Source organism: Stenotrophomonas humi (assembly GCF_001431415.1).
Classification (GTDB): Bacteria; Pseudomonadota; Gammaproteobacteria; order Xanthomonadales; family Xanthomonadaceae; genus Stenotrophomonas; species Stenotrophomonas humi.
In genome coordinates this window covers 1-93,788 of the sequence record NZ_LDJI01000008.1, presented here as the reverse complement: position 1 = coordinate 93,788, position 93,788 = coordinate 1, and the positions used below count along the sequence as shown (strand labels likewise).

Sequence of the window (93,788 nt, the reverse complement as noted above, 5' to 3'; positions counted from 1 at the left end):
CCGCTGCGTTACGCCGACTCGCAGAACGAAGTGCGCCTGCGCATCAAACTGGCCCAGGGCGGTGACGCCAAGACCCTGTCGCAGGGACTGGATGGCGTGGAGATTGCCGAGGTTCGCTGAGTTCGGCGAATCTGGGTGGGGAAAGGCCGGCCCGTGGTTGCGGAGCCGGCCTTTTTGTTTGGTGAGCGGCGAACGGCGCACCTCCCTAACTCTCCGCTTCGCTGTGCGAAAGGGAGGGCGGGGCGGGGGTTTTCAGCTTTCAATCTTTAGCGGTAAGCAAACACCAAACCCACCGCTCACTTCTTCAACCACGCCGGCCCCAGCTTCAACAATTGCGCATGCACCGGGCAACTCTCCTGATGCGCGCCGGGCAGATAGCCCAGGCTCATCAGGAATTCGCCGGTGATCTCGCCGCCGGTGAAGCGGAAGGTCTTCTTGAACAGCTTCACCCACTCCGGCTTGCTCAACGGATGCTGGGCATCCAGCCACGCCACGAAGCTGCCATGCGAATCACGCAACCGTTGGATCACCTGCGCGTTGTGAATGGCGGCCAGTACCTTGAGCCGGTTGCGGATGATGCTCGCGTCGGCCATCAACCGGGCGATGTCGGCTTCGCCATAGGCGGCAACCGCATCCACGTCGAAACCGCTGTAGGCGCTACGAAAGCCTTCGCGCTTGCGCAGGATGGTCTCCCAACTGAGCCCGGCCTGGTTGATCTCCAGCAGCAGGCGTTCGAACAACTCACGTTCATCGCGCTGCGGGAAGCCGTATTCGTTGGCGTGGTAGTCGGCGTGAACCGGGTGGCCGGGAGCGATATCGCAGTAGCTGGGCATCAGGGGCGTTCGGCAGGTGGTCAGGTGGGGATTATCGCCGTCCACGACCCGGCGACGGCTAACCGCTAGAATATGCACATGTCTGCACTGTCACCGCCCCTTGCCAATCACCTGCTGGTCGCCCTGCCGTCGCTGGCCGATTCCCTGTTCGCGCGCAGCGTCGCGCTGATCTGCCAGCACGATGACGACGGCGCCATGGGCGTGGTCGTCAACCAGGCCTCCGATTACACGCTGGGCGATGTGTTCGAGCAGATGGAGATCGACTGCGACAACGCCGACCTGCGTGCGGTACCGGTGCTCAATGGTGGCCCGGTGCATACCGGCCGCGGCTTTGTGATCCATGACGATGCCAGCGCTTGGGATTCCAGTCTGGCGGTGGCCGACGGCCTGTTTCTGACCACCTCACGCGACATTCTCGAAGCCATGGCCCGTGGCCAAGGCCCGCGCAACGCCCTGGTGACGCTCGGCTGCGCGGGCTGGGGCGCGGGGCAGCTGGAGCAGGAACTGGGCGAGGACAGCTGGTTGACCGTCCCGGCCGATGCCGCGCTGCTGTTCGCCACGCCGCTGGATGAACGCTGGCAGCTGGCCGCCGCGCGCATCGGCGTGGATCTGTTCCGCCTGGCCGGATACAGCGGTCATGCCTGAACAAGCCCCACTTTCCACTGACAGCACGGTGCTCGGCTTCGACGTCGGCTCGCGCCGCATCGGCGTGGCCATCGGCAGTTCCTTTGGCGTAGGCGCCCGCGCCCTTGCCGTCATCGAAGTACACGCCAACGGGCCGGACTGGACCACGCTGGACCGCCTGCAGAAGGAGTGGCGGCCGCAGGGCATGATCGTCGGCGATCCGCTCACCCTGGAAGGTGACGACCAGCCCAACCGCAAGCGCGCGCATGCCTTCGCCCGGCAGCTGCAGCAGCGCTACAACGTGCCGGTGCTGCTGGTCGATGAGCGCTCCAGCTCGGTGGAAGCCGCGCGCCGGTTTGCCGTTGAGCGTGCCGAAGGCCGCAAGCGCCGTCGTGATGCCGCCAACCTCGACGCCGTGGCCGCTGCCGTCATCATCGAGCGCTGGTTGTCCGCGCCGCATGACGCCACCCCTATTTCCTGACTCACGAAGACCCCGCCATGACTGCTTCGCAACTCGATGACCAAGGACGCCTGCGCCACCTGCTGACCCTGGAAGGGTTGCCCCGTGAAACGCTGCTGCAGCTGCTCGACCGCGCTGGTCAGATCCGCGACGCTGCCGTCGGGCGCATCAACAACAAGCGCACCGTGCTGGCGGGGGCGGCGGTATGCACGCTGTTCTTCGAGCCGTCCACCCGCACCCGCAGTTCGTTCCAGCTGGCAGCGCAGCGCCTGGGCGCGGACGTGCTGAATTTTGATGCCTCCACCTCCTCCGCCCGCAAGGGCGAGACGGCCTGCGATACGTTGCGCAATCTCGAAGCAATGGGTGTGCGCGGTTTCGTGGTGCGTCATCCCGACGACGGTGCGGTGGCCGCGCTGGCCGCTGCCGCCGGTGAAGGCACTGCATTGATCAATGCCGGTGACGGCCGCAGCGCGCACCCGACCCAGGGCCTGCTCGACATGCTGACCCTGCGCCAGGCCAAGGGCAGCGATTTTTCCAAGCTGAAGGTGGTGATCGTCGGCGACGTGAAGCATTCGCGTGTCGCCCGCACCGACCTGTACGCCATGCGCACGCTGGGCGTGGGTGAGATCCGCATCTGTGGCCCGCAGTCGCTGCTGCCGGATGACGACATCATCGACGGTTGCGTGGTCGGCGAGGATTTCGACGCCATGCTCGAAGGCGTCGATGCGTTGATGATGCTGCGGCTGCAGCGCGAGCGCATGGAAGAAGGGCTGGTGCCATCACTGGAGCAGTACCACACGCAGTACGGCCTCACCAGCGAACGCCTCAAGCGCGCCGGCAAGGATGCGGCGGTGCTGCATCCGGGCCCGATCAACCGCGGCGTGGAAGTCACCGACGAGGTGGCCGATGGCGCGCAGTCGTGGGTGCTGCGCCAGGTCGCCAACGGTGTGGCGGTGCGCATGGCCGTGCTGGAAACCCTGCTGGGCTGATAGCCGCGAAGCAGGTCTGCGTCACGCCGCCTGTGTAACCCGGGTAAGCACAGCGCACCCGCGAAACCCTGGAAATAGCAGGATGGGAGGAAATCCCGACAGCGCAGAAATTGCTGATCGGTGACGCTGGAACTCCGTCCCGGTCTACTGGCGTTGCGCTGTACTCAACCGCGCGGCGCCATCGCCAGGATTGCCAGCTGCTGTTGGGCTTCTTCATTGCCGGCGTCGGCCGCCGCCTTCACCTGGTCCAGGGTCGGGTGCTGCACCACCAGCAACGGGAATTCGCATTGCGGGCAGCTGTACTCGGTCTGCTCGTCATGCAGTTCCATCTCCATCTGCCGTGAGTCGCCCTTCCATTCGCAGGCGGGGCAGGGATGGAGGGTTTCGCGCCAACCGGCTTGGTAGTAGTCGTGGACGGTGATGGTCATGGCTGGTGGCACATAGAGCGGGGTAGCGGAGTGTATACGCCACCAAGGCACCTGGCCGTACGGTTTCAGCCTTCGCGACCATCCTGACGCGGCAGCAGGTAGATGCGGCCGATCCGCGCCACCCACGGCGAGAACGCCATCAACCATGCGATGGCGCTCAATGCCTGCCACGCCCCCGCATCCGGCACGATCTCGGCCATCACCCGCATCACCGCCACCCCCTGGATGGCAATGAACGCAAACCAGGCAACGGCGGGCATCTGCAACGGCCGGCCGGAATGGCCCTGGGTCACGCGGGTGACCATGGCCACCAGCAGGCTGCCGAACAGGCCGATGAACAACGCATGCGCGGGGCCACGGCCGAGGATCATCCGATCGCCCAGCAGCTCGACCAGACTCTGTGTCACATACAAGGCCAAACTTATCGGCAGCCAGGTCAGGCCGATGAACAACACCCGCAGCAGGCCTGGCATCGCACCGCGAGGCCACCAGCGCCAAAGCGCGACGCAACCGAGCAGCAACAGCGGCAGATCGGCCAGCCACAGCCACGCCGTTCGCTGGTTCAGTTCCAGCAGCAGATGCAGGGCGACGAACGCCCAGAACGCGGCCAACCACCACAATGGCCGCCACGGCGTGTAGTTCGCCACGGCATTGCCGGCAAAGAACGGAAACATGCGGTGCGCCACGGTGACGTAGATCGGCAGCAACAGGCCGAACCCACCCAGCTTGATACCCAGCAATGCCCAGCCCGGGCCGGCGCCGGCAACAAAGGCGATGAAGGCGCAAAGACCGATATAGCCCACCAGCAGTGCGGCCATGCAGGAGCGCGCATGCCAGGTGCGGCCGCGTTCGGCCAGCAGCAGGCGCAACAACCGCCACAGGCCGATGCTCCAGCCGAGCAGCGACAAGGCCATGCCGACCGGGACGCCCCATGGCAGGCCGGCAACACCGAGCAGCAACATCAGTTGTCCGCCGATCAAGCCGATGCCGACGGGCAGATACTGCCGGCGAGGAAGCTCGGGCAATCCCATCCAGCGCGGAAACACGGTCAGCAGAAAGCCGAAGATGAAACTCGGCAGCACCAGATACTGCATGACGAAAGCGTGCAGCCAGCCGGCGTAGATCAGGGTGGCCGGCATCGTCAGCAGCCCCCAGCGCGCACTCAGCAGCCATAGTGCCCACCAAGCCATCGCCAGCAACAGATTGCTGGCACCAATGAAGAACATCAGCCGGTGCGGTGCGCGGGCAAGGTTGCCCAGTGCGGGACCGGGGCGGGCAGCGGGTGATTGCATGGCGTGATGGTGCACGCATGGCGTGCAGGGCGTCTTGACATCAATCAGCTCCGCAGCCTCGACAGACGCTGATTCCCGCCGCATCCGTCAGCAAAACGCCTATTCAGTCAGCCCGGGTGAATCGTGCTCAGTGCAGCAGCACCAGCGTGGCCAGACCCAGGAAGGTGAAAAAGCCCATCGAGTCGGTCACGGCGGTCAGGAAGATGCCGCTGGCCAGTGCCGGGTCGAAACCGAGCCGTTTGAGCGTCAATGGCACCAGCACGCCGGCAGCAGCAGCCAGCAACAGGTTCATGGTCAACGCGCAGGCGATCACCAGGGACAACGCAGGGGTCTTGAACCACATCAGCACGATCAGGCCGAGTACCGTACCCAGCACCAGACCGTTGAGCAGGGCGACGCGCAGTTCCTTCCACAGCAGGGTGCGGGCGTTGGACGCACCCACCTGGCCCAGCGCAAGACCACGCACCATCAGTGCCAGTACCTGGGTGCCGGCGTTGCCGCCCAGGCCGGCGACGATGGGCATCAGCACCGCCAAGGCCACCAGCTTGTCGATGGTCGCCTCGAAGTGGCCAACCACACTGGAGGCCAGGAACGCCGTGCCGAGATTGACCGACAGCCACATCAGGCGGCGGCGCATCGCGCGCCACACCGGGCTGAACAGATCTTCGTCCTCATCCAGACCGGCGGCGCCCAGCGCCTGGTGCTCGGCCTGGCCGCGGATGATGTCGACCACGTCATCGATGGTGATGCGGCCGATCAGGATGTTGTTGTCATCCACCACCGGCGCCGACACCCAGTCATGGTCGGAGAACTGGCGTGCGACCTCGTCGGCGCTCTCGCCCACATCAATGGCTGGCTGTTCGTCGTCGATCAGACGATTGATCGGCGTGGTGTCTTCGTGGGTGACCAGTGAGGCCAGCGACAAACGGCCCAGGTACTGATGGCGACGACTGACCACGAACAGATGATCGGTATGGTCGGGCAGCTCACCGCGCAGGCGCAGGTAGCGCAGCACCACATCGACGTTGACGTCGGCGCGCACGGTGACCACATCCGGGTTCATCAGGCGGCCGGCGGTGTCCTCCGGGTACGACAACACCTGCTCAAGTCGTTCGCGGTTCTCGCGGTCCATCGACTTGAGCACTTCGTCGATGACGGTGTCGGGCAGGTCTTCGACCAGGTCGGCCAGGTCATCGATGTCCAGGTCTTCGACCGCGGCGATGATTTCGTCCGGGTCCATGTCCGCCAGCAGGCTTTCGCGCACGTCGTCGCCGACATGCACCAGCACTTCGCCGTCGTCCTCGGCATCCACCAGCCCCCACACCACTTCGCGCTTGCCGGGTGGCAGCGATTCGAGCAGGTTGCCGATTTCCGCCGGCGAGAGCGTATTGACCAGGCGGCGGACCGGGCCAAGCCGGCCACTGTCGAGCGCGTCGGAAAGCAGACGCAGCTGTCGTGCCGTCTTGTCGTGGCGTACCGCTTCGGCCATGCACAGCTCCCGGGAGTCAAAAGGCCGCTATCCGGGACAAGGATGCAGCATCGGCGGTGTTCAGCCCGTCATTATCACGTGCAATACGTGGGGTTGCACTGGCTTTGCGATGAAAAACTCAGTCGCGTGCGGTGCCGGCGATCCAGCGTTCGATGCCGCGACGGTCACGTGCGGCCAGCAGTTGTGGTGCCTGTGCACGCAAGGCAGCCAGGTCCACCTCGCGGATGGCGCGGCGAACTTCCAGCAACGTTGCCGGATGCAGGCTGAACTCGGTCAGGCCCAGTGCCAGCAACAGCGGGGTCATGCTGGAATCACCGGCGATCTCGCCACACACCGCCACCGGCGTCGCATGGCGCTGCGCGGTGTCCATCACCTGCCACAGCAACCGCAGGACCGCCGGGTGCAGCGGCGAGTACAACTCGGCCACGGCATCGTTGTTGCGATCGGCGGCGAGCAGGTACTGCACCAGATCGTTGGTGCCGATGGAAAGGAAGTCGACCTGGTCGATGAAGCATTCCAGCGCGATGGCTGCGGCCGGGACTTCGATCATCGCGCCGATCGGGATGTTCTCGGCCACTTCATGGCCATCGTTGCGCAGGATCGCGGCCAGCCGCGACAGGCGCCGCCTGACCGTGAGGATCTCCTCGCGCATGCTCACCATCGGGATCAGGATGCGTACCGGCCCGTAGCCGGATGCGCGCAGGATGGCCCGCAGCTGCGTATCGGAAACCTTGGGGTGGGCCAGCGACAGGCGCACGCCACGCAGGCCCAGCGCCGGGTTTTCCTCGCTGCCGACCACCAGCCCGGTACGGTCCGCCTTGTCCGCGCCCAGATCCAGCGTGCGGATGGTGACCGGCAGACCGCTCATGCCCAGCACGGTGTCACGGTACACGCGGAACTGTTCTTCTTCGTCCGGCAGGCGATTGCCCTGCAGGAACAGGAATTCGGTGCGGTACAGGCCCAGTCCGCGTGCGCCCAGCGCATGCGCCTGGGCCACGTCTTCCTGCGATTCGGCGTTGGCCAGCAGGGTGATTTCCGCGCCATCCAGGGTGCGCGTGGGTTTGCCGCGAAGCCGCCCGAGCTGGCGTTGTTCGCGTGCCAGCTCACGCTGCCGCGCGCGGTACTGGCGAAGGTCGGCAGGCGCAGGATCGACGACGATCTCGCCGCTGCTGCCGTCCAGGATCAATACGTCGCCATCGCTGACCTTGTTGAGAATCGCGCTGGCACCCACCACCAGCGGCATGTGCAGGCTGCGGGCGAGGATGGCGCTGTGCGACAACACGCTGCCGGCACTGCTGATGATGCCGACCACCCCCTGCGATTGCAGCTGGGCCAGCTCGGAAGGTGCGACGTTCTCACAGACCAGGATTTCCCCGGCCATGCCTTTGGCGCTTGCCGGGCGTTTGTGCAGGAATGATTGGATGCGGCCGATGACGTGGTCCAGGTCATCCAGGCGGCTCTTCAGATAGGCATCTTCCATGCCCTCGAATACCTGGGCCAGTCGATCACGCTGTATGCGCAGCGCATAACCGGCGCTGTAACGCTTGCTGCGGACCAGTTCGTCCAGTGCGGTGAGCAGCTCCGGGTCGTCCAGCAGCATCGCGTGCAGATCAAGGAATTCACCTACTTCGGCGGGCAATGCGCCTTGCAGACGGGTGCGCAGCTCACGCATTTCCGCGCGTGCTGCATCGGTGGCACGGTGCAGGCGTTGCAGCTCCTGTTCAACCGCGGCAGCGGCAATGCGCTTTTCACCGGTGTCCTGTACGTGGGGCCGGCGCACCCGGGCACGGCCCAGCGCGGACCCACGTGACGCCGCCAGTCCCTGCAACCGGGTCACGGTTGCGGACGCCTGACAGCGATTCCACGTGAGTGCGCGCCGCGCGCCATCAGCTGTCCTCGTCGAAACGGCGTTCGAAAAGGTCGGTGACGGCTTCCAGTGCAGCGGCCTCGTCCTCGCCGTCCACACGGACGGTGACCGGCGTACCTTGCGCAGCCGCCAGCAGCATCACACCCATGATGCTCTTGGCATTGACCTCGCGGCCCTTGGCCACCAGCGTGGCATTGGCGCGGAAGCCAGACAGCACCTGCACCAGCTTTGCAGTGGCGCGGGCATGCAGGCCCAGGCGGTTGGAAACGGTAAGTTCTCGTTCAAGCATCGTCGATGATGACTCCATTGCGTGCGCCCGCCGCCGCGGTGGCGGGCAGTTGGTCCAATCCCTGTTCCGGATAATTCATTACCCGCAGCAACATCGGCAGACTCAGCCCCGACACGCGTCTGGCCGGTGTCCCCAGTCTTGCCAATTGGTTGGCAAGGTTGCTCGGGCTGGCGCCGTACAGATCGGTCAGGACCAGGACGCCGTCGTCTCCCTCGACCCGTCGCATGGCCGCCGATGCTTCGGGCAGCAATGCATCGAAATCAGCGTCGAACGGTACCTCGAAGGCCTCGGCCTTGAGGGGCAGCTGGCGCAGGAGTGTGGTCGCCACTTCCAGCAGGGAAGTGCCGACGCCGGGATGGGTCACAAGAAGAATGCCGCAGGTCATGCTTGAACGTTAACAGGTCAGGCAGAGTCCGCGATAGCGCCGAAATCATGTCTTCTGTGTGCCATCAGGGCACCCCTTGAATTTCGGGACGAATCTTGTTCCCGGCGCGGCCTATTCCTGCTCGCGATGGAAGGTGGCCACGTCCTGCCAGCCTTTTTCACGCGCATGGCGGGCGAGGCGTTCGGCCAGATACACCGAGCGGTGTTTGCCGCCGGTGCAGCCAAAAGCCACGGTCACATAACTGCGGGTCTCGCTGCCCAGTTTGGGCAGCCAGGTATCGAGCAGATCCTGCAGTTGGGAGACATAACGCACCACGTCCGCTTGGGCGTCCAGGTATTCGCGCACTTCGCGATCGCGGCCGGTCAGCGAGCGCAGCTCCGGGTCCCAATGGGGGTTGGGCAGCACCCGTGCGTCGAACACGAAATCCGCTTCGGCCGGCACGCCGCGCTTGTAGGCGAACGATTCAAACAGCAACGACAGGTTGCTTTCCTGGCTTAGCGCGAACTCGGTGATGACCCGCCGCCGCAGCTGGTGAACGTTGAGCTTGGTGGTATCGATGATGGCATTGGCTTCACGGCGCAGCGGCGCGGTGAGTTCGCGCTCCCGTGCGATGGCTTCCGGCAGCGACAGGCCCAGGTGGCTCAGCGGGTGTCGGCGGCGGGTGTCGGCGTAACGGGCGAGCAGGGTGTCGTCATCAGCTTCAAAGAACAGCAAGCGCGCATCGATGCTGTGGTCCAGCGCGGTTTTGCGCCAGCGTGCCAGTTGGCTGAGGTCGCTGCGGCCACGCACGTCAATGCCTACCGCCAGGCGTTTCGGGCTGTTTTCCGTGGGTCCGCCGAGTACATCGCGCACGAACTCCGGCAGCAGGTTCACCGGGATGTTGTCCGAGCAGTAGTAGTCCAGGTCCTCGAAGGTTTTCAACGCGACCGATTTGCCCGAGCCGGACAGTCCGCTGACGATGACCAGCAACGGCGACTGTGGCGTGTTCATGGAGTGCGCTGCTCCAGCAGGTTGCTGTGACGGGCGATGAACATCGCCGCCGGATCAATGCCTTTGGTGCGCAGGATATGCAGGCGCGTGGCCGCTTCGGTCAGCACCGCCAGATTGCGGCCGGGCATCACCGGCAGGGTGATCAGCGGCACGTCCAGGTCCAGCACGTGCCGCTTGCCGGAATCGCCGGTGAGGCGCTCGTAGCCATAGGAACTGGGCTCGGTCATCGGCTTGGTCAGGTGGACGATGAGGCGAAGGTACTTGTTCTTCTTTACAGCTGTGTCACCAAACATCTGGCGCACGTTGAGCACGCCCAGTCCGCGCACTTCCAGCAGGTCCTGCAACAGTTCCGGACAGGTGCCATCGAGCACGTCGGGGGCGATCTGGGTGAACTCCGGGGCATCGTCGGCGACCAGCCGGTGCCCGCGGGAGAGCAGCTCCAGCGCCAGTTCGCTCTTGCCTGAGCCGGCCTCGCCGGTGACCAGCACGCCGATGGAGTAGATCTCCATGAATACGCCGTGCAGGGTGACCCGCGGAGCCAGCGTGCGGGCCAGGTGATAGCTGAGGTGGTTGAGCAGCTCGTGGCCGCGCCTGGGCGAAATCCACAGCGGTGTCTGTGATTCGTCAGCGGCCGCGCGCAGGTCTTCCGGGCAGCCGTGGCTTTTGGTGATGACCAGGGCCAGCGGGCGTGCCTGGATGATGCGCTCGATGACTTCCCAGCGCTGGCGTGAATCCAGTGAATCCAGCCAGGTCAGTTCCTCGGTACCGAGGATCTGCACCTTGTTGGGGTAGATGGTGTTCAGGTAGCCAGCCAGTGAAGGGCGGCGGGAGACGGTGTTGCCGGCCTCCAGTTCGCGCTGCGCGCCCTGGCGCCCGGCAACCCAGCGCAGTTCCAGTTTCTCGCGCTGCTGGTCGAACAGTTCCTGTGCCGTGATGCTGGTATTCATCCGCGGGATGCCTGCTGCGGGTCATTGATGATGTGCTGGAGCGCCTGTGCATCGGGCGCGTCACGCAGTGCCTGGCGGATGCCGGCATTGGAAAACAGCTCCGCCAGTTCCGACAGCAGCATCAGGTGTTGATGGGTGTAGTGCTCGGGTACCGCCATGGCGAAGACCAGGTCGACCGGTTCGTCGCCGCCGAAATCCACCGGCGTGCGCAGCTTCAGCAGCGCACCGCGCGGCTGTTGCAGGGTTGGCGAGCGGCCATGCGGGATGGCAATGCCATGGCCGATGGCGGTGCTGCCCACGCGCTCACGTTCGCGCAGGCTGAGGAACAAGCTGTCAGCCCCCGCTTCACGACAGGCGAGCAGCCGCGAAGCGGCGAGCAGGGTGGTGTCACGGTCGGCGGCCGCAAGTACCTGGGTACTCACGGCCGCCATAAGGTCGGTCAACGGCATGGTTGCTGCAGGTAATGGCGTCTAGGCGTCATTGTCGCGCAGAGCATGCGATGCGTGGGGAAGATGCTTTTCCTTGTGCTTGATGACCAGCCGGTCCAGCTTGTCGGCCAGGATGTCGATGGCCGCATACATGGTGGACGCTGCGGCGTCGGCATGGAGGGTACGCCCGGGTAGATTCACCGTGGCAACAACGAGGAAGTCAGGCTTGCGAGTGGACAGCTGCACTCGGATTTCGCAGTGCTGGTCGACATGTCGTCCTACCCGCTCCAGCTTTGTTTCCACGTACTCCTTCAGGGCAGGCGTGACTTCGATCTGCTGGCCATACGTCTCGATACGCATCGGATTCCTCCTGTGGTTCGGGGTTGCCTAATGAACCCTGTGCCAAGCCAACGAATGCTTCAGATGATGCGGACGCGTTCGTGGGAGGCGCAGATGTTCATGGCCTCACGATACTTCGCCACGGTGCGTCGCGCCACCGGTATTCCATTGGTTTTGAGCAGCTCAGCCAGCTTGGCGTCAGAAAGCGGTTTCCGCGGATTTTCCGCGTCGATCAGGTTGCGGATCATCGACTGGATGGCGGTGCTGGAAGCTTCGCCGCCGCCTTCGGTATCGATTCCCGAAGCAAAGAAGGCACGCAATGGCAAAGTACCGCGCGGGGTGCGCACGTACTTGCGGCCGATGGCACGCGAGATGGTGGATTCGTGAAGCTCGAGTTCACCTGCGATTTCACGCAGCGTCAACGGACGCAGCGCCTGTTCGCCGAATTCGAGGAAGCCGGCCTGGTGCTTGAGCAGGCTGTTGACCACGCGCAACAGTGTCTCGCCGCGTGCTTCCAGACTCTTGAGCAGCCAGCGTGCTTCCTGCAGGTGGCCGCGCAGGTAGCTGGCATCGGCGCTGCCGCAGTTGCGGATCAACTGCTCGTAGCCGCGATGGATGACCACCTTGGGCCCGGCGTGGCCGGCCAGTGCACAGCGCCAGACGCCGCGTTGACGCCAGATCACGCAGTCGGGAACGACGTAGGTATCGGTGGCCATTTCGCCGAGCTGTTTGCCCGGCCGTGGGTCAAGAGTGCGCAGCAGCTGCACGGCCTCTTCGACGGCGGCCACAGGCTGCTTGAGCTCCTGGGCGATACCAGGGATGCCGGCACGCGGCAGGCGTTCCAATGGCCCTTGGGCAATGTCGCGGGCCAGGCTGAGGCCGGGCGTGCAGGCGGGCAGGGTGTCCAGCTGCAGGGACAGGCATTCACCCAGCGAGCGTGCGCCGATACCCGCCGGGTCGAAGCGCTGGATCTGGCGCAGTACGGCGAGGATTTCATCGTCTTCGGCGATGACTTCCGGGAGCAGGGTTTCGGCGATGCTCGAAAACGGCTCGCGGAGATAGCCGTCCTCGTCCAGTGCATCGATCAGCGCCACGCCGATGGCCCGGTCGCGCTTGCTCAGGTGGGAAAGGTGCAGTTGCCAGAGCAGGTGGTCAGCCAGTGTTTCCGGGTCGGCCGCCTGCTCGCGTTCGCCGTCCTCGCCGTCGTCGTCGAACGAACCGCTGCGCCCGCTGCTCCAGTCCGCGTCATCGGGCTCCCAGTCGGCGCCTTCACTGTTGATATCGCCCTGGGCCGGATCGACCGGGCTATCGTCGCTGCTGCTGGTGGCAGCGGGAGGGCCTTCGTCATCGCCGCCGCCATCGGTGTCGTCGGCCCAGTCCAGCAGTGGATTGGTTTCCACCGCTTCGACCAGCTCAAGTTCCAGCTCGGTGCTGGACATCTGCAACAGCCGGATGGCCTGACGCAACTGCGGCGTCATGACCAGGCTCTGTCCCATCGATGTCTGCAGCCGAGCTTTCATGCCTGTTTCCGTGCTTGGAAGGGCCTGACGCTGTGCCGCGACTTCAGAGGGTGAAGGCGTCTCCGAGGTAGACGCGGCGAACGTCGGTGTTGGCCAGCAGCTCTTCCGGTGCCCCCTGCGCCAGAACACTGCCTTCGGCGAGGATATACGCCCGGTCGCAGATTCCCAAGGTCTCGCGGACGTTGTGATCGGTGATCAGCACACCAATGCCGCGTTGCTTGAGGTGGGTGACGATGCGCTGGATCTCGCCGACGGAAATCGGGTCGACGCCGGCGAACGGTTCGTCCAGCAGGATCAGGCGCGGCCTGGCCGCCAGTGCACGGGCGATTTCGCAGCGGCGGCGCTCACCGCCGGAGAGGCTGGCACCGAGCTGTTCGGCGACGTGGCTGATCTGCAGTTCGTCCAGCAACGAGGACAACTCGCGCTCGCGGCCGGCCGCATCCAGGTCGTCGCGCAGTTCCAGCACCAGGCGGATGTTGTCGGACACGCTGAGCTTGCGGAACACCGATGGTTCCTGCGGCAGGTAGCCGACGCCGAGCTTGGCGCGCGAATACATCGGGTCGGCGGTGATGTCCTGGCCGTCGAGCACGATGCTGCCGGCATCGGCGGCAACCAGGCCGACGATCATGTAGAAGCAGGTGGTCTTGCCGGCGCCGTTGGGCCCGAGCAGGCCGACCACTTCACCGGCATCGAGAGTGAGCCCGAAATCCTTGACGACTTCGCGGTTCTTGTAGCGCTTGCGCAGGCCTTGGGCGACGAGCATTACTTCTTGTCTCCTGCTGCGGCCGGTGCCTTGGCCTTGGGCTGGATGACGGTGCGTACGCGGGTGCCGTCGCCACCGCTCTGCATGTTGCCGGTACGAGTGTTGTAGACCATGCGCTGGCCGGCATTGGTGCCGCGCTCGGATTCAACGTTGTAATTTCCGGTCAGGATGATCACTTCGCTGCTGATGTTGTAGTCCATGTTGTCGGCACGGGCGTTCATCCAGGTGTTGTCATCCATCTGCTGCTTCAGGCGGGCCTGCTTGCCGGTGAGGACCACGCGCTCGGTTTCACCATTCTTGCGGATCACATCGGCGGTATCGGCATGGATTTCCATCGTGCCCTGGGTGATGACCACGTTGCCGCTGAACTGGCATTTTCCGTCATCACTGAAGTTGCAGTCGTTGTTGTTGGAATCAATGGTCATCGGCTGGTTGCGGTCCGATGCCTTGGACCACGCAAGACCGGGTGCGAGCAGGGCGGCGAGCAGCGTGATCGACGCGAGCTTAGCGGGCAGCATTGGGTTCATAGCGGGTCTTGACCTGGGAATGGAGTGAATACTGTTTGGTTTTCAGATTGGTCTGGAAGCCGACACCGCTCTGGCTGAGCCCCGGGCGGGTCACCGTGACGCGACCATCGGTACGCGCGATGCTCTGCTCGGTCAACACGTCCAGCGCATCGGTGCGAAAGGTGGTGAGCGGGGTCTTGCCGTCCTTGGGGCTGTCGCCGGCGACATTGCCGCGCAGGCGCAGCTCTTCGCCCTTGGCGCTGATCCAGCCGCTGTCGGCGCGCAGCTCCCAATGCTGGCCGGCAGCGTCGGGCAGCAGGAACAGCGGGGTGACGATGGTGGAGGTCTGGTCGGCCCGGTTGCGCTCCATCAACGGCGCACGCAGCGTCACCGACTCCTTGCCGTCCTTGTCCAGGGTGGTGATCTCGAAGTCCTTCAGTACGAAATCGGTACTGCCTTCTTCCACCACCTGCGGGATGTTGCTGGCGCGATGACGCCAGGCCGACCAGCCGCTGGCCAGCGCTGCGAGCAGCAGTCCCAGGCCGAGTACCGTGCGCCAACTCATCGCGAATACCTCGCCAGTACCGCGTCCAGCTTGCCCTGTGCGGCCAGCAGTACGTCACACAGCTCGCGGCCTGCGCCGCGGCCCCCTTCAGCGCGGGTCTGCCAGTGCACGCGTTCGGCGATCCACGGGTGGGCATTGGCCGGCGCTACCGCCAGGCCGACCGCGCACAGTGGTGCCAGATCCGGCAGGTCGTCACCCATGAAGGCGACCTGGTCCAAGCCAATGCCGTGCTGGTCGCACAGCGCGCGCACGCTGGCCAGTTTGTCGCCGACCGCGATCTGGGTGTCGATGCCCAGGTCGGCACCGCGTTTCTGCGCCGACAGGCTGTTGCGGGCGGTGATCAATACCGGGTGGATGCCATGCTGCTGCAGCAACTTCAGGCCCAGCCCGTCCTGCACGAAGTACGCCTTGCTCTCGTTGCCGGCATGGTCGTAGAACAAACGCCCGTCGGTCAGCGTGCCGTCCACGTCGAAGCAGGCCAGCCGGATGTTGGCGGCAACGGCATGCAGCGGGGCGGGGAAGTGGTCGAGCGGTGAATAGGGCATCTGCGGGCAGTATCCGTTGCGGGCCGGGTGGGAGTCGGGACAGTGATTGTGCGGGCTTTAGACCACTTTTGCCCGCAACAGGTCATGAATGTTCAGGGCACCGACCGGGCGGTTGTCGGCATCGACCACGATCAGGCCGTTGATATGGTGTTTCTCCAGCAACCGTGCCGCTTCCACCGCCAACTGGTCGGCGCCGATGGTGCGCGGGTTGCGGGTCATCACTTCGGCGATGCCCGCGGTGCGCACGTCCAGGTCGGTATCCAGCGCGCGGCGCAGGTCACCATCGGTGAACAGCCCGACCAGGCGGCCGTCGACATCCACCACCGAGGTCATGCCCAGCCGCTTGCGGCTCATTTCCATCAGCGCCTGGCTGAGGCTGGCGTCTTCACGCACGGTGGGCAGGTCATCACCGCCGTGCATCACGTCGGTGATGTGCAGCAGCAGGCGCCGGCCGAGGCTGCCTGCCGGGTGCGAGCGGGCGAAGTCGTCGGCGGTGAAGCCGCGTGCGTCGAGCAGGGCCACCGCCAGTGCGTCGCCCATCGCCAGCGAGGCGGTGGTGCTGGAGGTCGGCGCCAGCGCCAGCGGGCAGGCTTCGTGGTCCACGTTCACATCCAGGTGCACGTCGGCGGCCTTGGCCAGGCTGGATTCCGGCTTGCCGGTCATCGAGATCAACAGGTTGCCCTGGCGCTTGAACACCGGCAGCAGCATCAGCACCTCGTCCGACTCGCCGGAATAGGACAGCGCCAGCACCACGTCGTCTTCGGTGATCATGCCCAGGTCACCATGGCCGGCTTCACCGGGGTGCACATAGAACGACGGGGTGCCGGTGGAGGCCAGGGTGGCGGCGATCTTGCGCGCGACATGGCCGGATTTGCCCATGCCGGTGGTCACCACGCGGCCACGTGAGGCCAGTACCAGGCGGCAGGCGGCGGCGAACTCGGCGCCGATGCGGTTGCCCACCCGGTCCAGCTCGGTGGATTCGATCTGGAACACGCGGCGGCCACTGGATACCAGCTCGGCATCACGCAGCGTATCCAGGGAAAGCGAAGAAGCAGCCATGCGGGCGCCACTCGGAATAGTAGAATGGGTGTTCATTTTATTAGGAAAGCGCTTTGGACGCCGAGACCATCCGAAATCTGATCGAAACCGGCCTGCCCGGTGCCCGCGCCGACGTGCAGGGTGACGACGGTGTGCATTTCGAGGCGACGGTCGTTTGCGAGGCGTTTGCCGGCAAGATGCCGCTGGCCCGCCACCGCATGGTCTATGCGACGCTGGGCGACCTGATGGGCGGCGCGATCCACGCGCTGGCGCTGAAAACCGTTACTCCGGGTGAAGCTGGCTGAGCCGGCACACCTCAATCCCTCTTATATCCGGCCTTCATCCATGGCAAAAATCGTAGTCACCGGCGGCAAAACGCTGAACGGTGAGGTGTATATCTCCGGCGCCAAGAACGCCGTCCTGCCGATCCTGTGCGCCACCTTGCTGGCCGACGCGCCGGTGGAAATCACCAACGTGCCGCACCTGCACGACGTGATCACCACCGTGAAGCTGCTCGGTGAGCTGGGCGCCAAGGTCACCATCGACCAGGGCACCCTGTCCCGTGGCAGCGCCATCGTGGTCGACCCGCGCAGCGTCAACCAGCATGTCGCGCCGTACGAACTGGTCCGGACCATGCGTGCCTCGATCCTGGTGCTGGGGCCGCTGCTGGCCAAGTTCGGCCAGGCCGAAGTGTCGTTGCCGGGCGGTTGCGCGATCGGCTCGCGCCCGGTGGACCAGCACATCAAGGGTCTGCAGGCACTGGGTGCGCACATCAACGTCGAGAACGGCTTCATCAAGGCACATGTCGATGGCCGTCTGAAGGGCGGTCATTTCACCTTTGACATGGTCAGCGTGACCGGCACCGAGAACGTGCTGATGGCGGCGGTGCTGGCTGAAGGCACCACCATCCTCGACAACGCGGCGATGGAGCCGGAAGTCTCGGACCTGGCGCATTGCCTGATCGCACTTGGTGCGAAGATCGAAGGCATCGGTACGGCACGTCTGGTGATCGAAGGCGTCGAGCGCCTGAATGGTGGCCGCCACGCGGTGCTGGCTGACCGCATCGAAACCGGCACCTTCCTGGTGGCGGCAGCGATGACCGGCGGTCGCGTCGTGGCGCGCAACGCGCGTCCGGACACGATGGACGCGGTGCTGGCCAAGCTGGTCGAAGCTGGCGCGGTGGTGGAAACCACCGAAGACACCATCACCGTGGACATGCAGGGCAAGCGCCCCAAGGCGGTCAATCTGACCACCGCCCCGTACCCGGCGTTCCCCACCGACATGCAGGCACAGTTCATGGCGTTGAACTGCGTGGCCGATGGCGTGGGCGTGATCAACGAGACCATCTTCGAGAACCGCTTCATGCATGTGCAGGAGCTGCAGCGCCTGGGCGCTGACGTGCAGATCGAAGGTCGCACGGCGATCTGCCGTGGCAATGATCGCCTGACCGGTGCGCCGGTGATGGCCACGGACCTGCGCGCCTCGGCGTCGCTGATCCTGGCCGGGCTGGTGGCCGAAGGTGACACCACCATCGACCGCATCTACCACCTTGACCGCGGCTACGAGAACATTGAAGAGAAGCTCAGTGCGCTCGGTGCCAGCATCCGGCGCGAAGCATGATCCTCAAGGGCCGTTTCACTCCGCGGCGTAAAGCGCTGCTGGTACTGGTGCTGCTGGCCTTGGCCTGGCTGGGCTGGGGCTGGTACAGCGGCGTAGCGATCACCCATGGCGTGGAAAAGGAACAGATGGACTGGGATGGCGATGGCCAGGTCAGTCGCGAGGAACTGTTCCAGGCGTTCTATGCCGTGAAGGTGAAGGACATCGAAGAAGGCAACCGCCAGTGCCGCAGTTTCGTCTGGCGCAGCAGCGGTGAAGAGTTCCGCCGCGACTGCAAGACCGTGTTCAAGAAAGAGCCCGAGGCGAAGTAACCCTTCGCGTCGAGCCCAACGAAAAGCCCGGCAATCGCCGGGCTTTTCGTTGCTGCAAAGGCGCTGTCAACGGCGCTTTCAGTTGAGCGACTTCAGGGTCAGATCCAGTGCGTCCTGGCCATTTTCGCGCTGCAACAGGCGGGCAGGAACCGGCATGCCGGGTACGATCCAGGCGATCTGTTCCTTGTTGCCGTCCACCCGCGAAACCTTGGTGGCCTCTTCGGTCTTGCCGGCAACAGTGACGTTTTCCTTGCCGATCACGCGGTAGGTCATCGGCTTGATGCGGCCGTCGTCGACCATGCGATAGGTCAGCGGCCTGCCGGCGGTCACGTCGCGGGCGATGGCCAGGTTGAGCAGCAGGGCATCCAGGTCGCCGCTGCGCAGGCGGATCGGGCCGCTGCGGTCGGCCTTCACATCGCCGGTCCAGGTGGCCTGGTTGCTGGCCCAGTCGTAACGCGCGTCCACCTGCTTGCGCTTGATCAGCAGCACCGAACGGTCGTGGCTGCTGAGCGGGCGCAGCTTGCCTTCATGCTCGTCGAACACCGTGCTCTGGCTCAGGTCGGCCATCGGGTTCTTGATCTGCATGCTGTAGCGCCAACGATCACTGCCTTCGTTGGCCAATGTCATCACGCCATTGGCCTGCATGCCCATGTAGCTGGCCTGGTAGTTGGCGGTGAATGGCTGCAGCGCCAGTGCCGGCAGGCTGGCCAGGGCCAGTGCGGCGGCGGTGAAAAGACGAAGGGGGGACAGGAAATGCTTCATGCTCAGGCTCCTTGGTATTCCATCAGGCGCAGGTCGATCTCGTCCTCGCCATCTTTGCGTTGCAGGATGCGCACCGGGGTGGGTACACCGTTGGCGATCCACAGGATCATCTCGTCATTGCCGGCATTGACCCGGTGCACGCGCAGGGCGTTGTAGCTGAGCTCGCCGACCTGCACGTTTTCGGTGGTGTCGGCGGCGCGGTATTCGTACTGACGCACGCGGCCCACATCCACATAGCGGTAGGTCATGGTCTGGCCGGGACGGGCGTCGCGCATCAGCGACAGATTGAGCAGCAGCGCGCTCTGGTCGCCACGCTGAAGGGCGATGGGCTGCCGCCGTTCTTTCTTCAGGTCGCCCTGCCATTGCGCGGTGCCGGCCTGCCAGTTGTAGGTGCCGGTGACCTTCTTGCCCATGAACAGGGCTTTCTTGACCGTGCTCTGGCTCAGTGGCGTGTAGACGCTGCCTTCGTTGTTGAACACCGTGCTCTGCTCGATGTTCAGTCCCAGCACGCTGGCGAAGCCATGCTTGCCGCGCACCGCCATATCCACCCGCCACTGCATGCCTTCGTTGTGGACGACGCGCATGGTGGCGTCGCCGGCCAGCTTGCCTTTGTAGGAGGCCTCATAGGTGGCGACGAACGGTTCCAGCGCCGGTGGCGTCCATTCCATCGCTGGCAGGGCTACGGGCGCGGGTGCCGGCGCGGCGGCTTCCTGCGCATGGGAACCTGCTGTTGTCAGCAGGGTTGTCAGCACCAGCAATTTGAAAGGCGCGTAAGTCATGCGTGGAAGGTGACGGAAGGGAAGGGGGATCATGCCAGCACGCAGGTTAGCGGCGGATGTGGATCAGCCGGACAGCGTTCCGGCGGAATCTAGGCGCAGCGGGCTGAGCAGGGACTGACCATCCAGGCGGATCATGCCCTCCTGTTCAGCTACGCGCCCGGAAACCAGCAACTGCACGCTTGCCAGCAGCAGCGGGTGTTCGATGCCGAGTACGCGCTCGGCCAGCGTTTCGGGCGTATCGCCGGGCAGTACCGGTACACGTGCCTGGGCGATGACCGCGCCGGCATCCAGCTCGGGCACCACGAAGTGCACGCTGGCGCCGTGCTCGGCATGGCCGGCTTCAATGGCGCGTGCATGTGTGTGCAGGCCCTTGTGCAGCGGCAGCAGCGAAGGATGGATGTTGATCAGGCGGCCGCTGAAGCGCTGGACGAAATCGGCGCCGAGGATGCGCATGTAGCCGGCGCAGATGATCCAGTCCGGCTTGCAGGCCGCCACTGCATCGCCCAGGGCCGCGTCAAAGGCGTCGCGGCTGTCGAAGTCCTTCGGCGAACGTGCCCAGCACAGCGCTGCCGGTACCTTGTCCAGTGCCGCGGCCGCAGGTTTGTCCGAGAAAACACCGACAATGTCGGCGTCGAGCTGGCCGCCGGCGATGCCATCGAGCAGGCATTGCAGGTTGCTGCCGCGCCCGGAGGCCAGCACCGCGATGCGGGCCGGGCGCTTCATCGGGTGGCGATCCTGCGCGCCAGCGGCCAAACCAACAGGCTGCCCAGCGTGGCCAACAACATGTCCGCATGCGCGTCCCACATATCACCCTGCTGCCCGTTGTAGGCCTCGGCCGCATCCGGGGAGAGCAGCAGCGCGATGCCCCACTCGAACCATTCATAGGCCAGGCTGGAGCACATGATCAGCATCACCGCCAGGGTGAAGGCCTGACCGATGCGCAGTGCCGGCCAGGCGTGCCGCGTCAGCTGGGTGAGCGCCGGGGTGAAGCACACGCCATACAGGAAGTGGATCAACCGGTCGAAGTGGTTGCGCTCCCAGCCGAAGGCCGCATCCGGCGACCAGCCGAGCGTGGCCTGCAGCCAGGCGTCATAGGGAACATTGGAGTACAGCCAGCGTGCGGCGATGCAGTGGATGGCGATGAAGCCGCAGATGGCGGCAAAGGCGCCATTGCCCAGCCGCCAGCGGCGGTCCACCCACCACAGTGCGGCCAGGCCGACCACGGTCAACGAACTGTGCAGCGTCTGTTCAAGCGGCCACAGGGGTTTGATCCATGTGGCCAGGAACACGGCAAGCACGCCGATGAAGGCGGCCTTCTTTATGATCGACATGGGGCTGGAGGTGCTCAGCCGATGTGGACGCGTTCGTCACCTGCAGCCGGCACCACTTCGCCGATCTGCCAATGCGCCAGCTGCAGGTCATCCAGCGCGGTGTTGATGGTGGCGACCTGGTCGGCCGGTACCAGCAGCACGAAGCCGATGCCGCAGTTGAAGGTGCGCCACATTTCGCTGTCGGCCACGTTGCCTTCGCGCTGCAGCCACTGGAACACCAGCGGCAGCGTCCAGCTGCTGGCATCGATGTTCAGGCCCAGGCCTTCCGGCACCACGCGGATGATGTTCTCGGTCAGGCCGCCGCCGGTGATGTGGGCCATGCCGTGCACGGCGGCACCGTGCGACTTGAGCAGCGCCAGGATCGGCTTGACGTACAGGCGGGTCGGCGCCATCAGCGCGTCGACCAGCTTCACGCCATCTTCCAGGACCAGATCGGTCGGGCTGCCGGCGCGCTCATAGATGCGGCGCACCAGCGAATAGCCGTTGGAATGCGGACCGGAGGAGGCGATGCCGATCAGCACGTCGCCCTGTTGCACGGCGGAGCCGTCCTTCAGCTCGCTCTTTTCCACGCCGGCGACGGTGAAACCGGCCAGGTCGTACTCGCCCGGGGCATACATGTCGGGCATTTCGGCGGTTTCACCGCCGATCAGCGCGCAACCGGCCTCGGTGCAGCCGTTGGCAATGCCGCCGACCACCGCCGCAGCGGTGTCGATGTCGAGCTTGCCGGTGGCGAAGTAGTCCAGGAAGAACAGCGGCTCGGCGCCCTGGACCAGGACGTCGTTGACGCACATGGCGACCAGATCGATGCCGATGGTGTCGTGGCGGCCCAGCTGTTGTGCAAGCTTCAGCTTGGTGCCGACGCCGTCGGTACCGGACACCAGAACCGGCTCGCGGTACTTGTTGGAGAGGTCGAACAAGGCGCCGAAGCCACCCAGCCCGCCCATGACTTCAGGGCGGAAGCTGCGCTTTACCAGCGGCTTGATACGCTCGACCAGTTCGTTGCCCGCGTCGATGTCGACACCGGCGTCACGATAGGTAAGGGGAGAGTTCGCAGAGGTCGGGGAGCTGGTCACGGGCGGCTGCACTGGCGGGGTGAACGCGGCATTTTAACAGGCCACGTTGGCGCCAAGGCCCCATTCGGGCAACAATTCCCTCTGGAACCACCGAGCAATGGAATTTTCAATGCGTCGCAGCCTGGCCACACTCCTGTTTTTGGCGCTCTGCATGCCTGCTTTTCTGGCACAGGCGCAGTCCGGCGTACGCACCGAAGGCGATGTCGCCAGCGCCAGTGGTACCTATGAGGCCGAAGTGCCGGTCAACAGCCAGAGCGATGCCGATCGCCCGGGTGCCTTGGCGCGCGCGCTGGGCATGGTGCTGGGCAAGCTGTCCGGTGACCGCAGCGCGGTGGGCCGTCCCGGCGTGGCGCAGGCATTGCGCGGGGCCAAGGACATGGTCGCCGGCTATGACTACCGCCAGGACCAGAGCGTGGCCGCCAGTGGCGCGCCGAGCTACCGGACCGTGCTGGTCGCGCGCTTCCGCCAGGACGATGTGGATGGCCTGGCTGCCGCGCTGGGCCTGCCGGTCTGGCCGCAGCCGCGGCCCAAGCCGGTGGTATGGCTGGCCATCGACGATGGCAGCGGCCCGCGACTGGTCAGCGTGCAGCAGTCCAATGCCGCGCGGCCCTTGCTGGACCGGGCGATCGAGCGCGGCTTCCGCCTCGGCTTGCCTTCCGGGGGCGCTGCGGAGCAGGCGATGGCTGGCGCGATCTGGCGTCAGGACACCGCCGCCGTGGCCCGCGCCTCGGCCCGCTATTCGCCGCCGATGCAGCTGATCGGCAAGCTCTACCGTGGCAAGGCCGGCGGCTGGCAGGCCGATTGGGTGTTTGTCGACAACGGTCGCGAGCTGTCCAAATGGACAACCCAGGATGGTGACGCACGCCGTGCGATGGCCGCCGGTGCCGATGGTGCCGCCGATGCGCTGGTGCGTCGCTACGCCAAAGTCCCGGTCAGCGGCGCCGCGGGTACGTACCGCATCGTGGTGAGCGGCATCAACAGTGCCGACGATTACCTGCGCCTGGCTTCGACCCTGCAGAACAACCCGGTGGTGAAGTCGATGGTGCCGGTACAGGCCACGGCGGATCGTCTGGAGCTGGATGTGGAACTGATGAGCGGCCTGCCGGGCCTGAACCGCATGCTCGGCCAGAACAGTGCGCTGCAGCCGGTCGGGGCGGTCGAGGATGACGCCACCACCGAAGTCGTGGAAAGCAAGCGCGCCGAGTACCGTATCCGATGAGTGGCGTGGCAGCGGAGACGGAAATCGCCCTGTTCCTGCGTCGCCTGAAATGGGTGGTGCTGGCGGCATTCGGCATGTGGGTGACATGGCTGCTGGCGCCGATCCTGACGCCGTTTGTGGTCGCGCTGATGCTGGCGTGGCTGGGCGACCCGGTGGTGGACTGGCTGGAAGCACGCGGCCGTTCGCGCAATACCGCCGTGGTGCTGGTGTTCGTGCTGATGTCGCTGCTGCTGACGCTGGCATTGTTGATCCTGGTGCCGATGATCGAGCGCCAGATCACCACGCTGGTGGCCGCACTGCCGCAGGCGCAGCAGTGGTTGCTGGGCACGGCGATTCCGTGGATCGAGCAGAAAAGTGGTTTTGAACTGATGAGCTGGCTGGAGCCGGAGCGCTTGATCGAGTGGGTCCGCAGCCATTGGCAGCAGGCTGGCGGCGTGGCCACCACGTTCTTCGGTTACGTGTCGCGCTCGGGCTTTGCGATGGTGGGCTGGGTGGTCAACCTGGCGTTGCTGCCGATCCTTGCTTACTACTTCCTGCGTGATTGGGACAAGCTGGTCGAACGTGTGGCGGCGATGATCCCGCGCAACCACATCGGTACCGTGACGCGGCTGGCACGTGAATCCAACGATGTACTCGGTGCCTTCATCCGCGGCCAGATCGTGGTGATGATCGCGCTGGGCGTGGTCTACGCGGCAGGCCTGACGATGGTGGGCCTCAACCTGGGCTTGTTGATCGGCCTGGTTGCCGGCCTGATCAGCTTCATCCCGTACCTGGGGGCGACGACCGGCGTGGTGCTGGCGGTGTTGGCGGCGCTGGTGCAGTCACAGGGTTTCGATTTGAAGTTGCTGGTGCTGGTCGGCGTGGTGTTCACCGTGGGACAGTTGCTGGAGAGCTACGTGCTTACCCCGCGCATCGTCGGTGACAAGATTGGCCTGCATCCGGTGGCGGTGATCTTTGCGGTGATGGCAGGCGGCCAGTTGTTTGGTTTTCTGGGGATGCTGCTGGCCTTGCCGGCGGCAGCGGTGATCAACGTGCTGCTGCGTTATGCGCACGAGCGTTACCGCCAGAGTGAGTTGTATGCGGGCCATGGGCCGACGATCGTGCTGGATGCGCGAAGCGAGCCCCCCGCAGACATGGCGATTGTATTGAAGGACGTTGAACCGAAGTGAGTGTGCCGCAGTTGCCCTTGGCCTTGCGTTATCCGCCAGACCAACGATTTGAAACCTTTATCGGTGCGCCGGACGGCGCGCTGGCCCAGTTGCGCGCGCTCGCAGTCGGCAGTAGTCATGATTGGATCTTCCTTGCTGGCGCTGGTGGCACCGGCAAGACGCATTTGTCGCTGGCGACCTGCGCGGCGGCATTGCAGGCTGGTCGCAGGCCGGCGTATCTGCCGCTGCAGGCGGCCGGTGCGAGGCTGAGCGAAGCGCTCGAAGCGCTGGAAGGCCATGACATGGTCGCGCTGGACGGGCTGGAATACGTTGCCGGACGCCGCGAGCAGGAAGTCACCCTGTTTGAATTCCACAACCGCGCACGCGCGGCCGACGTGACCTTGCTCTATACCGCGCGGTGCACGCCTGACGCGCTCGGCCTGGTGCTGCCGGACCTGCGCTCGCGGCTGTCGCAATGTGGCCGGATCATGCTGGATCCGCTCGACGACGAAGGCCGCGGCGCGGTATTGCGCGAACGCGCGGTGCGCCGTGGGCTGGTGATGGACGAGGTGACGCTGGACTGGCTGTTGACCCGTACCGGGCGCGACCTGAGTGGATTGGTGGCCTTGCTGGAGCGGCTGGACCGCGAATCGCTGGCGGCCAAGCGCCGCATCACCGTGCCGTTCCTCAAGCGCGTGCTGGAAAGCGGCGAGCTCGGCAACTGAGTTCGCCAGTGGGCTTGGAACCTCGGCTACGGATTCAATCAGCCGCCAGCTTCACGCAACTGTGCATCCAGCTGCTGCAACCGTAGTGGCGTGCCTACATCGGTCCAGCATCCGGCGTGGTGCTGACCGCTGACCGCATTACGCGTCATCGCTGCACGCAGCAGCGGTGCCAGTTTGAAACGCGGTGGCGTCCGCGCGCTGCCGTCGGCCTCGCCAATTACTGCTTGCCAACCCTGCAGCAAGGCAGGGTGATAGACGCCGATGCCGGAGAACGTGAGGCGTGGTGCATCGCCGTCGTCGTGCAGCTGGCCATCACGGCCAAGGGTGAAGTCGCCGCGTGGGTGATGTTCGGGGTTGTTCACCATCACCAGGTGCGCCTGGCCATCGGTCAGGATGGGGAGGCGGGCGAAATCGAAATCGCTCCAGATGTCGCCGTTGACCGCGATGAACGGGGCATCGCCCAGCAGCGACAGCGCATTGAACATGCCGCCACCGGTCTCCAGCGGCACCGCGCCTTCGTGGATGAAATGCAGGCGCACGCCCCAACGGCTGCCATCACCCAGCTGCTGCGGAAACTGCTCCGCCAGCCAGCTGGTGTTGATCACCACATCGCGGACACCAAGCGCCGCCAGGCGCTGCAGGTGCCATTCGATCAACGGCTTGCCCGCCACCTGCAGCAGCGGCTTTGGCGTGTGGTCGGTGAGCGGTCGCATGCGCTCGCCCAGTCCTGCGGCGAAGATCAGCGCCTTCATGCCGCGGCCTTTGCCGCCATCGCCGGCTTGATGCGCTGCTCAAGCAGATCAAGCAACGGCGCCAGTTCCGGATAACGCGGCAACACTTCGTCCAGATAGCGGATGAAGCGCGGCGCATCCTCGAAGTAATGGCCCTTGCCGTCGCGATCACGCAGGCGCACGAACAGGCCGAGGATCTTGAGATGACGCTGCACGCCCATCCAGTCGGCATCGCGCAGGAACTGCGGCCACGGTCGCACCGGCAGCCCGGCTTCCAGCGCACGCGCGTGGTAACGCGCCAGCCAGCCATCGACACGCTGCAACGGCCAGCTCAGGAACGCATCCTTGAACAGGCTGACCGGGTCGTAAGCAATCGGGCCACGCACCAGGTCCTGGAAATCCAGTACCGCCGGGCCACCGTGTTCGATCGGCATCAGGTTGCGCGGCATGAAGTCGCGGTGGGTCAGCACCTGCGGCTGGTTCAGTGCGTTGTCCATCAGGCGTCGATGCACCAGTTGCAGGCCTTCGACTTCACCGCAGTCCAGCGACAGGCCCAGGTGGCGTTGCAGGAACCATTCATCGAACAAGCCGGCATCACGTTGCAGCAGCGCTTCGCCAAACGCTCCCATCCCCTCGGGCACCGGAATCGACTGCAGCTGGATCAGTTGCGCGAACGCCGCATCGAACCAGATGTCGGCATTGTCGTCGTTGATGTGGCGGGCCAGGGTCGGGCCGCCCAGGTCTTCCAGCAGCAGGAAGCCATTGTCGAGATCACGCGCCAGTACCTGCGGCACACGCACGCCATTGGGTTCGAGCAGGTCGTGCATGCGCAGCCATGGCCTGACATCCTCAAGCCCGGGCGGGGAATCCATCACGATGTGGCTTCCGCGCGTGCTGGTGGTACGCCAGTAGCTGCGGAAGCCGGCATCGACGGATGCACGGTCCAGTTGGGCGGCGGTATCGCCGAGCGCGTTGCAGGCCCATTGGCGACGCTGTTCGGCGCGCAGCGGATCGGAAGCGGGATCATTCATGGACGGGCACATCAACACCGCGCCGCAGGGCGCACAGGAAAGAAGAAAGAAAGCTTCAGCGCTTGCCGCCGCTGACCAGTCGCAGCAGGCCGAGGATGACGATCGCGCCGATGATGGAACCGATGAAACCGGCCGGTTCGCCTGCCGAATACCAGCCCATTTCGCGCCCGAACCAACCCGCGAACACGGCACCGGCAACACCCAGTACGATGGTCAACAGGCAGCCCATGCGGTTGTTGCCAGGCATGAAAAACCGGCCCAGCAGGCCGACGAAGAAACCGATCAGGATGATGTACAGCCAGCTGTCGCTGCCAAACAGTCCGCTCATGTGTCTGTCCGCCAAATGGAAAGACGCAGCCTAGCAAGGCCAGGCTGCGTCCGTCATCAAACCCTCATCCGCTCGCCGCGACCGGCTGCGCAGGCAGCACGATCGCGGGCCGGCCCCGGATCAGCAGCAGCCGTGGCCGCCGTGGCGGGTGCCGCTGTCGGCAGCCACCGGCGAACCGCTGGTCTCGCCGCGCAGGCTGGCAGCGTGGTGGTCGAACAGCACCTTGGACACGCAGGAGGTGACGCGCTTGCCCATCGGGATGTGCAGGAACTCGTTCGGGCCGTGGGCGTTGGAGTGCGGGCCCAGCACGCCGGTGATCATGAACTGCGCGCCCGGGAACTTCTCGCCCAGCATGCCCATGAACGGGATCGAGCCGCCTTCGCCCATGTACATGGCCGGCTTGCCGAAGAAGGCCTGGCTGGCGTCGTCGATGGACTTCTCCAGCCACGGTGCCATGGCCGGTGCATTCCAGCCGGTGGAGGCCTTTTCCAGATCCAGGCTGACGTGGGCGCCGTTCGGCGGATCACGCAGCAGGGCTTCCTTCAGCAGTTCACCGCAGGCCTTGCCATTGGCGGTCGGCGGCAGGCGCAGCGACAGCTTCACCGAGGTTTCCGGGCGCAGCACGTTGCCGGCCGATTCCAGCGCCGGCATGCCGCCGATGCCGGTCACCGACAGCGCAGGGCGCCAGGTGCGGTTGAGCACCAGCTCGGTCAGGTCCTCGTTCATCGGCTTGAGGCCATCGACCAGCGGGAACTTGTCGAAGATGGCGGTATCGACCACGTCGGCGGCACGCTTGGCCTGGTCCAGGCGCTCGGCCGGGATCTCCACGTTCATGCCATCGATCAGGATGCGGCCGGTGTCCTGGTCCTCGATGCGCGAGAGCAGCTGGCGCAGCAGGCGGAAGCTGGACGGCACCACGCCGGAGGCATCGCCGGAGTGCACGCCTTCGTTGAGCACCTTGACGGTGAAGTTGCCGCCGGTCAGGCCGCGCAGCGAGGTGGTGCACCACAGCTGGTCATAGTTGGCGCAGCCCGAATCCAGGCACACCACCAACGACGGCTTGCCGATGCGGTCTGCCAGGTGGTCAACGTAGGCAGGCAGGTCGTAGGAGCCGGATTCTTCGCAGGCTTCGATCAGGATCACGCAACGGGCGTGCGGCAGACCTTGTTCCTGCAGCGCCAGCACCGCGGCCAGCGAGCCGAAGATCGCGTAGCCGTCATCGGCGCCACCGCGGCCATACAGCTTCTCGCCGCGAAGCACCGGCTTCCACGGGCCGAGGTCGTCGTCCCAGCCGGTCATTTCCGGCTGCTTGTCCAGGTGGCCGTAGAGCAACACGGTGTCGGTGCCGGTTTCCGGGCCGGTGGCCGGGATTTCCAGGAAAATCAGCGGCGTGCGGCCTTCCAAGCGCACCACGTCCACCAGCAGACCAGGAATCTTCTGCGCCTTGGCCCAGTTTTCCATCAGGCTGACGGCCTGATCCATATAGCCGTTTGCGACCCAGTTGGCGTCGAACATCGGCGATTTGTTGGGGATACGGATGTAATCGACCAGTTGCGGGACGATGTCCTTGTCCCACTTGTCGCTGAGAAATTGGCCGATCTTGGCGCTGTCCATCTGGATCTCCGGTAGCAATGTCAGGTGCAACCATTCTACGCCGCTCCCCCCGGAAACGATCCTTGTAGGAATTTCCCTACAAAGGGTAGGGGTGTTTGCTGGCTGTGTGAGCGATGTGTGACGGATAGTCTGGCTGCATGTGGCGCGGAACACTGGTTTGACCGGCGAGGAAGCTGGCTAACCACAGTCCAAGTCACAAGGAGCGCAGATGAAATTTTTCACCGTGACGCTGAAGTCATTGGTTCTGGGGTTGGTGTTGACCGTTTCGGCGTATGCCACGGACAAGGTCGATATCAACACCGCCTCTGCGGCGGATCTGGATCGGGTGATGGTGAATGTCGGGCCATCGAAGGCGGAGGCAATCATCGCTCACCGACAGGCAAACGGGCCATTCAAGAGTGTCGAGGAACTGGCACTGGTGAAAGGAATCGGATTGAGTACGGTCGAACGGAATCGTGACCAGATCGAAGTGAGGGCAGGATCAGCCCCCGCCAAGAGCACCACCGGGACGGTGGCGCCCAAGCCGATCGAAAGGCGTTAAGCGGAAGGAATCGAGATTTGTGCAGCGCCAGGATGGTGAAGCACACAAGGAACCCAAATAGAGCAGGATGCTGGGGACAGGCAGGATGCCAACAAGGAGGTACGGTCACCCGCTCGCACATTGATGTGCTGGCGGGTGATTTTTTGTTTCCCGCTTGAGGGGACAAAAAAGGCCCGGGGAAACCCGGGCCTTTGCGTGCCTGGAGTCGTCACGGCGGTGGGATGAACCCTTCGTGGGTGGTCCCATGCAAGACCAGAACCGCCCAGCTCAGGGTGGATCGGATCAAGGCAGGCCAGGGGCAATGCAGGTGCCGCGGCATCCCGCTCCTGCCTGGATCAGTACAAAGCAGCCCGGATCAGACCAGGCCAGTCGCGTAGTACACGCCGATGATCGCGAACACCGCCAGGGTCTTGATGAGGGTGATGGCGAAGATGTCCTTGTAGGACTGGCGATGGGTCAGGCCGGTGACGGCCAGCACGGTGATCACTGCGCCGTTGTGCGGCAGCGTGTCCATGCCGCCGGAAGCCATCGCCGCTACACGGTGCAGCACTTCCATCGGAATGCCGGCCGCCTGTGCGTTGGCGATGAAACTGTCGGCCATCGCCGCCAGTGCGATGCTCATGCCGCCGGAAGCGGAGCCGGTGATGCCCGCCATCGCGGTGACCGACACCGCTTCGTTGACCAGCGGATTGGGGATCGAGCCCAGTGCATTGGCCACCACCAGGAAGCCAGGCAGGGCAGCGATGACCGCGCCGAAGCCGTACTCCGAAGCGGTGTTCATCGAGGCCAGCATCGCGCCGCCGATGGCGGACTTGGTGCCTTCAGCGAAGGCGCTGACCACCGGCTTCCAGGCGAACGCGATGACGCTGAGGATGCCCAGCAGCAGTGCGCCCTGCACGGCCCAGATCGCGGCCATCTTGGATACCTCCTGCACCACCGGCGCGGGGTTGCCGATGACTGCCGGCACGAAGGACTGGGTCTCGCCGTAGAAACCGGGAATCCAGCGGGTCAGCAGGAAGTTGGCGACCCCCACCAGCAGCAGAGGCAGGATCGCCACCAGCGGATGCGCCAATGTGTCGCCGTGGAAAACTTCCGGTTCGTTGCGCAGCTCCTCGCCGGTTCCGGCGTAGCCCTCCCCGTTGGCGGCGGCCGCGCGACGGCGCCATTCCAGGTAGCTCATGCCCAGTACCAGGATCACCACCGTGCCGATCACGCCCAGCCACGGGGCGGCCCAGCCGGTGGTGCCGAAGAACGAGGACGGGATGATGTTCTGGATCTGCGGCGTGCCGGGCAGCGCGTCCATGGTGAAGGTGAAGGCGCCCAGCGCGATGGTGCCGGGAATCAGTCGCTTGGGAATGTTGCTCTGGCGGAACAGTTCGGCGGCGAAGGGGTAGACGGCAAACACCACCACGAACAGGGATACGCCGCCGTAGGTGAGCAGCGCGCAGACCAGCACGATCGACAGCATCGCGCGCTTGGCGCCAACCAGTTTGATGGTGGCGCTGACGATGGATTTGGAAAAGCCCGAGATCTCGATCAGCTTCCCGAACACCGCGCCGAGCACGAATACCGGGAAATACAGCTTCAGGAAACCGACCATCTTGTCCATGAACAAGCCGGTGAACATCGGCTGCACCAGGGTCGGGTCGGTCAGCAGCACCGCGCCCAGCGCCGCCACTGGCGCGAACAGGATCACGCTGTAGCCGCGATAGGCGACGAACATCAGGAAGCACAGGGCCGCCAGTACGATCAGAAACGACATCCACGACTCCCGGCCAATACGATGCGGCGAGTATCGGGATGTCGGTGCGGGTGGCCCACTGTACGAAGGGACGATACGCAGCCGACTAACGCCTCGTTAACTTGCGCAGCATGGGCGGCATCCTTTTGCCGTCGCGTCATACCCGGGAGGAGGGAGACCAATGAAGCGCAAGTATCTGAGCATGGCCATCGGTGGCATTCTGCTGGCACCGGCTGCATTCGTGCAGGCACAGGAGCAGCAGACGGTGCCGGCTGGCACCCAGGCCACGCAGCTGGACGAAGTAACCGTGACCGCCCGCCGCCGTACGGAATCCATCATGGATGTGCCGGTGGCGGTGAGTGCCTTCGGCGAGGAGCAGATCAAGGATCTGCAGGCCTCTACCGTGGAAGGCCTGCAGGGCGCGGTGCCGAACATGAACATCGCGCAGGGCCGTGGCTCGGCCAACAGCGTCAACGTGTTCATCCGTGGCATCGGCCAGCCAGACGCACTGCAGACCTTCGACCCGGGCGTGGGCATGTACGTCGACGACGTGTATTACTCGCGCATCAATGGCGCGCTGTTCTCGCTGTTCGACATCCAGCAGCTGGAAGTGCTGCGTGGCCCGCAGGGTACGCTGTATGGCAAGAACTCCACCGGCGGTGCGATCAAGTTGACCACCAAGAATCCGTTCGACAACGACGGCGGCGCGGTGGAAGTCACGGCGGGCGATTACGGCCGTCTGGAAGGCCGCTTCTACGTGTCGGGCCAGTTGAGTGACACCGTGGCGGCGAGCATCGCCGGCGCCAAGATCACCAACGACGGCTACGTGAAGGATGCCGCCACCGGCAAGCGCTACAACGACGACGACACCGAAGCGCTGCGTCTGAAGCTGGCGTTCAAGCCGACCGACAATTTCAGCGCGGTGCTGTCGCTGGATACGACCAAGCAGGATGCTGCGCTGACGCTGGGTCGGCCGATGGCGGATCTGCGCCAGACCAGCCTGGCGCCGGCAGGCGTCGTCGTGCTGCAGCCGGGTGAAACCGGTGAGTGGAACCGTCGTGCACGCACTTCGTTCGATGATGGCCAGGGGCAGTACCTCAAGCACTCCGGTGCGTCGCTGGCGATGGACTGGGAGATCAACGAGCAGTTCACGCTGAAGAGCATCAGCTCCTACCGCAAGCTCAAGACCAAGTCGTACATCGACATTGATGCGTCCGAGTATGAACTGGGTGACGTGCTGGTCGCGCTGAACCAGGATCAGAGGAGCCAGGAATTCCAGCTGCATTACGACAATGGCTCCAATGTGCATGCCACCTTCGGTGCGTACTACATGAAGGAGAACGTGCCGTCGTACCAGGAGGCCTATGCCGATGACCTGTTCTCGATGCTGGGCAACGGCATTCCGTTCCTGCGCACCATCGAAGATGACCTGACCACCACCAGCACCGCCGCGTTCGCCCACGTCAACTGGGAGTTCGTGCCGACCTGGACCGTGGCCGCCGGTGTGCGCTGGACCAAGGACAAGAAGGATTACGACCGGTCCACCAGTACGTTCTGGGGGGCGCCGTTCACCGGTTTGAACGAGACGGTGGCGTTTGACGCCAAGGCCTCGTGGACTGCGGTGACACCGTCGATCAGCCTGCAGAAGACTTTCAGCGACAACCTGATGGCGTACGTGTCGGCCAACCGTGGTTTCAAGTCGGGTGGTTTCAATGGCCGTGCCAATACCAAGTACGACACCCAGCACGCCAAGTTCGATCCGGAATACGTGTGGACCTACGAGCTGGGCCTGAAGGGCAGTTCGTCCGATCACCGCTTCCGCGGCAGCGCGGCGGCGTTCTACAGCAACTACAGCGATTTCCAGGCCCGAGTGTCGCAGGACGTGGGCACCTTCCCGGTGTTGAACGCAGCCAAGCTCAATATCAAGGGCATTGAACTGGAAGGCAGTGCGATGCTGGGCGAGGCCACCACGCTGAGCGCTCAGCTGGGCTGGATGGACGCCAAGTACGACAAGTTCGAGGACTTCCGTCTCGATCCGTCCTACCCGGGTTTCGATCCCAACGTGAATCACAATCACGTGCCGTTCTCGCCGGATTGGACCGCACGCGTCGCCCTGCAGCATGTGTTCTCGCTGGGCGACAACGGCAGCCTGACCCTGGGCGGTGATGTGTCCTATCGCGGTGATACTTGGTTGTCGGTCGACAACCGTGACGTGCTGAGCCAGGACGCTTACACGCTGCTGGGTGCCTATGGCGTGTGGGATTCGCCGCAGATGGTCTGGCAGGCACGCGCGGGTGTGCGCAACCTGACCGACAAGCAGTACAAGACCGAAGGCCAGGAGTTCGCCAGCGTGGGCAACATCCAGACCGCCTACTACGGCCTGCCGCGCAACTGGTACGTGTCGCTGCGTTACAACTTCTGATGTGTGGATTGGGCGCTGGCAACGGCGCCTGATCCTGGGAAGTTGATGAAAGCCCTTCCCGCTTGATGCGGGGAGGGCTTTGTATGTTTTCGAGTTGCCCTCATCCGAGCCCTTTGCGTAAAGAAACAGCCCTTCATCACGCTGCACTTACTCCGTATCCTGCGGGACAGTCTCTGGGGAACGTAACTGCATGTTGAGTCTGGTGACCGTGGCGCTGGCCGGCCTGGCCTGGCTTGCCCTGATGTTCGGCGCGGCGTTGTACGGTGAGCGTCGGCCAGCGGCGTTCGCGCGGCATTGGCGACATGTGTATGCGCTGTCATTGGCGGTGCATTGCACGTCCTGGACGTTCTACGGAACGGTCACCCAGGCGGCGCGCTACGGTTGGCCGCTGCCACCGACCTTTGTCGGTGCGATCCTGTTCTACGCGCTGGCCATGGGAATGATGGTGCGGCTGGTGCGTCTGGCGCGTGAAACAAACGCGACATCGCTGGCCGATCTGATCGCAGCTCGCCTGGGGCGCGATGCGTGGCTGGCGGCGACGGTCACGCTGGTTGCGGCGTTGGGCTTGATTCCATACATCGCGCTGCAGCTCAAGGCGGTGGCGATGAGTTTCAGCATGATCACCTCACGCGCCGTGGATGCCGGCCAGGGGGGATCGCTGTGGCATGACAGCGCGTTGTATGTGGCGCTGGCGATGGCATTGTTTGCAATGCTGTTTGGTGCGCGTCGCGCGGATGTGTCCGAACACAACCGTGGGCTGGTGCTGGCGATGGCGGTGGAGTCGGTGTTCAAGCTGTGCGCGATGCTGGTGCTGGGCCTGTTCGTCTGGTTTGGACTGGATGGACTGCCTGCAGTACCTCCCGCACCGCTGACCGACGCGCCGGCCGGGGGCTTCGTGCCGCTGGTGCTGCTGGGCGGGCTGGCGATGTTCCTGCTGCCGCATCAGTTTCACGTCGGCGTGGTCGAGTGTCGTGATCCGGCCGACGTGCGTACCGCGCGCTGGTTGTTCCCGCTGTACCTGGTGTTGATCGCGCTGCCGATCCTGCCGCTGGCCCGGGCGGGAACGGCGTTGCTCGGCAACACCGTTCCCTCGGACATGTACACGCTGGCGTTGCCGTTCTCCGCGGGCCATGAGGGCATCGCGCTGTTCGCGTTTCTCGGTGGGCTCAGCGCCGCCACCGGCATGGTGGTGGTCAGCACGCTGACCTTGAGTCTGATGATCGGCAACCATTGGTTCGCACCGGGCCTGCTGCGTGGCGCTTGGGCGCGCGCGGGAGGTGGTGACCATCGGCGCGAGTTGGTCTGGCTGCGTCGCGGCGGTATCTGCGTGATCATGCTGTTGGCGTGGGGCTACAGCCGGTTGATCGGCGGTGGCAACGTGTTGGCTGATATCGGTGGCGTTTCATTCTCGGCGCTGGCGACATTGGTGCCGGTGCTGGCGTTCGCGATATGGCGGCCGCAGACACCGCCACGTGCGGCCATTGCCGGCGTGTTGGCCGGCTTCCTCACCTGGGCGTGGGTGCTGTTGTTGCCATCACTGCTTGAGGGCGACGGCAGCAGCGCCACATGGTTGGTGGAAGGGCCGTTCGGTTGGCAGTGGCTTGCGCCGCAGGGGCTGTTCGGATTGACCGGATGGACGCCCTTGGGGCGTGCGGTGGGCGCCAGTCTGTTCGTGGGCACGGCAGTGACGCTGCTGGCGATGGCGTGGCGTCGCGACACGCCGGACCGCACCAGCCGCAATCTGGACGCGGATACGCTGCGCGATGCCGGGCGTCGTTTTCTGCCGTCCGAGAAAGTGCAACGGCTGCTGGCCGATGCGCCGCGCCATGGCCCGGTGCCCGCGGTGATCGAGGCACAGTTGGAGCGTGAGCTTTCCGCCGTGCTTGGTGCAGCATCGGCGCGATTGCTGTTGGATGCGGCGCGGCGCGAGGGCAGTGAACTGGCGACCGTGGCAGCCATCGTCAGCGAAGCATCGCAGGACCTGCGCTTCAGTCAGCAGGTCCTGCAGGCCGCGTTGCAGAACATGAGCCAGGGCATCAGCGTGATCGACCGCGATCAGCGTCTGGTGGCATGGAATCGTCCGTATGCACGCATGTTCGGTTTCCCGGATGAACTGCTGCAGGTCGGCCGGCCGATCATGGACCTGACCCGCTGGGCGTTGCAGGCGATGCCGCAGCGCGGCGGTGGTGAGCGCGCGGTGGATCGGCGTCTGGCGTTCATGCGCGCGGGTACGCCACATCTCACCGAGCGTGTGTTCCCGAACGGCAGCATCGTCGAGATCCGCGGCAACCCGATGCCGGGGGGCGGCTTCGTGGCGACCTTCACCGATGTCACCGCGTTCCGTCGCAGCGAGCGCGAGCTCAAGCGCAGCAATGAGACGCTGGAGCAGCGTGTGGGTGAACGTACCGCGCTGCTGGAGTCGGCCAAGCGTGAGGCCGAGCGTGCCAACGACGCCAAAAGCCGGTTCCTGGCCGCGGTGGGTCACGACCTGCTGCAACCCCTGCACGCCGCGCACCTGTTCACCGACACGCTGGCCCAACAGGTGGAATCCAGCCAGCAGCAACAGGCCATCGTGCAGATACGCGGTGCGCTGGATTCGACGACCGACCTGCTGACCGGCTTGTTCGACATGTCACGGCTGGAAGCGGGCGGTCTGGTGCCGCAACCGCGCGATCTGCCCTTGGCGGAAGTGCTGGATCCGCTGGCGTCGGAATTCCGTGCATTGGCAACGGCGCGTGGGCTGGACTTTCACTATGTGCCCACGCGCATCTGGGTGAACAGCGATCCACAGTTGTTGCGGCGCGTGCTGCAGAATTTCCTTGCCAACGCGGTGCGCTACACAACGCGTGGTGGTGTGTTGTTCGGTGTCCGGCGTGCGGGCAGTGGGGTGCGCATCGAGGTGCATGACACCGGCCCCGGTATCGCCAAGAGCGAGCAGCGCAGGATCTTCGAGGAGTTCCGGCGCGGCGAGGACACCAGCGGGCAGGGGTTGGGTCTGGGGCTGGCCATTGCCGACCGCATCGCCGGTTTGCTGCACGCGCCCCTGGGGCTGCGCAGCGACAAGGGCAGGGGTACGGTGTTTTCGGTGACAGTGGCATCAGCGGTGTCGATGCCGCCGGCGACCACGGCGATCAACACCCCTGTCGGCGCGTCCGGCAATGCGGTGCCGGTGCTGGTGGTGGACAACGATCCGGCGGCGTTGGCCGCATTGGCTGGCTTGCTGCGAGGTTGGGGTTATGCGGTGGCCGAGGCATCGGGCGACGCGGAAGCATTCGCGGCGATGGAGCGGCAACCGGCGATGTTGTGGTTGTTCGACTACAACCTTGACGACGGCGATACCGGTACCGCGTTGCAGCTGCGGTTGGGCGAGGTTTTCGGTGCGCGACCGACCCTGATTCTGAGCGCTGACGACAGTCTTGCCACACGCCGAGAAGTGCTGGAGCAGGGTTTGACACTGCTGCAGAAGCCGGTGCGGCCACTGGCCCTGAAATCCATCCTGGATCGTTTGCTGGCGGCACGTACGGTGGCGCAGAAAACGCAATCGTAAGCGCGTGGAGTTTGCAGGAGCGGCGTCCGCGAAGTCGCGATGTGGGGAGTGTGGCCGGGCCTATCGCTTGGTTTTGCCGCGCTTGGGCTTCCTGTTGCCGCAATACGCCGCATGCAGCGCCTGCATCACACCCAGTGCAGGGCTGTCGGCCAGTGCATAGAAAATGGTCTGGCCCTCGCGGCGGGTACTGACCAGGGCCGCCTCACGCATCAGCGCAAGGTGCTGTGACAGCGCCGACATCGACAATCCGGCCTGGGCCTGCAATTCAGTTACCGAAGCTTCGCCTTCCACCAGCTGGCACAACACGCGCAGACGTGCGGGGTGGGCAAGGGATTTGAGCAGCTGCGCGGCCTGTTCGGCATGGGCCTGCATCCGCGCAATATCGAGATCAGTCGCATTCATGTACGGGCGTTGGCCGAGGGCTTGTGATTTGCTGGCGGCCAATATAATTTAGAAAAATCTAAATTACAAAGACGGGCGTTTGCATGAGCCAGACTTCGATCCCCGCACCGCGGGTTGAGGCGTTCTTCGACAAGGACACCGGCACCTTCACCTACGTGGTTTACGACCAGGTGGATGGCTCGGCGGCAATCATCGACCCGGTACTGGACTACGAAGCGGCCGGTGCACGCATCAGCACTACCTCGGCCGATGCGGTGCTGACATTCGTACGCGAGCGGCGGCTGAAAGTGGAGTGGATACTGGAAACCCATGCGCATGCCGACCACCTCAGTGCGGCCGGCTATCTGGCCGACACCTTGCACGCGCCGGTGGCCATCGGCCGCGGCATCATCCAGGTGCAGCAGCGTTTCAAGACGCTGTTTGGTCTGGGCGATGAATTCACCGCCGACGGTAGCCAGTTCGATCGCCTGTTCGTTGACGGTGACCGCTTCAGCATCGGTCCATTGCAGGCGCGGGTGTTCGCCACCCCGGGGCACACCGATGACAGCCTGACCTATGTGATCGGCGATGCGGCTTTCATCGGTGACACGATGTTTGCCGTCGATACCGGCACGGCGCGTACCGACTTCCCTGGAGGTGATGCGCATTGCCTGTATGCGTCGATCCAGAAGATTCTGGCGCTGCCGGAATCCACGCGCATCTTCCTGTGCCATGACTATCCCGGCGGCAAACGTGACGCGCAGCCGCAGACCAGCATTGGTGAGCAGAAGCTGGACAACGTGCATCTGAAGGGCGGCACCGACGAGGCTGCCTTCGTGCAGATGCGTCTGCAGCGTGATGCGACGTTGCCGGTGCCGCGGCTGATCCTGCCTGCGTTGCAGGTCAACATCCGCGGTGGCCGTCTGCCGGAAGCCGATGGCAATGGCGTCCGTTATTTCCGTTTGCCGCTGGATCAGATGGGGCAGGGGCGGTGAATGCCTGGATGAGCGCGCTGGCAGGTGGCGTGTTGATCGGTGTGGCTGCGACGCTGCTGTTGTGGCTGACCGGTCGCATCGCCGGCATCAGCGGCATTCTTGGCGGTGTGGTGATGCCGCGCCGTGGTGAAGTGGCATGGCGGGTGGCTTTTCTGCTTGGCCTGGTCGGTGCTGGCGCAGCGTGGTTGTGGTGGGTGCCGGGCGCCTATGCGCCGCGACAGGGGTTTCCACCGGTGCTGCTGGTGATTGCAGGCCTGTTGGTCGGTTTTGGCACGCGCATGGGCAATGGCTGCACCAGTGGTCATGGCGTCTGCGGCCTGGGCCGGTTGTCGCCGCGTTCCCTGATCGCGGTGTTGACCTTCATGTTGACGGCGATCGCTACGACCTATGTCGTGAGGCACCTGGCATGAGCGGCACACGCATCACATTGGCCGCGTTGTTGTCCGGCGCATTGTTCGGGCTTGGCCTTGCGGTGTCGGGAATGACCGATCCACTGCGCATCCTCGGTTTCCTCGATGTTTCTGGTGATTTCGACCCGGCATTGTTGTTCGTGCTGGGCGGTGCGGTGCTGACCACGATGGTGTTGTTCCGCCTTGTACTGCGGCGGCCCACGCCCGTGTTTGCAGCACGCTTTCAGATTTCAGATCTGCGCGCCATCGACCGGCCATTGCTGCTGGGCGCGGCACTGTTTGGAATTGGCTGGGGGCTGGCGGGGTATTGCCCCGGCCCGGCGTTGGTCGGGTTGGGCGTGTTGTCACCCGAAGCGCTGTGGTTCGTACCGGCGATGATCGGCGGCATGCTGCTGCACCGGGTGCTGCGCGGGCGCTGAACAATACAGCGCAGCGATGCTGCGCTGGGGGGGTGCCGGTGGGCATTGCCGAGCATGGCTCGGCACTACCGTCGATATTGCCCGGGCATCAAGGGATGGCCGGGCATGTTCTTACTTGGCGTTGAACTTGACGATGGTGCTGATCGCCGTTTCGTTGGGGATGGTCTTGGTGTCGGCCCAGTCGCCGCCGCCCACGCCGAAATCCAGGCGCTTCACGGTGGCCTTGCCGGTCAGCACCGGTTGCGCCCCCGGTGCCCAGGTGAAGGTGAAGCTGACCGGCTTGCTGACGCCATGCAGTTCCAGCGTGCCATCGGCAGCGAACTGGTTGTTGCCCAGCGCACGGAAGCCGTTGGCGGTGTAGCGCGCCTGCGCGAAGGAGGCAACGTTGAAGAAGTCCGGGCCCTGCAGGGTGGAGTCGCGGTCGCTGTTGCCGCTCTTGGCGCCGGCCAGCGGGATGGTGACGTCGAGCTTGGCCGTGGCGGGGTCTGCGGGGTCGAAGCTCAGCTGGGTCTGGAAGCCCGGGAAGGTGCCGGTGAACACTTCACCGTCGTACTTGGTGGCGAACACCAGAATCGAACCGGTGCCCGGCGCCTGCACATAGTCGGCGGCGAACACCGGCGCGGCGGCCAGCATGCCGGCGAGGGCGGCGGCCACGGCGGCCGGGGAAGTGAGCTTGATGTTCATGCGGATTCCTTCTGGGGGATGTTGAGCCAGCCTTGCGGCAGCATGCGGACAAGAGTGGCATCACGTTGTTGAATGTGGTGGAAGAGCGCCGCGCCGGCATGTGCCAGCACCATCAGGATCAGTGCCCAGAAACCCCACTCATGGATGGCGTGGGAAACCTGACTGATCTGGTCACTCGGGGCGACCAGCTTGGGCATGTCGAACAGGCCGAACAGCTTGAACGGGCGCAGGCCGCTGGCCGAGTCGTACAGCCAGCCGGACAGCGGGATGGCGAACATCATCACGTACAGCAGCCAATGCGTGGCCGAGGCGATGCGCTGCTGCCAGCTGGGCGTGCCCGGTATGGCCTGCGGTGCACCGGCATATACGCGCCATAGCAGGCGCGTGACTACCAGCACCAGCACGGTGATGCCGATGGATTTGTGCATCGTGTAGATCCAGAAATACTTGGGTGTCTTGGGGAATTCGCCCATGGTCAAGCCGACGATGCCCAGGGCCAGGATCAGCACTGCGATCAGCCAATGCAGGGATTTGCTGACGCTGCCCCAGCGATCGTGGGTGTTCTTCAGGGTCATGGGTGGTTTCCTTGTTCAAGTTTCAGGGCGGCGTCGGCCGCATCCTGGAGTGTGTCGTCAGGTGGTGTGGAAGGAATGTCGGAAGGAGCGGTCGGGGCTTCGGCATTGCCATCGCGGACGGCTTCGACCTCGATGCGCAGCTCGACGCGGTCACCGATGACCGATTTCCACGCGTCGATACCGAACTCGGCGCGGCTCAAGGTGGTGGTGGCAGAAAATCCGGCGGTTCGCCGGAACGGCGGCAGCGGATGGCGTTTGAGCGCGTTGAGAGTGACGTCCAGTACTACCTCGCGGGTCACACCGCGCAGGCTCAGTTGACCAAAGACGCGGGCATGTCGGGCATCGATGGGCTCGACCCGGTCGGAGACGAAACGTGCCTGCGGAAAGCGTTCGCCATCGAGCAGGTTGCGCGCCAACGTGGCCTGGTTCCATTTGTCGTCGCCCAGATCCAGCCGGTGGATGGGAACGCTCACATCCAGTTGTGCGCTGGTCCAATCGTCCGGGTCGAACTGGAGCACGCCTTCGCTACCCGATACCGTGCCCAGTGCCTGCGAGAAGCCGGCATGTTCAATGGCGAACAGCACCCGCGTATGCACCGGGTCCAACCGGTAACGGTCGGGCGCGGCACCGGCCGCCAAGGGCAGCAGGCTCAAGGTCAACAGCAGGAGGAGTCGCAGCAAGGTCCGGCTCCGGGTTGGAATGAAGGGGATTCTAGGCGGATGCAGCCATGGGTTTGTGGCCATATTGCGCAACGGTTTGTTACGGGGCCGCCTGCGATCGTCGGGAACTTCTTTGCCGCGCCTGGCTGTGGACGCTAAAGTCGGCCCCTTGCGAGGGGGTTGTAGCGTTTGCCGTGAGGGCTCCTGGAGACCAGGATGGCAGCGCAAGGAGTGCCGGACGCTGATGAAATGGATGCTGGACTGTAGCCGTTTGGGTGTTGTGTTGCTGCTGGCCCTGTGGCCCTGCTGGAGCATGGCCTCCGACCTGGCCGAGACGCCCCGGTTGCGTCGCCTGGGGGTGGCCGAAGGCTTGCCGTCGCGGATGGTGCTGGCGCTGGCGCAGGATCGCCAGGGCTATGTCTGGGCAGCCACCGACGATGGCCTGGCCCGCTATGACGGCAAAGAGCTGCAGGTATGGCGGCACGATCCGCAGCGCCCGGGATCGCTGCCGGGCAATGCGCTGGAAGTCATGGCCATTGATGCCCGGGATCGGATCTGGGTAGGCGGCAATGGCGCTGGCCTGGCCATGCTGGATGCCGACCGGCAGCAGTTCCAACGTTTCCCCCTCCTGGAGGAAACCTGTCCGCAGCAGGTCTGGGCGTTGGCAAGCAGCGGTGCGGATCTGTTGGTCGGTACCAGCGGCACCGGCATCTGCCGCCTGCATGCCGATGGCCGCGTCAGCCATTACCAGCATCAGGCCGATGATCCGCGCAGCCTGCCGGACGACACCATCTACTCACTGCTTGCCGGCAATGGCGGCAAGGTGGTGTGGGTGGGGACGGCGTCCGGGCTGGCGCGCTGGGACGCGGCCGATGACCGTTTCACCCGGATTGTCTCGCCGTTGCTGCAGGACAAGGACGTCATTCGCCTCAGTGGCGATCGCAATGGCGGCATCTGGGCGGGCACGGACGAGGGTTTGTACCGGGTAATGGACGATGGTTCGGTGCTGCCTGCGCCCTGGCCGGAAGCCGCGCAGACACGCGCGGCAGTGGTGCTGCATGACCGCGATGGTGGTTACTGGATGGGTACCGCCAATGGCATGTATCGCGGCGATGCCAAAACGCTGCGGTTGCTGGACGGTGACCTGGGCAGCAGCTTCCTCACCGCGCGCAGCGGCGTGCTGGACCTGCTGCAGGATCACGAGGGCGGCGTGTGGATGGCGATGCTGACCCAGGGGATGGCTTACCTGCGGCCGGACTGGACGCGCTTCTCCACCCACTACCAGCTCGACGGGCAGTCGCTGGAAAGCCTGTACCTGCTCAACGCTGCCGTTGACGGTGATGGCTTCCTGATTGCCGGGGCGCATGGCGTGCACCGGCTCGACCACGATGGCCGGTTGTCGTTGCTGGCCGGCGAGGCGCAGCTGGGCAAAGGCAGCAACTGGTCGGTATTGCGTGGCCAGGACGGCCGGGTCTGGACCGGGCGTGCCGGCAGTGTCGCACTGTACCGGCCGGCTGACGGGCACTTCACGCGGGTGGACCTGGGCGTAGGCGATGACCCGCAACGCCGGGCCGACCTGATGCGGCTGGCGCCCGATGGCAGCGTGTGGCTGTCGATCATCAACCACGGCCTGCAGCACCGTGCGGCGGACGGCCGCCTGCTGGCTGACTACCCGGCTGGGGTTGCCCCGGGCCTGCCGGAAAAGCTGGTCGAGCAGTTGCGCGTGGATGCATCCGGCCGCGTGTGGGTTGCGGGTGGTGGCGGCGTGCTGCGGTTCGAGAACGGTCGTTTCGTGCCGGTGCCGGGGATCGCCGCGGGGATGGTGTATGACGTTGCCTTTGCCGCCGACGGCAGCCTGTGGGCGGGCCGCGAAGGGGTGCTGGAGTTCTATCGGCCACAGGGCAGCGGCTTCGTCCTGCAGCGCAGTCTGGGTGCGGCCGAGGGCGTGCCGGCGGTATCGATGGGCGGCCTGGTGCTGGGTTGCTCGGGCCAGTTGTGGGCGACCACCCCGCGTGGCTTGGTGTGGTGGCAGCCGCAGGGTGAGCGCTTGCAGGTACTCGACGAGGGCGACGGACTGCCGGACGTGGAGTTCACCAGCCGTCCACCGGCCCATGCCGGTTGTGGCGATGCCCTGGCCGTGTCGGCCACCGGCTTGGTGGAGTTCAATCCGGATGCGGTGGCGGCGGCCAGCGCGATGTCGCAACTGGTGATCGATGCGGTGCATGTACGCCGCAATGATGCCGCACAGGAGCAGCGTCTTGTCGGTGATGCGATCCAGCTGGGGCCGGATGATCGCGACCTGCGCGTCACCGCGCGGCTGCTGTCCTATGCCGAACCCAAGCGTCACCGCTTCCGCTTCCGCATCGACGGCTACGACCAGAACTGGGTTGAGCTGGGCAGCGAAGGCGAGCGCATCCTCTCGCGCCTGCCATCGGGCAGCCATCTTCTGGAAATACAGGGCGCCGTGGCCGACGGCGCCTGGACACCGTCACAGACGTTGACCATCGACGTGGCGCCACCCTGGTGGCGCAGCGCCTGGGCCATCGCCGCGTATGTGCTGTTGGCGCTGTTGCTGACGACCGCAGCCGTGCTCGCCTATCGCCGCCGCGTGCAGCGCCGCAGTGAATGGCAGCTGGCCATCCATAAACACGAACTTGCCGAACAGGCATCGCTGGCCAAGACCCGCTTCCTGGCCACGTTGGGGCATGAAGTACGCACACCGATGACCGGTGTGCTGGGCATGAGCGAGCTGCTGCTGGATACCGAACTGGACGCACGCCAGCAGCGCTATGCCGGCGCCATTCAACAGGCGGGTACGCACCTGCTGCGGCTGGTCAACGACGCGCTGGACCTGGCGCGCATCGAATCGGGGAAGCTCGAGCTGGAGAACCAGCCGTTCGATCTGGGCCGTGTACTGGAAGATGTGATCTCGCTGATGGCGCCCATGGCCGAGCGCAGGGGCCTGGTGTTCGAGCGCGGCGAGCCGTTCGCAACGCCGGTGCGCGTACGCGGTGACGCGATGCGGTTGCGACAGATCCTGATGAACCTGCTGGGCAATGCCATCAAGTTCACCGAACAGGGCAAGGTGGGTTTGTCGGTGACATTGCGTCCCGACCACGCCGGCATCGAGCTGGTGGTAAGTGATACCGGGCCGGGCATCAACGAAGAGCAGCAGGCGCGCCTGTTCCATCGTTTTGAACAGGCCGAAGGGCCGCGTACCGCATCGCGCTATGGCGGCAGCGGTCTGGGCCTGGCGATCTGCCAGGAGCTGGCGATTGCGATGGGCGGTGGCATCACCCTGGAAAGCCGACTGGGCAGCGGTGCCCGGTTTCTGGTGGCGCTGCCGTTGCCCTGGGAAACGATTGCCGAGCAGGACGCATCGGTTGAAGGTGTCGAGCCGGCGATAGGCCATGCATTGAACGTATTGCTGGTCGAGGACGATGCCACCGTGGCGCAGGTCATCAGCGGGCTGCTCAACGTGCGTGGCCACAATGTGGTGCATGCACCGCACGGGCTGGCGGCACTGACCGAAGTGGCGGTGCGTGCATTCGATGTCGGTCTGCTCGATCTGGACCTGCCCGCGCTCGATGGTCTGGCCCTGGCCCGGCAGCTGCGCAGCCAGGGCCATGAGTTTCCGCTGATTGCGGTGACGGCGCGTTCGGATGCCGAAGCCGAGCGGCTGGCGCTGGAGGCGGGCATGGATGGCTTCCTGCGCAAGCCGCTGACCGGGCAGCTGCTGATCAGCGCCATTGCCCACATACTGACGCGCAGCCGCAATGCCCAGGCCCGGGCGGCTGCGTCCGATGCCGGCGTGCAAGGGAGTGAGGTTTGATCAAGGAGATCGTTGGCAGCGCATTGGCCTGCCTGCTGTTGCTCGCGCAGGGTGCCAGGGCCGAAGTGCCGGCGACGCCACAGCCGCGCCAGCTCACCGTGGCCGACGGCCTGCCGTCGAGCAACATCAATGCCTTTGCCGAAGACCACACCGGCTATCTGTGGCTGGGCAGCCGTGATGGACTGGCCCGCTACGACGGCCGCAATTACCGCATCTGGCGCGCCGAAGACGGGCTGCGTGACAACCAGGTCTGGAGCCTGCATGTGGATGCGTCCAACCGCCTGTGGGTCGGTACCCAGAGTGCCGGGTTGGTGATGCTGAGCGCAGACCGCCGCAGTTTCCGCTTCTACGACAAGCAGCATTTCCCGCAGATCAACAGCAACACGGTCTGGGCGATCACGTCCACGCCTGATGGCAGCGTGTGGTTTGGCACCTCTACCGCCGGCCTGTATCGGCTGGATGCGGATGGGGTCATCGATCGCTTCATGCCGGTGCAGGGTGACGCCGGCAGCCTGCCTGCGGCGGCCGTGACCTATCTGGTGACGATGGCCGATGGCAGCTTGTGGGTCGGCACCAAGGGTGGGTTGGCGCGCTGGACCGGCACCGGCTTCGAGCGTATCGGTGCGGACGTGCTGCCTTCGGATCGCATCAACGGGCTCAAGGTGGATCGCCAGGGACGGCTATGGGTAGCCACCAACGCCGGGCTGGTGGTGCGCCAGCCCGATGGGCGTTTCGAGCGAGCGTCCTGGCTGGGTGCCGGTGCGCAGGACGTGTTCAACATGCTGGAATTCTCGGCCGACGGCAGTTACTGGCTGGATACGGTGGACGGGTTGGGCCGCATCCGCAGCGGTGCGGTGCGCAACGTGCCGCTGTACAGCATGCAGGAACGTGGGCTGGTCAAGCCGAACTGGACCAGTGCCTACGAAGATCGCGAAGGCGGGCTGTGGTTTGCCAGCACCAATGCCGGACTGTGGCATCTGTCGCCCAGTTGGCGCCAGTTCTCGGTGTTGTCCCGACATCAGGACGACCCTGCCTCGTTGCGTAATCCCTATCCCATGGCGCTGGCCGCTTCGAGCTCCGGCGGCATCTGGGTGGTGGGTACGCGCGGTGCGTTGGATTGGTTTGACCCGGCAAGCGGCGAAGTACGGCATCACCTGGAGCGGGTGAACGGCAACAACTGGCCGCAATCGTTGGCCGAAGATCCGCTGGGGCAGGTGTGGGTCGGCAGTCTGGACGAGCTGGTGCGTTACGACCCTCGCGACCGGAGCGTGCGCCGTTGGCGCCGTGATGACTCCCGCGACGCGGCGATGCTGGGGGATGCCGACATCATCCGCAGTTGCGACGGTGGTCGCATCTGGGTGTACTCGGAAGATGGCGGCATGCAGCAGCGTGATGCCGAAGGGCGGGTGCTGCTGCATGTGCTGCAGGGCCAGGCGGGCCTGCCGACCGCGCCGGTCGAGGAAATGCAGTGTGGCCCGCACGACAACCTGTGGCTGGCCACCGGCTCCGGGCTGTTGGCGTGGCAGCCGCAGCAGGCGCGCTTCATGCAGGTGCCGGGCGCACCAACGGGGCGCGTGTCCACCTTCAATGTCACCGACAGTGGCGTGGCCTGGATCGGCACGCTGGGGCGGATGGAAAGCTATCTGTGGGATGGGCAGCGCATGGCGTTGCTGGACAGCGTGGGTGCCAACCGTGGCTTCCCGATGCTGGCACCCAGCGGCCTGGTGGTGGATGCACAGGGGGTGGCATGGGCGATCAGTCCCCGTGGCCTGATCCGCATCGATCCGGCCAGCCGTTCGGTACGCCTGTACGGCGTGCATGACGGTCTGCCCGGGCAGGAGTTCCGGCGCCGCACACTGGTGCAGGCGCGTAGCGGCCAGTTGGCCGGCGGCACGCCCGATGGCGTGGTGTTGTTCGACCCGGCCCTGGTCAGGCCGTCCACGCGACAGCCGCCGCTGGTGATCGAGCGGGTGAGCGTGCGCCGTGGCGACGGTGAGCAGGACCTCACGCATGAACCGGTGCTGCTGATCCACGAAGGGGATCGTGACCTGCGTATCGTGGCGCGGCTGCTGTCCTTTGCCGACTCGGCGACCAATACCTACCGCTTCCGGTTGGCCGGCTATGACTCCGACTGGGTGGAGGTGGGGGCGGCCGGCGAGCGCGTGTTCTCGCGGCTGGCGCCGGGGACGTATCAGCTGGAAGTCCAGGCGGCGACATCGGACAACGTCTGGTCGCGTGCCAGGATCCTGAGCTTCCGCGTGCAGCCGCCGTGGTGGCGCAGTGCCGGTGGCCTGATGGTGTTCATCGTGTTGGGCGTGGCCTTGTTGCTGTGGGGCGCCTGGCTGTACCGGCGCCGCCTGCGTCGCCGCAATGAGTGGCAGTTGGCGCGGCACAAGCAGGAGCTTGCCGAACAGGCATCGCTGGCCAAGACCCGTTTCCTGGCCACCCTGGGCCATGAAGTGCGTACGCCGATGACCGGCGTGCTGGGCATGAGCGAACTGCTGCTGGCATCGGACCTGGACGCGCGTCAGCGCAGTTACACGCAGGCAATCCGCCGTGCGGGTGAACATCTGCTGCGGCTGGTGAACGACGCGCTGGACCTGGCGCGCATCGAGGCCGGCCGGCTGGAACTGCAGGTCCAGCCATTCGACCTGCAGCAACTGCTCGACGATGTGCGCGGCTTGATGGAGCCGTTGGCGCAACGTCGCGGCCTGCAGTTCAATCTGGAAAACACCGCGCCGCCGCGCACGCGCGTCAACGGCGACGTGATGCGGCTGCGGCAGATCCTGCTCAATCTGGTGGGCAACGCCATCAAATTCACCGGCGAAGGGGCGGTGGGCCTGCGTGTGTTTGCCGATGAAGACGGCGGCCGGATCGGCTTCGATGTCTGCGATACAGGGCCGGGCATCAGCCTGGAGCAGCGCAAGCGTCTGTTCCGCCGGTTTGAACAGGCCGATGGTGCACGTACCGCCGCGCGTTACGGCGGTAGCGGATTGGGCTTGGCCATCTGCCATGAACTGGCGGTGGCGATGGGCGGTGTCATCGACCTGGACAGCACGCCGGGAAAAGGCAGCTGCTTCAACGTCAAGCTGCCGCTGACCTGGGAACTGGCATCGGAGGCCAGCATCCATGGCGGCGGCGCCAGTGCATGGAGCGCGCTGCCACCACAGCAGGTATTGCTGGTGGAAGACGATGCCACCATCGCTGCGGTGATCTGTGGGTTGCTCGAGGTGCATGGTCACTCGGTGATACATGCCGCGCATGGTCTGGCGGCACTGGCCGAAGTGTCGAACACGCATTTCGACGTGGCACTGCTGGACCTGGACCTGCCGGGCATCGATGGCTTCGGCCTGGCCCTGCAACTGCGCACGATGGGCTACGAGATGCCGCTGATCGCGGTGACGGCGCGCTCGGACAGCGAGGCCGAACCGCAGGCACGCAGGGCCGGCTTCGACGATTTCCTGCGCAAGCCGGTTACCGCGCAGATGCTGCTGGAAGCCATCGCCGGCGTGCTTGATGCGCAGCGCCGACGCGAACAAGGTCTGCCGCCGCGCAGCTGATGCACCCGGGATTCACCGCGCTTTCCCGGGCTGTCGCGTTGTAAAGGCTGCCTACTCGGCCACTTCTTCCACCGCGCGTGGATGCGGGCGGCTCTCCGGCAGCTGCCAGAACACCAGCGTCGAGCTCAGGGTGATCGCACCCACGCACACGAAGGTGGCATGCAATGCCGCGGTCGCGCCGTGGCCCACGATATGGGTGCCGAACGTTGCCAGCAGGCTGCCCGCAGTGGCCGCGCCAAAGCCGGTGGCCAGCATCATCACCATCGACAGCAAGCTGTTGCCGCTGCTGGCCTGTTCCATGTCCAGGTCACGCAGGGTCACGGTATTCATCACGGTGAACTGCATCGAGTTCACCGCGCCGAAGATGGCCAGCTGCACCAGCTGCAACCACAACGGTTGATGCGCGTTGATCAGCGCGAAACTGGCCATCGCCAGGCCAACGCAGACCGTGTTGATCATCAGGATGCGGCGGTAGCCAAAGCGCATCACCAGCGACACCGCCGCACGTTTTGCCACCATGCCGGCCAGCGCCACGGGAATCATCATCATGCCGGCAGTCATCGGGCTCATGCCCATGCCCACCTGCAGCAACAGTGGAATCAACAACGGCATCGCGCCGCTGCCGATACGTGAGAACAGATTGCCAAGGATGCCGATGCGGAAGCTGGCAATGTGGAACAGCGACAGCGAGAACAACGGCTCGCGGCTGTTGGCCGCATGCAGCCAATAGCCGACCAGCGCGGCGATGCCGATGACCGCGAGCAGGATCACCAATGCCTGCGCCGAACCGATCGCCGACACGCCATCCAACGCCAGTGACAGCGCCACCATGCCGAAGGCCAGCATCAGGTAGCCGGCCAGGTCGAAGCGGTGTTTCCGTTGGGCGTAGTGGTCGGGCATGATCCGCACCGCTGCGATCAGGCCGATCACGCCAATGGGCAGGTTGATCAGGAAGATCCAGTGCCATGACGCCACTTCCACCAGCCAGCCGCCGAGCGTTGGCCCCAGCAGGGGGCCGATCAACGCCGGGATGGCGATGAAACTCATCGCCGCCAGGAACTGATCGCGCGGCACCGTGCGCATCACCGCCAGGCGACCGACCGGCAGCAGCATCGCGCCGCCGATGCCTTGCAGCACGCGCGAAGCCACCAGCCATTGCAGCGTTGGCGACAGGGCGCAGGCCAGCGACCCCAGGGTGAACAGAATGATGGCCGCGAAGAAGGTGCGGCGCGTGCCGAAACGGTCGGCGATCCAGCCCGAAGCCGGAATGAAGCTGGCCACCGCCAATGCGTAGCTGAACACTACCGACTGCATCTGCAGCGGGCTTTCGCCGAGGCTGCGCGCCATTGCCGGCAGGGCGGTGTTGACGATGGTCGAATCCAGCATCTGCATGAAGATGGCCAGCGACACCAGCCATAGCAGCGGCTTGTGGGTATTACTGGCTGGCAAGGGGCTGGAAACGGGAGCGGGCATCAGGACGGTTCACAGAATTGCAGGTCGCCATTGTCCGCTCTGCGGTGTGCAGATGCTGCGTAGATCAGTCGCCGCCACTGACCTCGTACAACGAGCGCGCGGGGTTGTCGGGGTTCGCGCGCAACCAGACGGTATGGTTGAGTTCGCCGACGATCACCGACCAGGCTTCGCCGTCGTAGCTCATGGCGCAGGTCGGCACGGCCATCGGATTGAGCTGCAGCATCGGTAGGCAATCGTGTTCGATCAGCGGCCGCATGGCCTTGAGCAGTTGTGCGATGGGCGCATCCACGTCGTAGCTCTGGCGGATGTGCATTGCACCCATGGCTTCTTCATAGCCGATCACGGGCAGGCCCTGCAGCGTGGCCGCAGCGGGCTTGAACGTGGCGTGGGCGTCGTAGGTCAGGTAGGTTTCGCCGTCGTCGAAGGCGGTGACCTCGCAGGACGTCAGCGTGAGCCGGTCGATCACCGGCTGCCAGCGTGGCGAAAGCTCAGCCCGCCTGGCGATGCGCAACTGCTCGCAGCGCACGGGGAAATCCTCAACATCGGGGTCGAAGATCACCAGACGCTGGATCTGATCGTTTGCCGCGAGTGTAGGGAAGTCGTTGCGCTGCAGTGGCAACGGCTTGTCTGCGGCGCCTTCGGCATGCGCCTGCGCGGTGCAGGTGATCAATGCCAGCAGCGATGACAGCAGCAACGTAGTGATGGTTGGCATGGCCTTCCTTCCTGGAACCGCCAATGCCGGGCGAGGGCAAAACCCTCTCCCGGCAGATGGGGGGTCAGCGTCGGCTGAGGCGATGCACGGCATCCACCAGCACTGCGACATGATCCGGGTTCATGTCCGGCGACATGCCGTGGCCCAGGTTGAACACGTGGCCTTCAAGCGAACCGTTGTTGCCGGCGGCATAGCTTTCCAGCACCTTGCCGACTTCGCGGGTGATCGCGTCGGGCGAGCCGTACAGCGTGGTCGGGTCCAGGTTGCCCTGCAGCGCGGCCTTGCCTGCGGCAGCGCGGGCAGCGTCTTCCAGGCTGATGGTCCAGTCCACGCCAATGCCTTCAGCGCCACTGGCGGCCAGCTCGGACACGTACTGGCCGGTACCCTTGCCGAACAGGATAAGCGGGGTACGGTCAGCGCCTTCGCCGCGCTTCAACTCCGCGGCGATGCGGTTGAGATAACGCAGCGAGAATTCGCGGTACATCGCCGGGCCGAGCACGCCGCCCCAGGTATCGAACACCTGCAGCGCCTGTGCGCCGGCCGCGCGCTGCGCCGACAGATAGGCGATGACCGCATCGGTCACCACGTTCAGCAGCTTGTGCAGGGCCTGGGGCTCGTTCAGCGCCATGGCCTTGATACGCGCGAAATCCTTGCTGCCGCCGCCTTCGATCATGTAACAGGCCAGCGTCCACGGGCTGCCGGAAAAACCGATCAGCGGCACCTTGCCGTCCAGCTCGCGGCGGATCAGGCGTACCGCGTCCATCACGTAGCCCAGCTCGGATTCCATGTCGGGCACGGCCAGCTTGTCGACAGCGGCAACGTCACGGATCGGGTGCTTGAACTTGGGGCCTTCGCCATCGACGAAGTACAGGCCCAGGCCCATCGCGTCCGGCACGGTGAGGATGTCCGAGAACAGGATCGCCGCATCCAGATCGAAGCGCTCCAGCGGCTGCAGGGTCACTTCACAGGCGACTTCCGGGTTCTTGGCCATGCCCAGGAAGCTGCCGGCGCGGGCGCGGGTGGCGCGGTACTCCGGCAGATAACGGCCGGCCTGACGCATCAGCCAGACGGGGGTGCAGTCCACGGGCTCGCGGCGCAGGGCGCGCAGGAAGCGGTCGTTGCGAAGTGGGCTGGTCACGAAGAACTCCTGGATAGGGAACGGCGCCGGCCGCGTCGTGCGGCCAGGGGAGGAGCCGATCAGGGTTGTTGCAGGCCGCTGGTGAACATCACCTGGAAGCCGCGCTTGATCTGTGCGTCACGGCCTTTCTCGAAGGCCTGCTGGGCTTCCTGCTGCTGCAGGAACAGTTCCCGGCGCAGTTGCACACGGCCGCCGATCTGCCCGCTCTCACGCTGCAGCTCCCAGCCGCCGAGCAGATCCGGCACCAGGGTGAGCTGTACATAGCGGGGGGCTTCGTTGCCGCTGGGCGGCTGTTGCAGTAGGACGCGCATGGTGGCGATTGTAGCCGTTGCGGGCAATTTGGGCCGCTTTTGGCAGAAGCACCAAGCGCTTCCCCTCCCCGGTCCTCCCCTGTGGCGACGACGAAAGGGGGAGGAGCTGCGGTCGCTTGGCTTCTACCTGGCCCGCTCCCCTACATCGCAGGTCCGGGGGAGGGGAGCTACACGCTTCACCCCAAACGCAGCACGTCCAGCACTGCGGCTTCGTCCACATCCGGCACCACCTCGGCCTTGCCGATGCCGCGCCACAGGACCAGTCGCAGGCGCCCGGCGATGTTCTTCTTGTCCAGGCGCATGTGTGCGAGCAGGGCCTCGGGCGCCAGTCCGGCCGGGATGGCCACCGGCAGGCCGTAGGCCAACAGCAGGTCGCGCAGGGTCTCGGTATCGGCCGCGGGCGCCATGCCAAGCGCCGCCGACAAGCGTGCGGCCAGCACCATGCCCACCGCCACGGCTTCGCCATGGTTGAGGTTGTCGTTGCCGGGCGCGCCGTAGCCCTGCGCGGTTTCGATGGCGTGGCCAAAGGTATGGCCCAGGTTGAGCAGGGCGCGTTCGCCCTTTTCCAGCGGGTCGCGTTCGACGATCTCGGCCTTGTGCTCACAGCTGCGCGCGATGGCCTGGGCCAGGGCGACATCGTCACCGGCCAGCAATGCTGCGCGCTCGGCCTGCAGCCACTGGAAGAACAGCGGGTCACGGATGGCGCCGTACTTGATCACCTCGGCCAGACCGGCGCGCAGTTCGCGCACCGGCAAGGTGCGCAGCGCGCTGGTATCGGCGATCACCGCACGCGGTGGGTGGAAGGCACCGACCAGATTTTTGCCCTGCGCGATGTCGACCGCGGTCTTGCCGCCGACCGAGGAATCGACCATCGCCAGTAGCGTGGTGGGCAGCTGCACGCAGTCCACGCCGCGCATCCAGCAGGCCGCGGCAAAGCCGGCCAGGTCGCCGACCACGCCACCGCCCAGCGCCAGCACGCAGGCATCGCGGGTGGCGCCCAGTGCAGCGAGCGCGTTGATCGCGCCGCCGAAGTTGTCCAGCGTCTTGGAGGCTTCACCGGCCGGGATGATGTATTGGCCGATCTTCAGCTCCGGGCGCGCGGCCTGCAGCGCCTCCTGCACGCGCGCCAGATACAGCGGCGCGACGGTGTCATCGCTGGCCAGCAATACATGGCGGCCACGGATGGCGCGGGTCAGCAGGTCGGCTTCGGCCAGCAGGCCCGGCCCGATATGAATCTGGTAAGGGAGTTCGCCACCAACGGCGACGGTGCGGGGGGAAGCGGTCATGCGAGGGGATTCCGAAATCTGCCATTGGGCGGCAAGCCGTACCACCAGCTGGGCGGTGGCGTCGGCGGGGGAGTAAAGGTCGGTGTCGATGGTCAGGTCGGCCACTTCGCGGTACAGCGGGTCGCGTAGCTCGGCCATGGCGTGCAGTACCTGCTCGCGGTCTTCGCGCAGCAGCAGCGGACGGGTCTTGTCGCGATGCAGTCGCTGCAGCTGCGACTGCACGCTGACCCGCAGATAGACCACGAAACCCCGTTCGCCCAGACGCTGGCGGTTGTCGGCATCCAGCACCGAGCCGCCCCCGGTGGAGATCAACTGGCCCCGTTTCGCCAGCAGTTCGGCCAGCACCCGTTTTTCATGGGCACGGAAACCGGGTTCGCCGACGTTCTCGAAAATGGTGGGAATGCTTGAACCGACGTCATCGACGATGGCCTGGTCGGCATCGACGAACGCCAGCCCGAAGCGCTCGGCCAGGCGGCGGCCGATGCAGGTTTTACCGGCCCCCATGGGGCCTACCAGGATGAGATTGGGGGCAGGATTCATCGTTGGGTGATGCTAGCACCTCGTGTCAGTGCCTTAACACGGTAGCAGCCAAGCTCGGGTGCTCCACGAATGGTTCGTGGTGCAACCAAGGAGTCGGACATGTCAGTGGCGAAAATCATTGAAGTCAGCGCGTCGTCCAAGACCAGCATCGAAGACGCGGTGCGTTCCGGGCTGAAAAAGGTGGCCGAGACCGTCAAGGGCATCCAGGGCGCGTGGGTCAATGAAACCAAGGCGGTTACCGACGGCGACGGCAACATCGTCGAGTGGCGGGTCAACCTGCGGATAACGTTCCTGGTGCAGTAACCGGTACCGCCGCGCTGTAGGAACGGCATAAGCCGCGACGTTGACGCGGCCCTGAGGCCGGAAGCAATCCTGTGTTTCGCAGGCAAGTGCGTTGTATCGCAGGCCCAAGCCTGCGGTGTGACGGCATTGTTCCGGGCTTCGGATGCGTGGCTGGCCTCGTGGCTCAAGCCGCTCCTATGGCAGCGGCTTCATGTTTCTTCCAGTGGCCGCCGTTGTGCATCCAGGGCGATGGTGCGGTCGGCGATGTCCGGCAGTGTGCGCAGCGCCTGCCGGCTGATGCGTTCATAAAACTGCACGAAGCGCTCCACCTGCGGCCGGCTCATGCTGGTGCGCGCCGGCGAGGCCTGCTGCAGCGCTTGTTCCTGCTGCCAGCGCCACTGCGGTACCACCGCAAAGCTGGGCGGTTGCAGGAACCACAGCCGGTCAAAGCGCTGCCACAGCGCCGGGTAGTCATCGGCCAGCGCCTGGTTGCACCAGCGTCGCCAGGTGCCTTCGGCATCGGCTTCGCGTTCCAGTGCATTCAATGGCACCTGCAATGCAGCGTCGGATTCGGCCGGCGTGCCCAGGAACCAGCCTTCAAATACCAGCAGGTCCAGCGGCCGCTCGATCTGGCTCCACTGCAGCTCCGGGACACGTTCGTCGGCGAGTTTGTCGAAACGGGGAAGCGCGAAGGATTGCCCGGCCTTGGCGGCGTCCAGCGTGGACAGCGCCAACGGCATGTCGTGCGTGCCCGGCGGGCCGCGCGTGGCCAGCAGCGGATGGATTCGGTCAGCCAGGCGCTGGCGCTGTGCGCGGGTGAGGTAGGTGTCGTCGATGGACAGCGCGGCGGCACACAGGCCGCGCGAACGTGCCAGCTCGACCACCTGCGCGGCCAGGGTGGACTTGCCGCTGCCCTGCACGCCACTGATCGCCAGCACCGGTGTGGACGCGCTGCTTGCCAGCGCATCGTCCAACGCCTGGGCGACCAGCGTCTGCGAAAAACGGCGGGGGGAAAAACTGTGCGGAACGGGGGACATGGCGCCACAATAGCCCAATCCCATGCAGTCCGAACTGGAACCATGACCGATCTTTACGCAGAAGCGCTTTCGACTTTCGCCTCATTGTTTGAAGAGGCAAAGGCCGGTAGCGAAATCGACGCCACGGCAATGACCGTGGCTACCGTTGACCTCGATGGCCGGCCTTCAGCACGCACCGTGCTGCTCAAGGCATTCGATGAGCGCGGCTTCGTGTTCTATACGCACCTGGACAGCCGCAAAGGCCGTGAGCTGCATGCGAACCGTCAGGTCGCGCTGCTGTTCCTGTGGCGCAGCCTGCGCGAAGCCGGCATCCAGGTGCGGGTGGAAGGTGAAGCGCAACTGGTATCGGCGGCAGAAGCCGATGCGTATTTCGCCTCGCGGCCGCGAATGAGCCAGGTGGGTGCATGGGCATCGGAACAATCGCAGCCGTTGGCCTCGCGTGAAGAATTCGAGCAGCGTCTGGCCAGTTTTGAAGCACGCTTTGAAGGTCGCGATATACCGCGCCCGGAAGGCTGGAGTGGCGTGCGTGTGGTGCCGCGACGCATCGAGTTCTGGTACGGCGCCAATTTCCGCCTGCACGAGCGTTGGTGCTACGAAGCCGATGCAGCAGGCAGCTGGAGCAAGCAGCTGTTGTATCCATGAGTGAGGGCCGCTTCCAGGTGCGGCGCGCACAGGTCGACGACTGGTCGGATTGGGCCACGCTGCGCCTGGAACTATGGCCCGACAGTGAAACCGACATGGTCGATCTGCTGGAACTGATCGAAGGCGAAGGCAACACCTGCCTGCTGGCATTTGATGCCGCGGGGCAGGCCGTGGGATTGGCCGAAGCCAGCCTGCGGCACGACTACGTCAATGGCACATCCACCTCGCCGGTAGGTTTTCTTGAAGGCTGGTATGTGCGTGATGTGGCACGCAACCAGGGCATCGGGCGAGGCTTGATCGAAGCGGTAGCGCGCTGGGCGAAGGCCTGCGGTTGTACCGAACTGGCTTCCGATACCGCACAGGACAACCGTGCCGCGCAGGATGCGCATCGCGCCTGCGGTTTTACCGAAACCGAGCGGGTGGTGTACTACTGCATGCCATTGCCGACGGAGCCTGCGTGAAGCTGTTTCCCGTCTACCGCATCGTGGTGTTTGTACCGCCGGCGCATCTGGATGTGCTCAAGCAGGGGATACTGGCGGTGGATGATCTGGCTGCCGGTGGCTATGCACAGGGCATGTGGGAGTCCGCGCCGGGGTACGAACAGTTCCGTGTGCAGGCGGGTACACATGGCGCCCTGGGTGATGCGGGGGAATTGGTGCGGGAAGCCAGCGTGCGGCTGGAATTCTGCATCCCGCGTGATCCCGAACGCCTGCAGCGGCTGCTGACGCAGGGCATCGCCGCCCACCATCCCTGGAACACGCCGGCGGTATTCGTCGATACAACGGAGTTTGCCGCACCATGATTGGCCCGCGTCGTATTGTCTGCCTGACCGAAGAGCCCACCGAAACCCTGTACGCACTGGGCGAGCAGGATCGCATCGTCGGTATCAGTGGTTTCACCGTGCGGCCGCCGCAGGCGCGACGGGACAAGCCGAAGGTCAGTGCGTTCACCAGTGCCAAGGTGGGCGAGATACTCAAGCTCAAGCCTGACCTGGCCATTGGCTTTTCGGATATCCAGGCCGATATCGCCGCCGAATTGATACGCCACGGTGTGGAAGTGTGGATCGCCAACCATCGCAGCGTGGCCGGCATTCTGGATTACATCCGTCGCCTGGGTGGGTTGGTAGGTGTGGCCGAGCGCGCCAGTGCCTATGCCGATGAACTGCAGCGGGGTCTGGACGCCATCGCAGCGCAGGCGGCGTTGTTGCCACAACGGCCGCGCGTATACGTGGAAGAGTGGGATGAGCCGATCATCACCGGCATCCAATGGGGCGCCGAGCTGGTGGAGATCGCCGGCGGCATTGATGTGTTTCCCGAGTTGTCATGCGAACCGCTGGCCAAGGCACGGATTCTCGCCAATGGCGGCCCGGTGATCGCACGCAATCCGGACATCATCATCGGTTCGTGGTGCGGCAAGAAGTTCCGCCCGGAGCGGGTGGCGGTACGTCCCGGTTGGGAGGCGATCAATGCGGTGCGCGATGGCGAACTGCACGAGATCAAGTCGCCGCTGATCCTGCAGCCCGGCCCGGCGGCACTGACCGATGGCGTGCAGGCGATTGCCGCGATCATCCAGGCCTGGAGCCGGAAGCAGCGCTCCTACGCGGACTTGCCGGGCACCACACCGGTGTAACGGGCGCGGGGTCGGATCAGGGTGCCCAGTGCCTGCTGTTCCAGTGCGTGTGCCAGCCAGCCGGCCAGGCGCGCGGTGGCGAACATCACCAGCGCATGCGCCGCCGGCAGGTCGTACACATAGCAGATCGCGGCAAGCAGGCCATCGATGTTCGGATGCTGCCCGCTGTTCTCAGCGGTGGCTGCAATCACGGTTTCGACATGCCGCATCCGTTCGCTGTCGCCGCACCGTTCGCGCAGCAGGCGCAACACTTCGGCGCCGCGTGGATCGCCTTCGGAGTAGAGCAGGTGATTGAAGCCCGGCAGTTCGTCGCCGCGTCGCCAGCGTTCGGTGATGAAGGCCGCCGGCGCACCGCTGGCCTGGGCATCGAGCAGCAGCGCATGCGCACGTGCGGTCGCGCCGCCGTGGCGGGGCCCCGACAATGCGGCCAGGCCGGCACTTACCGTGGCATGCAGGTGCGCACCGGTGGAGGCGACCACGCGCGCTGCAAAGGCTGAAACATTCAATTCATGATCGGCACACAGCACCAGCGCCGAACGCACCACATCCGAGAAGCCCACATCGCCAGGGAGCCAGGCATCGGCGAGCAGGCGATGCACCGGACGCGCGTCGGGCTGGGTGCCGACCAGCAGGGCAGCGTTCTGCCGCAGCAAGGTGGCAGCCACTTCGCGGCGTACCGGTGCGGCGGCATTGAGTGACTGCCGTTGCCCCAGTGCCAACAGCGGAATGCAGGCCATGGTGCGTTCCAGCGGCGGCAACGACATATCCAGCGCCAGTGTCTCGATGCGTTGCGGCCAGCGCGGTGGTGCTGCTGCCGCGAACGGATTCTGCTCCTCGCATTCCCACAGCAGGCGCGCGATGTCCTCCAGCGTGGCGCCCGACTGCGCTGCCGCAACCGCTGAACGGCCACGGTAATACGGCGCGTCGGGGCGGATCAGCGAGATGCGCGTTTCCAGGACCGGCAGGCCACGGTCCAGGCTTTGCGCCGCGCCGCGAGCGGCGCCGCGGCCGGCCTGCTTGCGTTGCGCCAGCCGCTCGACCTCGGCCCGCAGGTACACACGGCTGCGTGAATCCGCGCCGGGCCGCGAGCTCAGCTGCCCGCGGCTGACGTAGGCATACAGCGTGGCGGTACTGATGCCGAGCAGGGCACAGGCTTGGCTGGCGGGGATCAGCTCTGGATCGGGGTGATCGGGGTGATCGGACATGGGGCTCAATAGGTTGATTTATTGAATCAAGATTGATCAATGCTTCCGATGGTGCCAGATTGCTCGCCATAGCGGAATGGCATTGTCGCCACCGCCAAGACAGGAGCCACCCATGAGTGTTTCTTCCGCAGGCGCCGCGTTCCGCGCCGCACTGGCTGCCGAATCGCCGCTGCAGGTGATCGGTGCGATCAATGCCAACCATGCCCTGCTGGCCAAGCGCGCCGGCTATCGCGCCATCTATCTGTCCGGTGGCGGTGTCGCGGCCGGCTCGCTGGGCCTGCCGGATCTGGGCATCAACACGATGGAAGACGTGCTCATCGACGTGCGCCGCATCACCGATGTCTGCGATCTGCCGTTGATGGTGGATATCGATACCGGTTTCGGGCCGAGCGCGTTCAACATCGCACGTACCGTGAAATCGCTGATCAAGGCCGGTGCCGGTGCCTGCCATATTGAAGACCAGGTCGGTGCCAAGCGCTGCGGTCATCGCCCGGGCAAGGAGATCGTGTCGCAGGGTGAAATGGTGGATCGCGTGAAGGCGGCGGCCGATGCCAAGACCGATCCGGATTTCTTCCTGATCGCGCGTACCGATGCCATCCAGATGGAAGGCGTGGATGCGGCCATCGAGCGCGCGCTGGCCTGCGTCGAAGCTGGTGCCGACGGTATCTTTGCCGAGGCCGCCTACGACCTGGAAACCTACAAGCGTTTCGCCGACGCGGTGAAAGTGCCGCTGCTGGCCAACATAACTGAATTCGGCGCCACGCCGCTGTTCAGCCGTGATGAACTGGCCGCCTCGGGCGTTGCGATCCAGCTGTTCCCGTTGTCGGCGTTCCGCGCTGCCAACAAGGCCGCCGAGAACGTCTACGAAGCCATCCGCCGTGATGGCCACCAGCGTAATGTGGTGGATACGATGCAGACCCGCGAGGAGCTGTACGACCGGATCGGTTACCACGAGTTCGAGCGCAGCCTGGACAGGACGTTTGCTGCGAAGAAGTAATTGGGCTGCAACATCCGGCCCTCACCCCCAGCCCCTCTCCCGCAGGCGGGAGAGGGGAGCTAAATCCCGCATCTGATCGAGGTTCACACCATGTCTGAATCCACCGCCGCACCGGCGTTCAAGCCGAAGAAGTCCGTCGCCCTGTCCGGCACCGCCGCAGGCAACACCGCGCTGTGTACCGTCGGCCGTAGCGGCAACGACCTGCACTATCGCGGCTACGACATCCTGGATCTGGCCAACACCAGCGAGTTCGAGGAAATCGCTCACCTGCTGGTGCATGGCAAGCTGCCGAACAAGGCCGAACTGCGCGCCTACAAGGCCAAGCTGAAGGCGCTGCGCGGTATTCCTGCGGCAGTGAAGGCTGCGCTGGAAGAACTGCCGCCGTCGGCGCACCCGATGGACGTGATGCGCACCGGCGTGTCGGTGATGGGTTGCGTGTCGCCGGAGAAGGACGACCACAACCATCCGGGCGCGCGCGACATCGCCGACAAGCTGATGGCTTGTCTCGGTTCGATGCTGCTGTACTGGTACCACTGGAGCCACAACGGCAAGGTCATCGACGTGGAAACCGACGACGACTCCATCGGTGGCCACTTCCTGCACCTGCTGCACGGCGAGCAGCCGCGCGAGTCGTGGGTCAAGGCGATGCACACCAGCCTGATCCTGTACGCAGAGCATGAATTCAACGCGTCGACCTTTGCCTGCCGCGTCATTGCCGGCACCGGCAGCGACATGTACAGCGCCATCACCGGCGGCATCGGCGCACTGCGCGGCCCGAAGCACGGTGGTGCCAACGAAGTCGCGTTCGAAGTGCAGAAGCGTTACGAGACGCCGGATGAAGCCGAGGCCGACATCAAAGCGCGCGTGGAGCGCAAGGAAGTGGTCATCGGCTTCGGTCACCCGGTCTACACCGTGTCCGATCCGCGCAACAAGGTGATCAAGGACGTCTCGCGCGAGCTGTCGGCCGAGCAGGAAAACATGAAGATGTACGACATCGCCGAGCGTCTGGAGACGGTGATGTGGGACATCAAGAAGATGTTCCCTAACCTGGATTGGTTCAGTGCCGTCAGCTACCACATGATGGGCGTGCCGACCGCGATGTTCACCCCGCTGTTCGTGATTGCACGTACTGCTGGTTGGAGCGCGCACATCATCGAGCAACGCATCGACGGCAAGATCATCCGCCCGAGCGCGAACTACACCGGCCCGGAAGACCAGACCTTCGTGCCGTTGGACAAGCGCGCGTAAGGCGCGAGTGCAAGATCGATCCTGAGCCCCTCTCCCGCCTGCGGGAGAGGGGTTGGGGTGAGGGGAAGCTTCTGACAGGCGATGCCCGCTGCCAGACGCTTCCCCCATCTGCCCTTCGGGCACCTTCCCCCGCAGGCGGGAGAAGGGAGCCTCCAGATTCCAAGTGTTGCTGTGGGATTGCTGAGATCGCGTGCATCTGCGAGCAATCCACTGCAAACACCAGCAAGCCCAGACCCTCACAGGCCAGCCATGAACACCGATTACCGCAAGCATCTTCCCGGCAGCAAGCTGGACTACTTCGACGCGCAGGCCGCCGTCGAGGCGATCGCGCCCGGCGCCTACGCCACGCTGCCGTACACCTCGCGCGTGCTGGCCGAAAACCTGGTGCGCCGCTGCAACCCGGCCACGCTGACCGATTCGCTCAAGCAGCTGATCGAACGCAGGCGCGACCTCGATTTCCCGTGGTTCCCGGCCCGCGTGGTGTGCCACGACATCCTCGGCCAGACCGCGCTGGTCGATCTGGCCGGTCTGCGTGATGCCATCGCCGACAAGGGCGGTGATCCGGCCAAGGTCAATCCTGTGGTGCCGGTGCAGTTGATCGTCGACCACTCGCTGGCGGTGGAATGTGGTGGCTACGATCCGGATGCGTTCGCCAAGAACCGCGCCATCGAAGACCGTCGCAACGAAGACCGTTTCCACTTCATCGACTGGACCAAGCTGGCCTTCGAGAACGTGGACGTGATCCCACCGGGCAACGGCATCATGCACCAGATCAATCTGGAGAAAATGTCGCCGGTGATCTACCAGCAGGGCGGCGTGGCGTTCCCGGATACCTGCGTGGGCACCGACAGCCATACCCCGCATGTGGATGCGCTGGGCGTGATCGCCATCGGCGTGGGGGGGCTGGAAGCAGAGAACGTGATGCTCGGTCGTGCGTCGTGGATGCGTCTGCCCGACATCATCGGCGTCAAGCTGATCGGCAAGCCGCAGCCCAACATCACCGCCACCGACGTGGTGCTGGCGCTCACCGAATTCCTGCGCAAGGAACGCGTGGTGGGTGCGTGGCTGGAGTTCTTCGGTGAAGGTGCGGCGGCGTTGACCATCGGCGACCGCGCGACCATTTCCAACATGTGCCCGGAGTACGGCGCGACGGCGGCGATGTTCTACATCGACCAGCAGACCATCGACTACCTGCGCCTGACCGGCCGCGAGGAAGCACAGCTGGAGCTGGTCGAGAACTACGCAAAGACCACCGGCCTGTGGGCCGATGCGTTGGTCACCGCACAGTACGAGCGGGTGCTGGAGTTCGATCTGTCCAGCGTCGTGCGCAACATGGCCGGCCCCAGCAATCCGCACAAGCGCCTGCCGGTGTCGGACCTGGCGGAACGGGGCATCGCTGACGAAGCCAAGCTCGAATCGGGCAAGGCCGAGGAAGCGCAGGGGCTGATGCCTGATGGCGCGGTGATCATCGCGGCCATCACCAGCTGCACCAACACGTCCAATCCGCGCAACGTGATTGCCGCTGCATTGCTGGCGCGCAATGCCAATGCGCGCGGACTGATCCGCAAGCCATGGGTGAAGTCGTCGCTGGCGCCGGGCTCCAAGGCGGTGCAGCTGTACCTGGAAGAATCCGGCCTGCTGCCGGATCTGGAAAAGCTGGGCTTCGGCATCGTCGCCTTCGCCTGCACCACGTGCAATGGCATGAGCGGTGCGCTGGACCCGAAGATCCAGCAGGAAATCATTGATCGCGATCTGTACTCGACCGCGGTGCTGTCGGGCAACCGCAACTTCGATGGCCGCATCCATCCGTATGCCAAGCAGGCATTCCTGGCGTCGCCGCCATTGGTGATCGCCTACGCCATCGCCGGCACCGTGCGTTTCGACATCGAGAAGGACGTGCTGGGCATCGATGCCGAGGGCAACCAAGTACGCCTGAAGGACATCTGGCCGAGCGATGCGGAAATCGATGCAGTGGTGAAGGCCTCGGTCAAGCCGGAGCAGTTCCGCAGCGTCTACAACCCGATGTTCAACGTGCGCGTCGAGCACGGCGAGAAGGTCAGCCCGCTGTACGACTGGCGCCCGCAGAGCACCTATATCCGCCGTCCGCCGTATTGGGAGGGTGCATTGGCCGGTGAGCGTACGTTGCGGGGCATGCGCCCGCTGGCGGTGCTGCCGGACAACATCACCACCGACCACCTGTCGCCGTCGAACGCGATCCTGCTGTCCAGTGCGGCCGGTGAGTACCTGGCCAAGATGGGCCTGCCGGAAGAGGACTTCAATTCCTACGCCACCCATCGCGGCGATCACCTCACCGCGCAGCGCGCCACGTTTGCCAACCCGAAGCTGTTCAACGAAATGGTGCGCAACGACGACGGCAGCGTGAAGCAGGGCTCGCTGGCGCGCGTGGAGCCGGAAGGCAAGGTCATGCGCATGTGGGAAGCCATTGAAACCTACATGGAGCGCAAGCAACCGCTGATCATCATCGCCGGTGCCGACTACGGACAGGGCAGCTCGCGTGACTGGGCCGCCAAGGGCGTGCGTCTGGCCGGCGTAGAGGCGATCGCGGCCGAAGGCTTCGAGCGTATCCACCGCACCAACCTGATCGGCATGGGCGTGCTGCCGCTGGAGTTCAAGCCGGGCACCGACCGCAACACGCTGGGCATCGATGGCACCGAAACCTACGACGTGCAGGGCCTGCGTACGCCGCGCGCCGAGTTGTCGCTGCTGATCAACCGCCGTGACGGCACGGTGCTGAAAGTGCCGGTGACCTGCCGCCTGGATTCGGACGAAGAAGTTGCGATCTACGAAGCCGGTGGCGTGTTGCAGCGGTTTGCGCAGGACTTCCTGGAAGGTGCGCAGGTGGCCTGAGCGGCCGGCAATAAGTGCATGGCGTCCTGCCGGCTTGGTCGCGTCGGCGCGGAATGCGAGCAGCGTCTGCTGCGGCCGGTATCACCGGCTGCGGCAGGATGGGATGGAAACGGGTACGCGCCCCGGGAGGGCTGCAGTGGGCTTCTACACGGTCGCAGGTGGCATCAATACCGGTTTCATCCTGCTCAGCTTGGTCGGTGTGGCCGCGCAGTGGCGGCTGCTGCAGGCGCGGCGCCGGCGGGTGGGGGCGGACGACGCGGCCACGGCGGTGGTGTCGCTCAACCAGTTCACGGTCAGCTTCTTGGCCTATCTTTCGTTCTTCGTGTACGGCTACAGCATCACGCCGTTCAATCACTTCATCGTCTGGCCGCGGTTGCTGGCCTCGGCGCTGGTGCTGCTGATCCTGGTCGAGATCTGGCGCGACCGGCGCAACTCCGCGTCGCTGACCAGCCTGGTGGCGGCGTGCCTGCTGCTGCTCGCCGCCCTGGCGGGGCTGTTTTGGGGGGAGCGTCATGCCGATCAGGGCCGGGTGTTGGCCACCGCCATGATCGTGGTGATCACCGCGCTGCTGGCACAGGGCTATGCGCACCAGATCCTGCTGATCTGGCGCAGCGGGCATACCGGTGGCGTGTCTCTGCGGATGAGCCAGCTGATCCTGCTTATGGATCTTTCCACGATTGCCTTCGCCCTTGCGATGGGCCTGCGCTTGGGCTGGCCGTTGCTGCTGCTGGCCGTGGTCAGTGCATGCACCAAGCTGGCCGTCCTATGGCTGTTCCGCTGGCAGCACGGGCCACAGGCGCGCGCACGCCGGCAGTACCAGGCCTCCCTGGCCTGATTTCCTTTCCTTCCTCTTCCACGAGTGTTCCGTCATGAGCGTCCTTCCGCAGATTCGCATCCCCGCCACCTACATGCGCGGCGGTACTTCCAAAGGCGTGTTCTTCCGCCTGGAAGACCTGCCGGCCGGCGCACAGGTGCCGGGCGCGGCGCGTGACCATCTGCTGCAGCGGGTGATCGGGTCGCCCGATCCGTATGCCAAGCAAACCGATGGCATGGGCGGTGCGACGTCCAGCACCAGCAAGTGCGTGATCGTCTCGCCCAGCAGCAAGCCCGATCACGACATCGACTATCTGTACGGACAGGTCTCCATCGATACCGATTTCGTCGACTGGTCCGGCAACTGCGGCAACCTGTCCACCGGTGCGGGTGCATTCGCACTGCATGCCGGCTATGTCGATGCGTCACGCGTGCCGGAGAACGGCATCTGCGCGGTGCGTATCTGGCAGGCCAACATCAACAAGACCATCATCGCGCACGTGCCGGTGAGCAACGGGCAAGTGCAGGAGACCGGTGACTTCGAGCTGGACGGGGTGACCTTCCCGGCGGCGGAGATCGTGCTGGAGTTCATCGATCCGGCCGAGGAGGGTGAAGGCGAGGGCGGCGGTGCGATGTTCCCGACCGGCAACCTGGTTGACGCGCTGGAAGTACCTGGCGTCGGCACGTTGCAGGCAACCATGATCACCGCCGGCATCCCGACCGTGTTCGTCAATGCAGAAGACATCGGCTACCAGGGCACCGAACTGCAGCCGGCAATCAATGAAGACAAGGCCGCACTGGCGAAGCTTGAAGCCATCCGCGTAGCCGGTGCGCTGCGCATGGGCCTGATCAAGGCGCCGGAAGAAGCACTCAAGCGCCAGCACACGCCGAAAGTGGTGTTCGTCAATCGTGCCCTGGACTACACCAGCTCGGCAGGAAAGGACGTCCTGGCCGGTGAGATCGACCTCAACGCGCGAGCGATGTCGATGGGCAAGCTGCATCACGCGATGATGGGTACCGCCTCGGTGGCCATTGCCACGGCAGCGGCGGTACCCGGCACGCTGGTGAATCTTGCGGCCGGTGGCGGGCCGCGTGACGCGGTGCGCTTCGGCCATCCGTCCGGGACGCTGCGCGTGGGAGCGGCGGTGACGCTGGTCGATGGCCAATGGACCGTGACCAAGGCGGTGATGAGCCGCAGCGCACGCATCCTGATGGAAGGTTGGGTGCGTGTGCCTGGCGATGCGTTCTGAGAAACCACTGACGCCTGATCCAACGAAGGATCAGGCGCCGCCGCGATAGATGGACTGATGTAGTGCCGAGCCACGCTCGGCGGAAGCTTCATCGGTAAGGCTTCAGCGGAGCATGGCTCCGCTCTGCCGCAAGCAACTCAACGCGGGCGCAGTGTGAGTTTGTGCTTGGCCGTGCCGGGCAGGAACGGCGTGGGTTTGCCTTGTACCCAATCGTCGTGGCCCGCCGCCCAGAACGGTGACAGCGGATGGCCGCTCTGGCCGCCGGGCATGTGCACGATGCCGTCGGCTTCGTGGCCGGGCGAAACCACCATGCGCTCGGACGCGCCGAAGGACGGCCCCTGTACGCGCGGTACATTGTTGTCACCCGGCAGCGGTTCGCGTGGCATGCACAGCCAGCGCTTGAACAGCCCCGGCAATGCACGCGAGACCGGATGGCAGATGGCAGCGGTATTGCGCTCACCCCAGGTGCGTTGGCTCAGGTCCGGTCCCTGGGCGGCGAGGTCGCGCTCCAACTGCTGTGCGCTGTCCACCAGCAACGCGTCCCAGCTCTCGAACTGCGCGGGCAGCAGATGCGCGGGGCGTTCGCTCAGCAGTGGCCACACCACCCCTTCCAGTTGCGGCAGATTCGGTGCGATGTAGCGCTCGCCCAGCGTCTGCTTTGCCGATGCCAGCAAGGCAGTCTGCAGCGTATCCAGGGTGATGCCACGGAAGCCGCGTGCCATGCGATAGCTCACCGAATCAATACTGGCGTGGCCCTGCCATTCGCGGCTGGCGGCTTCCAGTCGCTTCAGTGCGGGATCGTCGCTGTGTTCCAGCGTCTGTCGCATCAGCTTCCACCAGCGCTCCATCAGCAGTGCACGGTCGTCGAGTTGGATGGCCAGCAGATCGCGTTCGGTGAAGCGCTCACGTGCGAACAGGCCATCGCGGATCTGCTTTGCGCGTGCGCCGAAGTCATAGCCGCCATCACCGGCAATGGCCAAGGCTTCGCCATCGAGCACGCGGCCGTTTGCGGTCCATAGCCGGTGATCGGCGGGGTCGACCAGGGACGGTGCGTGATCGGTGCGGAGTGTCCAGGGCTGGCAGGGAGCGTTGCTGCCTTCCATCGTCGGAGCATCAGGTGCATTGGCAATGCCGCCGACGTTGCAGTTGCCGCCGCGATCCGGGCGGGCGCCAATGAGCCGCCAGGCGATGCGGCCTTTGCGGTCACCGACCAGCAGGTTCTGCGCCGGAATGCCCGAGCGATCGGCGACGGCCAGCGCCGCGTCGAGATCGGCCGCCTTGGCCATATCGGCGAACTCCAGCTTCACCGCGCCTTGCAGCTGGCCGGCCCAGCGCAACGCGAGCAGGCTGCCGTCAGCGTTCTCGCTCGTCACCGGACCCCAGCTGCTTTCGCGCACGACCAGGGTTTCTGATGGTTTGCCGGCGACGGCTATGGTTTCGGTGTGGCTGCTCAGCGAGGTGCCGGCGGGTAACCAGGCGTAGTCGGCGGTGTCGATGTAGCTGTTGGTGAAGGCCCAGGCCACGCGCGTGTTGCTGCCAACGATGACCGCGGGCAGGCCGGGCAGGGTGAAGCCGGTCACGTCCACCTTGCCTTCCGGTGCGGTGGGTTCGGTGAAGCGCAGGCGCGCACGGAACCAGATGTTGGGCGCGCGCAGGCCCAGGTGCATGTCGTCGGCAATGATCGCGCGGCCATCGGCGGTGAGTGCGCCGGCCACCGCAAAGTTGTTGCTGCCCGGGAAGTACTCGGCCGCCATGGGCGGCGCAGCAAGGCCTCTGTCCTGCGCAACATGCGGAAGAGGAGCCTTCTGCATCGCCGATGGTGCCGAGAGGGCGGATTCATCCGGTTTCGCATCAGCCCCCAGCGCACGCAGATTCAACGCATCGGCGGCCGGCAACGTCGCATTGCCACGCGGTTGCCCGAACAGGGGCGCATCCCATTCGCTGCCGTCGTGCGCCAGCAATGCATACAGGGCAGCGGGGACCACCTCGCGGATACGTGCCAACGCCAGCTCGCGGGTATTGCCCGGGTCCTGCAGGTCGGCATACATCGCCAGGCCGGTCAGTACCGAGTCCTCCAGTTCCCACGGACGCGGTTGCTGGCGCAGCAGCAGGTACGGCCAGGGGCGTACCGGCAATGCTGCCAGCCCGGCGTTGACGCCATCGCGGTAGGCCTGGAGGGCCGCGTGCTTGCTGCCCAGTGAGGTGTCCAGGTTTTCGACGGTACGCGCGCGCAGTCGATGCAGGCGCATCTTGCGATCCAGCGGCAAGGCATCGGCGCCGAACAGTTCGGACAGCTCGCCTGCGGCCGAGCGCCGCATCAGGTCCATCTCGAAGAAGCGTTCCTGTGCATGGACATAGCCCAGTGCGCGCGCCATGTCAGCTTCGTTGGCGGCGTCCACGGTGAGCATGCCATTGGCATCGCGTTCGATGCCGACCGGCGCCGACAACCCCGGCAAGGCCAGCTCCCCGTCCAGCTGGGCCAGGCTGCCTCGCAGCAGCATCCAGACAATGAGCAGCAACAACAGCAGCAGTCCCAGCAAGATCCCCAGCACACGCAGCAGCCAACGCAGCACAGGCCTACCCCCGGTAGCGGTCACTGCGGCCGATTGTAGACAGGTTGTGAAGGAGGAATGTGGCACCCGGGCGATTGGCGGGGGCGACCGTGCCGACAGTGGCCGTCGGGCAGGGGACGGTGCCGGGTTTCCGGCGATGGTTCTGGTATCGCAACTGAAAGTGATTCCGATTAGATCATTGCCGCGCCGGATGGGGCACCCTATGCCCATTCGAACCATCAGGAGCACCCCCATGCAGGGCAAACCCGAAGTCATTGAATGCCTGAAAGAGCTGCTGCGCGGCGAACTGGCTGCGCGTGACCAGTACTTCATCCATTCCCGCCGTTACGAAGACCAGGGCCTGCATGCGCTGTACGAGCGTATTGGCCACGAAATGGAAGAGGAGACCGAGCACGCCGACGCGCTGCTGCGTCGCATCCTGTTCCTGGGCGGCAATCCGGACATGCGTCCGCACGGTTTCGAGCCGGGCGTGACGGTGATGGAAATGCTGGAGAAGGATCTGCAGGTTGAATACCAGGTGCGAGCCAACCTGGCCGCTGGCGTGAAGCTGTGCGAAGCGCAGGGCGATTACATCAGCCGCGACATCCTGATCGCGCAGCTGCGTGACACCGAGGAAGATCACGCGTGGTGGTTGGAGCAGCAGTTGAGCCTGATCAAGCGCATCGGCCTGGAGCTGTACCAGCTCAGCAAGATGGACGCCAAGGGCACGGCGGCACATTGATTGACCGAAAGGGCGGCGCAGGCCGCCCTTTCTTGTTCAAGGGGACGTCGTTCCCCAAAGCGAAGGCGGAACTCAGCCTTGCAGCAGGCGATACACGGCAGTGGACAGTTCGGTGACACCCTGCGCGCGGAAATCCGGCTGCTGGTCAAGGATATCGCGTCGCTCGAGCAGCTCGACCTGCCACGGCGCGGCGAACAGTGCCTCGACTTCGGGCTGCTCGACCGAGAACGGTGGACCCTGTTTTTCGTCCTGCGGATATTCCATGGTGATCAGCACGCCCTTGCAGCCCTGCGGCAGGCGCGCGTACAGCGTGTCGCGGTAGTGCCGGCGCAGTTGCGGCGGCAATGCGATCAATGCGGCACGGTCGTAGACGCCGGCAATATCGCCCAGCAGTTCGGCGTCCAGCGCGAAGGCATCGCCGCAGATGATCTCGATCGGCCCGGCGCTGTAATGCTCGCCATACGCGCTGCGGTGACGTTGCGGAGTCAGGCCGGCCTCGTTGAAGAACTGCTCCACCGCCAGTTGCGAAAGCTCCACGCCCAGCACGCGATGGCCCTGTGCGGCCAGCCAATGCATGTCCAGGGTTTTGCCGCATAGCGGGACGAGCACACGGCTGCCGGCAGGCAGCTCAAGGGTGGGCCAGTGCTTCTGCAGCAGCGGCATCACGTCGCTGCGGTGGAAGCCGATCTGGCCGTCCTGCCAGCGTTGCAGCCAGAATTCGGGATGCATGGTGTTTCTCCTTCGTTGGGCACGGCAATCGTTTGGGGATGCAACCATCTGGATAGGAAAAGGCCGGGTATGCACCCGGCCTTTTCTTCATTGCTTACTGGACTTCAAGGCCTTCAACCTTCTGCCGCGCCACACAGGCATTCGACAACCGTATTGTCGAACGCGCCGCCGCGCGCCAGTGAAGTGAATTACTGGACTTCAAGACCTTCAACCTTCTGCCAACCCCGCGGCAACAGATGCCCGCGCGTCGCCCTGGTTCCCAGATACGTTTCCAGATCCTTGAACGACAGGTTCATCGTGCGTTGGCCGCTACGGACCAGCAGGGTATTGCCCGGGCTTACCGCGACCACCGCGACCACACGCTCGGTGGAGAGCTTGGCCTTGGGGATCTCGATGATCTTGTTGCCCTTGCCCTTGTCCAGCTCGGGCAGGTCGCTGGCCGGGATGGCGAGCATGTTGCCGGCACTGGTGACGGCAACGATGCGGTCGGTTTCGAGATTGGCAACGGTGGCCGGCGACAGCACCGCTGAACCGGTGGAAAGGTTCAACATGGCCTTGCCGGCCTTGTTGCGGCCCACCAGGTTCTCGAAGCGGGTAACGAAGCCGTAGCCGTGCGAGGACGCCAGCACGAAGCGGGTGTTGTTGTCGCCGCTGGCGATGGTGACGAACGACGTCCCCGGTGCCGGTGAGAAGCGACCGGTGAGCGGTTCACCGTTGCCGCGCGCCGAGGGCAGGGTATGCACCGGCGTGGAATAGGCGCGGCCTTCGCTGTCGAGGAAGGCGACCTGCTGCGTGCTGCGCGTGCGGGTGACGGCAAGCATGCTGTCGCCGTCGCGGTAGGAGAGGGTGGCGCCGTCCACGTCGTGGCCCTTGGCCGCGCGCACCCAGCCCTTCTCCGACAACACCACGGTCATCGGCTCGCTGGCGACCAGTTCGGTCTCGTCGATGGCCTGGGCGGCGTCACGCTGTACCAGCGGCGAGCGACGTTCGTCACCGAATTTCTTGGCGTCGGCCTGCAGCTCGTCCCGGACCAGCTTCTTCAGCTTGGCGCTGCTCTGCAGGATGGACAGGATCTTGTCGCGCTCCTTGGCCAGCTCGTCCTGCTCGCCGCGGATCTTCATCTCCTCCAGGCGCGCCAGCTGCTTCAGCTTGGTCTCGAGGATGTACTCGGCCTGGTCTTCACTCAGCTCGAAGCGTGCGATCAGCGCACTCTTGGGATCGTCCTCGGTGCGGATGATGTGGATCACTTCATCCAGGTTGAGGAATGCGACCAGCAGGCCTTCCAACAGGTGCAGGCGACGCTCGACCTTCTGCAGGCGGTGGTTGAGGCGGCGGGTGACGGTGTCCTGGCGGAAGCGCAGCCATTCGCTGAGCAGCATCTTCAGGTTCTTGACCTGCGGGCGCCCGTCCAGGCCGATGACGTTGAGGTTGACGCGGAAGCTGCGCTCCAGGTCGGTGATGGCGAACAGGTGGCCCATCAGCTGGTCGGCGTCGACGCGGTTGGAGCGCGGCATCAGCACCACGCGCACCGGATTGGCGTGGTCGGATTCGTCGCGGATGTCCTCCAGCCACGGCAGCTTCTTGGCGCGCATCTGCGCGGCGATCTGCTCGATCACCTTGGACGGCGATACCTGGTGCGGCAGCGCGGTGATCACGATGTTGCTGCCTTCCTTGATGAAGGTGGCGCGTGCGCGGACGCTGCCGTAGCCGGTCTCGTAGATGTTCCGCAGGTCCGCCGCCGGGGTGATGATCTCGGCGGTGGTCGGGTAGTCCGGGCCCTTCACGTGCTCGCACAGTTCGGCGATGGTGGCGTCGGGGTCATCGATCAGGCGCAGCAGCGCGCTGACGATCTCATTGAGGTTGTGCGGCGGGACGTCGGTGGCCATGCCCACGGCGATGCCGGTGGTGCCGTTGAGCAGCAGGTGCGGCAGGCGTGCCGGCAGCCAGCTGGGTTCTTCCATCGTGCCGTCGAAGTTGGGGGTCCAGTCCACGGTGCCCTGGCCCAGCTCGCCCAGCAGCACTTCGGCGATCGGGGTCAGCTTGGACTCGGTGTAACGCATGGCCGCGAACGACTTGGGGTCGTCGCTGGAGCCGAAGTTGCCCTGGCCCTCGATCAGCGGATAGCGGTAGGAGAACGGCTGGGCCATCAGCACCAGCGCCTCGTAGCACGCGCTGTCACCGTGCGGGTGGTACTTACCGATCACGTCACCGACGGTGCGTGCGGATTTCTTGGGCTTGGCCGAGGCGCTGAGCCCCAGCTCGCTCATCGAGTAGATGATGCGGCGCTGCACCGGCTTGAGCCCGTCGCCGAGGAACGGCAGGGCGCGGTCCAGCACCACGTACATGGAGTAGTCGAGATAGGCGCGTTCAGCGTACTCGCGCAGCGGCTGCTGTTCGAAGCCGTGGAAGGCTGGGCGTGCGAGATCGGTCATTACGAAGGGTGCTACCTGTAAACGTGAAGCCGCGGCGTGGCTGCCGGCTTCCAGCCTGCCGATTATCCGGATGGCGGCGGGGATGCCAAGCCGGGTGCGGCCTGTGGAGGGGGGCGGGGAAGGATTCCCTACAAATGTGTAACACTGAATTCAGTTCTTGTTGGAAATATTCCATTGAGAATATTTCCAGTTGGAAATAATATGCCGCCCCATGAATGATCCCCTCCCCATGCCACTGAGCTTCGGCCTGTTGCTCCGGCAGGTCCGCGATGGCCTTGTCCGGCAATTGGACCAGGCCATGCGCGAGGAAGACCTCGGGATCGGCTTCACCCATTACCTCGGCCTCAAGGCCCTGTCGTGCAAGGCACCCTGCACGGCGGCGGAGCTTGGCAATGCCATCGACCAGGTGCCCAGCGCCGTGACCCGCCTGCTGGACCGGCTGGAAGAGCTGGGCTGTGTGCGTCGTCAGCCGCATGTCCAGGACCGTCGCGCCCTGCAGATCGTATTGACCGACGAAGGCCGCGCGCTGTGGCTGCGGCTCAAGTCGCGAGGTGACCAGGTGATCGATCTGGCCATGCATGACCTGGACCGCGCCGAGCGCGATCAGTTGTTCTCCCTGCTCACCCGCGTACGCGACTCACTCTCTCCCCCATGAAAACTTCCCCCATACGTTTGTCCCGCCCGCTGTTGGTGGGTGCTTTGGCGTTGGCGCTTGTCGCCTGCGCCAGCAGCCGTGGGCTGCAACCACAAGGGCGCCTGCTGGATGCGGACAGCCTGCAGGCCGGCCAGGTATTGGCAGGCAGCGGGCTCAGTGCCTCCGGATTCCCTGCTGCCGACTGGTGGCGCGCGCTGGGGGATGCCCAGCTCGATGCCCTGGTCGATGAAGGGCTGCGCAACAGTCCATCGCTGGACATCGCCGACGCACGTCTGCGGCAGGCGCAGGCGCAGGTCGCCGGTGCCCACGCCGAGCGGCTGCCGAGCCTGTCGGTGTCGCCGGGCTACACCGGCATGCGGCTGCCAGAATCCATGCTCGGCGACGAGGCTGGCGGCCATTACGCCGGCAGCGTGCAGGCGGTGCTGAACTTCAGTTACGGCGTGGACCTGTGGGGTGGCAAGCGCGCCACCTGGGAAGCGGCCGTGGACAGCAATCATGCCGCCACGGTGGATGCGCAGGCCGCGCGCCTGGATTTGTCCGCGGGTATCGTCCAGGCCTATCTGGAACTGGCCCACGCCTGCGAACTGCGGCAGGTGGCTGATGACGAACTGGCCCGCGCCGACAAGACCCTGTCGTTGACCCGCCAGCGTCGCGGTGCCGGCATCGACAGTGCGCTGCAGGTGCGCCAGGCCGAAGCGCGTCTGCCGCTGGCGAAGCAGCAGCAACTGGCGGCGCAGCAGCAGATCGATGCCGCGCGCAACGCGCTGGCCGCGCTGGTCGGGCAGGGGCCGGATCGCGGCCTGCAGATCACCCCGCCGCAGACGTTGAATCCGCTGGCGCTGCAATTGCCCGGCGTGCTGCCCAGCGCGTTGCTGGGGCGTCGCCCCGACATCGTCGCAGCGCGCTGGCGCGTGGAAGCGGCCGGGCGCCAGATCGACGCGGCCAAGGCGCGCTTCTATCCCAGCCTCAACCTGACCGCATTGGGCGGCGTGGTGTCCAAGGACATTGGCAGCCTGCTCGAAAGCGGCTCCACCTTCGGCATCCTGGCGCCTGCTTTGAGTCTGCCGATCTTCGACGGGGGCCGCCTGCGCGCCGGCCTGGCCGGGCGTGATGCCGATTACGATCTGGCAGTGGCCAGTTACAACCACGCCGTGGTCGATGCATTGCGCGAGGTGGCTGATCAGGTCAACGCCGTGCGTTCGCTCGCCACGCAGGTGGAAACGCAGCAGCAGGCGATGGACATCGCGCAGGCCGCCTACGAACTGGCGTCGCAACGCTACCGTGCCGGCATCGGCAACTACCTGGACGTGCTCAGCACCCAGGATGTGCTGCTGCAGGCCCAACAACGCCTGAGCAACCTGCAGTCGCAGCGGTTGCTGTCCAGTGTGCGCTTGAGTGCGGCACTGGGGGGAGGCTTCCAGCCTGCCGACAACGCGCTGCCGGTCGCCGTTGAATCCGATAACAAGAATTCCTGAGAACCCCCATGAGCCAGACTTCCTCCCCCGAAGCGGCAACTGCCGCTCCCAGCCGTCGTGGCAAATTGCTGCGTGGCTTGTTGTTGATCGTTGTGATCCTGCTTGCCGCGTTCGTCGCCTGGTATTACCTGCTTGGACGTTGGGCCGAAGAGACCGATGACGCCTATGTGGCCGGCAACCAGGTGCAGATCACGCCGTTGATCGCCGGCACCGTGGTCGCCATCGCGGCAGACGACGGCATGAAGGTCGAGCAGGGCCAGTTGCTGGTGCAGCTGGATCCGGCCGATACCGAAGTGGCGATGCAGCAGGCGCAGGCCAATCTGGCCGGCACCGTGCGCCAGGTGCGCGGCCTGTATCGCAGCGTCGAAGGCGCGCAGGCCGAACTGAGTGCACGCCAGATCGCCCTCAAGCGCGCTCGTGATGACTTCGCGCGACGCAAGGATCTCGCCGTTACCGGCGCGATCTCCAGCGAAGAGCTGGCCCACGCGCGTGACGAACTGGCCGCCGCCGAAGCGGCAGTGGCCGGCTCGCGCGAGACGATGGAACGCAGCCGCGCGCTGGTCGATGACACCATCATCGCGACCCAGCCGGACGTACAGGCCGCTGCCGCGCAGCTGCGCCAGGCGTACTTGAACCATGCGCGCGCGGGCATCGTCGCGCCGGTGACCGGCTATGTCGCGCGCCGCTCGGTGCAGTTGGGCCAGCGTGTGCAGCCGGGTGCGGCCCTGATGGCGGTGGTGCCGACCGAGCAGATGTGGGTGGAAGCCAACTTCAAGGAAACCCAGCTGCGTCACATGCGCCTGGGTCAGCAGGTGGAGCTGCGCTCGGATCTGTACGGCGGCGACGTGACTTACAAGGGTCAGATCACCAGCCTCGGCCTGGGCACCGGCTCGGCGTTCTCGCTGCTGCCGGCGCAGAACGCCAGCGGCAACTGGATCAAGATCGTGCAGCGCGTGCCGGTGCGCATCGCCATCGATGCGAAACAGCTGGCCGAGCATCCACTGCGCATTGGTCTGTCGATGAAGGCTGACGTGAACCTGCATGACCAGAAGGGCACGGTGCTGCCGGTCGATGCGGCCAAGGGCACGGTGTACGGCACGGGGGTCTATGCCAAGCAGCTGCAGGATGCCGACGCGCTGATCCACACCATCATCCAGGGCAACCTGCCGTCGTCGGCACGCGCCAGCTGAGGTCACCATGTCCGCTCAAGCTCCCACCGCGCCTGCCGCTCCTGCGGTTGGTGCTGGGCCGGCCAATGTAGCCCTGTGCACGGCCGGCCTGGCGCTGGCCTCGTTCATGCAGGTGCTCGACACCACCATCGCCAACGTGTCGCTGCCCACCATCGCCGGCAACCTCGGCGCAAGTTCGCAGCAGGCCACGTGGGTCATCACCTCGTTCGCGGTCAGTACCGCCATCGCGCTGCCGCTGACCGGCTGGCTCAGCCGCCGCTTCGGCGAGGTCAAGCTGTTCATCTGGGCGACCATTGCCTTCTCCATCGCCTCGCTGCTGTGCGGCATCGCGCAGAGCATGGGCATGCTGGTGGTGTCGCGCGCGCTGCAGGGTTTCGTCGCCGGCCCGATGTACCCGATCACCCAGTCGCTGCTGGTGTCGATCTACCCGCGCGAAAAACGCGGGCAGGCGCTGGCGTTGCTGGCGATGATCACGGTGGTCGCGCCGATCGCCGGGCCCATCCTCGGTGGTTGGATCACCGACAACTACAGCTGGGAATGGATCTTCCTGATCAACGTGCCGTTGGGCGTGATTGCCGCGGTGATCGTCGGTGGCCAGTTGCGGCACCGGGTGGAGCAGGTCGAGAAGCCGAAGATGGATTACGTCGGCCTGGTCACCCTGGTGATCGGTGTCGGCTGCCTGCAGTTGCTGCTGGACCTGGGCAATGAGGAAGACTGGTTCGCCTCGACCAAGATCGTGGTGCTGGCCTGCGTCGCGGCCGTGGCGCTGGCGGTGTTCCTGATCTGGGAACTGACCGACAAGGACCCCATCGTCGATCTGCGCCTGCTGCGTCATCGCAACTTCCGTGCCGGCACGCTGGCGATGATCGTGGGTTATGCCGCGTTCTTCTCGGTGGCGCTGATGATTCCGCAATGGCTGCAGCGCGACATGGGTTACACCGCGATCTGGGCGGGCCTTGCGACGGCCCCGTTGGGATTCCTGCCGATCCTGTTGGCGCCGCTGCTGGGCAAGTTCGGGCACAAGGTGGACATGCGGCTGCTGGCCACCATCGCCTTCTTCGTGCTGTCGATGACCAGCTTCATGCGGTCGGGCTTCAACCTGCAGGTGGACTTCGCGCATGTGGCCGGTGTGCAGCTGCTGATGGGCATGGGCCTGGCGCTGTTCTTCATGCCGGTGCTGCAGATTCTGTTGTCGGACCTGGATGGACGCGAAGTGGCGGCCGGCTCCGGTCTGGCGACTTTCCTGCGCACGCTGGGCGGCAGTTTTGCCGCATCGCTGACTACCTGGTTGTGGGCACGGCGGACCCAGCAGCATCACGCAGGCCTGACCGAACACATCTCGCTCTATGACCCGGGCATGCAGGCACAGGTCACGGCGATGGGGCAGGGCGATCTGCAGCACGGCGCGGCCGTGTTGGACAACATGATCGTGCACCAGGCCTCGCAGATGGGCTTCAACGACATCTTCCTGCTGCTTGGCTGGGTGTTCCTGGCAATCATCGTGTTTGTCTGGATGGCCAAGCCGCCGTTCGGTGCCGGCGGTGGGGCCGCGGCTGCTGGTGGGCATTGATTTCCACAGGCCCCATCGCGTCTTCGATGCAACGGTGAAGCGGAGCCATGCTCCGCTGCAGTGATCCGAATGGTGCCCAGTCGAGTCGTGGCTGGGCACTACGGGAATGCATGCATCACGCCGGCAGGACCGGATCGCAGGCACAAAAAAACCCGCTTCCGCGGGTTCTTTTGTTCTTGAGTCATGGTGCCCAGGAGAGGACTCGAACCTCCACGGAGTTGCCCCCGCTAGCACCTGAAGCTAGTGCGTCTACCAATTCCGCCACCTGGGCGACTCAGGGGGCGAATTCTGTGTGAGAACGCCGAATGTGTCAACAGGTTTTCACGCCCGAATGCGTGATTGCCGCCCGCGCGTAGCACGAACGCGTTGGGGACCAATGCGGAGGAGTTCTTGCAGCCGGATGCAGCGGGCGCATCAACGCGAGGGATGGCGATCTGCAGACCGCAATCGCGGTCGCCGACCCTGATGCGCGGCTGCGCGAAGGTGTCGATGCGGATGTGTGGCACTCATGGCGGTCGAATTCAAAAGGAGGCTTCCGTCGAGCGGCGCCATGCTTCTTGAAGCGATGTGGGTAGTGCTTCTGTCTGGCATGGACAGGCACTGCATCTGGATTGCCGGATTTGGGTTGCCCGAAACGCAGGCATGAAAAAACCCGCTTTCGCGGGTTTCTTCGTTCTTGAGTCATGGTGCCCAGGAGAGGACTCGAACCTCCACGGAGTTGCCCCCGCTAGCACCTGAAGCTAGTGCGTCTACCAATTCCGCCACCTGGGCGACTCAGGAGCGGAATTATGCAGGTCGATATTCATTGCGTCAACACTTTCGTGGGAGGCGTTACAGATGGACTTTGGGGTCGCAGACGGGGAGCAAACCCCGGCCTCGGGTGCAGCCGCCGCACAGGGCGCTCATCGGGGCCTCGGCGTCAGGCCTGCGTCGACGGCAGAAACGAAAAGACCCGCTTGCGCGGGTCTGATCTTGAAGTGGTGCCCAGGAGAGGACTCGAACCTCCACGGAGTTGCCCCCGCTAGCACCTGAAGCTAGTGCGTCTACCAATTCCGCCACCTGGGCACTTCAGGCCGGCGATTTTGGCCAGCGCGCTTGGCTTTGTCAACGTTTTTTCACATTGCCCCGGCTTGATGGCATGCGCACTGCGTACACGGTTCAGCAGGTACCATGGGGGTCGATGAACAACAAAAAGACCACTGGGGCCGGAAAGGCCCGCAAGTCCGCCGCCGGCGCCAAGCCGGACAAGGCCCCGGGCAAAGCCCGCAAATCCGCAAAACTGCCGCCGTGGATGCCGGAGAGCCTGTCGGCTCCCGCCAAGCCCGGGCGTGGCAAACCCAAAGACACCGCCTCCGCTGCACCGCAGAGCTTCGTGCGTGGCCGGCGCAAGCCAAGCCCGGCGGTAACGGTCGACGACCCCTATGCCTCCCGCGAAGCGGAACGCTACGCGCAGCCGATTGCCAGCCGCGAAGCCATCCTGCAGCTGCTGGAACGCTGCGAAGGCCCGCAGAACGCCGAGGAAATCGGCCGCCAGCTTGGCCTGACCGAACCTGATCGTGCCGACGCGCTGTCCAAGCGCCTGGGCGCGATGGTGCGCGACGGCCAGTTGGTACAGAACCGCCGTGGCGGCTTCGCCCCGGTGCTGGCACTGAGCCTGATCCCCGGCGTGGTGATCGCCAACCCGGAAGGCTTCGGCTTCCTGCGCCCGGACGAGGGCGGTGACGATCTGTTCCTGTCGCCGTACGAAATGCGCAAGGTCATGCACGGCGACCGCGCGCTGGCCAATGTCACCGGCATCGACCGCCGAGGCCGCCGTGAAGGCAGCATCGCGCGCGTGCTGGAACGCGGCGTCAACCGCCTGATCGGTCACTTCAGCGTGGAATTCGGCATCAATTATGTGGTGCCCGATGACAAGCGCATCCAGCGCAACATCCAGATTCCCGGTGAAGCCACCGGCGGTGCGAAGGATGGCCAGCTGGTGGTGTGCGAGCTGACCCATGCGCCGGATTCGCGACGCCCGCCGATTGGCAAGATCATCGCCGTGCTCGGCGACAAGCTGACCCCGTCACTGGTGGTGGAGACCGCCATCCACGGCCACGAGCTGCCGTATGAATTCCCGCCGGAAGTGCTGGACGAGGCCACCGCCATCCCGATGACGGTGGAGCCGTCGATGATCGGCAAGCGCGTGGACCTGCGTTCGATGCCGCTGGTGACCATCGATGGCGAGGACGCCAAGGACTTCGACGACGCGGTGTACTGCGAGGCGAATCACGATGGCTTCCGTCTGGTGGTGGCCATCGCCGACGTGTCCAACTATGTGCGTCCCGGCACGCCGCTGGATGACGAAGCACAGCGCCGCGCGACCTCGGTGTACTTCCCCGGTTTCGTCGTGCCGATGCTGCCGGAGACGCTGTCCAACGGCATCTGTTCGCTGCGGCCGAAGGAAGACCGCATGTGCTTCGTCTGCGACATGCAGGTGGGGCGCGACGGCCAGGTGACCGGTTCGAAGTTCTACGAAGCGGTGATGAACTCGCACGCGCGCCTGACCTACACGCAGGTGTGGGATGCGGTGGGCGAGGATGACGCGGATGCCAAGGCCTTCATCGGCCCGCTGTTGCCGCAGATCCAGAGCCTGCACCAGCTGTACCGCATCCTGGCCAAGGCGCGCGAACGTCGCGGCGCGATCGAGTTTGAATCCTCCGAAGTGCGCTTCGTGCTCGACAACCGCGGTGAGGTCACCCAGGCCGGCATGATGGTGCGCAACGACGCGCACAAGCTGATCGAAGAATGCATGATCGCCGCCAACGTCGAGGCCGCGCGTTACCTGCTGTCCACGCATGTTCCGGCACCGTTCCGCGTGCATGAGCGGCCACCGGAGTCCAAGTTCGCCGACCTGCTGGAATTCCTCAAGGAGTTCAAGTTGAGCCTGCCGGCGTGGAACAAGGTGCAGCCGGGCGATTACACCAAGCTGCTGAAGAAGGTGCGCGAGCGCCCGGATTCGGCGCTGCTGGAATCGGTGCTGCTGCGCAGCCAGTCGCTGGCGGTGTATTCGCCGGACAACAACGGCCACTTTGGTCTGGCGTTGGAGGCGTATGCGCACTTCACCTCGCCGATCCGCCGTTATCCGGACCTGCTGGTGCATCGCGCGATCAAATACGCGTTGACCGGCGCGCCACGCGAGAAGTACACCTATACCCCCCGCGAGATGGCGGCGTTGTCGCTGCAATGCTCCGAGCGTGAGCGCCGTGCCGATGAGGCCGAGCGCGAAGTTGACGAGCGTTTCCGCGCAGCGTGGATGGAAAAGCACGTTGGCGGCCAGTTCGATGGCGTGATCAGCGGCGTGACCAGTTTCGGGCTGTTCGTGGAGCTGGACGAGTCCAAGGTCAATGGCCTGGTCCACGTCACCCAGCTGCCGCACGACTATTACCAGTTCGACCCGATCCGCAAGACGCTCAGCGGTGACCGCCGCGGCAGCGAATTCCGTCTGGGCGACCGGGTGCGCGTGCTAGTGCTCAAGGCCAGCATGGAAGAACGCAAGATCGACTTCCGGCTGGTCCAGAAGGACGGCGAGGCCGGTGATGTGGCGCCGTTGCCCGAGCGCGGCAAGCCGGCCAAGCGCGTCAAGAAGAAGTACTGAAGGCCCGCGGCCGGGCGGCGGGAACCTGTGGCAGCAAGGCTGCCCACGGGTTCCCGGTTACGCCTCGCCGGTTCCCCGGTAGTACCATTGCCCCCCGAATTTCCCCCCCATGTGACGCCAATGAGCAAGCAGAACCAGTGGATCGTCGGCGTCAATGCCGTGGCTTCTTCGATCGAGAAGGACCCGGAGAACGTTCGCGAAGTGTTGATCGAGGCCGGTGCCAAGAACCCGCGCCTGGTCGAAATTGAAGAAGAAGCCCTGCGCAAGGGCATCGACGTGCGCAAGGTCAACGCGCAGGCGTTGGGCGGCGTGGCCGGCCAGGTGCGCCACCAGGGCGTGGTCGCGCGTTATGCCGCGCCCAAGCTGTGGGACGAGAACGAACTGCAGGGCCTGATCGAAGCCGCCGAGGGCAAGGCGCTGGTGCTGGTGCTGGACGAGGTGCAGGATCCGCACAATCTGGGCGCCTGCCTGCGCAGTGCCGCCGCCGCCGGCGTTACCGCCGTGGTGATCCCCAAGGACAAGAGTGCGCCGGTCAACGCGACCGTGCGCAAGGTCAGCGCCGGTGCGGCCGACAGCATTCCGGTGGTGTCGGTGACCAACCTGGTCCGTTGCATCAAGGACATGCAGAAGCTGGGGGTGTGGGTTTATGGCCTGGCCGGTGAATCGGATACGACCATCCACAAGCTCGACCTGCGCGGCAACGTGGCGCTGGTGATGGGCGGTGAAGCCGATGGCATGCGCCGCCTGACCCGCGAAACCTGCGACCAGCTGGTGCGTATCCCGATGCCGGGTGATATCGAAAGCCTCAACGTCTCCGTCGCCACCGGCGTGGCCCTGTTCGAAGCCGTCCGCCAACGTCTGTAAAGGAATCTGCATGCTCCACGCGCCGCATCGTCTTTCCCTTCGACTGACAGCGGCGCTGCTGGGGCTGTGCGCCCTGGTGGCTTCCGCACAGGAAGCACCCCGCGCCCGCGCCCGTGATCTGGGCGTTGCACCGGGCATCTTCGCCCCGGGCAAATACAACGCCATTACCGACGTCGCCGGTGTGCGTGTGGGCCAGGTAACCCTGGTCGAAGGCGATACGGTGCGTACCGGCGTCACCGCGATCCTGCCGCATGCAGGGAACGTCTATCGCTCGCGTGTACCGGCAGCGCTGCACGTGGGCAACGGCTTCGGCAAATTCGTCGGCAGTACCCAGGTCAATGAACTGGGCGAGCTGGAAACGCCGATCCTGCTGACCTGCACGCTGTGCGTGTGGAAGGCGGCCGATGCGATGGCCGAGTGGATGCTGGCCAAGCCGGACATGCAGCAGGTGCGCTCGTTGAATGTCGTCGTTGGCGAGACCAACGATGGCGGGCTCAATGACATTCGCTCCCGACCCGTGACGGCCGATGCCGTACGCCGCGCGCTGGAAACCGCGCAGAGCGGGCCGGTGCAGGAAGGCAGCGTGGGCGCCGGCACCGGTACGGTCGCATTCGGCTGGAAGGGCGGTATCGGCAGCTCATCGCGCAAGCTGCCCGAAAGCCTCGGTGGCTGGACGGTGGGCGTGCTGGTGCAGGCCAACTTCGGCGGTGTGTTGCAGGTGGAAGGTGCGCCGGTCGGCCGCGAGCTGGATCGTTACGCCTTCCAGAACGCGGTGGCTGCGCAGGAAAACACGCGCGGGCTTGCCGATGACCGCGGCGATGGTTCGGTGATCATTGTCATCGCCACGGATGCACCACTGTCGGATCGCAATCTACGCCGGCTGGCTTCGCGCGGAATGATGGGGCTGGGCCGCACCGGCAGTTCCGCGTCCAACGGCAGCGGTGACTATGTGCTGGCGTTCTCCACCGCCGAGTCGGTGCGTCGTGCCTTCGATGCGCCGCAGCTGCAGACCACCGAGCTGGCCAACGAAGCGATGAGCGCGGTGTTCCAGGCCAGCGTGGATGCGGTGGAAGAATCGGTTTACAACGCCTTGTTCATGGCGACCACGACCAGCGGCAACGGCCAGACGGTGGAGGCGATTCCGTTGGATCGGGTGCGCGAGGTGTTGAGGGCGCATGGGCTCGCGCCGAAGCAGTAGGCCTGCAAGCAGGCTGGGATGAAGACGCAGGTTGGGATGAATTACAGCGGAATTCCAGCAGACTCAAGCAATGCCTGATTCCTCCCTTCTCCCGCACGCGGGAGAAGGTGCCCGATGGGCGGATGACGGGGCTTCTGCTCTGCTTGCTTCAAGAGCGGCCCATACTCCAACCCCTCTCCCCGTATACGGGAGAGGGGCTTCAATCAGCATCACTGTGTTTGTTGCGCCCCGCCACCCAACGCCTTGTACAGGGTCACATCGTTGACCAGCTGGCTGCGCTTGACCTGCGCCAGTGACAACTCCGCGTTGCGGCGGGTCTGCTCGGCTTCCAGCCAGGTACGCAGATCGGTGGCGCCGGCGCGATAGCGCACCTCATATAGACGCGCGATCTGCACTGCTTCGTCATGCGAGGCCTGTGCCGCGGCAACCTGCTCGGCCAATCGCGTACGTGCCGACAAGGCGTTGTCCACTTCCGACAGCGCGGTGTACAGCGTCCTGCGGAAATCATTGGCGGCGATCTGGTAGGACAGATCGGCCGAATCGATGTCCAGCTGCATCTGCCGGAATTTAAGGAACGGCAGGCTCAACCCGGCACCCAGCGTCGCCATCGGATTGGTCAACACATCAGCCAGCGAGGGACTGGAGCTGCCGATCGAGCTGCTCAAGCTCAGGCTCGGGTAATAGCTGGTGGCGGTGACCTTGATGCCTGCCAGTGACTGGCGCAGGCGCAGCTCGGCGGCGCGTAGGTCCGGCCGGCGGGCCAGCAGCTCGGCGGGCAGGCCTTCGGCGATGCCGGGGCTGTGGGTGACATCGAGATTCTGCGGCTCATCCGCCTGTGGCCACGGCTTGCCATCAAGCAGCACGGTCAACGCGTTGCGGGTTTCCACCCGCTGCTGCTCCAGCTGCGCCTGCGCGGCGCGTTGGCTTTCGATGTTCTGCCGTGCCTGACGTACTTCCAGTCGCGATACCGCGCCGGCATCGAACTGGGTCTGCACCAGCGAGGCGGTGCGTTCGAGACGCTCCAGGTTGGCCTGGCCGGTGGCGATGGCCTGGTTGAGGTAGCCCAGCTGCCAGTACAGCTCGCAGCTCTGGCCGATCAGACTGAGCACGGTGCCCTGCAGATCCTGCGCGGTGGCCTGCGCTTCCCAGCGGGCGATGTCGCGCTGCCCCCGCAGCTTGCCCCACAGATCCAGTTCCCAGCCAAGGGACACGCTGGCACTGTTGCCCCGTGACCAGTCATCGCCGGTGTCGATGCTGCGGCTGCCATTGGCGCTTACCGAGCCTGCGGCCTGTGGCCAAAGATCCGCACCGGCCAGACCGGCCTGCACGCGTGCACGCTCCAGTTTCAGTCCGGCTGAGGCCATGTCGGTATTGCTGTCGAGCACGCGTTCGATCAGTTGATCCAGGCGCGGATCGGCGAAGCCCTGCCACCACGCATCGGCACGTACTTCCGCCGGTGGTGCGGTGAGTTCGCGCTCGACGGATTGTGCAGGGGCATTGGCGGTCGCGTCGCCGCGGCCATACTGCGTGGCAACCCGCAGATCCGCGGCGGGGTCGGCGCTGGGCGTGGTGGCGCAACCGGCCAACAACGCAGTCAATGCACTGGCGAGCAGCAGGGGGCGACAGGTCTGTTGGATCATGGTCTTCTTCATTCGCGGGCCAACGCCTCCACGGGGTCGAGCTGGGCGGCATTGCGGGCCGGCAGGAAACCGAACGCCACGCCGATCAAGGTCGAGCAGGCGAAGGCGGCGACAATCGAGCCGGTGGAGAACAGCAGGGTGAAACTGGCGCCGAAGGTCTTGAACGCCCAGCCGATGGACAACGCCAGCACGATGCCGAGGATGCCGCCGAGCAGGCACACAAGCACCGCTTCGATCAGGAACTGCTGGCGGATGTCGCTTTGCCGCGCCCCCACGGCCATGCGCACGCCGATCTCGCGGGTACGTTCGGTCACCGACACCAGCATGATGTTCATCACGCCGATGCCGCCGACCACCAGAGCGATCGCGGCGATCGCGCCGATCAGCAAGGTCATGGTCTTGGTGGTGGACTCGATGGTCTCGCGGATTTCCGCGGTGTTGCTGAGGAAGAAATCCTCGGTGCCGTGACGCAGCGTCAACAGTTTGGTGATGGCCGATTGCGCCGCGTCCATGGGCGTGTCGTCCCTGACCCGAACGGTGATGCCGTTGATGTAGCTCTGCCCGAGCATGCGCGACATCACCGTGGTATACGGCGCCCAGACGCTGAGGTTGGTGCTGCCGCCAAAGCCCATCGACTGGCGCTTGGCGACGCCGATGACCCGCGCCGGCACGTTGCCCAGCAACACCACCTGGCCGAGCGGGTCATCGCTGCCGAACAGCTGGCTGCGGGTGTTCTCGTCGATCACCACCACCTGTGCCAGACCCCTGACCTCGCTTTCGTCGAAGTAGCGGCCCGATACCAGCGTCATGCCCTTGACCCGGAAGTACTGCTCACCGATGCCGCTGACCTGCGCGGATGCCGCCTTGTTGCCCACGCGTGCGGTGACCGAGCTGGACACGCTGGGCGTGGCGCTGTCGATATAGCTTTGCGTGGCAAGCGCGTCGGCATCGCTGCCCTTGAGCGTCTGCACGCGGCCCGAGCGCATGTCACCAAAACCGCGACCCGGATACACGTCGATGGTGTTGGTGCCGAGTGAGGAAATATTCTTCAGGATCTCCTGCTGCGAGCCGTTGCCCATGGCCACCACCGACACCACCGAGGCAATGCCGATGATGATGCCGAGCATGGTCAGGAAGGTGCGCAGGCGATGGGCGTTCATTGCCAGCAACGCCATGCGGAAGGCTTCGAAAAAGCGGTCGCGCGCTGCCTGGAATGCGCTGCCGCCGATCTTCGGGGGAGCAGGGCGCTGCTGCTTGGTCAGCGGCGGCACTTTGTCATTGCGGCGATCGGCGATGATCTCGCCATCGTGAATTTCGATGATGCGTTGCGCGTGTTCGGCCACGTGCATGTCGTGGGTAACGATGATGATGGTATGGCCTTCGCCATGCAGCTCGCCGAGGATCTTCATCACCTCCTCACCGGAAGCACTGTCCAGTGCGCCGGTGGGCTCGTCAGCGAGGATCACCTCGCCACCGTTCATCAGCGCACGTGCGATCGACACGCGCTGCTGCTGGCCACCGGACAACTGGCCGGGCTTGTGGCCCATGCGGTCGGACAGGCCCAACCGCGCCAGCAGTGCTTCGGCGCGGCTGCGGCGCGCGTCGGACGGTGTGCCGGCATAGATGGCCGGCACTTCCACGTTGCCACGCGCATCCAGATCACCGAGCAGATGGTAGCGCTGGAAGATGAAACCGAAATGTTCGCGGCGCAGCTCGGCCAGGTCGTCCGGCGCCATGCGCCCGGTTTCGCGGCCGGCCACTTGGTAGGAACCAATGGTGGGGCGGTCCAGGCAGCCAAGGATGTTCATCAGGGTTGACTTGCCCGAGCCGGACTGTCCGACGATGGCCACCATTTCGCCCGCATGGATGTCGAGATTGACGTCCTTCAGCACGGCGATGGTTTCTTCGCCGGCCGGGAACTCGCGACGTAGTTCGCGCAGTTGCAGCAGCGGTTGGCTCATCGACGCGGCCCACCCATCATCGGTGCCATCGGACTGCGCTGGTTGCCGCGTGCATTGGCCTTGTCGGCCGCGCTTGCTTCGCCGACCACCACCTGCTCGCCTTCGCTCAGACCTTCCAGCACTTCCACGTTGGAGCCGTTGTTCAGGCCAATCTTGATGCGCCGCGGCTCGGGCTGCCCGTCCTTGCCGACCACGCGCACCATGTAGCTGCTGCTGGCGGCCAGTGCCGCGGCATCGGGTTGACGGCGCTGCTGGCGCTGCCCGTCCTGCCTGCTGCGCGCAGCACGCGGTTCGCCACCGGCATTGCCTGCGCCTGCGCGGGGGGCGCCGCCTTCAGGCACCTTGGGCCCGAGCGCGACGGTCGGAATCAGCAGCGCATTCCTGGCCTGGGCCAGCATCACTGAAACCTGGGCGGTCATGTCGATGCGCAGCGTACCGTCCGGGTTTTCGACATCGAACAGCGCGTTGTAGTACACCGCCGTGCTGGAACTGGACGAAGAGGAGCTGCTGGAGCTGGTGGTGTCGGTGCTGATCGAGGCCGGTGCCGGATTCACCGTGCGCAGTTTGGCTTCGTAGCGGTGATCGGGATTGCCGAGGATGGTGAAGTACACCGGCATCCCCGGCTTGACCTTGACCACGTCGGCCTCGGAGATTTCAGCATTCACCGTGACCAGATCCAGCCGCGCCAGCTTGACGATGGTCGGCGCGGATTGATTGGCGTTCACGGTGCGGCCTTCCTCGGCCACCACCGCCACCACGGTGCCGTCGATGGGTGCGGTGATGCGGGTGTAGCCAAGGTTGGCCTGGGCAGTCCCCAGTTCGGTCTCACGCTGGCGGATCTGTGCATCCAGGGCGCGGATCTGCGCGCGGGTGCTGGCCAGATTGGCTTCGGCCGATTCGTACTCCGAGCGCGAGGTGGCTTCGGCGGCCAGCATCTCCTTCTGGCGGACGAAGGCCAGTTCCGACTCCTTCAGCGTGGCGGTCTGCACCGCACGCTGGGCACGGATGTTCTCCAGCGCGGCCTGTGCGTTCTTGAGGCCGTTCTCCTGGGTGACCGAATCGATCTCGGCAATCAGGTCGCCCTGCTTGACCACGTCGCCCAGCTGCACCTTGAGCACCTTGATCTGGCCCGATGCCTGCGCACCCACGCTGACCAGTTTGTAGGCATCGATCACCCCGGTGGCATCGACGGTCTGTTCCAGATCACCACGCGTGACCGGTGAGGTGGCCATCGAAGGCACCGCCGGTGTCCGCATGGCCCAGGCCGTACCTCCGGCGATCAGCACGACGATGGCGATGGCAAGCAGGAGGCGATTGCGACGGGAGGAGGGCAGCAGCTTCACGATGGTCAGGCACTCATGGCGGGCCGCGGGCCGCGGCGTCGATGCCAGTGTGGACAGCCGTGGAGGGCGGCTCAATGCTCGAGGTGTGTCGCTTTGTGTCAGGCCTGCGGCGGCGTGTATCGCCATGTGTCCTGCCCGTGGTTCGATACACGGTGATACATGCGCGATCACACATGTTCATCCGCTAGCATGGATCATTGCACCATGACGGAAGCAAAGACCATGCACCGCCTGCTGGTGGTAGACGACGACAGCGACATCCGCAGCCTGCTGGCCGAACAGCTGGGCCGGGCCGGCTACATCGTGAGCACCGCCGCTGACGGCAGCCAGATGCGGCAGGTACTGGCGCGCGAGCATATCGATCTGATCGTGCTCGACCTCAACCTGCCACGCGAGGACGGGTTGTCGCTGTGCCGCGATATCCGCGCGCGTTCCAGTACGCCGGTGATCATGCTCACCGCGCGCAGCGAGCCCATTGACCGCGTGCTTGGTCTGGAAATGGGCGCCGACGATTACCTGGCCAAGCCGTTCGAACCGCGCGAGCTGCTGGCGCGCATCCGCAACGTGCTGCGCCGGACCGAAGCGTTGCCGGCCAACCTGGAGCCGCTGGCGATGCGTCGTGCGGCGTTCTCCAACTGGGTGTTCGATCTGGAACATCGTCATCTGGTCGACCCGGCCGGACGCGTGGTGATGCTTTCCGGTGCCGAGTTCCGGCTGCTGCGGGTGTTCGTGGCGCACGCCAACAAGGTGCTGTCGCGTGAACAGCTGGTGGCGTTGAGCAGCGGCCGCAGCTACGAGGCGCAGGATCGCGCGATCGACCTGCAGGTCAGCCGGCTGCGCCAGAAGCTCAGCGATGCGGACAGCAGCAACAGCCCGATCAGGACCGTGCGCAACGAGGGCTACGTATTCGCCAGTGCGGTGACGCTGGAATGAAGCGGCTGCGCCGGTTCCTGTCGTCGATGGCGGGGCGGCTGTTCGTCATTCTGCTGCTCGGCATGATGGTGGCGGCGGTGGGCGCAACCTTGCTTGCCGAATCGCGCCGGCAGCAGGAATTCGAGCGTCAGAACCTGGCGCGTATCGCCGATCGGCTGCAGGGGTTCGTCAACCTGATCGACGGCAATCCGGAACTGCGCACGCGCCTGCTGGCCGTGGGCGGACCGAGTGTGCGTGAGGTCAAAGGTGAGTTCCGCGTCGGCGACAACGACGAGGCCTTGATGGAGGTGCTGGCCGCGCGCGACGGCGCGGTGGCCAATGCACGGGTACGCGCGAGCAGCTTCCGTGCCTGCCTGCCGCCGTTGCCGGAGTTCCTGCCGCCACGCGAGCCGGGCCCGCGCACACGCCATGTGCGCGAGCGCGATCCCTCTTTCACCCCGCCGCGTTGCCGGCTGGTGGAGTTGAACCTGAGCGACGGCACGCCGTTGCGACTGGCGCTGGAATACCCGGCGATGATGCGGCGGACGGCCTCGGCGTTCGACCCGTGGTTCCTGTCGCTGCTGGTGCTGGCGATCGGCGTGCTGGCCTATGTGGTTGCACGTATCGCCAGCTCGCCGCTGCAGCGCTTGGCCACCCATGCCACCCAGCTGGGGCAGGACCTGCAGCGCGAGCCGTTACCGGTCACGGGTCCGCTGGAAGTGCAACGGGCCGCGCAGGCCTTCAATGCCATGCAGCAGCGCCTGCAACGGCACCTGGGTGAACGCACGCAGATGCTTGCGGCTATTACCCACGATCTGCAGACGCCGCTCACACGGCTGCGGTTGCGCCTGGAAAACGTCGCCGACGAGTCGCTGCGCGAACGTCTGGTGGGTGACCTGGCGGCGATGCAGGCGTTGATCCGCGAAGGCCTGGAGCTGGCCCGCAGTGCCGAGAGCGCCGAGCAACGGGCCGCACTGGATCTGGATTCACTGCTGGAGAGCGTGGTCGAGGATGCGGTGGAGTCCGGCCATGACGCGGTGCTGGAACACGGCAGCGGCGCGGTGGTGATGCTGCGGCCTTTGGCCATGCGTCGCCTGTTCTCCAACCTGGTCGACAATGCCGTGAAGTACGGCCGCAGCGCACGGGTAAGGGCCGAGCGTCATGGCGATGCCGTCGAGGTACGTATCCGCGATGGCGGCCCCGGCCTGGCGCCCGACGAGCTCGAGGCGGTGTTCACGCCGTTCCTGCGGCTGGAGACCTCACGTTCACGCGAAACCGGCGGCGCCGGACTGGGCCTGACCATCGCCCGCGCGCTGGCGGAGAAGGACGGTGCCACGCTGGTGCTGCGCAATCACCCCGACGGCGGACTGGAAGCGGTGGTGCGCTGGGAGAGTCCGCAATGGGCGCCCGGACAGCGCGATCGGGTTGCCTGAAACACGCGGGAAAACCTTTGCTAGTATCGGCCCACTTCAGGGGGGTCTGAACGATGGCAACGACTGCGATTCCGGTATCGCCAACCAGCTTGGCTGTGGCTGATGGGCTGGCTTTGACGAAGGCGTGGGTGTTCGCCGTGTGCAGCCTGGTTGCCGTGCCGGCAGTGGCCCAGACAATGGCGCCCACCACCGCGATTCCTGCGGTGGCGCGTACCCCCGGCGTATTCGGTGCGGTATGTGGAGTACTGCTGATTGCCTTGGCGGTATGCGGCTACCGGTTGCAGCGCCAGCGTGTTCGGTTGCGCACCTTGCAACGGCAGGTACAGCAGGCCGTGCACAGCACCCTGCAGCTGCAACTGGTCGAGCAGGAAAAGGCCGAACTGGAACAGCGTTTGCGCGAACAGGCCGACGTGTTCGCGCAGCTGGCGCACGAAGACGATCTCAGCGGCCTGCCCAACCGGCGTGCGTTCGATGATGCGTTGCTGCGCGAGATGGCATCGGCACGGCGGGAGGGGCGGCAGCTGAGCCTGGTGGTGATGAGCATCGACCACCTGGAGCAGATCAACGACACCTGGTCGCAGGCGGTAGGTGATCTGGTGTTGTGCGAAGTGGCCGAGCTGTTGCGGCGCAGCCTGCGTGCATCGGACATGGCCGCGCGCCTGGGCAACAGGGAATTCGCAGTGTTGTTGACCAGCACCGCACTGGCCGAGGCCGAGCGGGTCTGTCAGCGGCTGCAGCGTCTGTTCGGCCAGTACCGGGAATGGGGCGGCCGCAGTGAAGGTGACATCGCGGTCACTTTCAGCGCGGGTGCGGTGCAGTTGGGCGACGACCAGGCGCCAGTGCTGTACCAGCGTGCCAAGCGCGCACTGGCGCAGGCCCAGCAGGCAGGGCAGGCCCGCACCTGCGTGGCGTGAGCGTCACGTCCGCGGTGAGGACGGCCAGGCGTTGACGATCTTGCAGAACAGGCGCGCGGTCTGCTCGGTGTCATACACCGCGCTGTGTGCCTCGCTGGCATCCCAGGGGAAGCCGGCCGCCTGCACCGCCCGCGCGAGCACGGTCTGGCCGTAAGCCACGCCCGCCAGCGTAACGGTATCGAACACGCTGAAGGGATGGAACGGATTGCGCTTGTGGCCGCTGCGGTTCACCGTGGCATTGACGAAATTCAGGTCGAAATGCGCGTTGTGGCCCACCAGGATGGCGCGCTGGCAGTTGTACTTCTTCATCGCTGCACGCACAGGCGCGAACACGTGTTCCAGCGCTTCGCGCTCGGGCTTGGCCAGGCGGAACGGATGGTCCAGCACGATGCCGGTGACTTCCAGCGACTTGGGGTCGATTTCGGTGCCTTCGGCCGGGATGACATGCGCACTGGCGGTCTGGCCGGGGTAGAGCAGGCCGTTCTCGTCCATCTCCACCGGCACGGCGGCGATCTCCAGCAGCGCGTGGCGGTTGCAGTCAAAGCCACCGGTTTCCACGTCCACCACCACCGGCAAAAAGCCGCGAAAGCGTTGCGCCATGGGCGTGAAAGCGGGGCGCGGGGCAGGTGATTCAACGTGTTCGTTCATCGCAATAGGGTAGCAGAGCGGTTGTAGGAGCGACCTTGCCCGCGATGTTGGGCGGCGGCCCCTCTCACCCTGCGGCCCTTTCAACGGGCCGCGAAACGATGGCAAACCGGCAGCCTCCAGCGCCCCGTACGCCGGAAGGCGTTAGCGGGTTCCCAGCAAACACCCCCGCGCCCTCAACTGCTCCAGCATCGCAACCCCGTTGGCGATGAAACCTGCATCAGCCGCAATCCCGGCTTCGGCCGCCAGCGCCTGCAGCTGCTGGCGTCCGCCGAGCTCGGGTTCGTGCTCCAGCCGTTCCAGCAGCCGGTACAGCAACGGTGACAGTTCGGAGAAGGTGATGCTGCCGTCGGCCTGCCGCCGGGCCAGCAGCAGCGTCGGTTGCGCAGGCACTTGGGTCGGTTGATATTCCGGGCCGATGCGGTGCACCGGCCACTGATAGGCCAGGGCGCGAATCCATGGCGAGCACACGGGTACGCCATCCAGCAGATCACCGCCCGGGTCGTACGCCGGCAACGGCGCGTCGCTGATCTGCAGGGCAAGCTCGATCCACTCGTAGTGGGCCAGTTCCAGCAACCAGGGAGAATCGGTATCGATTGGTGCGGCGTCGAGGAAGTGGATGAACTCCTGGCCGATCTCGGTGAACAACGGCGTATGCGCGCGGTGATCGCGGCAGAAGGTGCGCACCCGCTCCAACCAGCGTGCCGGCCCCAGCGTGCGTTTGATCACCGGGAAGTTGGCGGCCAACAGACTCTGGATGTTGTTGAAGTAAAGCTCGCGGTAGACCTGCATCCGTGCGTCCGGGATATACCCGGGAGCGGCGTTGTGCTGAGGGTCGCGCAGGTGTGCGGCAAAGCGCGTCTGTAGTTGCTGCAGGGTTTCAGTCATGTGCGGCGACCAGAGGCAGGTCGATCGATTGCTGCAGTTGCCGGATATGCGCTACTTCTTCCAGCAATTCGGCCAGCGGCGGGAAGTTGAAGTCGCGCTCCAGCAGAGTGGGGCGCACGCCGTGTAGTGCGTGGGCAGCAGACAACAGCGACCACACGTCGCCCTTGACCGGCATGCCGTGCGTGTCGATCTTCAGGTCATCGGTTTCATCGTGATGGCCAGCGATGTGGTAACTGGCAATGCGCGCCGATGGCAGCTTTGCCAGGAAATCATGCGCGTCATAGCGGTGGTTGATGGCGTTGACGTAGACGTTGTTGACGTCCAGCAGCAGGTCGCAATCGGCTTCGTCCAGTATCGCGTTGATGAAGCTGGCCTCGTCCATGTCAGCGGCGGGTACGGCGTAGTAGGAGGCGTTTTCCACTGCGATGCGGCGGCCGAGGATGTCCTGCGTCTGGCGGATGCGCGCGGCCACGTAATGCACGGTTTCTTCGGTGAACGGCAACGGCAGCAGTTCGTACAGATGACCGTCGTCGCTGCACCAGCTCAGGTGTTCGCTGTACAGCGCGACCCTGTGCTGGTCGAGGAAGTGGCGCGTGCGCTGCAGGAAGTCCACGTCCAGCGGCGTGGGGCCACCCAGCGAGAGGGACAGGCCGTGGCAGGTGAGGGGATGCCGATGAGACAGTTCGCTCAGGGCTTCGCCCAGTCTGCCGCCGACGCCGAGCCAGTTGTCCGGGGCGCATTCGAGGAAATCGAATGCGCCGTCGGGTGCGGACTGCAGTGCGTCCAGCAGCGAGCGGCGCAGACCGAGGCCTGCAACGGCAAGCGCAGGCCTCGGTCTGCGCCGC

85 protein-coding genes, 3 tRNA genes and 2 pseudogenes are annotated in these 93,788 nt (G+C 65.2%); 39 read left to right on the top strand and 51 right to left on the bottom strand.

Annotated features, from left to right (window positions below):
• Positions 1-120 (top strand): annotated as a pseudogene (locus ABB26_RS18855) (type IV pili twitching motility protein PilT); the annotation flags it as partial.
• 176 nt (positions 121-296) lie between these two features.
• Here ABB26_RS18855 and ABB26_RS04260 read toward each other — a convergent pair.
• Positions 297-833: a DNA-3-methyladenine glycosylase I gene (locus ABB26_RS04260; RefSeq protein ID WP_057632344.1), complete on the bottom strand. Its 537-nt coding sequence runs from the start codon at positions 831-833 to the stop codon at positions 297-299.
• Between the two features lie 78 nt (positions 834-911).
• On the opposite strand from ABB26_RS04260, the gene ABB26_RS04255 reads away from it, so the two are divergent.
• The 3 genes from ABB26_RS04255 to ABB26_RS04245 are packed head-to-tail and all read left to right on the top strand — an operon-like array spanning position 912 to position 2,906.
• Positions 912-1,478, top strand: coding sequence for a YqgE/AlgH family protein (locus tag ABB26_RS04255; RefSeq protein ID WP_057632343.1), 567 nt, complete (start codon positions 912-914; stop codon positions 1,476-1,478).
• Entirely contained in the window at positions 1,471-1,938 is a 468-nt protein-coding gene (ruvX, locus tag ABB26_RS04250) for a Holliday junction resolvase RuvX (RefSeq protein WP_057632342.1), read from the top strand. Before ABB26_RS04255 ends, ruvX begins: the two co-directional genes overlap by 8 nt.
• 17 nt (positions 1,939-1,955) lie before the next feature.
• Positions 1,956-2,906, top strand: coding sequence for an aspartate carbamoyltransferase catalytic subunit (locus ABB26_RS04245; protein WP_057632341.1), 951 nt, complete (start codon positions 1,956-1,958; stop codon positions 2,904-2,906).
• 164 nt (positions 2,907-3,070) lie between these two features.
• On the opposite strand, the gene ABB26_RS04240 is transcribed toward ABB26_RS04245, so the two are convergent.
• From ABB26_RS04240 to ABB26_RS04165, 16 genes are all read right to left on the bottom strand, one after another.
• Positions 3,071-3,334: a hypothetical protein gene (locus tag ABB26_RS04240; RefSeq protein WP_057632340.1), complete on the bottom strand. Its 264-nt coding sequence runs from the start codon at positions 3,332-3,334 to the stop codon at positions 3,071-3,073.
• 65 nt (positions 3,335-3,399) lie between these two features.
• Positions 3,400-4,626, bottom strand: a complete 1,227-nt coding sequence (locus ABB26_RS04235; RefSeq protein WP_057632339.1) for an NnrS family protein — start codon at positions 4,624-4,626, stop codon at positions 3,400-3,402.
• 127 nt (positions 4,627-4,753) lie between these two features.
• Positions 4,754-6,115 carry a magnesium transporter gene (mgtE, locus tag ABB26_RS04230; RefSeq protein ID WP_057632338.1) on the bottom strand — a complete coding sequence of 454 codons (1,362 nt, stop codon included), beginning with the start codon at positions 6,113-6,115 and terminating at the stop codon, positions 4,754-4,756.
• Positions 6,116-6,233: 118 nt separating this feature from the next.
• The gene (gene ptsP / locus ABB26_RS04225) at positions 6,234-7,952 is read right to left on the bottom strand and encodes a phosphoenolpyruvate--protein phosphotransferase (RefSeq protein WP_057632337.1); all 1,719 of its coding nucleotides are present in this window, start codon (positions 7,950-7,952) and stop codon (positions 6,234-6,236) included.
• A gap of 49 nt (positions 7,953-8,001) precedes the next feature.
• A complete protein-coding gene (locus ABB26_RS04220; RefSeq protein ID WP_057632336.1) occupies positions 8,002-8,271 on the bottom strand; it encodes an HPr family phosphocarrier protein in 270 nt (89 codons plus the stop codon).
• Positions 8,264-8,656, bottom strand: a complete 393-nt coding sequence (locus ABB26_RS04215) for a PTS sugar transporter subunit IIA (RefSeq protein WP_057632335.1) — start codon at positions 8,654-8,656, stop codon at positions 8,264-8,266. The genes ABB26_RS04220 and ABB26_RS04215 overlap by 8 nt, the downstream gene beginning before the upstream one ends.
• A gap of 111 nt (positions 8,657-8,767) precedes the next feature.
• The gene (gene rapZ, locus ABB26_RS04210) at positions 8,768-9,646 is read right to left on the bottom strand and encodes an RNase adapter RapZ (protein WP_057632334.1); all 879 of its coding nucleotides are present in this window, start codon (positions 9,644-9,646) and stop codon (positions 8,768-8,770) included.
• Entirely contained in the window at positions 9,643-10,593 is a 951-nt protein-coding gene (hprK, locus tag ABB26_RS04205) for an HPr(Ser) kinase/phosphatase (RefSeq protein WP_057632333.1), read from the bottom strand. Before hprK ends, rapZ begins: the two co-directional genes overlap by 4 nt.
• Positions 10,590-11,042 (bottom strand): PTS sugar transporter subunit IIA, encoded by a 453-nt coding sequence (locus ABB26_RS04200; RefSeq protein ID WP_057632332.1) that lies wholly within the window; start codon positions 11,040-11,042, stop codon positions 10,590-10,592. The genes hprK and ABB26_RS04200 overlap by 4 nt, the downstream gene beginning before the upstream one ends.
• A 21-nt stretch (positions 11,043-11,063) precedes the next feature.
• Positions 11,064-11,381: a ribosome hibernation-promoting factor, HPF/YfiA family gene (hpf, locus tag ABB26_RS04195; RefSeq protein ID WP_057632331.1), complete on the bottom strand. Its 318-nt coding sequence runs from the start codon at positions 11,379-11,381 to the stop codon at positions 11,064-11,066.
• 59 nt (positions 11,382-11,440) lie between these two features.
• Positions 11,441-12,880 (bottom strand): RNA polymerase factor sigma-54, encoded by a 1,440-nt coding sequence (locus tag ABB26_RS04190; RefSeq protein ID WP_057632330.1) that lies wholly within the window; start codon positions 12,878-12,880, stop codon positions 11,441-11,443.
• A gap of 43 nt (positions 12,881-12,923) precedes the next feature.
• Positions 12,924-13,643 (bottom strand): LPS export ABC transporter ATP-binding protein, encoded by a 720-nt coding sequence (lptB, locus tag ABB26_RS04185; RefSeq protein ID WP_057632329.1) that lies wholly within the window; start codon positions 13,641-13,643, stop codon positions 12,924-12,926.
• Complete coding sequence (gene lptA, locus ABB26_RS04180; protein WP_152982543.1) at positions 13,643-14,170, bottom strand: lipopolysaccharide transport periplasmic protein LptA; 528 nt, start codon at positions 14,168-14,170, stop codon at positions 13,643-13,645. Before lptA ends, lptB begins: the two co-directional genes overlap by 1 nt.
• Positions 14,148-14,714, bottom strand: a complete 567-nt coding sequence (lptC, locus tag ABB26_RS04175) for an LPS export ABC transporter periplasmic protein LptC (protein ID WP_057632327.1) — start codon at positions 14,712-14,714, stop codon at positions 14,148-14,150. Before lptC ends, lptA begins: the two co-directional genes overlap by 23 nt.
• Positions 14,711-15,259: a KdsC family phosphatase gene (locus tag ABB26_RS04170; RefSeq protein WP_057632326.1), complete on the bottom strand. Its 549-nt coding sequence runs from the start codon at positions 15,257-15,259 to the stop codon at positions 14,711-14,713. The genes lptC and ABB26_RS04170 overlap by 4 nt, the downstream gene beginning before the upstream one ends.
• A 57-nt stretch (positions 15,260-15,316) precedes the next feature.
• Positions 15,317-16,318 carry a KpsF/GutQ family sugar-phosphate isomerase gene (locus ABB26_RS04165; RefSeq protein WP_057632325.1) on the bottom strand — a complete coding sequence of 334 codons (1,002 nt, stop codon included), beginning with the start codon at positions 16,316-16,318 and terminating at the stop codon, positions 15,317-15,319.
• 53 nt (positions 16,319-16,371) lie between these two features.
• Here ABB26_RS04165 and ABB26_RS04160 point away from each other — a divergent pair, with 53 nt between their 5' ends.
• From ABB26_RS04160 to ABB26_RS04150, 3 genes are read left to right on the top strand one after another with little or no spacing between them, the layout of a single operon-like run.
• A complete protein-coding gene (locus ABB26_RS04160) occupies positions 16,372-16,602 on the top strand; it encodes a BolA family protein (protein WP_057632324.1) in 231 nt (76 codons plus the stop codon).
• Between the two features lie 40 nt (positions 16,603-16,642).
• Positions 16,643-17,917, top strand: a complete 1,275-nt coding sequence (gene murA / locus ABB26_RS04155; protein WP_057632323.1) for a UDP-N-acetylglucosamine 1-carboxyvinyltransferase — start codon at positions 16,643-16,645, stop codon at positions 17,915-17,917.
• Positions 17,914-18,225 carry a hypothetical protein gene (locus tag ABB26_RS04150; RefSeq protein ID WP_057632322.1) on the top strand — a complete coding sequence of 104 codons (312 nt, stop codon included), beginning with the start codon at positions 17,914-17,916 and terminating at the stop codon, positions 18,223-18,225. Before murA ends, ABB26_RS04150 begins: the two co-directional genes overlap by 4 nt.
• 78 nt (positions 18,226-18,303) lie before the next feature.
• Here ABB26_RS04150 and ABB26_RS04145 read toward each other — a convergent pair whose 3' ends face one another.
• The 5 genes from ABB26_RS04145 to purM form a co-directional block, all read right to left on the bottom strand.
• Positions 18,304-18,987 (bottom strand): DUF3108 domain-containing protein, encoded by a 684-nt coding sequence (locus ABB26_RS04145; RefSeq protein ID WP_057632321.1) that lies wholly within the window; start codon positions 18,985-18,987, stop codon positions 18,304-18,306.
• 2 nt (positions 18,988-18,989) lie between these two features.
• Positions 18,990-19,766: a DUF3108 domain-containing protein gene (locus tag ABB26_RS04140; RefSeq protein ID WP_057632320.1), complete on the bottom strand. Its 777-nt coding sequence runs from the start codon at positions 19,764-19,766 to the stop codon at positions 18,990-18,992.
• Between the two features lie 63 nt (positions 19,767-19,829).
• On the bottom strand, positions 19,830-20,489 hold the full coding sequence (gene purN / locus ABB26_RS04135; protein ID WP_057632319.1) for a phosphoribosylglycinamide formyltransferase: 660 nt from the start codon (positions 20,487-20,489) through the stop codon (positions 19,830-19,832).
• Positions 20,486-21,097 (bottom strand): DUF2238 domain-containing protein, encoded by a 612-nt coding sequence (locus ABB26_RS04130; protein ID WP_057632318.1) that lies wholly within the window; start codon positions 21,095-21,097, stop codon positions 20,486-20,488. Before ABB26_RS04130 ends, purN begins: the two co-directional genes overlap by 4 nt.
• Before the next feature lie 14 nt (positions 21,098-21,111).
• Complete coding sequence (gene purM / locus ABB26_RS04125) at positions 21,112-22,170, bottom strand: phosphoribosylformylglycinamidine cyclo-ligase (RefSeq protein WP_057632351.1); 1,059 nt, start codon at positions 22,168-22,170, stop codon at positions 21,112-21,114.
• 97 nt (positions 22,171-22,267) lie between these two features.
• On the opposite strand from purM, the gene ABB26_RS04120 reads away from it, so the two are divergent.
• The 3 genes from ABB26_RS04120 to hda are packed head-to-tail and all read left to right on the top strand — an operon-like array spanning position 22,268 to position 25,262.
• Entirely contained in the window at positions 22,268-23,389 is a 1,122-nt protein-coding gene (locus tag ABB26_RS04120; RefSeq protein WP_057632317.1) for a DUF2066 domain-containing protein, read from the top strand.
• Positions 23,386-24,558, top strand: a complete 1,173-nt coding sequence (locus ABB26_RS04115) for an AI-2E family transporter (protein WP_057632316.1) — start codon at positions 23,386-23,388, stop codon at positions 24,556-24,558. The genes ABB26_RS04120 and ABB26_RS04115 overlap by 4 nt, the downstream gene beginning before the upstream one ends.
• Positions 24,555-25,262 (top strand): DnaA regulatory inactivator Hda, encoded by a 708-nt coding sequence (gene hda / locus ABB26_RS04110; protein WP_057632315.1) that lies wholly within the window; start codon positions 24,555-24,557, stop codon positions 25,260-25,262. Before ABB26_RS04115 ends, hda begins: the two co-directional genes overlap by 4 nt.
• Positions 25,263-25,300: 38 nt before the next feature.
• Here the strand turns inward: hda and murU are convergent, their stop codons facing one another.
• From murU to ABB26_RS04090, 4 genes are all read right to left on the bottom strand, one after another.
• Positions 25,301-26,014, bottom strand: a complete 714-nt coding sequence (gene murU / locus ABB26_RS04105; protein WP_057632314.1) for an N-acetylmuramate alpha-1-phosphate uridylyltransferase MurU — start codon at positions 26,012-26,014, stop codon at positions 25,301-25,303.
• Positions 26,011-27,024: an aminoglycoside phosphotransferase family protein gene (locus ABB26_RS04100; RefSeq protein WP_057632350.1), complete on the bottom strand. Its 1,014-nt coding sequence runs from the start codon at positions 27,022-27,024 to the stop codon at positions 26,011-26,013. The genes murU and ABB26_RS04100 overlap by 4 nt, the downstream gene beginning before the upstream one ends.
• Positions 27,025-27,079: 55 nt before the next feature.
• On the bottom strand, positions 27,080-27,352 hold the full coding sequence (locus ABB26_RS04095) for a GlsB/YeaQ/YmgE family stress response membrane protein (RefSeq protein ID WP_057632313.1): 273 nt from the start codon (positions 27,350-27,352) through the stop codon (positions 27,080-27,082).
• A 120-nt stretch (positions 27,353-27,472) separates the two neighbouring features.
• A complete protein-coding gene (locus ABB26_RS04090) occupies positions 27,473-28,966 on the bottom strand; it encodes a M20 family metallopeptidase (RefSeq protein WP_057632312.1) in 1,494 nt (497 codons plus the stop codon).
• Positions 28,967-29,174: 208 nt separating this feature from the next.
• Here ABB26_RS04090 and ABB26_RS04085 point away from each other — a divergent pair, with 208 nt between their 5' ends.
• A complete protein-coding gene (locus tag ABB26_RS04085; RefSeq protein ID WP_057632311.1) occupies positions 29,175-29,507 on the top strand; it encodes a ComEA family DNA-binding protein in 333 nt (110 codons plus the stop codon).
• Between the two features lie 355 nt (positions 29,508-29,862).
• Here the strand turns inward: ABB26_RS04085 and ABB26_RS04080 are convergent, their stop codons facing one another.
• Positions 29,863-31,269, bottom strand: coding sequence for a GntP family permease (locus ABB26_RS04080; protein WP_057632310.1), 1,407 nt, complete (start codon positions 31,267-31,269; stop codon positions 29,863-29,865).
• 160 nt (positions 31,270-31,429) lie between these two features.
• Between ABB26_RS04080 and ABB26_RS04075 the strand changes: the two genes are divergently transcribed.
• Together ABB26_RS04075 and ABB26_RS04070 are read left to right on the top strand one after the other, a co-directional pair.
• A complete protein-coding gene (locus tag ABB26_RS04075) occupies positions 31,430-33,670 on the top strand; it encodes a TonB-dependent receptor (protein ID WP_057632309.1) in 2,241 nt (746 codons plus the stop codon).
• Between the two features lie 190 nt (positions 33,671-33,860).
• A complete protein-coding gene (locus tag ABB26_RS04070) occupies positions 33,861-37,217 on the top strand; it encodes a hybrid sensor histidine kinase/response regulator (RefSeq protein ID WP_057632308.1) in 3,357 nt (1,118 codons plus the stop codon).
• A 60-nt stretch (positions 37,218-37,277) separates the two neighbouring features.
• Here the strand turns inward: ABB26_RS04070 and ABB26_RS04065 are convergent, their stop codons facing one another.
• Complete coding sequence (locus tag ABB26_RS04065) at positions 37,278-37,619, bottom strand: ArsR/SmtB family transcription factor (protein WP_057632307.1); 342 nt, start codon at positions 37,617-37,619, stop codon at positions 37,278-37,280.
• A gap of 83 nt (positions 37,620-37,702) precedes the next feature.
• Here ABB26_RS04065 and ABB26_RS04060 point away from each other — a divergent pair, with 83 nt between their 5' ends.
• Genes ABB26_RS04060 through ABB26_RS04050 form a run of 3 tightly spaced genes read left to right on the top strand, consistent with a single transcriptional unit; the run spans position 37,703 to position 39,422 of the window.
• Positions 37,703-38,593: an MBL fold metallo-hydrolase gene (locus tag ABB26_RS04060; protein ID WP_057632306.1), complete on the top strand. Its 891-nt coding sequence runs from the start codon at positions 37,703-37,705 to the stop codon at positions 38,591-38,593.
• Positions 38,590-39,003, top strand: a complete 414-nt coding sequence (locus tag ABB26_RS04055; protein WP_211261936.1) for a YeeE/YedE family protein — start codon at positions 38,590-38,592, stop codon at positions 39,001-39,003. Before ABB26_RS04060 ends, ABB26_RS04055 begins: the two co-directional genes overlap by 4 nt.
• Positions 39,000-39,422 carry a DUF6691 family protein gene (locus ABB26_RS04050; RefSeq protein WP_057632304.1) on the top strand — a complete coding sequence of 141 codons (423 nt, stop codon included), beginning with the start codon at positions 39,000-39,002 and terminating at the stop codon, positions 39,420-39,422. Before ABB26_RS04055 ends, ABB26_RS04050 begins: the two co-directional genes overlap by 4 nt.
• Positions 39,423-39,533: 111 nt before the next feature.
• On the opposite strand, the gene ABB26_RS04045 is transcribed toward ABB26_RS04050, so the two are convergent.
• From ABB26_RS04045 to ABB26_RS04035, 3 genes are read right to left on the bottom strand one after another with little or no spacing between them, the layout of a single operon-like run.
• The gene (locus ABB26_RS04045) at positions 39,534-40,106 is read right to left on the bottom strand and encodes a YceI family protein (protein WP_057632303.1); all 573 of its coding nucleotides are present in this window, start codon (positions 40,104-40,106) and stop codon (positions 39,534-39,536) included.
• On the bottom strand, positions 40,103-40,681 hold the full coding sequence (locus ABB26_RS04040; protein WP_057632302.1) for a cytochrome b: 579 nt from the start codon (positions 40,679-40,681) through the stop codon (positions 40,103-40,105). Before ABB26_RS04040 ends, ABB26_RS04045 begins: the two co-directional genes overlap by 4 nt.
• Positions 40,678-41,361, bottom strand: a complete 684-nt coding sequence (locus ABB26_RS04035; protein WP_057632301.1) for a YceI family protein — start codon at positions 41,359-41,361, stop codon at positions 40,678-40,680. The genes ABB26_RS04040 and ABB26_RS04035 overlap by 4 nt, the downstream gene beginning before the upstream one ends.
• A 223-nt stretch (positions 41,362-41,584) precedes the next feature.
• On the opposite strand from ABB26_RS04035, the gene ABB26_RS04030 reads away from it, so the two are divergent.
• Together ABB26_RS04030 and ABB26_RS04025 are read left to right on the top strand one after the other, a co-directional pair.
• Positions 41,585-45,172, top strand: coding sequence for a hybrid sensor histidine kinase/response regulator (locus ABB26_RS04030; RefSeq protein WP_083490681.1), 3,588 nt, complete (start codon positions 41,585-41,587; stop codon positions 45,170-45,172).
• The gene (locus tag ABB26_RS04025) at positions 45,169-48,732 is read left to right on the top strand and encodes a sensor histidine kinase (protein ID WP_245626130.1); all 3,564 of its coding nucleotides are present in this window, start codon (positions 45,169-45,171) and stop codon (positions 48,730-48,732) included. The genes ABB26_RS04030 and ABB26_RS04025 overlap by 4 nt, the downstream gene beginning before the upstream one ends.
• A gap of 51 nt (positions 48,733-48,783) precedes the next feature.
• Here ABB26_RS04025 and mdtD read toward each other — a convergent pair whose 3' ends face one another.
• The 6 genes and pseudogenes from mdtD to ABB26_RS19275 form a co-directional block, all read right to left on the bottom strand.
• A complete protein-coding gene (mdtD, locus tag ABB26_RS04020; RefSeq protein WP_057632300.1) occupies positions 48,784-50,205 on the bottom strand; it encodes a multidrug transporter subunit MdtD in 1,422 nt (473 codons plus the stop codon).
• A 64-nt stretch (positions 50,206-50,269) separates the two neighbouring features.
• Positions 50,270-50,917 carry a hypothetical protein gene (locus tag ABB26_RS04015; protein ID WP_057632299.1) on the bottom strand — a complete coding sequence of 216 codons (648 nt, stop codon included), beginning with the start codon at positions 50,915-50,917 and terminating at the stop codon, positions 50,270-50,272.
• 64 nt (positions 50,918-50,981) lie between these two features.
• Positions 50,982-52,055 (bottom strand): uroporphyrinogen decarboxylase, encoded by a 1,074-nt coding sequence (gene hemE, locus ABB26_RS04010; protein ID WP_057632298.1) that lies wholly within the window; start codon positions 52,053-52,055, stop codon positions 50,982-50,984.
• A gap of 59 nt (positions 52,056-52,114) precedes the next feature.
• A complete protein-coding gene (locus ABB26_RS04005) occupies positions 52,115-52,366 on the bottom strand; it encodes a hypothetical protein (protein WP_057632297.1) in 252 nt (83 codons plus the stop codon).
• A 176-nt stretch (positions 52,367-52,542) separates the two neighbouring features.
• On the bottom strand, positions 52,543-53,652 hold the full coding sequence (gene aroB, locus ABB26_RS04000) for a 3-dehydroquinate synthase (protein WP_057632348.1): 1,110 nt from the start codon (positions 53,650-53,652) through the stop codon (positions 52,543-52,545).
• Between the two features lie 3 nt (positions 53,653-53,655).
• Positions 53,656-54,192, bottom strand: a pseudogene (locus ABB26_RS19275) (shikimate kinase); the annotation flags it as partial.
• A 99-nt stretch (positions 54,193-54,291) separates the two neighbouring features.
• On the opposite strand from ABB26_RS19275, the gene ABB26_RS03995 reads away from it, so the two are divergent.
• Positions 54,292-54,495 (top strand): dodecin family protein, encoded by a 204-nt coding sequence (locus ABB26_RS03995; protein WP_057632347.1) that lies wholly within the window; start codon positions 54,292-54,294, stop codon positions 54,493-54,495.
• A gap of 188 nt (positions 54,496-54,683) precedes the next feature.
• Here the strand turns inward: ABB26_RS03995 and ABB26_RS03990 are convergent, their stop codons facing one another.
• Positions 54,684-55,511: a kinase gene (locus ABB26_RS03990; RefSeq protein WP_057632296.1), complete on the bottom strand. Its 828-nt coding sequence runs from the start codon at positions 55,509-55,511 to the stop codon at positions 54,684-54,686.
• 42 nt (positions 55,512-55,553) lie between these two features.
• Between ABB26_RS03990 and pdxH the strand changes: the two genes are divergently transcribed.
• Genes pdxH through ABB26_RS03970 form a run of 4 tightly spaced genes read left to right on the top strand, consistent with a single transcriptional unit; the run spans position 55,554 to position 57,782 of the window.
• A complete protein-coding gene (gene pdxH / locus ABB26_RS03985; RefSeq protein ID WP_057632295.1) occupies positions 55,554-56,153 on the top strand; it encodes a pyridoxamine 5'-phosphate oxidase in 600 nt (199 codons plus the stop codon).
• A complete protein-coding gene (gene aac(6') / locus ABB26_RS03980) occupies positions 56,150-56,614 on the top strand; it encodes an aminoglycoside 6'-N-acetyltransferase (protein ID WP_057632294.1) in 465 nt (154 codons plus the stop codon). The genes pdxH and aac(6') overlap by 4 nt, the downstream gene beginning before the upstream one ends.
• Entirely contained in the window at positions 56,611-56,955 is a 345-nt protein-coding gene (locus tag ABB26_RS03975) for a YqfO family protein (RefSeq protein ID WP_057632293.1), read from the top strand. Before aac(6') ends, ABB26_RS03975 begins: the two co-directional genes overlap by 4 nt.
• Positions 56,955-57,782: an ABC transporter substrate-binding protein gene (locus ABB26_RS03970; protein WP_083490686.1), complete on the top strand. Its 828-nt coding sequence runs from the start codon at positions 56,955-56,957 to the stop codon at positions 57,780-57,782. The genes ABB26_RS03975 and ABB26_RS03970 overlap by 1 nt, the downstream gene beginning before the upstream one ends.
• On the opposite strand, the gene ABB26_RS03965 is transcribed toward ABB26_RS03970, so the two are convergent.
• Positions 57,749-58,987 carry a citrate synthase family protein gene (locus ABB26_RS03965; protein ID WP_057632291.1) on the bottom strand — a complete coding sequence of 413 codons (1,239 nt, stop codon included), beginning with the start codon at positions 58,985-58,987 and terminating at the stop codon, positions 57,749-57,751. The genes ABB26_RS03970 and ABB26_RS03965 overlap by 34 nt on opposite strands.
• Positions 58,988-59,099: 112 nt before the next feature.
• Between ABB26_RS03965 and prpB the strand changes: the two genes are divergently transcribed.
• From prpB to prpF, 5 genes are all read left to right on the top strand, one after another.
• On the top strand, positions 59,100-59,984 hold the full coding sequence (prpB, locus tag ABB26_RS03960) for a methylisocitrate lyase (protein WP_057632290.1): 885 nt from the start codon (positions 59,100-59,102) through the stop codon (positions 59,982-59,984).
• A 90-nt stretch (positions 59,985-60,074) separates the two neighbouring features.
• Positions 60,075-61,232, top strand: coding sequence for a bifunctional 2-methylcitrate synthase/citrate synthase (gene prpC / locus ABB26_RS03955; RefSeq protein ID WP_057632289.1), 1,158 nt, complete (start codon positions 60,075-60,077; stop codon positions 61,230-61,232).
• A 249-nt stretch (positions 61,233-61,481) separates the two neighbouring features.
• Complete coding sequence (gene acnD / locus ABB26_RS03950) at positions 61,482-64,100, top strand: Fe/S-dependent 2-methylisocitrate dehydratase AcnD (protein ID WP_057632288.1); 2,619 nt, start codon at positions 61,482-61,484, stop codon at positions 64,098-64,100.
• A 136-nt stretch (positions 64,101-64,236) separates the two neighbouring features.
• Positions 64,237-64,935 (top strand): hypothetical protein, encoded by a 699-nt coding sequence (locus tag ABB26_RS03945; RefSeq protein WP_245626129.1) that lies wholly within the window; start codon positions 64,237-64,239, stop codon positions 64,933-64,935.
• A 34-nt stretch (positions 64,936-64,969) separates the two neighbouring features.
• Positions 64,970-66,163, top strand: coding sequence for a 2-methylaconitate cis-trans isomerase PrpF (prpF, locus tag ABB26_RS03940; RefSeq protein ID WP_057632286.1), 1,194 nt, complete (start codon positions 64,970-64,972; stop codon positions 66,161-66,163).
• Between the two features lie 137 nt (positions 66,164-66,300).
• Here the strand turns inward: prpF and ABB26_RS03935 are convergent, their stop codons facing one another.
• Positions 66,301-68,736 (bottom strand): penicillin acylase family protein, encoded by a 2,436-nt coding sequence (locus ABB26_RS03935; RefSeq protein ID WP_425477238.1) that lies wholly within the window; start codon positions 68,734-68,736, stop codon positions 66,301-66,303.
• A 232-nt stretch (positions 68,737-68,968) separates the two neighbouring features.
• Between ABB26_RS03935 and bfr the strand changes: the two genes are divergently transcribed.
• Entirely contained in the window at positions 68,969-69,457 is a 489-nt protein-coding gene (bfr, locus tag ABB26_RS03930) for a bacterioferritin (protein ID WP_057632285.1), read from the top strand.
• A 72-nt stretch (positions 69,458-69,529) separates the two neighbouring features.
• Here the strand turns inward: bfr and ABB26_RS03925 are convergent, their stop codons facing one another.
• Positions 69,530-70,186, bottom strand: a complete 657-nt coding sequence (locus tag ABB26_RS03925; protein WP_057632284.1) for a thiopurine S-methyltransferase — start codon at positions 70,184-70,186, stop codon at positions 69,530-69,532.
• Positions 70,187-70,374: 188 nt separating this feature from the next.
• A complete protein-coding gene (parC, locus tag ABB26_RS03920) occupies positions 70,375-72,618 on the bottom strand; it encodes a DNA topoisomerase IV subunit A (RefSeq protein WP_057632283.1) in 2,244 nt (747 codons plus the stop codon).
• Between the two features lie 211 nt (positions 72,619-72,829).
• On the opposite strand from parC, the gene ABB26_RS03915 reads away from it, so the two are divergent.
• From ABB26_RS03915 to ABB26_RS03900, 4 genes are read left to right on the top strand one after another with little or no spacing between them, the layout of a single operon-like run.
• Positions 72,830-73,273, top strand: coding sequence for a MarR family winged helix-turn-helix transcriptional regulator (locus ABB26_RS03915; protein ID WP_057632282.1), 444 nt, complete (start codon positions 72,830-72,832; stop codon positions 73,271-73,273).
• Positions 73,270-74,748, top strand: a complete 1,479-nt coding sequence (locus ABB26_RS03910) for an efflux transporter outer membrane subunit (RefSeq protein WP_057632281.1) — start codon at positions 73,270-73,272, stop codon at positions 74,746-74,748. The genes ABB26_RS03915 and ABB26_RS03910 overlap by 4 nt, the downstream gene beginning before the upstream one ends.
• Positions 74,749-74,756: 8 nt before the next feature.
• Positions 74,757-75,938, top strand: coding sequence for an HlyD/EmrA/EmrK family protein (locus ABB26_RS03905; protein WP_057632280.1), 1,182 nt, complete (start codon positions 74,757-74,759; stop codon positions 75,936-75,938).
• A 7-nt stretch (positions 75,939-75,945) separates the two neighbouring features.
• Positions 75,946-77,508, top strand: a complete 1,563-nt coding sequence (locus ABB26_RS03900) for a DHA2 family efflux MFS transporter permease subunit (protein WP_057632279.1) — start codon at positions 75,946-75,948, stop codon at positions 77,506-77,508.
• A 184-nt stretch (positions 77,509-77,692) separates the two neighbouring features.
• Here ABB26_RS03900 and ABB26_RS03895 read toward each other — a convergent pair.
• The 3 genes from ABB26_RS03895 to ABB26_RS03885 all read right to left on the bottom strand — a co-directional run bounded on the left by ABB26_RS03895 (position 77,693) and on the right by ABB26_RS03885 (position 78,573).
• Positions 77,693-77,779: transfer RNA gene (locus ABB26_RS03895), tRNA-Leu, on the bottom strand.
• A 413-nt stretch (positions 77,780-78,192) separates the two neighbouring features.
• Positions 78,193-78,279 (bottom strand) — tRNA-Leu (locus ABB26_RS03890).
• A 207-nt stretch (positions 78,280-78,486) separates the two neighbouring features.
• A tRNA-Leu gene (locus ABB26_RS03885) sits at positions 78,487-78,573 on the bottom strand.
• Between the two features lie 115 nt (positions 78,574-78,688).
• On the opposite strand from ABB26_RS03885, the gene rnr reads away from it, so the two are divergent.
• From rnr to ABB26_RS03870, 3 genes are all read left to right on the top strand, one after another.
• Positions 78,689-81,145: a ribonuclease R gene (gene rnr / locus ABB26_RS03880; protein WP_057632278.1), complete on the top strand. Its 2,457-nt coding sequence runs from the start codon at positions 78,689-78,691 to the stop codon at positions 81,143-81,145.
• A gap of 120 nt (positions 81,146-81,265) precedes the next feature.
• Positions 81,266-82,009: a 23S rRNA (guanosine(2251)-2'-O)-methyltransferase RlmB gene (gene rlmB, locus ABB26_RS03875; protein ID WP_057632277.1), complete on the top strand. Its 744-nt coding sequence runs from the start codon at positions 81,266-81,268 to the stop codon at positions 82,007-82,009.
• A 10-nt stretch (positions 82,010-82,019) separates the two neighbouring features.
• Positions 82,020-83,207, top strand: a complete 1,188-nt coding sequence (locus ABB26_RS03870; RefSeq protein WP_057632276.1) for a DmpA family aminopeptidase — start codon at positions 82,020-82,022, stop codon at positions 83,205-83,207.
• A 209-nt stretch (positions 83,208-83,416) separates the two neighbouring features.
• Here ABB26_RS03870 and ABB26_RS03865 read toward each other — a convergent pair whose 3' ends face one another.
• The 3 genes from ABB26_RS03865 to ABB26_RS03855 are packed head-to-tail and all read right to left on the bottom strand — an operon-like array spanning position 83,417 to position 88,154.
• Positions 83,417-84,847 carry an efflux transporter outer membrane subunit gene (locus ABB26_RS03865; protein WP_245626128.1) on the bottom strand — a complete coding sequence of 477 codons (1,431 nt, stop codon included), beginning with the start codon at positions 84,845-84,847 and terminating at the stop codon, positions 83,417-83,419.
• 8 nt (positions 84,848-84,855) lie between these two features.
• Entirely contained in the window at positions 84,856-86,808 is a 1,953-nt protein-coding gene (locus tag ABB26_RS03860; RefSeq protein ID WP_057632274.1) for a MacB family efflux pump subunit, read from the bottom strand.
• Positions 86,805-88,154 carry an efflux RND transporter periplasmic adaptor subunit gene (locus ABB26_RS03855; RefSeq protein ID WP_057632345.1) on the bottom strand — a complete coding sequence of 450 codons (1,350 nt, stop codon included), beginning with the start codon at positions 88,152-88,154 and terminating at the stop codon, positions 86,805-86,807. The genes ABB26_RS03860 and ABB26_RS03855 overlap by 4 nt, the downstream gene beginning before the upstream one ends.
• 219 nt (positions 88,155-88,373) lie before the next feature.
• On the opposite strand from ABB26_RS03855, the gene ABB26_RS03850 reads away from it, so the two are divergent.
• From ABB26_RS03850 to ABB26_RS03840, 3 genes are read left to right on the top strand one after another with little or no spacing between them, the layout of a single operon-like run.
• Entirely contained in the window at positions 88,374-89,084 is a 711-nt protein-coding gene (locus ABB26_RS03850; RefSeq protein WP_152982544.1) for a response regulator, read from the top strand.
• Entirely contained in the window at positions 89,081-90,496 is a 1,416-nt protein-coding gene (locus ABB26_RS03845) for an ATP-binding protein (RefSeq protein WP_057632272.1), read from the top strand. Before ABB26_RS03850 ends, ABB26_RS03845 begins: the two co-directional genes overlap by 4 nt.
• Positions 90,497-90,549: 53 nt before the next feature.
• Positions 90,550-91,410 carry a GGDEF domain-containing protein gene (locus ABB26_RS03840; RefSeq protein WP_083490678.1) on the top strand — a complete coding sequence of 287 codons (861 nt, stop codon included), beginning with the start codon at positions 90,550-90,552 and terminating at the stop codon, positions 91,408-91,410.
• Positions 91,411-91,413: 3 nt separating this feature from the next.
• Here the strand turns inward: ABB26_RS03840 and rnt are convergent, their stop codons facing one another.
• From rnt to ABB26_RS03825, 3 genes are all read right to left on the bottom strand, one after another.
• Positions 91,414-92,058 carry a ribonuclease T gene (gene rnt / locus ABB26_RS03835; protein WP_057632270.1) on the bottom strand — a complete coding sequence of 215 codons (645 nt, stop codon included), beginning with the start codon at positions 92,056-92,058 and terminating at the stop codon, positions 91,414-91,416.
• Between the two features lie 141 nt (positions 92,059-92,199).
• On the bottom strand, positions 92,200-92,943 hold the full coding sequence (locus ABB26_RS03830; protein ID WP_057632269.1) for an HvfC family RiPP maturation protein: 744 nt from the start codon (positions 92,941-92,943) through the stop codon (positions 92,200-92,202).
• Positions 92,936-93,788, bottom strand: an 853-nt coding sequence (locus tag ABB26_RS03825; RefSeq protein WP_057632268.1) for an HvfB family MNIO-type RiPP peptide maturase, incomplete at its 5' end; no start/stop codon positions are given. The genes ABB26_RS03830 and ABB26_RS03825, both read right to left, overlap by 8 nt.

Excerpts from the sequence above, each read along its gene's own strand:
- ABB26_RS04260 (WP_057632344.1), bottom strand. The coding sequence starts at position 833 with ATGCCCAGCTACTGCGATATCGCTCCCGGCCACCCGGTTCACGCCGAC.
- ABB26_RS04255 (WP_057632343.1), top strand. The coding sequence starts at position 912 with ATGTCTGCACTGTCACCGCCCCTTGCCAATCACCTGCTGGTCGCCCTG.
- ruvX (WP_057632342.1), top strand. The coding sequence starts at position 1,471 with ATGCCTGAACAAGCCCCACTTTCCACTGACAGCACGGTGCTCGGCTTC.
- ABB26_RS04245 (WP_057632341.1), top strand. The coding sequence starts at position 1,956 with ATGACTGCTTCGCAACTCGATGACCAAGGACGCCTGCGCCACCTGCTG.
- ABB26_RS04240 (WP_057632340.1), bottom strand. The coding sequence starts at position 3,334 with ATGACCATCACCGTCCACGACTACTACCAAGCCGGTTGGCGCGAAACC.
- ABB26_RS04235 (WP_057632339.1), bottom strand. The coding sequence starts at position 4,626 with ATGCAATCACCCGCTGCCCGCCCCGGTCCCGCACTGGGCAACCTTGCC.
- mgtE (WP_057632338.1), bottom strand. The coding sequence starts at position 6,115 with ATGGCCGAAGCGGTACGCCACGACAAGACGGCACGACAGCTGCGTCTG.
- ABB26_RS04220 (WP_057632336.1), bottom strand. The coding sequence starts at position 8,271 with ATGCTTGAACGAGAACTTACCGTTTCCAACCGCCTGGGCCTGCATGCC.
- ABB26_RS04215 (WP_057632335.1), bottom strand. The coding sequence starts at position 8,656 with ATGACCTGCGGCATTCTTCTTGTGACCCATCCCGGCGTCGGCACTTCC.
- rapZ (WP_057632334.1), bottom strand. The coding sequence starts at position 9,646 with ATGAACACGCCACAGTCGCCGTTGCTGGTCATCGTCAGCGGACTGTCC.
- hprK (WP_057632333.1), bottom strand. The coding sequence starts at position 10,593 with ATGAATACCAGCATCACGGCACAGGAACTGTTCGACCAGCAGCGCGAG.
- ABB26_RS04200 (WP_057632332.1), bottom strand. The coding sequence starts at position 11,042 with ATGCCGTTGACCGACCTTATGGCGGCCGTGAGTACCCAGGTACTTGCG.
- hpf (WP_057632331.1), bottom strand. The coding sequence starts at position 11,381 with ATGCGTATCGAGACGTATGGCCAGCAGATCGAAGTCACGCCTGCCCTG.
- ABB26_RS04190 (WP_057632330.1), bottom strand. The coding sequence starts at position 12,880 with ATGAAAGCTCGGCTGCAGACATCGATGGGACAGAGCCTGGTCATGACG.
- lptB (WP_057632329.1), bottom strand. The coding sequence starts at position 13,643 with ATGCTCGTCGCCCAAGGCCTGCGCAAGCGCTACAAGAACCGCGAAGTC.
- lptA (WP_152982543.1), bottom strand. The coding sequence starts at position 14,170 with ATGAACCCAATGCTGCCCGCTAAGCTCGCGTCGATCACGCTGCTCGCC.
- lptC (WP_057632327.1), bottom strand. The coding sequence starts at position 14,714 with ATGAGTTGGCGCACGGTACTCGGCCTGGGACTGCTGCTCGCAGCGCTG.
- ABB26_RS04170 (WP_057632326.1), bottom strand. The coding sequence starts at position 15,259 with ATGCCCTATTCACCGCTCGACCACTTCCCCGCCCCGCTGCATGCCGTT.
- ABB26_RS04165 (WP_057632325.1), bottom strand. The coding sequence starts at position 16,318 with ATGGCTGCTTCTTCGCTTTCCCTGGATACGCTGCGTGATGCCGAGCTG.
- murA (WP_057632323.1), top strand. The coding sequence starts at position 16,643 with ATGGCAAAAATCGTAGTCACCGGCGGCAAAACGCTGAACGGTGAGGTG.
- ABB26_RS04150 (WP_057632322.1), top strand. The coding sequence starts at position 17,914 with ATGATCCTCAAGGGCCGTTTCACTCCGCGGCGTAAAGCGCTGCTGGTA.
- ABB26_RS04145 (WP_057632321.1), bottom strand. The coding sequence starts at position 18,987 with ATGAAGCATTTCCTGTCCCCCCTTCGTCTTTTCACCGCCGCCGCACTG.
- ABB26_RS04140 (WP_057632320.1), bottom strand. The coding sequence starts at position 19,766 with ATGACTTACGCGCCTTTCAAATTGCTGGTGCTGACAACCCTGCTGACA.
- purN (WP_057632319.1), bottom strand. The coding sequence starts at position 20,489 with ATGAAGCGCCCGGCCCGCATCGCGGTGCTGGCCTCCGGGCGCGGCAGC.
- ABB26_RS04130 (WP_057632318.1), bottom strand. The coding sequence starts at position 21,097 with ATGTCGATCATAAAGAAGGCCGCCTTCATCGGCGTGCTTGCCGTGTTC.
- ABB26_RS04120 (WP_057632317.1), top strand. The coding sequence starts at position 22,268 with ATGGAATTTTCAATGCGTCGCAGCCTGGCCACACTCCTGTTTTTGGCG.
- ABB26_RS04115 (WP_057632316.1), top strand. The coding sequence starts at position 23,386 with ATGAGTGGCGTGGCAGCGGAGACGGAAATCGCCCTGTTCCTGCGTCGC.
- murU (WP_057632314.1), bottom strand. The coding sequence starts at position 26,014 with ATGAAGGCGCTGATCTTCGCCGCAGGACTGGGCGAGCGCATGCGACCG.
- ABB26_RS04100 (WP_057632350.1), bottom strand. The coding sequence starts at position 27,024 with ATGAATGATCCCGCTTCCGATCCGCTGCGCGCCGAACAGCGTCGCCAA.
- ABB26_RS04095 (WP_057632313.1), bottom strand. The coding sequence starts at position 27,352 with ATGAGCGGACTGTTTGGCAGCGACAGCTGGCTGTACATCATCCTGATC.
- ABB26_RS04090 (WP_057632312.1), bottom strand. The coding sequence starts at position 28,966 with ATGGACAGCGCCAAGATCGGCCAATTTCTCAGCGACAAGTGGGACAAG.
- ABB26_RS04085 (WP_057632311.1), top strand. The coding sequence starts at position 29,175 with ATGAAATTTTTCACCGTGACGCTGAAGTCATTGGTTCTGGGGTTGGTG.
- ABB26_RS04080 (WP_057632310.1), bottom strand. The coding sequence starts at position 31,269 with ATGTCGTTTCTGATCGTACTGGCGGCCCTGTGCTTCCTGATGTTCGTC.
- ABB26_RS04075 (WP_057632309.1), top strand. The coding sequence starts at position 31,430 with ATGAAGCGCAAGTATCTGAGCATGGCCATCGGTGGCATTCTGCTGGCA.
- ABB26_RS04070 (WP_057632308.1), top strand. The coding sequence starts at position 33,861 with ATGTTGAGTCTGGTGACCGTGGCGCTGGCCGGCCTGGCCTGGCTTGCC.
- ABB26_RS04065 (WP_057632307.1), bottom strand. The coding sequence starts at position 37,619 with ATGAATGCGACTGATCTCGATATTGCGCGGATGCAGGCCCATGCCGAA.
- ABB26_RS04060 (WP_057632306.1), top strand. The coding sequence starts at position 37,703 with ATGAGCCAGACTTCGATCCCCGCACCGCGGGTTGAGGCGTTCTTCGAC.
- ABB26_RS04050 (WP_057632304.1), top strand. The coding sequence starts at position 39,000 with ATGAGCGGCACACGCATCACATTGGCCGCGTTGTTGTCCGGCGCATTG.
- ABB26_RS04045 (WP_057632303.1), bottom strand. The coding sequence starts at position 40,106 with ATGAACATCAAGCTCACTTCCCCGGCCGCCGTGGCCGCCGCCCTCGCC.
- ABB26_RS04040 (WP_057632302.1), bottom strand. The coding sequence starts at position 40,681 with ATGACCCTGAAGAACACCCACGATCGCTGGGGCAGCGTCAGCAAATCC.
- ABB26_RS04030 (WP_083490681.1), top strand. The coding sequence starts at position 41,585 with ATGAAATGGATGCTGGACTGTAGCCGTTTGGGTGTTGTGTTGCTGCTG.
- mdtD (WP_057632300.1), bottom strand. The coding sequence starts at position 50,205 with ATGCCCGCTCCCGTTTCCAGCCCCTTGCCAGCCAGTAATACCCACAAG.
- ABB26_RS04015 (WP_057632299.1), bottom strand. The coding sequence starts at position 50,917 with ATGCCAACCATCACTACGTTGCTGCTGTCATCGCTGCTGGCATTGATC.
- ABB26_RS04005 (WP_057632297.1), bottom strand. The coding sequence starts at position 52,366 with ATGCGCGTCCTACTGCAACAGCCGCCCAGCGGCAACGAAGCCCCCCGC.
- aroB (WP_057632348.1), bottom strand. The coding sequence starts at position 53,652 with ATGACCGCTTCCCCCCGCACCGTCGCCGTTGGTGGCGAACTCCCTTAC.
- ABB26_RS03995 (WP_057632347.1), top strand. The coding sequence starts at position 54,292 with ATGTCAGTGGCGAAAATCATTGAAGTCAGCGCGTCGTCCAAGACCAGC.
- ABB26_RS03990 (WP_057632296.1), bottom strand. The coding sequence starts at position 55,511 with ATGTCCCCCGTTCCGCACAGTTTTTCCCCCCGCCGTTTTTCGCAGACG.
- pdxH (WP_057632295.1), top strand. The coding sequence starts at position 55,554 with ATGACCGATCTTTACGCAGAAGCGCTTTCGACTTTCGCCTCATTGTTT.
- ABB26_RS03965 (WP_057632291.1), bottom strand. The coding sequence starts at position 58,987 with ATGTCCGATCACCCCGATCACCCCGATCCAGAGCTGATCCCCGCCAGC.
- prpB (WP_057632290.1), top strand. The coding sequence starts at position 59,100 with ATGAGTGTTTCTTCCGCAGGCGCCGCGTTCCGCGCCGCACTGGCTGCC.
- prpC (WP_057632289.1), top strand. The coding sequence starts at position 60,075 with ATGTCTGAATCCACCGCCGCACCGGCGTTCAAGCCGAAGAAGTCCGTC.
- acnD (WP_057632288.1), top strand. The coding sequence starts at position 61,482 with ATGAACACCGATTACCGCAAGCATCTTCCCGGCAGCAAGCTGGACTAC.
- prpF (WP_057632286.1), top strand. The coding sequence starts at position 64,970 with ATGAGCGTCCTTCCGCAGATTCGCATCCCCGCCACCTACATGCGCGGC.
- bfr (WP_057632285.1), top strand. The coding sequence starts at position 68,969 with ATGCAGGGCAAACCCGAAGTCATTGAATGCCTGAAAGAGCTGCTGCGC.
- ABB26_RS03925 (WP_057632284.1), bottom strand. The coding sequence starts at position 70,186 with ATGCATCCCGAATTCTGGCTGCAACGCTGGCAGGACGGCCAGATCGGC.
- parC (WP_057632283.1), bottom strand. The coding sequence starts at position 72,618 with ATGACCGATCTCGCACGCCCAGCCTTCCACGGCTTCGAACAGCAGCCG.
- ABB26_RS03915 (WP_057632282.1), top strand. The coding sequence starts at position 72,830 with ATGAATGATCCCCTCCCCATGCCACTGAGCTTCGGCCTGTTGCTCCGG.
- ABB26_RS03910 (WP_057632281.1), top strand. The coding sequence starts at position 73,270 with ATGAAAACTTCCCCCATACGTTTGTCCCGCCCGCTGTTGGTGGGTGCT.
- ABB26_RS03905 (WP_057632280.1), top strand. The coding sequence starts at position 74,757 with ATGAGCCAGACTTCCTCCCCCGAAGCGGCAACTGCCGCTCCCAGCCGT.
- ABB26_RS03900 (WP_057632279.1), top strand. The coding sequence starts at position 75,946 with ATGTCCGCTCAAGCTCCCACCGCGCCTGCCGCTCCTGCGGTTGGTGCT.
- rnr (WP_057632278.1), top strand. The coding sequence starts at position 78,689 with ATGAACAACAAAAAGACCACTGGGGCCGGAAAGGCCCGCAAGTCCGCC.
- rlmB (WP_057632277.1), top strand. The coding sequence starts at position 81,266 with ATGAGCAAGCAGAACCAGTGGATCGTCGGCGTCAATGCCGTGGCTTCT.
- ABB26_RS03870 (WP_057632276.1), top strand. The coding sequence starts at position 82,020 with ATGCTCCACGCGCCGCATCGTCTTTCCCTTCGACTGACAGCGGCGCTG.
- ABB26_RS03865 (WP_245626128.1), bottom strand. The coding sequence starts at position 84,847 with ATGATCCAACAGACCTGTCGCCCCCTGCTGCTCGCCAGTGCATTGACT.
- ABB26_RS03860 (WP_057632274.1), bottom strand. The coding sequence starts at position 86,808 with ATGAGCCAACCGCTGCTGCAACTGCGCGAACTACGTCGCGAGTTCCCG.
- ABB26_RS03850 (WP_152982544.1), top strand. The coding sequence starts at position 88,374 with ATGCACCGCCTGCTGGTGGTAGACGACGACAGCGACATCCGCAGCCTG.
- ABB26_RS03845 (WP_057632272.1), top strand. The coding sequence starts at position 89,081 with ATGAAGCGGCTGCGCCGGTTCCTGTCGTCGATGGCGGGGCGGCTGTTC.
- ABB26_RS03840 (WP_083490678.1), top strand. The coding sequence starts at position 90,550 with ATGGCAACGACTGCGATTCCGGTATCGCCAACCAGCTTGGCTGTGGCT.
- rnt (WP_057632270.1), bottom strand. The coding sequence starts at position 92,058 with ATGAACGAACACGTTGAATCACCTGCCCCGCGCCCCGCTTTCACGCCC.
- ABB26_RS03830 (WP_057632269.1), bottom strand. The coding sequence starts at position 92,943 with ATGACTGAAACCCTGCAGCAACTACAGACGCGCTTTGCCGCACACCTG.